The 110,252-nt window shown below is 64.9% G+C and carries 114 protein-coding genes and 5 tRNA genes (2 of these 119 running past the window's edge); 41 read left to right on the forward strand and 78 right to left on the reverse strand.

The features are described 5' to 3' along the window. The 10 genes from QRQ56_RS06860 to QRQ56_RS06905 all read right to left on the reverse strand — a co-directional run. Positions 1–126: the 5' end (the start) of a PopZ family protein gene (locus QRQ56_RS06860; protein ID WP_438738604.1), read on the reverse strand. The gene continues 645 nt to the left of window position 1, outside the view; the window shows 126 of its 771 coding nt (coding positions 1–126); it begins with the start codon at positions 124–126; the stop codon falls past the left edge of the window. 304 nt (positions 127–430) lie between these two features. Next, positions 431–1,816: a TolC family outer membrane protein gene (locus QRQ56_RS06865; protein WP_438740103.1), complete on the reverse strand. Its 1,386-nt coding sequence runs from the start codon at positions 1,814–1,816 to the stop codon at positions 431–433. A gap of 206 nt (positions 1,817–2,022) precedes the next feature. Next, entirely contained in the window at positions 2,023–2,685 is a 663-nt protein-coding gene (locus tag QRQ56_RS06870; protein WP_438738606.1) for a protein-L-isoaspartate O-methyltransferase family protein, read from the reverse strand. Between the two features lie 137 nt (positions 2,686–2,822). Then, positions 2,823–3,248 carry a hypothetical protein gene (locus QRQ56_RS06875; RefSeq protein WP_438738608.1) on the reverse strand — a complete coding sequence of 142 codons (426 nt, stop codon included), beginning with the start codon at positions 3,246–3,248 and terminating at the stop codon, positions 2,823–2,825. Next, positions 3,215–3,289: transfer RNA gene (locus tag QRQ56_RS06880), tRNA-Asn, on the reverse strand. The genes QRQ56_RS06875 and QRQ56_RS06880 overlap by 34 nt, the downstream gene beginning before the upstream one ends. A 147-nt stretch (positions 3,290–3,436) precedes the next feature. Beyond that, on the reverse strand, positions 3,437–3,805 hold the full coding sequence (locus QRQ56_RS06885) for a hypothetical protein (protein ID WP_438738609.1): 369 nt from the start codon (positions 3,803–3,805) through the stop codon (positions 3,437–3,439). Between the two features lie 209 nt (positions 3,806–4,014). After that, the gene (locus tag QRQ56_RS06890) at positions 4,015–5,709 is read right to left on the reverse strand and encodes a flotillin family protein (RefSeq protein ID WP_438738610.1); all 1,695 of its coding nucleotides are present in this window, start codon (positions 5,707–5,709) and stop codon (positions 4,015–4,017) included. A gap of 22 nt (positions 5,710–5,731) precedes the next feature. Continuing rightward, complete coding sequence (locus QRQ56_RS06895; RefSeq protein ID WP_438738612.1) at positions 5,732–6,394, reverse strand: OB-fold-containig protein; 663 nt, start codon at positions 6,392–6,394, stop codon at positions 5,732–5,734. Positions 6,395–6,404: 10 nt separating this feature from the next. Then, positions 6,405–7,568: a PspA/IM30 family protein gene (locus QRQ56_RS06900; protein WP_438738614.1), complete on the reverse strand. Its 1,164-nt coding sequence runs from the start codon at positions 7,566–7,568 to the stop codon at positions 6,405–6,407. A 494-nt stretch (positions 7,569–8,062) separates the two neighbouring features. Further along, a complete protein-coding gene (locus QRQ56_RS06905; RefSeq protein ID WP_438738615.1) occupies positions 8,063–8,323 on the reverse strand; it encodes a hypothetical protein in 261 nt (86 codons plus the stop codon). 265 nt (positions 8,324–8,588) lie between these two features. On the opposite strand from QRQ56_RS06905, the gene QRQ56_RS06910 reads away from it, so the two are divergent. Then, on the forward strand, positions 8,589–8,798 hold the full coding sequence (locus tag QRQ56_RS06910) for a hypothetical protein (RefSeq protein WP_438738617.1): 210 nt from the start codon (positions 8,589–8,591) through the stop codon (positions 8,796–8,798). A gap of 84 nt (positions 8,799–8,882) precedes the next feature. Here the strand turns inward: QRQ56_RS06910 and QRQ56_RS06915 are convergent, their stop codons facing one another. The 9 genes from QRQ56_RS06915 to QRQ56_RS06955 all read right to left on the reverse strand — a co-directional run bounded on the left by QRQ56_RS06915 (position 8,883) and on the right by QRQ56_RS06955 (position 21,063). Next, on the reverse strand, positions 8,883–9,029 hold the full coding sequence (locus QRQ56_RS06915; protein WP_162832223.1) for a hypothetical protein: 147 nt from the start codon (positions 9,027–9,029) through the stop codon (positions 8,883–8,885). Between the two features lie 200 nt (positions 9,030–9,229). Beyond that, positions 9,230–9,303, reverse strand: a tRNA-Cys gene (locus QRQ56_RS06920). Between the two features lie 96 nt (positions 9,304–9,399). Continuing rightward, the gene (locus QRQ56_RS06925; RefSeq protein WP_438738619.1) at positions 9,400–10,161 is read right to left on the reverse strand and encodes an ABC transporter ATP-binding protein; all 762 of its coding nucleotides are present in this window, start codon (positions 10,159–10,161) and stop codon (positions 9,400–9,402) included. 7 nt (positions 10,162–10,168) lie between these two features. After that, complete coding sequence (locus QRQ56_RS06930) at positions 10,169–10,942, reverse strand: ABC transporter permease (protein WP_438738621.1); 774 nt, start codon at positions 10,940–10,942, stop codon at positions 10,169–10,171. Between the two features lie 141 nt (positions 10,943–11,083). Then, positions 11,084–11,815: a tRNA-uridine aminocarboxypropyltransferase gene (locus QRQ56_RS06935; protein WP_438738623.1), complete on the reverse strand. Its 732-nt coding sequence runs from the start codon at positions 11,813–11,815 to the stop codon at positions 11,084–11,086. 37 nt (positions 11,816–11,852) lie between these two features. Continuing rightward, positions 11,853–14,957, reverse strand: coding sequence for an efflux RND transporter permease subunit (locus QRQ56_RS06940; protein WP_438738624.1), 3,105 nt, complete (start codon positions 14,955–14,957; stop codon positions 11,853–11,855). Then, on the reverse strand, positions 14,957–18,106 hold the full coding sequence (locus QRQ56_RS06945) for an efflux RND transporter permease subunit (protein WP_438738626.1): 3,150 nt from the start codon (positions 18,104–18,106) through the stop codon (positions 14,957–14,959). Before QRQ56_RS06945 ends, QRQ56_RS06940 begins: the two co-directional genes overlap by 1 nt. 37 nt (positions 18,107–18,143) lie before the next feature. Beyond that, positions 18,144–19,589: an efflux RND transporter periplasmic adaptor subunit gene (locus QRQ56_RS06950; RefSeq protein WP_438738629.1), complete on the reverse strand. Its 1,446-nt coding sequence runs from the start codon at positions 19,587–19,589 to the stop codon at positions 18,144–18,146. After that, positions 19,579–21,063 carry an efflux transporter outer membrane subunit gene (locus QRQ56_RS06955; protein ID WP_438738631.1) on the reverse strand — a complete coding sequence of 495 codons (1,485 nt, stop codon included), beginning with the start codon at positions 21,061–21,063 and terminating at the stop codon, positions 19,579–19,581. Before QRQ56_RS06955 ends, QRQ56_RS06950 begins: the two co-directional genes overlap by 11 nt. A 164-nt stretch (positions 21,064–21,227) precedes the next feature. On the opposite strand from QRQ56_RS06955, the gene QRQ56_RS06960 reads away from it, so the two are divergent. Together QRQ56_RS06960 and QRQ56_RS06965 are read left to right on the forward strand one after the other, a co-directional pair. Further along, positions 21,228–21,500, forward strand: a complete 273-nt coding sequence (locus QRQ56_RS06960) for a hypothetical protein (protein WP_438738632.1) — start codon at positions 21,228–21,230, stop codon at positions 21,498–21,500. A gap of 309 nt (positions 21,501–21,809) precedes the next feature. Then, complete coding sequence (locus tag QRQ56_RS06965) at positions 21,810–22,844, forward strand: cysteine synthase A (RefSeq protein ID WP_438738634.1); 1,035 nt, start codon at positions 21,810–21,812, stop codon at positions 22,842–22,844. A 54-nt stretch (positions 22,845–22,898) separates the two neighbouring features. Here QRQ56_RS06965 and QRQ56_RS06970 read toward each other — a convergent pair whose 3' ends face one another. From QRQ56_RS06970 to QRQ56_RS07005, 8 genes are all read right to left on the reverse strand, one after another. Beyond that, the gene (locus tag QRQ56_RS06970; protein WP_438738636.1) at positions 22,899–25,130 is read right to left on the reverse strand and encodes an O-linked N-acetylglucosamine transferase family protein; all 2,232 of its coding nucleotides are present in this window, start codon (positions 25,128–25,130) and stop codon (positions 22,899–22,901) included. A gap of 144 nt (positions 25,131–25,274) precedes the next feature. Further along, positions 25,275–27,497 carry an O-linked N-acetylglucosamine transferase family protein gene (locus QRQ56_RS06975; protein WP_438738637.1) on the reverse strand — a complete coding sequence of 741 codons (2,223 nt, stop codon included), beginning with the start codon at positions 27,495–27,497 and terminating at the stop codon, positions 25,275–25,277. 142 nt (positions 27,498–27,639) lie between these two features. Then, on the reverse strand, positions 27,640–29,883 hold the full coding sequence (locus tag QRQ56_RS06980; protein WP_438738639.1) for an O-linked N-acetylglucosamine transferase family protein: 2,244 nt from the start codon (positions 29,881–29,883) through the stop codon (positions 27,640–27,642). Positions 29,884–29,998: 115 nt separating this feature from the next. Beyond that, positions 29,999–32,239, reverse strand: a complete 2,241-nt coding sequence (locus QRQ56_RS06985; protein WP_438738641.1) for an O-linked N-acetylglucosamine transferase family protein — start codon at positions 32,237–32,239, stop codon at positions 29,999–30,001. A gap of 101 nt (positions 32,240–32,340) precedes the next feature. Then, positions 32,341–33,078 (reverse strand): amino acid ABC transporter ATP-binding protein, encoded by a 738-nt coding sequence (locus tag QRQ56_RS06990; protein ID WP_438738643.1) that lies wholly within the window; start codon positions 33,076–33,078, stop codon positions 32,341–32,343. An 11-nt stretch (positions 33,079–33,089) separates the two neighbouring features. After that, positions 33,090–34,610: an ABC transporter permease subunit gene (locus QRQ56_RS06995; protein ID WP_438738644.1), complete on the reverse strand. Its 1,521-nt coding sequence runs from the start codon at positions 34,608–34,610 to the stop codon at positions 33,090–33,092. Next, entirely contained in the window at positions 34,607–35,812 is a 1,206-nt protein-coding gene (locus QRQ56_RS07000; protein ID WP_438738645.1) for an amino acid ABC transporter permease, read from the reverse strand. Before QRQ56_RS07000 ends, QRQ56_RS06995 begins: the two co-directional genes overlap by 4 nt. Before the next feature lie 25 nt (positions 35,813–35,837). Continuing rightward, a complete protein-coding gene (locus tag QRQ56_RS07005) occupies positions 35,838–36,854 on the reverse strand; it encodes an amino acid ABC transporter substrate-binding protein (RefSeq protein ID WP_438738646.1) in 1,017 nt (338 codons plus the stop codon). A gap of 391 nt (positions 36,855–37,245) precedes the next feature. Here QRQ56_RS07005 and metC point away from each other — a divergent pair, with 391 nt between their 5' ends. Next, complete coding sequence (gene metC / locus QRQ56_RS07010; protein ID WP_438738648.1) at positions 37,246–38,430, forward strand: cystathionine beta-lyase; 1,185 nt, start codon at positions 37,246–37,248, stop codon at positions 38,428–38,430. Positions 38,431–38,605: 175 nt separating this feature from the next. Further along, positions 38,606–40,297 (forward strand): Na/Pi cotransporter family protein, encoded by a 1,692-nt coding sequence (locus QRQ56_RS07015; RefSeq protein WP_438738649.1) that lies wholly within the window; start codon positions 38,606–38,608, stop codon positions 40,295–40,297. Positions 40,298–40,306: 9 nt separating this feature from the next. Here the strand turns inward: QRQ56_RS07015 and QRQ56_RS07020 are convergent, their stop codons facing one another. From QRQ56_RS07020 to QRQ56_RS07045, 6 genes are all read right to left on the reverse strand, one after another. Further along, positions 40,307–40,645: a lipid-A-disaccharide synthase N-terminal domain-containing protein gene (locus QRQ56_RS07020; protein WP_438738651.1), complete on the reverse strand. Its 339-nt coding sequence runs from the start codon at positions 40,643–40,645 to the stop codon at positions 40,307–40,309. Beyond that, a complete protein-coding gene (locus QRQ56_RS07025; RefSeq protein ID WP_438738653.1) occupies positions 40,642–41,391 on the reverse strand; it encodes a glycosyltransferase family 2 protein in 750 nt (249 codons plus the stop codon). The genes QRQ56_RS07020 and QRQ56_RS07025 overlap by 4 nt, the downstream gene beginning before the upstream one ends. A gap of 64 nt (positions 41,392–41,455) precedes the next feature. Further along, positions 41,456–42,301, reverse strand: coding sequence for a phosphatase PAP2 family protein (locus QRQ56_RS07030; protein WP_438738655.1), 846 nt, complete (start codon positions 42,299–42,301; stop codon positions 41,456–41,458). Position 42,302: 1 nt separating this feature from the next. Continuing rightward, a complete protein-coding gene (locus QRQ56_RS07035) occupies positions 42,303–44,045 on the reverse strand; it encodes an ArnT family glycosyltransferase (protein ID WP_438738657.1) in 1,743 nt (580 codons plus the stop codon). A gap of 51 nt (positions 44,046–44,096) precedes the next feature. Next, on the reverse strand, positions 44,097–46,205 hold the full coding sequence (gene pbpC, locus QRQ56_RS07040; RefSeq protein WP_438738659.1) for a penicillin-binding protein 1C: 2,109 nt from the start codon (positions 46,203–46,205) through the stop codon (positions 44,097–44,099). An 89-nt stretch (positions 46,206–46,294) separates the two neighbouring features. Beyond that, positions 46,295–51,499, reverse strand: a complete 5,205-nt coding sequence (locus QRQ56_RS07045) for an alpha-2-macroglobulin family protein (protein WP_438738661.1) — start codon at positions 51,497–51,499, stop codon at positions 46,295–46,297. Positions 51,500–51,903: 404 nt separating this feature from the next. Between QRQ56_RS07045 and QRQ56_RS07050 the strand changes: the two genes are divergently transcribed. Continuing rightward, positions 51,904–51,980: transfer RNA gene (locus tag QRQ56_RS07050), tRNA-Arg, on the forward strand. 118 nt (positions 51,981–52,098) lie between these two features. Continuing rightward, complete coding sequence (locus QRQ56_RS07055; RefSeq protein ID WP_438738663.1) at positions 52,099–52,341, forward strand: hypothetical protein; 243 nt, start codon at positions 52,099–52,101, stop codon at positions 52,339–52,341. Between the two features lie 19 nt (positions 52,342–52,360). Here the strand turns inward: QRQ56_RS07055 and QRQ56_RS07060 are convergent, their stop codons facing one another. Then, the gene (locus QRQ56_RS07060; RefSeq protein WP_438738665.1) at positions 52,361–53,644 is read right to left on the reverse strand and encodes a hypothetical protein; all 1,284 of its coding nucleotides are present in this window, start codon (positions 53,642–53,644) and stop codon (positions 52,361–52,363) included. Between the two features lie 116 nt (positions 53,645–53,760). Here QRQ56_RS07060 and QRQ56_RS07065 point away from each other — a divergent pair, with 116 nt between their 5' ends. Next, entirely contained in the window at positions 53,761–53,988 is a 228-nt protein-coding gene (locus tag QRQ56_RS07065) for a DUF2171 domain-containing protein (protein WP_438738667.1), read from the forward strand. Between the two features lie 127 nt (positions 53,989–54,115). Here the strand turns inward: QRQ56_RS07065 and QRQ56_RS07070 are convergent, their stop codons facing one another. The 3 genes from QRQ56_RS07070 to QRQ56_RS07080 form a co-directional block, all read right to left on the reverse strand. After that, entirely contained in the window at positions 54,116–54,334 is a 219-nt protein-coding gene (locus QRQ56_RS07070) for a hypothetical protein (protein WP_438738669.1), read from the reverse strand. A gap of 319 nt (positions 54,335–54,653) precedes the next feature. After that, on the reverse strand, positions 54,654–56,321 hold the full coding sequence (locus QRQ56_RS07075; RefSeq protein ID WP_438738671.1) for an autotransporter outer membrane beta-barrel domain-containing protein: 1,668 nt from the start codon (positions 56,319–56,321) through the stop codon (positions 54,654–54,656). Between the two features lie 313 nt (positions 56,322–56,634). Then, positions 56,635–56,784, reverse strand: a complete 150-nt coding sequence (locus QRQ56_RS07080; RefSeq protein WP_438738673.1) for a hypothetical protein — start codon at positions 56,782–56,784, stop codon at positions 56,635–56,637. A 226-nt stretch (positions 56,785–57,010) separates the two neighbouring features. On the opposite strand from QRQ56_RS07080, the gene QRQ56_RS07085 reads away from it, so the two are divergent. Continuing rightward, complete coding sequence (locus QRQ56_RS07085) at positions 57,011–57,172, forward strand: hypothetical protein (protein WP_438738675.1); 162 nt, start codon at positions 57,011–57,013, stop codon at positions 57,170–57,172. Positions 57,173–57,525: 353 nt separating this feature from the next. Here QRQ56_RS07085 and QRQ56_RS07090 read toward each other — a convergent pair whose 3' ends face one another. From QRQ56_RS07090 to QRQ56_RS07100, 3 genes are all read right to left on the reverse strand, one after another. Beyond that, positions 57,526–58,302 (reverse strand): hypothetical protein, encoded by a 777-nt coding sequence (locus tag QRQ56_RS07090; protein WP_438738676.1) that lies wholly within the window; start codon positions 58,300–58,302, stop codon positions 57,526–57,528. Positions 58,303–58,486: 184 nt separating this feature from the next. Continuing rightward, on the reverse strand, positions 58,487–58,705 hold the full coding sequence (locus QRQ56_RS07095; RefSeq protein ID WP_438738678.1) for a DUF2273 domain-containing protein: 219 nt from the start codon (positions 58,703–58,705) through the stop codon (positions 58,487–58,489). Positions 58,706–58,794: 89 nt separating this feature from the next. Then, positions 58,795–59,031 (reverse strand): hypothetical protein, encoded by a 237-nt coding sequence (locus QRQ56_RS07100; RefSeq protein ID WP_438738680.1) that lies wholly within the window; start codon positions 59,029–59,031, stop codon positions 58,795–58,797. A 260-nt stretch (positions 59,032–59,291) separates the two neighbouring features. Here QRQ56_RS07100 and QRQ56_RS07105 point away from each other — a divergent pair, with 260 nt between their 5' ends. Next, complete coding sequence (locus tag QRQ56_RS07105) at positions 59,292–59,639, forward strand: DUF6481 family protein (RefSeq protein WP_438738681.1); 348 nt, start codon at positions 59,292–59,294, stop codon at positions 59,637–59,639. Between the two features lie 138 nt (positions 59,640–59,777). Here QRQ56_RS07105 and QRQ56_RS07110 read toward each other — a convergent pair whose 3' ends face one another. Further along, positions 59,778–60,023 carry a pentapeptide MXKDX repeat protein gene (locus QRQ56_RS07110; RefSeq protein ID WP_438738683.1) on the reverse strand — a complete coding sequence of 82 codons (246 nt, stop codon included), beginning with the start codon at positions 60,021–60,023 and terminating at the stop codon, positions 59,778–59,780. Between the two features lie 348 nt (positions 60,024–60,371). On the opposite strand from QRQ56_RS07110, the gene QRQ56_RS07115 reads away from it, so the two are divergent. Genes QRQ56_RS07115 through QRQ56_RS07125 form a run of 3 tightly spaced genes read left to right on the forward strand, consistent with a single transcriptional unit; the run spans position 60,372 to position 63,300 of the window. Then, complete coding sequence (locus tag QRQ56_RS07115; protein ID WP_438738684.1) at positions 60,372–61,394, forward strand: TRAP transporter substrate-binding protein; 1,023 nt, start codon at positions 60,372–60,374, stop codon at positions 61,392–61,394. Beyond that, positions 61,391–61,945 (forward strand): TRAP transporter small permease, encoded by a 555-nt coding sequence (locus QRQ56_RS07120; protein WP_438738686.1) that lies wholly within the window; start codon positions 61,391–61,393, stop codon positions 61,943–61,945. The genes QRQ56_RS07115 and QRQ56_RS07120 overlap by 4 nt, the downstream gene beginning before the upstream one ends. Further along, positions 61,942–63,300: a TRAP transporter large permease gene (locus QRQ56_RS07125; RefSeq protein WP_438738688.1), complete on the forward strand. Its 1,359-nt coding sequence runs from the start codon at positions 61,942–61,944 to the stop codon at positions 63,298–63,300. Before QRQ56_RS07120 ends, QRQ56_RS07125 begins: the two co-directional genes overlap by 4 nt. 171 nt (positions 63,301–63,471) lie before the next feature. Here the strand turns inward: QRQ56_RS07125 and QRQ56_RS07130 are convergent, their stop codons facing one another. The 4 genes from QRQ56_RS07130 to QRQ56_RS07145 are packed head-to-tail and all read right to left on the reverse strand — an operon-like array spanning position 63,472 to position 69,204. After that, on the reverse strand, positions 63,472–64,383 hold the full coding sequence (locus QRQ56_RS07130) for a hydroxymethylglutaryl-CoA lyase (protein ID WP_438738690.1): 912 nt from the start codon (positions 64,381–64,383) through the stop codon (positions 63,472–63,474). Positions 64,384–64,398: 15 nt separating this feature from the next. Next, positions 64,399–66,399: an acetyl/propionyl/methylcrotonyl-CoA carboxylase subunit alpha gene (locus QRQ56_RS07135; protein WP_438738692.1), complete on the reverse strand. Its 2,001-nt coding sequence runs from the start codon at positions 66,397–66,399 to the stop codon at positions 64,399–64,401. Between the two features lie 4 nt (positions 66,400–66,403). Next, a complete protein-coding gene (locus QRQ56_RS07140; RefSeq protein WP_438738694.1) occupies positions 66,404–68,008 on the reverse strand; it encodes a carboxyl transferase domain-containing protein in 1,605 nt (534 codons plus the stop codon). A gap of 23 nt (positions 68,009–68,031) precedes the next feature. After that, positions 68,032–69,204, reverse strand: a complete 1,173-nt coding sequence (locus tag QRQ56_RS07145) for an isovaleryl-CoA dehydrogenase (RefSeq protein ID WP_438738696.1) — start codon at positions 69,202–69,204, stop codon at positions 68,032–68,034. A 112-nt stretch (positions 69,205–69,316) separates the two neighbouring features. Between QRQ56_RS07145 and QRQ56_RS07150 the strand changes: the two genes are divergently transcribed. Next, on the forward strand, positions 69,317–70,345 hold the full coding sequence (locus QRQ56_RS07150; RefSeq protein WP_438738698.1) for an AraC family transcriptional regulator: 1,029 nt from the start codon (positions 69,317–69,319) through the stop codon (positions 70,343–70,345). 83 nt (positions 70,346–70,428) lie between these two features. Here the strand turns inward: QRQ56_RS07150 and QRQ56_RS07155 are convergent, their stop codons facing one another. The 3 genes from QRQ56_RS07155 to QRQ56_RS07165 form a co-directional block, all read right to left on the reverse strand. Further along, positions 70,429–70,725: a DUF3551 domain-containing protein gene (locus QRQ56_RS07155; RefSeq protein ID WP_438738699.1), complete on the reverse strand. Its 297-nt coding sequence runs from the start codon at positions 70,723–70,725 to the stop codon at positions 70,429–70,431. Between the two features lie 266 nt (positions 70,726–70,991). Continuing rightward, positions 70,992–71,483, reverse strand: coding sequence for an Lrp/AsnC family transcriptional regulator (locus tag QRQ56_RS07160; RefSeq protein ID WP_438738702.1), 492 nt, complete (start codon positions 71,481–71,483; stop codon positions 70,992–70,994). 231 nt (positions 71,484–71,714) lie between these two features. Continuing rightward, positions 71,715–72,020 carry an ETC complex I subunit gene (locus QRQ56_RS07165; protein ID WP_254119249.1) on the reverse strand — a complete coding sequence of 102 codons (306 nt, stop codon included), beginning with the start codon at positions 72,018–72,020 and terminating at the stop codon, positions 71,715–71,717. Between the two features lie 260 nt (positions 72,021–72,280). On the opposite strand from QRQ56_RS07165, the gene QRQ56_RS07170 reads away from it, so the two are divergent. Next, the gene (locus QRQ56_RS07170) at positions 72,281–73,456 is read left to right on the forward strand and encodes an OpgC domain-containing protein (protein WP_438738704.1); all 1,176 of its coding nucleotides are present in this window, start codon (positions 72,281–72,283) and stop codon (positions 73,454–73,456) included. 184 nt (positions 73,457–73,640) lie between these two features. Beyond that, the gene (locus QRQ56_RS07175; protein WP_438740105.1) at positions 73,641–74,039 is read left to right on the forward strand and encodes a translational machinery protein; all 399 of its coding nucleotides are present in this window, start codon (positions 73,641–73,643) and stop codon (positions 74,037–74,039) included. A gap of 48 nt (positions 74,040–74,087) precedes the next feature. Here QRQ56_RS07175 and QRQ56_RS07180 read toward each other — a convergent pair whose 3' ends face one another. Next, complete coding sequence (locus QRQ56_RS07180) at positions 74,088–74,282, reverse strand: hypothetical protein (RefSeq protein ID WP_438738705.1); 195 nt, start codon at positions 74,280–74,282, stop codon at positions 74,088–74,090. A 360-nt stretch (positions 74,283–74,642) separates the two neighbouring features. On the opposite strand from QRQ56_RS07180, the gene QRQ56_RS07185 reads away from it, so the two are divergent. Next, the gene (locus QRQ56_RS07185) at positions 74,643–74,816 is read left to right on the forward strand and encodes a hypothetical protein (protein ID WP_438738706.1); all 174 of its coding nucleotides are present in this window, start codon (positions 74,643–74,645) and stop codon (positions 74,814–74,816) included. A gap of 171 nt (positions 74,817–74,987) precedes the next feature. On the opposite strand, the gene QRQ56_RS07190 is transcribed toward QRQ56_RS07185, so the two are convergent. From QRQ56_RS07190 to QRQ56_RS07210, 5 genes are all read right to left on the reverse strand, one after another. Further along, a complete protein-coding gene (locus QRQ56_RS07190) occupies positions 74,988–75,380 on the reverse strand; it encodes a hypothetical protein (protein ID WP_438738708.1) in 393 nt (130 codons plus the stop codon). Positions 75,381–75,583: 203 nt separating this feature from the next. Continuing rightward, positions 75,584–75,660: transfer RNA gene (locus QRQ56_RS07195), tRNA-Pro, on the reverse strand. A gap of 97 nt (positions 75,661–75,757) precedes the next feature. Continuing rightward, on the reverse strand, positions 75,758–76,246 hold the full coding sequence (locus QRQ56_RS07200) for a DUF192 domain-containing protein (protein WP_438738710.1): 489 nt from the start codon (positions 76,244–76,246) through the stop codon (positions 75,758–75,760). 145 nt (positions 76,247–76,391) lie between these two features. Then, complete coding sequence (locus QRQ56_RS07205) at positions 76,392–77,054, reverse strand: cold-shock protein (RefSeq protein WP_438738712.1); 663 nt, start codon at positions 77,052–77,054, stop codon at positions 76,392–76,394. A gap of 197 nt (positions 77,055–77,251) precedes the next feature. Continuing rightward, on the reverse strand, positions 77,252–78,010 hold the full coding sequence (locus QRQ56_RS07210; RefSeq protein WP_438738714.1) for an SIR2 family NAD-dependent protein deacylase: 759 nt from the start codon (positions 78,008–78,010) through the stop codon (positions 77,252–77,254). Between the two features lie 242 nt (positions 78,011–78,252). On the opposite strand from QRQ56_RS07210, the gene QRQ56_RS07215 reads away from it, so the two are divergent. Continuing rightward, positions 78,253–78,417, forward strand: a complete 165-nt coding sequence (locus QRQ56_RS07215; RefSeq protein WP_438738715.1) for a hypothetical protein — start codon at positions 78,253–78,255, stop codon at positions 78,415–78,417. Positions 78,418–78,486: 69 nt separating this feature from the next. Here QRQ56_RS07215 and QRQ56_RS07220 read toward each other — a convergent pair whose 3' ends face one another. Continuing rightward, positions 78,487–78,780 carry a hypothetical protein gene (locus QRQ56_RS07220; RefSeq protein ID WP_438738716.1) on the reverse strand — a complete coding sequence of 98 codons (294 nt, stop codon included), beginning with the start codon at positions 78,778–78,780 and terminating at the stop codon, positions 78,487–78,489. Between the two features lie 244 nt (positions 78,781–79,024). Between QRQ56_RS07220 and QRQ56_RS07225 the strand changes: the two genes are divergently transcribed. Both QRQ56_RS07225 and QRQ56_RS07230 read left to right on the forward strand, forming a co-directional pair. Continuing rightward, the gene (locus tag QRQ56_RS07225) at positions 79,025–79,291 is read left to right on the forward strand and encodes a hypothetical protein (protein WP_438740106.1); all 267 of its coding nucleotides are present in this window, start codon (positions 79,025–79,027) and stop codon (positions 79,289–79,291) included. Between the two features lie 75 nt (positions 79,292–79,366). Next, on the forward strand, positions 79,367–79,492 hold the full coding sequence (locus QRQ56_RS07230) for a hypothetical protein (protein WP_438738718.1): 126 nt from the start codon (positions 79,367–79,369) through the stop codon (positions 79,490–79,492). On the opposite strand, the gene QRQ56_RS07235 is transcribed toward QRQ56_RS07230, so the two are convergent. From QRQ56_RS07235 to QRQ56_RS07245, 3 genes are all read right to left on the reverse strand, one after another. Continuing rightward, a complete protein-coding gene (locus tag QRQ56_RS07235) occupies positions 79,489–79,686 on the reverse strand; it encodes a hypothetical protein (RefSeq protein WP_438738720.1) in 198 nt (65 codons plus the stop codon). The two genes, QRQ56_RS07230 and QRQ56_RS07235, sit on opposite strands and share 4 nt — an antisense overlap. 325 nt (positions 79,687–80,011) lie before the next feature. Then, entirely contained in the window at positions 80,012–80,152 is a 141-nt protein-coding gene (locus tag QRQ56_RS07240; RefSeq protein ID WP_438738722.1) for a hypothetical protein, read from the reverse strand. A gap of 555 nt (positions 80,153–80,707) precedes the next feature. Continuing rightward, entirely contained in the window at positions 80,708–80,845 is a 138-nt protein-coding gene (locus tag QRQ56_RS07245) for a hypothetical protein (protein ID WP_438738723.1), read from the reverse strand. A gap of 464 nt (positions 80,846–81,309) precedes the next feature. On the opposite strand from QRQ56_RS07245, the gene QRQ56_RS07250 reads away from it, so the two are divergent. Beyond that, on the forward strand, positions 81,310–81,501 hold the full coding sequence (locus QRQ56_RS07250) for a hypothetical protein (RefSeq protein ID WP_438738724.1): 192 nt from the start codon (positions 81,310–81,312) through the stop codon (positions 81,499–81,501). A 41-nt stretch (positions 81,502–81,542) separates the two neighbouring features. Here QRQ56_RS07250 and QRQ56_RS07255 read toward each other — a convergent pair whose 3' ends face one another. Then, positions 81,543–81,839, reverse strand: a complete 297-nt coding sequence (locus tag QRQ56_RS07255) for an HU family DNA-binding protein (RefSeq protein ID WP_018323108.1) — start codon at positions 81,837–81,839, stop codon at positions 81,543–81,545. Positions 81,840–82,189: 350 nt separating this feature from the next. On the opposite strand from QRQ56_RS07255, the gene QRQ56_RS07260 reads away from it, so the two are divergent. Together QRQ56_RS07260 and QRQ56_RS07265 are read left to right on the forward strand one after the other, a co-directional pair. Next, positions 82,190–82,681 carry a hypothetical protein gene (locus tag QRQ56_RS07260; RefSeq protein WP_438738726.1) on the forward strand — a complete coding sequence of 164 codons (492 nt, stop codon included), beginning with the start codon at positions 82,190–82,192 and terminating at the stop codon, positions 82,679–82,681. Between the two features lie 112 nt (positions 82,682–82,793). Beyond that, positions 82,794–83,096: a hypothetical protein gene (locus QRQ56_RS07265; RefSeq protein WP_438738727.1), complete on the forward strand. Its 303-nt coding sequence runs from the start codon at positions 82,794–82,796 to the stop codon at positions 83,094–83,096. A 59-nt stretch (positions 83,097–83,155) separates the two neighbouring features. Here QRQ56_RS07265 and QRQ56_RS07270 read toward each other — a convergent pair whose 3' ends face one another. Beyond that, the gene (locus QRQ56_RS07270; protein ID WP_438738728.1) at positions 83,156–83,533 is read right to left on the reverse strand and encodes a hypothetical protein; all 378 of its coding nucleotides are present in this window, start codon (positions 83,531–83,533) and stop codon (positions 83,156–83,158) included. 10 nt (positions 83,534–83,543) lie between these two features. Then, complete coding sequence (locus QRQ56_RS07275; protein WP_438738730.1) at positions 83,544–83,711, reverse strand: hypothetical protein; 168 nt, start codon at positions 83,709–83,711, stop codon at positions 83,544–83,546. Between the two features lie 91 nt (positions 83,712–83,802). Between QRQ56_RS07275 and QRQ56_RS07280 the strand changes: the two genes are divergently transcribed. Further along, positions 83,803–83,940 carry a hypothetical protein gene (locus tag QRQ56_RS07280; RefSeq protein WP_438738731.1) on the forward strand — a complete coding sequence of 46 codons (138 nt, stop codon included), beginning with the start codon at positions 83,803–83,805 and terminating at the stop codon, positions 83,938–83,940. 7 nt (positions 83,941–83,947) lie between these two features. Here QRQ56_RS07280 and QRQ56_RS07285 read toward each other — a convergent pair whose 3' ends face one another. Further along, complete coding sequence (locus QRQ56_RS07285; RefSeq protein ID WP_438738733.1) at positions 83,948–84,082, reverse strand: hypothetical protein; 135 nt, start codon at positions 84,080–84,082, stop codon at positions 83,948–83,950. Between the two features lie 261 nt (positions 84,083–84,343). Between QRQ56_RS07285 and QRQ56_RS07290 the strand changes: the two genes are divergently transcribed. The 3 genes from QRQ56_RS07290 (at position 84,344) to QRQ56_RS07300 (ending at position 85,768) form a co-directional block, all read left to right on the forward strand. Next, the gene (locus tag QRQ56_RS07290) at positions 84,344–84,796 is read left to right on the forward strand and encodes a VOC family protein (protein WP_140479514.1); all 453 of its coding nucleotides are present in this window, start codon (positions 84,344–84,346) and stop codon (positions 84,794–84,796) included. A gap of 11 nt (positions 84,797–84,807) precedes the next feature. Then, entirely contained in the window at positions 84,808–84,948 is a 141-nt protein-coding gene (locus QRQ56_RS07295) for a hypothetical protein (protein WP_438738735.1), read from the forward strand. A gap of 181 nt (positions 84,949–85,129) precedes the next feature. Then, positions 85,130–85,768, forward strand: coding sequence for a glutathione S-transferase family protein (locus tag QRQ56_RS07300; RefSeq protein ID WP_438738737.1), 639 nt, complete (start codon positions 85,130–85,132; stop codon positions 85,766–85,768). A 164-nt stretch (positions 85,769–85,932) separates the two neighbouring features. Here the strand turns inward: QRQ56_RS07300 and QRQ56_RS07305 are convergent, their stop codons facing one another. From QRQ56_RS07305 to QRQ56_RS07315, 3 genes are read right to left on the reverse strand one after another with little or no spacing between them, the layout of a single operon-like run. After that, positions 85,933–86,100: a hypothetical protein gene (locus QRQ56_RS07305; protein WP_438738738.1), complete on the reverse strand. Its 168-nt coding sequence runs from the start codon at positions 86,098–86,100 to the stop codon at positions 85,933–85,935. After that, positions 86,100–86,345, reverse strand: coding sequence for a hypothetical protein (locus tag QRQ56_RS07310; protein ID WP_438738739.1), 246 nt, complete (start codon positions 86,343–86,345; stop codon positions 86,100–86,102). The genes QRQ56_RS07305 and QRQ56_RS07310 overlap by 1 nt, the downstream gene beginning before the upstream one ends. Before the next feature lie 56 nt (positions 86,346–86,401). Next, complete coding sequence (locus tag QRQ56_RS07315) at positions 86,402–86,656, reverse strand: PilZ domain-containing protein (RefSeq protein ID WP_438738741.1); 255 nt, start codon at positions 86,654–86,656, stop codon at positions 86,402–86,404. 220 nt (positions 86,657–86,876) lie between these two features. Here QRQ56_RS07315 and QRQ56_RS07320 point away from each other — a divergent pair. After that, positions 86,877–86,951 (forward strand) — tRNA-Glu (locus QRQ56_RS07320). Positions 86,952–86,969: 18 nt separating this feature from the next. Here the strand turns inward: QRQ56_RS07320 and QRQ56_RS07325 are convergent. Next, complete coding sequence (locus tag QRQ56_RS07325) at positions 86,970–88,577, reverse strand: hypothetical protein (protein ID WP_438738742.1); 1,608 nt, start codon at positions 88,575–88,577, stop codon at positions 86,970–86,972. A gap of 55 nt (positions 88,578–88,632) precedes the next feature. Next, positions 88,633–90,078: a glycosyltransferase gene (locus QRQ56_RS07330; protein WP_438740107.1), complete on the reverse strand. Its 1,446-nt coding sequence runs from the start codon at positions 90,076–90,078 to the stop codon at positions 88,633–88,635. A 395-nt stretch (positions 90,079–90,473) separates the two neighbouring features. Here QRQ56_RS07330 and QRQ56_RS07335 point away from each other — a divergent pair, with 395 nt between their 5' ends. The 8 genes from QRQ56_RS07335 to QRQ56_RS07370 all read left to right on the forward strand — a co-directional run bounded on the left by QRQ56_RS07335 (position 90,474) and on the right by QRQ56_RS07370 (position 96,992). Further along, positions 90,474–91,097: a hypothetical protein gene (locus QRQ56_RS07335; protein ID WP_438738744.1), complete on the forward strand. Its 624-nt coding sequence runs from the start codon at positions 90,474–90,476 to the stop codon at positions 91,095–91,097. Between the two features lie 205 nt (positions 91,098–91,302). Beyond that, positions 91,303–91,929, forward strand: a complete 627-nt coding sequence (locus QRQ56_RS07340; protein WP_438738745.1) for a PilZ domain-containing protein — start codon at positions 91,303–91,305, stop codon at positions 91,927–91,929. Positions 91,930–92,051: 122 nt separating this feature from the next. Further along, on the forward strand, positions 92,052–93,059 hold the full coding sequence (locus tag QRQ56_RS07345; RefSeq protein ID WP_438738747.1) for an acyl-CoA desaturase: 1,008 nt from the start codon (positions 92,052–92,054) through the stop codon (positions 93,057–93,059). A gap of 136 nt (positions 93,060–93,195) precedes the next feature. Beyond that, positions 93,196–93,435: a hypothetical protein gene (locus tag QRQ56_RS07350; protein WP_438738749.1), complete on the forward strand. Its 240-nt coding sequence runs from the start codon at positions 93,196–93,198 to the stop codon at positions 93,433–93,435. A 59-nt stretch (positions 93,436–93,494) separates the two neighbouring features. Then, entirely contained in the window at positions 93,495–93,647 is a 153-nt protein-coding gene (locus QRQ56_RS07355) for a hypothetical protein (RefSeq protein WP_438738751.1), read from the forward strand. A 334-nt stretch (positions 93,648–93,981) separates the two neighbouring features. Beyond that, positions 93,982–95,022: a PrsW family glutamic-type intramembrane protease gene (locus QRQ56_RS07360; RefSeq protein ID WP_438738753.1), complete on the forward strand. Its 1,041-nt coding sequence runs from the start codon at positions 93,982–93,984 to the stop codon at positions 95,020–95,022. 69 nt (positions 95,023–95,091) lie between these two features. Beyond that, positions 95,092–95,670: an HdeD family acid-resistance protein gene (locus QRQ56_RS07365; RefSeq protein ID WP_438738754.1), complete on the forward strand. Its 579-nt coding sequence runs from the start codon at positions 95,092–95,094 to the stop codon at positions 95,668–95,670. Positions 95,671–95,906: 236 nt separating this feature from the next. Continuing rightward, entirely contained in the window at positions 95,907–96,992 is a 1,086-nt protein-coding gene (locus QRQ56_RS07370) for a 3-deoxy-7-phosphoheptulonate synthase (protein WP_438738756.1), read from the forward strand. Positions 96,993–97,047: 55 nt separating this feature from the next. Here the strand turns inward: QRQ56_RS07370 and QRQ56_RS07375 are convergent, their stop codons facing one another. Genes QRQ56_RS07375 through epmA form a run of 3 tightly spaced genes read right to left on the reverse strand, consistent with a single transcriptional unit; the run spans position 97,048 to position 99,493 of the window. After that, positions 97,048–97,299 (reverse strand): hypothetical protein, encoded by a 252-nt coding sequence (locus QRQ56_RS07375; protein ID WP_438738758.1) that lies wholly within the window; start codon positions 97,297–97,299, stop codon positions 97,048–97,050. 38 nt (positions 97,300–97,337) lie between these two features. Continuing rightward, positions 97,338–98,432 carry a lysine-2,3-aminomutase-like protein gene (locus tag QRQ56_RS07380; RefSeq protein WP_438738760.1) on the reverse strand — a complete coding sequence of 365 codons (1,095 nt, stop codon included), beginning with the start codon at positions 98,430–98,432 and terminating at the stop codon, positions 97,338–97,340. After that, positions 98,429–99,493, reverse strand: a complete 1,065-nt coding sequence (gene epmA / locus QRQ56_RS07385; RefSeq protein WP_438738763.1) for an EF-P lysine aminoacylase EpmA — start codon at positions 99,491–99,493, stop codon at positions 98,429–98,431. Before epmA ends, QRQ56_RS07380 begins: the two co-directional genes overlap by 4 nt. A 162-nt stretch (positions 99,494–99,655) precedes the next feature. Here epmA and efp point away from each other — a divergent pair, with 162 nt between their 5' ends. The 3 genes from efp to QRQ56_RS07400 all read left to right on the forward strand — a co-directional run bounded on the left by efp (position 99,656) and on the right by QRQ56_RS07400 (position 102,931). Further along, positions 99,656–100,222, forward strand: coding sequence for an elongation factor P (gene efp, locus QRQ56_RS07390; RefSeq protein WP_015686372.1), 567 nt, complete (start codon positions 99,656–99,658; stop codon positions 100,220–100,222). A 15-nt stretch (positions 100,223–100,237) separates the two neighbouring features. Then, positions 100,238–101,860 (forward strand): M23 family peptidase, encoded by a 1,623-nt coding sequence (locus QRQ56_RS07395; protein WP_438738766.1) that lies wholly within the window; start codon positions 100,238–100,240, stop codon positions 101,858–101,860. 84 nt (positions 101,861–101,944) lie between these two features. Continuing rightward, entirely contained in the window at positions 101,945–102,931 is a 987-nt protein-coding gene (locus tag QRQ56_RS07400) for a DUF808 domain-containing protein (protein ID WP_438738767.1), read from the forward strand. A 21-nt stretch (positions 102,932–102,952) separates the two neighbouring features. Here QRQ56_RS07400 and QRQ56_RS07405 read toward each other — a convergent pair whose 3' ends face one another. Beyond that, complete coding sequence (locus tag QRQ56_RS07405) at positions 102,953–103,447, reverse strand: cupin domain-containing protein (protein ID WP_438738769.1); 495 nt, start codon at positions 103,445–103,447, stop codon at positions 102,953–102,955. A gap of 22 nt (positions 103,448–103,469) precedes the next feature. Further along, on the reverse strand, positions 103,470–103,949 hold the full coding sequence (locus QRQ56_RS07410) for a carboxymuconolactone decarboxylase family protein (RefSeq protein ID WP_438738771.1): 480 nt from the start codon (positions 103,947–103,949) through the stop codon (positions 103,470–103,472). A 54-nt stretch (positions 103,950–104,003) separates the two neighbouring features. Here QRQ56_RS07410 and QRQ56_RS07415 point away from each other — a divergent pair, with 54 nt between their 5' ends. Continuing rightward, positions 104,004–104,525, forward strand: a complete 522-nt coding sequence (locus QRQ56_RS07415) for a MarR family winged helix-turn-helix transcriptional regulator (protein WP_438738774.1) — start codon at positions 104,004–104,006, stop codon at positions 104,523–104,525. A 7-nt stretch (positions 104,526–104,532) separates the two neighbouring features. On the opposite strand, the gene QRQ56_RS07420 is transcribed toward QRQ56_RS07415, so the two are convergent. From QRQ56_RS07420 to QRQ56_RS07430, 3 genes are all read right to left on the reverse strand, one after another. Further along, a complete protein-coding gene (locus QRQ56_RS07420; protein WP_438738775.1) occupies positions 104,533–104,721 on the reverse strand; it encodes a hypothetical protein in 189 nt (62 codons plus the stop codon). 84 nt (positions 104,722–104,805) lie between these two features. Beyond that, positions 104,806–105,057 (reverse strand): hypothetical protein, encoded by a 252-nt coding sequence (locus QRQ56_RS07425; protein ID WP_438738777.1) that lies wholly within the window; start codon positions 105,055–105,057, stop codon positions 104,806–104,808. A gap of 61 nt (positions 105,058–105,118) precedes the next feature. Then, positions 105,119–105,373 carry a hypothetical protein gene (locus QRQ56_RS07430; RefSeq protein WP_438740108.1) on the reverse strand — a complete coding sequence of 85 codons (255 nt, stop codon included), beginning with the start codon at positions 105,371–105,373 and terminating at the stop codon, positions 105,119–105,121. 125 nt (positions 105,374–105,498) lie between these two features. Here QRQ56_RS07430 and QRQ56_RS07435 point away from each other — a divergent pair, with 125 nt between their 5' ends. Continuing rightward, complete coding sequence (locus QRQ56_RS07435) at positions 105,499–106,728, forward strand: lytic murein transglycosylase (protein WP_438738778.1); 1,230 nt, start codon at positions 105,499–105,501, stop codon at positions 106,726–106,728. Positions 106,729–106,854: 126 nt separating this feature from the next. On the opposite strand, the gene QRQ56_RS07440 is transcribed toward QRQ56_RS07435, so the two are convergent. The 3 genes from QRQ56_RS07440 to recJ form a co-directional block, all read right to left on the reverse strand. Beyond that, positions 106,855–107,652 carry an aldolase gene (locus tag QRQ56_RS07440; RefSeq protein ID WP_438738780.1) on the reverse strand — a complete coding sequence of 266 codons (798 nt, stop codon included), beginning with the start codon at positions 107,650–107,652 and terminating at the stop codon, positions 106,855–106,857. Between the two features lie 109 nt (positions 107,653–107,761). Continuing rightward, a complete protein-coding gene (locus tag QRQ56_RS07445; protein ID WP_438738782.1) occupies positions 107,762–108,571 on the reverse strand; it encodes an SDR family NAD(P)-dependent oxidoreductase in 810 nt (269 codons plus the stop codon). Positions 108,572–108,635: 64 nt separating this feature from the next. Then, positions 108,636–110,252 carry the 3' portion of a single-stranded-DNA-specific exonuclease RecJ gene (gene recJ / locus QRQ56_RS07450; RefSeq protein WP_438738783.1) on the reverse strand. The gene runs 225 nt beyond the window's last position, so the window shows 1,617 of its 1,842 coding nt (coding positions 226–1,842); the start codon falls outside the window, past its right edge; the stop codon is at positions 108,636–108,638.

Here is a 110,252-nt window from a genome sequence, read left to right on the forward strand (position 1 = left end):
GGCAGCTGGCGCGGGCTTGGCAGTCTCGGCCGGCGGCGGCTTGGCCTCGTCGTCGGCAATGATGCGCCGGATCGAGGCCAGAATCTCCTCCATCGAGGGTTCTGTGACCTTTGCAGGCTGCGTCATCTCCGACTCCACATCATCAACGCCCTCGCATGCGTTGTTTTACACCAAGCACGACCGGATTGGCCGGTTCCGGACGGATGGCCCGACATTTTCGTCGCGGCAGCCCGACTTGTCCCCAGTTCACGGCTCAACGTGCAGCGGTGCGCCCCTGCCCCCGGGTACTCAAGCTTTACGCACACGGCATCAATGCGAGGCGAATCGACCCGCATTGTCTTGGAAGGCTATGTCAGGGATTTTGACGATTGCAAGCAAAGCGCCGGTCGGCTTCGGCTATTCGCGAGGCCGACCGGACGACTACGGGACTTCAGCGCCCGTCAGGCGTGCGCACACCGGCCCAGCTGTCGCGGACCTGATGGTAGTGAACGCTGGGATCGTAAACCGTGGTCGCAAGGCCGAGAACCTGCGGCGTCAGACGGCCGACGGCCGACAGAACCTGATAGGATGCGACAACGCGGTCATGCTGCGCGGTCACCAGCGCGACGCGCGCATTGACCAGCGCCTGCTGCGCGTTGAGCACGTCGAGCGTGGTGCGCTGCCCCGCCTTGGCTTCCTCGCGCACGCCGTTCAGCGCGATCTCGGAGGCCGTGACTTGCGCCTGCGCGGACTGCACCTGCGCCTTGCCGGCCTGCAGCGAGCCCCACCACTGCACGATGGTCGCGCGCACCTGGTCTCTCGTCTTTTCGACGTTGAGGCGCTGCTGAGCCAGATTCTCCTTGGACTGGCGGATCAGCGAATATTTGTTGCCGCCGTCATAGAGCTGCCAGTTAGCGGACGCGATCGCAGAGGCGCTGGTGGCCCTGTATTGAATCAGGGACTGCTCGTTGCCCTGCTGGGCGTTGACCTGCACAGCGACCGTCGGCAGCAGCGCGCCTTCGGCGATCTTGACCTGGAGGAAATTGACGTCGATGCCGAACATTGCGGCGGTGACATCCGGATGCTCGACGAGGCCAAGGTCGACGGCCGCGGGAAGCGTCGGGGGCAGATACCGGTCGACGGGCGAGCCCGGCGCGAGATTCGATGGCTCGTTGCCGATGAAGCGGCGGAAGGCTGCACGCGTCGTGTTGAGATTCGCTTCGGCAGTGAGTGCCTGCGTCCTGCCGGCCGCCAGTTGCGCTTCAGACTGTGCGACGTCAGTGCGCGTCACTTCGCCGACGTTGAAGCGATCACGCGTCTGCTTCAGCGTTTGCTCGAGCACGCGCACGTTGCTGCGCTGGACTTCGAGAGTCGCGGAATCGCGCAGATAGTCCATGTAGGTCGTGGCAGCCTGAAGCAGCACACTCTGATCGAGGCTGCGCAGCGCCTCGCGTGAGCCGGACACTTGGCTCTCCGCCGCCCGCGTCTTGTTGGCGGTGATGTTGCCGTTGTAGAGCGTCTGCGCAACGGTCACGCCAACGCTGCGGGGCGCGGTTGCTCCGTAGAACGGCGCGCTCGACACAGAGCTCTGCTGGTCCTGATATTGATAGCCGCCGCTCGCCGTCACCGTGACGGTGGGGCGATAGCCCGACAGAGCCTGAGGCACGTTCTCGTCAGTCGAGCGCACCTGGGCACGTTGTGCGTTGAGCTGCGGATTGTTCTGATAGGCGCGCACCAGCGCGGACTCGATCGTGTCCGCCAAGACAGGCGTCGGCCCGGCCAGTGTCAGCAGCAGGACCGAAACCGCAGCTCCGGTGAAGAGCTTCACCCCATGCATCCCTGAAATTCCGTTCATTCTAACGCCCGGCTCGTGCCCGCGAGCTGGGTTACCGTCTACCGAGTGGAGTCGTTGCCCCGCCGCAACATAGGATGCGGATTGGCGCGACGGAACTACCTGAGCGTAGTTCTCGGTGGAAACTCTTCACGTGCAGCATCCCGGCCACACTTCTGATTCAGAACGGGATTTTAACGGGCTTTGGGCCGTCAGAAGACGAAGGCGGCCGTCCGTTCGAGCCCGGGAAGCACCGGGGCTGCGGCATCGAACAGGGGGCGATGGCCGAATTCGCCGTGGGTCCGGGTCACGATCATCGCCCGCGGCGGCCGGGATTCGGCGGAGACACCCACCAGACGCCCGCCCTCCTTCAGCTGCCCGAGCAGCGCCTCCGGCGTCACCTCGGTGGCGCCATTGAGGATGATCACGTCATAGGGAGCGGCGGCAGGGTCGCCCTCGGTGCAGGCCGCGGCCTTGCAGGTGACGTTGGCAAGTCCGAGGGATGCCAAGGCATCCTTGGCCTTTGCGGCCAGGGCCGAATCGCACTCCGTTGCGGTGACCTGGCCGGCCAGTCTGGCGGCCAGTGCCGCGAGGTAACCCGTGGCGCAGCCGACCACCAGCACGCTGTCGCCCTCGCCGATCTCGGCGGCCTGCAGCAGCTTGCCGGTCAGTTGCGCCTTGATCAGGAAACGCTTGGCGGGGCCCTCGCTCACGTCGAGGTCGATATCCAGATAGGCCAGCGCCTGCCGGCTCGCCGGCACGAAGGCCTCGCGCGGAACCGTGAGCATGGCGTCGATAACACGACGGTCGGTGACGTCACTGGTGCGCACCTGGCCATCGACCATTTTGAGGCGCGCGGTCGAGAAACCGGACATTTGCGGACCCTGCAATGCGGACGATGCCGCTGGATGAATTGGCGGCATCTTTGGAACATGCACAGCCAAAACGCAACACGGCCGTTAGCCTACGCGGCTAAGGCTTCCGCATCGTACCGCCTCGACGGTTGAACGCGCTATTCGATGGCGACCGCGAGGCGTCCGATCAGAGCCGCCACCTCATCCAGCCGCGCCGAATCGGGCGTCTCGACGGCACGCGCCAGACAGGCGAGGCATTCGTCGTCGCTGAGTTCGGGAACGTCGGCCGGCAGAATCGAGGGGGCCATGTGCGAACGGTCGACCTGGATGTCTGGCATGGGAATCAGCTCCGTAAAGATCCGGCAATCCCAAGGCTCGATTTCAATTGAGTCGATTTGGCGCCGCCCAGGTGGCGCGACGACGCCCATGCACACATCTGCTTGAGGCGATTCCCGGCGGCGATCGTCGATATGCAGCTCGCAAAGCAATGCAACGAGATCGCGCGCCACATGAGGGCGCGGCCACAACTCGTTGATTTCGCGGTAAGATTTGGCTCCCCGGGCTGGATTCGAACCAGCGACCATCCGATTAACAGTCGGATGCTCTACCGCTGAGCTACCGAGGAAAAGGCGAACCAGTCGTTCGCGCGGGGCTGCGTATAACAAAGCCGCTTGCGCTTGCAAAGGACGAATTCGTCATCATCCGAACGCAACTGAGGAAGCGCCTCCACGGCCCCTCCTCCGGGCCACGTTCAAGCAATGTCAGCCGGCCGTCATTCCGCGAGGAAGGACGTGGTCTTGGTGCCGGGATCGTAGCGCAGCCGAAGCGCGGTCATCTTGCAGAGGTTGACGTTCTTCCACAGCACGGCCTCGTCGTAGTTCTGCCAGTCGACGCGGATGTTCCAGACGCAGCCCTCGTCGTCCTCGTCGAACTCTACATAAGTGCTGGCCTGGTTCTGCAGCACCTTCTCGAGTTCGTTGTCCCATTCGTCCAGGCCGTCGTCCGGCGCGTTGAAGCCGAGGAATTTGATGGCATAGCCGGTCTCGTTGACGATGGTGACGTTGCGGGCGTCAGCCGCGAAAGAGGGCATGGCGGCGATCGAAAGACCGATCGCAATCAATCCGGATAGAAAATACTTCATGTGAAAAATCCTCCGATCGAAAACAGGCTTCGGCGCCCGGCGTCGATCGGCGCAGGCGCCGCGGCAATCAAAACGTTGCCTCGAGATTCGTCCGGAGCGCGATCGAAAGGTTCAGAACGCGATCGATCTGCACTCCGGAACGTTTGCGCGACGCGAGACGCGCTCAGCCTGTTTATCGTTTCGAATTCTCCGCAGCAATGAACGGGCATTCATAGATCGGCGGAGTTTGTTTTCTCCGGTGCCGGCGCCGGCATCGCGGCACCGTTGCCCTTGCCGGTGACGGCGCCGACCAGCGCCTTGACCGGATCATCGCCCGGCGCAAAGCCGCTTTGGCGCAGGATCTCGTCGATCATCGGACGCAAGGCGTGCACCTTGAGCAGCTCGCCGGCGAGACCTTCGCCGAAGCCGACATTGCCCCCACCGGCGCCGTTGCCGCCGAACGCGCCGCCGGTATGCAGGATCCGGACGTCCTTGAGGTTGCCGATCGGCTTGACCATCTCGGCCAAGGCCGACGGCATGATCTCGATCCGTTTCTTGGCGATCTCGAAGTCGATGACGTTGGCACCGAGCTTGTTCTGGGCCTCGTTCTTCATGGTGATGACGGCAGCCTCGGCCTCACCGATGTTGCGAACGCCGACCGCCTTGATCTTGTTGGACTCGGCCTCCGCCGTGGCCAGCGTCTTGACGGCCTCGGCGCGATCGAGCGAGGCTTTCTTCTCGGCTTCGGCCGCGACGATCAGCTCGGTCGATTTGCGCTCGGCCTCGGTACGGGCCGCGAGCACCTGGGTGAGACGGGCGCGGTCGGCGACCTCGACGGCGCGGGCCGTGACGACCTTTTCTTCGGCGGACACGGCGAGCGCTTCCGCCGTCTTGGCTTCGGCCACCGCTTCCGACGTCGTCTTGCTCTTGGCCGCGATCTGGATCTCGTTCTCCTGCGTCGCGATCTGGATCTCGCGCTGGGCGTCGGTCTTGCGCTTGTTGATGGCGAGGTCAGACTCGATGACCGCCGTTTCCTTGACCTGCTTGGCGCCGGCCTCCTTCTCCGCGACGGCCCGGTCGGTGTCGATGCGGGCGTTCTCCTCGGTCAGGCGCGCGGTCTGGGTCGCGGTCGCCACTTCAGCGCGGGTGCTGGCCGTCTTGTTGGCGATGTCGCGCTCCTGCGACAGCTCGGCCTCTTTCTTGGTCCGCTCGATCCCCAGCGTCTGCTGCCGCGCCTCGAGGTCCTTTTGCGCGATCGCCACCTCGTTGTCGCGCACGATGGCGTTGCGGTCGCGGCGGCGGGTCTCGGTGACGGTCTTCAATTGGGTGAGGCCCTCGGCGTCGAAGAAGTTCTCCGGATTGAAGAACTTGACGTCGGTCTGGTCCAGCTTGGTCAGCGACACCGATTCAAGCTCGAGCCCGTTCGATTTCACGTCGGACTCGACCGTGGCCTGCACGTGCTTGACGAAGTCGGAGCGCTTCTCCTGAAGTTCGAGGATGCTCATGGTCGCCGCCACCGAGCGCAGGCCGTCGACGAATTTTGCCTCGACCTGGTTGCGCAGCGCTTCGGCGTCGTTGGTCAGGGCGCCCAGCGTCTGGCTCGCCAGCGCAATGCTCTCGTCGTCGGGGCGGACGCGGACGTAGAACTCGGCGACGATATCGACGCGCAGGCGGTCCTTGGTGATCAGGGATTCCCGCTCCTTGCGTTCCACGGTGAGCCGCAGCGTCTTCAGATTGACGCTGGCGTAGGAGTGGAAGATCGGCAGGATCATGGCGCCGCCATCGAGCACGACTTTCTTGCCGCCGAGGCCGGTGCGCACGAAGGCCTCGTCGCGCGTAGCGCGCTTGTAGAGGATGGTGAAGACGATCCCGAGAACAACGATCAGCGCTACGCCGATCATGGCCGGGACTGCGATGTCGAACATGACTTTCTCCAATGAATTGACTTTAGCTGCTGCTTAGAGAGGACTTCGACGGCTTAAGTTCATCGTCGGCCTTCACCGCGACGAAGCGGGTGCCGTCGCGGTCGACCAGCAGGACCATGGTTCCCTGCGGCAGGGGCGATGACGACGGGGCGGCGACCGCCCAGACGAAGTGGCGGTTGCCGTGGATGTCGGCGACGCTGACCTTGCCGGGCGGCCCCTGGTCGAGCGGCCCGATGACGACCTCGCCGATGCGGCCGACGAGATCACCGAGGCCGACGGCGTAGCTTTCATCCTTGGGGATGACCCGCGCGATGGCACGACTGGTGGCGCGGACCAACGGGATCGACACTGCGACCGCTCCGACCGAGGCGAGCGTTGCCGGTAGCGGACCGGCCACCATCCGCGCGACGTCCTGTATCAGGAAGCCGGTGATGGAGAAGGCGCCGAGCAACAGCAGCAGGAAGATCAGGAGCGGCACGCCGCCGACATTGATCCAGGAGATGGCGTTGATGACGCCATTATCGCTGGGATGAGCGAAATCGATGTTGGTGCCGAGCATCTCGCTCAAGGAGGCCCCGACCAGCATCGAGATCACCTCGATCGAGCCGACGATGACGATCATGGCCGCCGCGATCGCGAACGGCCTGACCTCCGGCATCATGACGTGTTCGAGCAACGCGCTCATGACACGGCACTCAGGAGCGAGACTTCAGCCGCGCCAGCCTCGCTGCAATTTCCTTGTCGCGATGGAGCGTGCTGAGCTCGTCGATGTCGCTCGAATACGGGATGCCCGGCGGCACGCCGGTGGCCCGCGCCACCGCCCGGCCCGCGCGCAGCGCCTTTGCCGCCGCAGACGCGCCGCCCGGCTTGCGGGACGATGTCGAGGCCTGATGGCTTGCGGCCGCCTCGCTCTTTTCGAGATCGACGCGGCGCTGCTCGGCATCCTGCAGCGCCGACAGCACCGCACGCAGCGAGGTGACGCATTGCTCGATCTTCTCGTTGTTCTCGTCGATGGCGCGGGAGAGCACCTCGAACTGCGCCTCCAGATCCATCTGCCGCGCGATGCCGGCACGGGCGAGGTCGTCGCGGTTATCCGTGATCGCTCCTTCGATCTTGGGCGTGAGATCGGCCATCTCGCGCTCGATCTCGGTGCGGCGCGCATTGAGGCGGTATTCCTCGGCCCGCGCTGAGGCGAGCGCGTCGCGCGCTTCGCTCTCGGCGCGCTCGATCTCGCGGATGGCCTGGCCGACCACTTTCAGCTTGTTCTTGCCTTCCGCCTGCTCGATCGCGTCATAGGCGATCCCGGCGATGAGACGTCCGACCCGGGACAGGAAATTGTCGGGGGCGGCAGCGATGGTATCCATAGCGTTCTCCTCCTCTGGCAGAATGTTCGGCGTGACGCCGTAGTGAACTTCGAAGCCGTCGTCGGTGCGAACGAGGCGCGCGGGCACGCTCTGCCCCCAACCCTCGGCATAGCCGGCATAGTCGAAGGGCACGCTGAAGCGCCCCTCCACGGTCGCGATCGAAATGGTGGCCGGGCCCTTGATCTTGGCGAGCTTGTCATCAAGCGGCAGGCGGCGGCCCTGCGCAGCGCGATACTCAGTGCGATCGCGCAGGCCGAGCGTCACCAGTCGCGACGGCAGCGCGGTGGCTTTGCGGATCGGCTCATAGGCGTGGGCGTGCAGCAGCACGACGTTGGAGCCGATGTTGTGGCTCCGCGCGACCTCATCGAGAATTTCCATCATGCGGTCATAGGCCCCGAACGTCGCCTCCAGGGCGGCCTTGGCGGCCGGGTCAGGGGCAAGCCTGTAACGCAGCGCAGACGGCGCGTTTCGTGGCGACTGGCTCATGAAAAGCACTAAAGCACCATTTTGGTGCTTTAGGAAGTGGAAGCTTGATCACGTTTCCCTGATCCTCATGGACGCTATGGATTAGTCGTCGGGGCCTGGAGCGGCGTTCAAGGGCCTGCCCTCACCCCTAGATCACAGCCGATCAAGACTTCTTGCACGCGCGGGTTGCAATTTGAGACGAAATGACGGGAGCGAGGCGGCGGCACGATGCGCTACGCCATGGGCCCCGGCTCTGCAGCGCGTCACTTCGTGCCGCGCAGCGTCCGGGGCACGAGACCTGAGTTGAATGGCACTCTCTTCTCCGCCGTCATTGCGAGGAGCCCTTGCGACGAAGCAATCCAGAATCCCTCCGCGGAAACATTTTTGGATTGCTTCGCGGAGCCTGTCGTCGGACTTGCGTGAGCGGCGGTGATCCACAGCCTGTGCGCAGCATATCCACAGCGCCGCTAGCGCGGATTCGTCAGCCGGTCGCGCGGCTTGCTGCGCACAAATCCACAGGACGCTCAGCCGCCGGCCTGGTCGAAGACGCTACGGCAGGCCTCGCTCAGGCTGGCGCGGTTGCGACGCAGGCAGGCCGTGATGGCGCGGACATTGGGAATCTCGCCCGCGCAGAGGCGGTAGACATCGGGCGTGCAGGCCCGGCGCTGCTCCGCTGTGCCTTGCGCGTGCGCGGCCGAGGCAAACAGCGTCAGGAACAGCCCGACCGTGGAGGCGCGATGCGCCCGGCTTCTCACACCCGCAAACCGCAAGAACCTCGCCTTCATGACCAGTCTCCTGTCTGCCCTGCCCGCTCCCGGCCTTGGCTGGCCGGTGTCATGCGAAGGGGTAGGAGAAATAAATCGGCGAGGATGTGATCTCTTTCACACTGGGCCTGCTCGGCCGGAACGTAGGTTCCCGAGGGGATCTATTTTTACAAATTGCTAACCAATCGAGGCCCGATCGCCGGATCGTTAAAATGCGAACGATCGGTTCAATCGGGTAACAAACCGGCTTTGCGACATTGCGCCTACTGCGTTTTGCGAGGGTGCGATGAGAAGCGAAGCCGAATTCAACTTGCTGCTGGATGCCGTCCGGGACGCCATGGTCATCGAAGATTTCGCTATCGCTCCGGAAGAGGAGTTCGCGCCGCGCTCGTGGAGTCTCGAGGCGCTGGCGTGGAAAGCTCCGATGGCCGCCAATGACAATGAGGGCGCCTGGCCTCTCCTGCCGTTTCCCGACGGCTGGTACGCGGCCTGCTGAGGGCCCCTTTCACGGACGACCGAACCGCCCGCGTCGCGGGCGTTTTGCTGTGCGGCCTCCGCTGCAAATGCAGCCCGGCAACGATCAGGTCTTGACGCGCTCCTCGCCATCCTGCGGTGCCCGGTCGGGCGCGGCCGATGGAAAGATGCTGTCGTAGATCGCGCGGGCTTCGCGAATGAGGCGCGCCCGCTCCAGTTCGGATTTCGGGACAAATCGGACGATGTCGCCCATTTGCGGCTCCAGTGCTCGGGTGACGAGTTTCATCACTTCGCAGATGCGAACTCTATGCCAGGGAGCCTGAATCGGAGGTTTCCAGCAGGCTCCGGGCAAACCCGGTGATCGCGCCGCCGCGCAGTGTGCGAAGCGCCGGCGCACGGCATCGACGACACCGGCGCGAAATCGAATTGTCTTGGGAAATCAGAGGATTGCGATGGAGGCCACGTCGGGACTCGAACCCGAGTAAACGGTTTTGCAGACCGGCGCGTAACCACTCCGCCACGTGGCCCCGTAAGGGCGGACCAATATAGGGGATCAATGGCTTAGGCAACTGCCTTCGTCCGACTTTGGCCGAAAGCCGCCCCAGCGGGGTCGTCACGGACCGCTACGCCTTCTTCGCGCCGGACCCCGCCAGATATTGCGCGAGAATCGCATCGGTCGCGCCGGCGGCGACGATCCTGCCCTGCTCCAGCAGGATCGCCCGGTTGCAGGTGCTCTGGATCAGCTCGATGTCGTGCGAGGCGAGCACCAGGATGCCGGCGCGGGCGACGATCTCGTCCAGCCGTTGCCGCGCCTTCTTGCGGAATTGCTGATCGCCGACGCCGATCCATTCGTCGAGCAGCACGATCTCGCCTTCGACCGCGGTTGCAACCGCGAAGATCAGGCGCAGCATCATGCCGCTCGAATAGGTGCGCAGCGGCAGGTCGAGCCGGTCGCCGAGCTCGGTGAATTCGGCGATCTCGGCGCGCCGCGCATCGATCTCGGCACGCCGCGCGCCAATCACGAGGCCGCGCCGCATGATGTTCTCGTAGCCGGTCGCTTCCTCGTCGAACCCGGCGGACAGATCGAACAGCGACAGGCAGCGGCCGAGCACGTCGATGCTCCCTGCCGTCGGATGGTAGATGCCGGCGAGAACCCGCAGCAGCGTAGTCTTGCCGGCGCCGTTGGCGCCGATGATCGCCACGCGGTCGCCGGCGCGGATGTCGAGATTGATCCCGTTCAACGCCGTGACGATGTGCGAGACCGCAGGCTTCCGGCGCAGCGTCACGGCACTGACGAACCGGCTGCGCAGCGAACGGTCGCGGAACGTCAGCACCGGGAATGTCACCGAGACGTCGCGAAGCACGATGTGGGCCGTGGCGGTCATGCGCGCATCACAGCCAATACGCCAGGCGATGGCGGTACTTCGCGTAACAGCCGAGGCCGATGGCGGCCAATGCGATCGCGTAGACCATCCCGAGCAGCCATTGCTGCGGATCGGTCGGCTGCGACAATAGCGGACGGCGCACGAGATCGAGCAGCGTCGCGAACGGATTGACCGATGTCAGCCAGTGAAACGAGGTGCCGCGCACGCTGTCCTCGGTCCAGATGATCGGGGTGAGAAAGAAGACGAATTGCAGGCCGCTGACGATTGCCGAGCCGATGTCGCGAAAACGCGCGCACAGCATGCCGAGCGCGACCGCGCCACCGAGCAGCACGAGGAACAAGATCGCAAAGCCGGGCACCACGAGCAGCATGCTCCAGTGCAGCGGCCACGGCATCACGACGTAGAGCAGCGCGACGATCACCAGATGATGCGCGAAGATGATGACGTTGCGCGTGATCATCTGGAGGACGTGAACAATCAATGGTGCCGGCACCGCCTTGATGAGATGACTGGACGCCAGGAAGATGTTGGACCCCTCCTGCAGCGTCGTGGCGATCAGGGTCCAGACGATCAGGCCGACTGCGAAGGACGGCAGGAAGGCCGCGATGTCCTGCTTGAACAGCGCAGCATAGACCGTGCCGACGCTTGCGATCGTCGCGGCGAGCGTCAGAGTGATCCAGAGCGGGCCGATCACGGTCCGCCGGTAGCGCAGCGAAATGTCCATCAACGCAAGCGTGCCCCAACGATCGGGCCGCGCCGCCTGCGTCAGAATTTCCTTCACTGCGAGCTGAATTCGACTGCCCCTTCGGTTACCACGCGCCGATGCCGCACCAGGACAGCAGATCGGACCCGTACCGGCCGATGGTCTCTAGACGCCCGCGCCGTGCTGCGCAATCGACCGTACAGACGAGTTGGGCCGAAGTCAGGCTCGTTTGCGCCGCCGGAAGTCGCGCCGGCCCTTTGGGGCAGGCTTGGGCGCCAGTTCCGGCATCTCGGCTTGGACCTCGCGGTAGCGTGTTAACAGCCGTTCAAAACTCGCATGCAGTGTCTCGGCGATGTCAGGACGCCGCTCGAGCCCGGCCAGAATCGTCGCTGCGGCCTCGATGGTCGAAAGCCCGTCCTTGCGCGGCTCCTTGCGCAGACGCCCATAGCGCGAAGGGTGTGCCGGGTTGAGGATCACGCGCTGGCACTTGAGCATCCAGGGGTTGCGCCACCACAGCGCCTTGGCCTGGCTCCAGGTGCCGTCGAGCAGCACCACGCCTTCGAGCTTGCCGAGAAGCGCGCGCTGGTTCTCCGCGATCTCGCCCTTGCGGTTGAGCGCGACGATCTCGGCTTCCGCGTCGAGATCGGAGGCACGCGCCGAGCCGAGATAGAGCACGGCCCAGTGCGTGGCATTCTCGACCGGGCGTCCCAGCGCCTTGGACAGGCTCGGCCAGGACAGGCCGACCCGCACGGTGGCGTCGGCGAAATGCCGGGCGAGCAGGCGCGCGGTGCCGAGCGCCCTGTCCTGCTCCTGCGGATGCTGGAGGATCAGCAGCGAAAGCCGGTTTTCGATCGGCGTGACGCTGTCGCAGATGCACAGCGGCATCGGCTTCTGGCAGTGCGGGCACTCCGGGATCGGTTCGGCGGCGGCGATATCGGGCGAGTTCGACATGGGCGCCGCTATACGCTTCAAGCGGCGCTTCAACAACCTATTCCGCCGGCGCAGGCAGCGGACGCGGCGCGGGCCGCCGCCGCAGGCGGTCGATCAGGAGGTAGATGACCGGCGTGGTGTAGAGGGTCAGGATCTGCGAGACGAACAGGCCGCCGATGATGGTGATGCCGAGCGGACGGCGCAGCTCCGTGCCGGGGCCGGTCGCCACGACGAGCGGAATGCCGGCGAACAGCGCCGCCATGGTCGTCATCAGGATCGGGCGGAAGCGGGCCTGGCAGGCCTCGAAGATCGCCTCCGCCGAGGACAGGCCGCGCTGGCGTTCGGCCTCGAGCGCGAAATCCACCATCATGATGCCGTTCTTCTTGACGATGCCGATCAGGAGGATGATGCCGACGAAGGCGATCACCGTCAGCGGCGTGTTGGTGAGCTGCAAGGCGAGCAGCGCGCCCAAGCCCGCCGAGGGCAGCGTCGAAATGATCGTGAGCGGATGGGCGAGGCTCTCGTAGAGCACGCCGAGCACGATATACATCGCCACCAGCGCGCCGAGGATCAGCAGCGGCTGGCGGCCGCTGGTCTTGGCGAAGTCGCCGGCATTGCCGTCGAAGCTGCCGCGGATACCTTCGGGCATGTGCAGTTCCTCGACCGCCCGCTGGATGTTCTGGGTCGCCGCCTGCAGCTGCACGTTCGGCATGAGGTTGAACGACACCGTGGTCGAGGGGAACGACTGCGAATGATAGACCGCGAGCGCGGCGAGCCCGCGCGTCGCATGCACCACGGCCGACAGCGGCACCTGCGCGTCGCCCGCGCCCGCGACATAGATACGGTCGAGGTTTGAGGGGTCGACCTGGAATTTCGGATCGATCTCAAGCACGGTCATGTACTGGTTGCGCTGGGTGTAGATGATCGAGATCTGCCTCTGCGAGAAGGCGTTGTTCAGCGCGTTGTCGATGTCCTGAACCCTGACGCCGAGCGCCGAGGCCTTCTGGCGATCGATCGACAAGGTCAGCTGGAGCCCGCCGGGATCGCGGTCGCTGGAAATGTCGGTGATGCCCTCGACGCTCTCCATGCGCTTGGCGACGATCGGCGCCCATTTCTGCAGCAGACTGAGGTCGGTGCTGGTCAGCGTGTACTGATAGTCGGAATCGCTCTGCCGCCCGCCGGCACGGACGTCCTGGGCGGCGAACATGAAAAGGCGGATGCCGGCCACCGGATAGAGCGCGCGTCTCAGACGATCGATCACGACCTCCGTCGAGACGTGGTCACGCTCCTCCGGCGGCTTCAGGCTGATATACATGATGCCGCGGTTCGAGGTCGCTCCCCCCGGCCCGCCTCCGGCGCCGACGGTCGAGCCGATGCCGGCCACGGCCGGGTCCTTCATCACGATGTCGGCGAGCCGCTGCTGCAGACCGAGCATCGACTGGAACGAGATGTCGGCCGAGGCGCGCGTCGCCCCGATCACGAAGCCGGAATCGTCGGTCGGGAAATAGCCCTTGGGGACCTTGATGTAGAGCGTCACGGTGAGGCCGATGGTGGCGAAGAACACCAGCAGCGTCGCTAGCGGGTAGTCCAGCACGGTGCGCAGGGTTCTCGCGTAGAAGGTCACGATGCGCGACAGCGAGCCCTCGATGACGCGGTCGAACAGCGTCGCCGTGCCTGATGTCGCCTGCTTGATGTAATGGGCGCAGATCATCGGCGTGACCGTGAGCGACACCAGCGTCGAGACCAGGATGGCAAAGGTCAGCGTCAGCGAGAATTCGCGCAACAGGCGGCCGACGATGCCGTCCATGAAGATCAGCGGCGTGAAGGCCGCGATCAACGACAGGCTGATCGAGACCACGGTGAAGCCGATCTGCTTGGCGCCCTCCAGCGCCGCCTGGAGCGGCCGCATGCCATGCTCAAGATTGCGGTACATGTTCTCGATCATGACGATGGCATCGTCGACCACGAAGCCGACCGAGATCGCCAGCGCCATCAGCGACAGATTGTCGATCGAGAAGCCCGCGACCCACATGCCGGCGCAGGTGCCGGCCAGCGCCAGCGGCACCGAGATGCCGGCCGCGATCGTCGGCGTCAGCCGGCGCAGGAACACGAACACCACGACCATCACCAGGACCGCGGTCGCCAGCAACGTCCATTGCATGTCGAGCACGCTGGCGCGGATCGTGCCGGTGCGGTCGACCAGGGTCGAGATCTCGACGCCGGCCGGGATCCATTGCTTCAGCTCGGGGATCAGCGCCTTCACACGGTCGACGACGTCGATGACGTTGGCATCGCCCTGCTTGGTGATCTGGATCAGCACGGCGGGCTGCTTGTTGAACCAGGCGATCGAACGGGCGTTGCGGACGGAATCCTCGATTTCGGCGACGTCGGATAGCCGCACGAAATTGCCGTTCGCGCTCTTGATGACGATGTCGCGGAACTCTTTCGCGGTCCGCATCTGCTTGTTCAGCGACAGCGTCTCGCTCTGGCGTTCGCCGTTGAAGATGCCGACCGGGCCGAGCGGATTGGCGTTGATGATGGCGGTGCGGACGTCGTCGGTGGCGATGCCGGCATTGGACAGCGCGACCGGGTTGAGCTGGACCCGCACGGCCGGCTGGTCGGCGCCGGAGATCGCCACATTGCCGACCCCCGGCACCTGCGAGATGCGTTGCGCCAGCACACTGTCGGCGACGTCATAGATCGCGGCCGACGAGATCGTCTTCGAGGTTAGCGCCAGCACGTAGATCGGCGCGCCGGCCGTATTGGCCTTGCGGAAGCGCGGCAGCGTCGGCAGGTCGCTCGGCAGGTCGACCATCGCGGCGTTGATCGCCGCCTGCACGTCGCGCGCGGCCTTATCGATGTTGCGGCCGATGTCGAACTGGAGCTGGATGCTGGTGTTGCCGAGCGTCGAGGTCGAGGTGATCTGGTTGATGCCCGATATCTCGCCGAGACGTCGCTCCAGGGGCGACGCCACCGTCGCCGCCATCACCGAAGGGTCGGCGCCGGGCCGGCTGGCCGAGACGAAGATGGCGGGGAAGTCGACGTTCGGGACCGAGGCGACGGGCAGGAACTCGTAGGCGACCACACCCAGCAGGAACAATCCGATCGACAGCAGCGTGGTGGCGACCGGGCGGCGGATGAAGGGCTCCGAGATCGATGCCATCACTGCATCCCCTCGGTCGCACCGGCCACCGGCGGGCCCCCGGACTCGGCCGGCGGCAGCGCCTGCTCGAAGCGGCGGTTGATGCGGTCGAGCGCGAGATAGATGACGGGCGTGGTGTAGAGCGTCAGCAGCTGGCTCAGCAGCAGGCCGCCGATGATGGAGATGCCGAGCGGAAAGCGCAGCTCGGCGCCGGTGCCGCTCTCGATCGCCAGCGGCAGCGCGCCGAACAGCGCCGCCAGCGTCGTCATCATGATCGGGCGGAAGCGCAACAGGCAGGCCTGCACGATCGCTTCGTTGGGCGACATGCCCTGCCCGCGCTCGGCCTCAAGCGCGAAGTCGATCATCATGATCGCGTTCTTCTTGACGATGCCCATGAGCAGGATGATGCCGATCAGGCCGATGACCGAGAGGTCCTGTCCGCACAGCACCAGCGCCAGGATCGCGCCGACGCCGGCCGAGGGCAGCGTGGACAGGATGGTGATCGGATGGATGTAGCTCTCATAGAGCACCCCGAGCACGATGTAGATCGTGATCACGGCGGCGAGCAGCAGCCAGGGCTGGCCGGCCAGCGCCTTGGCGAATTCGGCGGCATCGCCGGCGTAAACGCCGACGATGCTGTTGGGCATGCCGATACGTGTCTCGATCGTCTTCACCGCGTCGACGGCATCGCCGAGCGCGGCGCCCGGCGCGAGATTGAAACTGAGCGACACCGACGGAAACTGCGCCTGGTGCGAGATCGCGAGCGGCGCCGTGGTGCGCTTCAGCGTCGCCACGGCCGACAGCGGCACCTGGGCATTGGGCGCACCGCTGGTGGCGCTCGCGGCACCCGGCAGATAGAGCTTCGACAGGATCGAGGGATCGCGCTGGTACATCGGCAGCGCTTCCAGCACCACGCGGTACTGATTGGCTTGACCGTAGATGGTCGAGATCTGGCGCTGCGCAAAGGCATCGTTGAGCGTGTCGGTGATGCCCTGCAGGCTCACGCCGAGCTGGCCCGCGCGGGTGCGATCGACGTCGAGCTGGGCGCGCAAGCCGCCCTCCTGCGCCTCCGAGGAGACGTCGCGGAACAGGGGATCGCGCCGCATCTCCGCGACCAGCTTGCGCGACCATTCAGACACCAGCGCCGCGTCGGTTCCGGTCAGCGTGTACTGGTATTGCGAGCGGCTCGACTGGGTCGAGATCTGCACGTCCTGCACCGGCTGGAAATAGACGGTCATGCCGGGAATGCCCGAGACCCGTTCCTTCAGCCTGACAATGACGGCCGCCACGTCGTCGCGCCGCTCGCCGCGCGGCTTCAGGGTCATGACGAGCCGGCCGACATTGGTGGTCGGGTTGACCGAGCCGGCACCGATCACCGAGACCACGCCGACCACGTCTGGGTCGGCCTTGATGGCGTCGGACGCTTCGGCCTGCCGTTTCTGCATCTCCGCAAACGACACGTCAGGCCCCGCCTCTGTCACCGCCGTGATCGACGCGGTGTCCTGCAACGGCAGGAATCCCTTGGGCGCGACGACGTAGAGAACGAGGGTTGCGACCAGCGTTGCGAAAGTCACGGCCAGCGTGGTGCGCTGGTGCCGTAAGACCACCAGCAGCGTGCGGTGATAGGCCTCGACGGTCCGGTCGATGAAGCGGCTGATCGCGGCCAATCCCGGCACCGCCAGCTCTTCATGGGCATGCTTGAGCAGGCGCGAGCACATCATCGGCGTCAGCGTCAGCGACACCACGGCCGAGGTCACGACCGCAATCGTGAGCGTCAGCGCGAACTCGCGGAACATGCGTCCGACGAGCCCGGACATGAACAGCAGCGGGATGAAGACCGCGATCAGCGACACCGTCAGCGAGATCACGGTGAAGCCGATTTCGCTGGCGCCCTTCAGCGAAGCCTCCATCGGGCCGTCGCCGTTCTCCATGTGACGGACGATGTTCTCGATCATGACGATGGCGTCGTCGACGACGAAGCCGGTGCCGATCGTCAGCGCCATCAGCGACAGATTGTCGAGGCTGAAGCCGGCGAAATACATGATGCCGAAGCTGGTGATCAGCGACAGCGGCAGCGCGACGCCCGCGATGATGGTGGCGCGCAGCGAACGCAGGAACAGCAGCACCACCAGGGTGACCAGCACGACGGCCAGCACCAGCGTGAACTGGACGTCGTGGACCGAGGCGCGGATCGTCACGGTGCGGTCGGACACGATGGTGAGGTTCACGCCCGCCGGGATCGCGCGCTGCAATTTGGGAATTTCGGCCCGGATCTGGCTGACGACGTCGATCACGTTGGCGCCGGGCTGGCGCTGGATGTCGATGATGACCGCCGGCGTGCCCTGGTACCAGCCGCCGGTGCGGTCGTTCTCCAGGCCATCGACGATCTGCGCGACGTCGGCGATGGTGACCGGCGAGCCGTTGCGATAGGCGATGATGACGGGCCTGTAGGCGTCGGCCGCGGCGATCTGGTCGTTGGCCGCGATGATGTAGGATTGCTGCGCGCCGTCGAGCGAGCCCTTCGGGCCCGAGACGTTGGCGTTGGCGATCGCGGTGCGCAAATCCTCCATGGCGATGCCGTAGGCGGCGAGCCGCGCCAGATCTGCCTGGATGCGCACCGCCGGTTTCAGGCCGCCGAGCACCGCGACGCGTCCCACGCCGGAAATCTGGCTGAGACGCTGCGCCAAAATGGTGTCGGCGATGTCGCTCATCACCCGCAGCGAGATGGTGTCGGAGCGCAGCGCCAGCGTCATGACCGGCGCGTCGGCCGGGTTCACCTTGGCGTAGGTCGGCGGATAAGGCAGCGTTTTGGGCAGCACGCCCGCCGCCGCGTTGATCGCGGCCTGCACGTCCTGGGTCGCGCCGTCGATGTCGCGGTTGAGATCGAATTGCAGCGAGATCTGGCTGACGCCGAACGAGCTCGTCGAGTTCATCGCCGACAAGGACGGGATCTGGCCGAGCTGCCGCTCCAGCGGCGCGGTGATCAGCGAGGCGATCACGTCGGGGCTCGCGCCCGGCAGTTGCGTCGTCACCTGCACGGTCGGAAAATCGACCTGCGGCAGCGCCGAGACCGGCAGCGCGAAATAGCCGAGCAGCCCGCCGATCAGCAGCGCAATGCCGAGCAGCGAGGTCGCGATGGGACGGCGGATGAAGGGTTCGGAGACACCCATGGGATCTGCCTGCCGCGTCAAGCGGCCGTTGTCGGGATCATGGCTGCTTGGCTCCGCTGCCGGGCGCAGGTGCAGCTTCCGGAGAAGGTGTCGGGGACGGCGCGGCAGCCGGTCCCGGAGCCGGTCCAGTCTGCCCCTTCTGGTCGCCTTCGGCACCATTTCGCTTGGCGCGGAATTCGCCGGACTTGCCCTGCCCGTCCTTCTGGCTTTCCTTCTGGCCTTCCTTGGCGCCATCCTTCTTCTGCGCGTCAGGCCCGCGCGAGCGCTTGCGCGGGGCGAGATCGGCCGACGGGGTCTGGTCGTCGCGGCCGATAGTCACCTTGGAGCCGTCGGAGAGATTGGCGAAGCCGGTGGTGACCACCCTGTCGCTCGCCGACAGGCCGCTGGCGATCACGGCATCATGCTCGTTCTGCTGCGTCACCGTCACGGGCTTGGCCGAGACGGTATTGTCCTCGCCGATGACATAGCTGAAGGTCCCGATCGGGCCGCGCTGCACGGCAGAGGTCGGCACCACCAAAGCCTGCATCAAGGTCTCGACCTTGAGGCGGACATTGACGAACTGGCCCGGCCAGAGCTGGTAATTGGCGTTGGGGAATTCGGCCTTGAGCTTGAGCGTGCCGGTGGTCTGGTCGACCTGGTTGTCGATGCCGGTGAGCTTGCCGGTGTCGATCACGGTGACGCCGTCATTGCCGAACACGTCGACCACCAGCGCGCCCTTCGCCGCGGCCGCATTGACGCGCATGATCTGCTGTTGCGGCAGGCTGAACCACACTGCGATCGGCTGCAATTGCGTGATCACCACGAGACCCGTGGTGTCGGAGGCATGGATGATGTTGCCCTGGTCGACCTGACGTAGACCGGCGCGGCCCGAGAGCGGCGCCACGATCTTGGTGTAGCTCAGCGTCGCCGCCGCATTGTCGATCGCGGCCTGGTCGGCCTTGACCAGCGCCTCGGTCTGCGCGACCAGCGCGCGCTGGGTGTCAGCCTGCTGCTTGGAGCCGGCATTGGAGGCAGCCAGCTGCTCGTAGCGCGTCAGGTCGATGCGCTGGTTGGCGAGCTGGGCCTGGTCCTGCGCCTTCTTGGCGACGGCCTGGTCGTAGGTGGCCTGATAGAGCGCGGGGTCGATCTCGCCGAGCACGTCGCCCTTCTTGACGTCCTGGCCTTCCGTGAAATTCACCGCGATCAGCTTGCCGTCGACCTGCGAGCGCACGGTCACCGTGTTCAGCGCCCGGATCGCGCCGACGCCGTCGAGATAGACCGGAACGTCCTGCACCCGCGGGCTCGCCGCCAGCACAGGCACCGGCAGATCGAGCCGCTGGTTGTTGCGGTTGTTGGCCTGCTGCTGATGCGTGGCGGTCCAGCCCAGATAGAACAGGCCGCCGAGGATCGCGAGCGTGATCAAGGTCATGACGAAGCCGCGGCCGCGCGATTTTTTCGCCGTCCCCTCCGCCACGCCTTGCTTGCCATCCGGCTTAAAGAGCATTGACCGGTTTCTCCATGCGCGGCTCCCAGCCGCCGCCGAGCGCCTGGTACAGGCTCACGATGGCGAGAAGCCGTGCGAGTTGGGCCTGGGACAGCGCGTCTTCCGCGGTGAACAGGGTCAGCTGGGTGTTGAGCACGGTCACGATGTCGGCGGTGCCGGCCCGCAATTGCTGCTCGGACAGATCGAAGGCGCGCCTGGAGGCGTTGAGCACCTCGCGCTGCAATTGCAGCTTGATCGTGGTCTGCCTGATCGAGAACAGCGCGTTGTCGACATCGGTGAACGCCTGGACGATAGTCTTGCGGTAGGTCTGCAGCAGCTCGTCCTGACGTGCCTTGGCGTATTCGAAATTGCCGAGGATCTTGCCGCCGTCGAAGATCGGCTGCGTCGCACTGCCGACGAGCTGGAAGAAGGCCGCGTGCGGCTGGAACAGCGACACCAGCGCGGAGCTCTGGTAGCCGCCATTGCCGGTGAGCTGAATGGTCGGAAAGAACTGTGCGCGGGCATTGCCGATGTTCGCGGTCGCGGAGGCGAGCTGCGCTTCCTGCCTGCGGATGTCCGGCCGCTGCGTCAGGATCTCCGACGGCAGACCGGGCGTGACGCGCGGGACCGCGACATAGTTCAGCGAGCCGCCGTCGATGCGCACGCTTTCCGGCGGCCGCGACACCAGCACGGCGAGCGCATTCCGGTTCTGGTCGAGCGTCTGGCGCAGCGGCGGCACCAAGGCCTTCTGGTTGGCAAGCACGCTTTCCTGCTGGGCCACGTCGAGATCGGTACCGGTGCCAGCCTTGCGCCGTTCCCTCACGGCATCGAGGATACGCTGCGCGCTCGCGATGTTGCGCTGTGACGTCCGGATGCGGTCCTGCGAGGCCAGCACCTGGAAATAGGCGTTGGCGACGCTTGCCAGCGTCGTCAGCGCGACAGTGTCGCGATCGAAGCGGTTGGCGTTCGCCGTCTCTTCCGCCGTCTGCAGTGCATCGCGATTCTGGCCCCAGAAGTCGAGCTGGTAGCTCGCGCTCAACGAGGCCTGGTAGTTGACGACCTCACGGCCGCCATTGGTGAGGCCTGAAGAGGACGAGCCGGAAGTGCGCGAATAGGTCTCCTGCCCGGTGCCCGACAAGCTCGGCAGCAGTGCTGCGCCGGCCTGCCGCGCCTGCGCGTCGGCCTGGACGATGCGCGCAACAGCGGCGGCAATGTCGAGGTTGACGGTCTGGGCCTCTTCCATGAGCTGGGTCAGCTCCCTGGAGCGGAAGCCGCGCCACCAATCCAGCGTCGGCGGCGCGTCGCCCTTGCCGGCGTATTTGTACTTCGTGGGAACGTCGAGGGCGGGATCGGGAAGATCCTGGGTCAGCACGCAAGCGCCCGACCCCGCGGCCAGGCACAACACCGCAATCCAGCGCGCCGCACGCAGCGTCCGGGATGCCAGAGCTTCAGACCGCCGCATGGCGATCGCAGCCACATCTTGTGTCACATCCACCCCCCGCCGGGCAGATCGCGCCGCCGCGCAACCGGCTTAACCGATTCGCTGCGGGACCATCGCGGGGCTTTGGACGACTCGTTCACAGGGGTGATGCTTTCTGCGGAACCTGGACATTGATACTAGCCGGGCGCTGAGCAGCGGGACAGTCCCGCAGCCGCGAGATGACTGCGCCAGCGCGCCGGAAACTGATCGACGAAATTGCAACAAATGCCTGCGCTGCAGGCACTTTTGTCATTCCCGAAACGTTGAGAAACGTAAGCAAGCTTACCAAGATTTCATGTGATATTGCTGCCACACCGTCAGATAGGCTGTTCCCTCCAGCGGCGTCGCACCCCACGGCGTCGCTTTTGCCGCGCTCTCCAGCCAAAGCGCCGGCCCAAGACCGTTCAGCACCGTTCAGCACCGAAACGGAAGCGATCCTCATGCAGATGTGATATCCGCCGTCCAGATGCCACCCACGGTCCCCTGATATCGGCTCGTCGCGCCCAGGGAAGAACCTGCTCGTGAAGTGGCGAACGGCGACTGTCATCTTCCGTCCTCTGGCGACGTTCAGCCAATTCCTCCTACCGCTATCGCAGCCTGCGGCCCGGCCCATCATCGGCGGCCGTTCGATTCAGGAATATCGCTGTTCGGACAGGCGTTTCGGCCATTTTCGCCGCAACGCAAAAGCCTTCCCCTTTGGCCTCCCAAGCACTAGGTTCTGACCAATTAGATCAACCCTCTTGGTAAGCGATTTCCCTGACATGACCATTCGCAACGACGTCGTCGAAGCCATCGGCAATACCCCGCTGATCAAGCTGAAACGCGCCTCGGAACTGACCGGCTGCACCATTCTCGGCAAGGCCGAGTTCATGAACCCCGGCCAGTCGGTCAAGGACCGCGCCGGCAAATGGATGATCCTGGAGGCCGAGAAGCGCGGCGAGCTCAAGCCCGGCGGTCTCGTGGTGGAGGCGACAGCCGGCAATACCGGCATTGGCCTCGCCGTCGTCGCCAGCGCGCGCGGCTATCGCACCCTGATCGTGATCCCGGAGACTCAGAGCCAGGAAAAGAAGGACTTCCTGAAGCTGTGCGGCGCCGAGCTGATCGAGGTCCCCGCCCTGCCTTACGCCAATCCCAACAACTACCAGCATGTCGGTCGCCGCCTTGCCGACGAGCTGCGCAAGACCGAGCCGAACGGCGTGCTGTTCGCCGATCAGTGGAACAACCTCGACAATGCCAAGGCGCATTACGAATCCACGGGGCCGGAGATCTGGGAGCAGACCGACGGCAAGGTCGACGGCTTCGTCTGCTCGGTCGGCAGTGGCGGCACGCTCGCCGGCACCAGCCGCTACTTGAAAGAGAAGAACAAGAACGTGCGGATCGCCTGTGCCGACCCGCACGGCGCCGGCATGTACGAATATTTCAGGACGGGCGATGCGAAAGCGACGCCCGGCGGCTCGATCACCGAGGGCATCGGTCTCAACCGGGCGACTGCGATCGTCGAGACCGCAAAGGTCGATGAGGCCTATCTCATTCCCGACGCCGAGGCCGTCAGCGTGATCTACGAGCTGCTCCAGCATGAAGGCCTGTGCCTCGGCGGCTCGACCGGCGTCAACATCGTGGGCGCGATGCGCCTCGCCAAGCAGCTCGGGCCCGGCAAGACCGTCGTCACCGTGCTGTGCGATTCCGGCAGCCGCTACCAGTCGAAGCTTTTCAACGCGGACTTCATGCGCGCCAAGAACCTGCCGGTGCCGGAATGGCTGGAGAAGCGCAGCAACATCAAGCCGCCCTTCGTGTGATCGTCCCTCGCCCCTCGACGAGGACCCGCGTTGGCTAAGCAAGCACGGCCGACGTCACGCGCTGCGTTCCGGGGCCGTGGCACAATAGTCGCGCCAGAACTGGCGATACCCCTCCTCGACCCTGCGCGTGAAAGTCTCGACATTGCCGGCGGGCGCGGCCGCGATCAGGGCTGGCAAGTCCGCGCGCAATTTCGCGAGGTGCTCGGGCTGCGAGGCAAACTTGCGGGCGATCTCGACATAGCTGTCGTCATCCTCGGCGACCCAGTCGCCGAGACCGACGGCTGCGACGATGGAGCCGCCGGCACGTGAGGAAGCTCCGTGGCCGAGCTTGGCCACGACCGGAACGCCCGCATAGAGCGATTCCCAGGTACTGATGCCGCCGTTTTGCGGGAACGTATCGAGCGAGATATCGATCCCGGCGAAGGCGCGCAGATGCTCGAGGCGCGGGGTCGAGCCTAGGCAGGTGACGGTCTCTTCCGCGATGCCCTGCGCCACGAAGCGCGCGATCAAACCATCGCGCAGCAGCGGATCGTCGAGCAGGGTATGCTTGACGACGATCCTGGACCCCGGCAATTCGCGCATGATGCGCGCCCACGCCCGGATCGCTTCGTCCGAGATCTTGTAGATGCGGTTGAACACGCCGAAGGTGACGTAGCCGTTGCGCAGCATCGGCAGCTCCGATGGCGGGACGTCCCGGATCGGATCGATCGTGATCAGGCAAGGCAGATCGTGGACCTTTTCGGCAAACAGATGCCGGGCCGATTGCGGGATGAAGACCGGATCCGCGAGCAAATGGTCCATGGTCCCGAGGCCCGTGCCGGTCGCGTGTCCGAAACCCGAGACTTGAATGGGGGCCGGCTTGCGCGCGAAGACATGGAGCCTGTTGCCGGTCGTGTGGCCGGAAACGTCGATCAGGATATCGACCTTGTCCGCCTCGATACGATCGGCCAACTGGTCGTCCGTGAGCCGCCCGGCCTCGACCCAGACATCCGCCAGGGATTCGAATTTGGCGGTCATCTCGTCCCGGACCGGTGAGCATGAATAGCAGACGATCCGGAATTTGTCGTGATCGTGATGGGCGAGCACCGGTAACAGCGTGAAGCCCGCCGAGTGGTACCAGAACTCGGCCGCGACATAGCCGATCACGATCTGCCGGTCGGGATCGAGCTGCCGCGGCGCGAGCTTTCTTTGCTGCAATTTGGCGCCGATTGCGTCCCACCACTGCTTTCGCGCGGCCTGCTGAACCGCGAAATCGGCGTCGGAGAGATAATCCAGGAAGAATATCTTTCGTCCGATCAAGCTGGCATCGGGCACGATAGCCAACGCAGCGTCGAGCAGCTCGATGGCCGACGCGATCTCTCCCTGGTTCGCAAAACAAGCGCTCATCAGCGCCATCGCGACCGCGGAGCGCGGATTTACCTCCAGCAAAGTGGTGCAGGCCAGGATCGCCTGCGCCGTGTTTCCCATGGCGAGCGAGACTTGCGCCTTCCCCTCCAATGCCACCTCGAGCCGGGGCGAAATCGCAAGCGCCGCGTCAAAATCCGCCATCGCCTGTTCCAGCCTCGACGTCTCAAAATTGAGCCGTCCGCGGTTCGCCAGAATCTTCGCCGAACCAGGCCTCAACGCGAGCGCGGCCTCGAGCGCGCCCGTCGCCTCGTCGAAGTTCTTAAGCTCGATGTTGACCAAACCCTTGCCGACGAGCGCCTCCACGTTTCGCGGCTGGAACAACAGCGCGCGCTCGAAACTTTGCCTGGCGCGATCAAGTTGGCGCAACCCAAGCTCGGCCAGGCCACGATTGCAGAGCGCATCGGCATGGTCGGGCTTCAGGGCGATGGCGCGATCGTACTGCTCGATCGCCTGTTCGGGCAGGTTCATCTGGAGCAAGGTATTGCCAAGCCCGGCAAGAGCCGGCGCAAAATTTGGCTTCAGCGCGATGGCCTTTTCCAGATGGACGCGGGCGGCGTCGAATTTCTGAAGGGCCAGATGCACGCCTGCGAGATTGTTGTGGGCCTCGTGTGAACGGGGCTCGATGGCGATGGCGCGCTCGAGCAATTGCTGCGCCTCATCGAGGCGCCCGAGCTGTTGCACGCTGAGGCCGAGGAAATGCGTGGCGTCGAAGTGATCGGGAATGCCTTGCACGATCTGGCGACAGAGCGCCTCGCTCTCGGCGTACCGGCCCTGGCCATAGGCGCTCGCCGCGGCGGAGATGATGGCGTCGGCCTGCTTCTTCAGTTTCTTCTGCAATCGCGCATTCTGGAATGCGCGCGCGCCGGCGCTGCTCTGCAAGGTGTGTCTCCGGAAGATGGCCCGCGGCGAGTCTAGCTGATTCGCGCGAGCGGCCGGCGCGGTGGCAGATCCTCCCGGGCTATCCCGGGGGCCCGCTCGGGAACCGCGAGGTGCGTCCGCCCCGCGGACAGCAGCCTTGCCGCCTCACGAGGCCGTGCTGCAGTAGTCGCGCCAGAACTGGCGGTACCCCGTTTCGAGCGCGCGCGTGTAGCCTTCGACATTGCCGGCGGGCGAGGCTGCGATCCGGGCCGGTAGCCCTGTGCGCAACGCCGCCAGATGCTCTGGCTGCGCGGCAAACCGGCGGGCGATCTCGACATAGCCATCGTCATTCCCGGCGACCCAGTCACCGAGGCCGACGGCGGTCACGATGGATGCGCCGGCGCGCGATGACGCGCCGATGCCGAGCTTGGCGACGACGGGAACGCCGGCATAGAAAGATTCCCAGGTGCTGATGCCGCCATTCTGCGGGAACGGATCGAGGGAGATGTCGACATTCGCGAAGGCCCGCAAATGCTCACTACGCTCGGACGAACCGAGACAGGTGATGTTCTCCTCGGCGATGCCCTGCGCCACCAGGCGCGCAAGAAGGCCGTCGCGCACCAGCGGATCGTCGAGCAAGGTATGCTTGACGATGATCTTCGCGCCGGTCACCTCGTGCATCAGCTTGGCCCACACACGGATGGCATCGTCCGAGATCTTGTTGACGCGGTTGAACACGCCGAACGTCAAATGGCCGTTGCGAAGCATGGGAAGCTCCGAAGGCGGCACATCCGCGATCGGGTCAATCGTGTTCAGGCACGGAAGGTCGAAGACCTTTTCGGCCAACAGATGTCGTGCCGATTGCGGAATGAAGACGGGATCCGCGAGCACATAGTCCATGGTCTGAAGGCCCGTGCCCGTGGCGTGTCCGAAGCCGGTAGCCTGGATCGGGGCCGGCTTGCGGGCGAAGACGGGCAACCTGTTGCCGGTCGTGTGCCCGGACACGTCGATCAGGATGTCGATCTGGTCGGCCTCGATGCGATCGGCCAGCTCGTCGTCCGAAAGCTGCCAGGCATCGACCCAGACGTCCGCCAGAGACTTGAATTTGGCAGTCAATTCGTCTCGTGCCGGCGAGCACGAATAGCAGACGATCTTGAACCCGGCGCGATCATGATGACGCAGAACCGGCAGCAAGGTGAGCGCAGCCGAGTGTTGCCGGAATTCGGCGCCGACATAGCCGACGACAATCTGCCTTTCCGGATCGTGCGATCGCTCCTGCAACCGCCGCCGCGCAATCCTGGAGCCGATGAAGTCCCACCAATCCCGCCGGACCGCCTGCTGGACCGCGAAATCGGCCTCGGCGCGGAAGTCCTGCAGGAAGATCTTTCCCCGGATCGCATCCGCATAGTCCGGCCGGATCGCCAACGCGCGATCGAGATAGCTAATGGCGGCGTCCATCTCGCCCTGGTTCGAATGGGCAAAGCCCATCAGCGCCAATCCGACCTCTGATGACGGATTTCGCTCGATCAACGCCGCGGCGGCCGCCATGGCCTGCGCGGTCTTCCCCATCACGAGGCAAGCCTGTGCCTTGCCCCGAAGCGCCAGCTCGAGCTTGGGCGAGATCGCAAGCGCAGCCTCGAAATCCGCAAGCGCCGGTTCCAGGCGCTCCAACTCGTAATTGAGCCGCCCATGCTGCGCCAGGATCTTCGCCGAGCTGGGCTTGAGCGCCAGCGCCGCCGCAAGCGCGGCTTCCGCCTCATCGAAATGTTTGAGCTCGATGCAGGCCACACCCTTGCCGACGAGCGCCTCGGCATGGCGCGGCTGAAACAGCAGCGCGCGCTCCAGGCTTTGCAAGCCGCGCTCAAACTGACCCAGCGCCAGCTCGGCCAGGCCGCGATTACAGAGCGCATCGGCGTGGTCGGGCTTCAAGGCGATGGCGCGATCGTATTGCTCGATGGCCTGTTCGGGCAGGTTCATCTGGAGCAGCGTGTTGCCGAGGCCGACCAGGGCCGGCACGAAATTCGGCTTGAGCGCGATGGCCTTCTCCCGACAGGCACGGGCGGCCTCAAATCTCTGAAGAGCCAGGTGCACAGCCGCGAGATTGTTATGCGCCTCGTGCGAACGTGGATCGAGGACGATCGCGCGTTCCAGAAGCTGTTCCGCCTCGTCCAGGCGCCCGCCCTGCTGCGCGCACCGGCCGAGCACATGCGTAGCGTCGAAATGATCCGGAATGGCTTGAAGGATCTGGCGACAGAGCGTCTCGCTCTCGGCGTATCTGCCCTGGCCGAAGGCAGTCGCCGCGGCGGAGATGATGGCGTCGACCTGCTTCTTCAACTTCTTCTGCAATCGCGCATTCTGGAATGCGCGCGCGCCGGCGCTGCTCTGCAAGATGTCTCTCCGGACAATGGCGTGGCGAGTCTAACTGATTCGAGCTTCGGGCCGGCCGGCCGGCGGGACCGGATCCCTCCGGCAGTTCCCGAGGCTTCGCCGCGGGATCCGACCGAGGTGCGGCTGGTGTGCCTGATCCGCCTTAAGCAGGGTCGCTGCCGGCCGAGGCCGCGGCACAATAGTCGCGCCAGAACTTGCGGTACCCCGCTTCGAGCTCGCGCGTGTAGATCTCGACATTGCCGGCCGGAGAAGCTGCGATCTGGGCCGGCAGCCCTGCCCGCAACTTCGCCAGATGCTCGGGCTGCGAGGCAAATCGGCGGGCGATCTCGACATAGCCATCGTCATCCTCGGCGACCCAGTCGCCGAGGCCGACAGCCGCAACGATGGAGGCGCCGGCACGCGAGGACGCGCCGATGCCGAGCTTGGCAACGACCGGAACACCCTTGTAGAGGGATTCCCAGGTGCTGATGCCGCCATTTTGCGGGAACGTGTCGAGGGAAATGTCGATCCTGTCGAAGGCCATCAAATGGTCGTCGCGCGAGGTGGTACCGAGGCAGGTGATGTCCTCCTCCGCAATGCCTTGTGCGATGAAGCGCGCGACAAGACTATCGCGCAGCAGGGCATCGTCGAGCAGACCATGCTTGAGGATGATCTTCGACCCCTTCACCTCCCGCATGATGCGCGACCACACACGGATCGCGTCATCCGAGATCTTGTAGATGCGGTTGAACACGCCGAACGTGACGTAGCCGTTGCGGAGCATCGGCAGCTCGGACGGCTGCAGATTGGTGACGGGTTCCATCGTGATCAGGCACGGCAGATCGTAGATCTTCTCGGGAAACAGGTGACGGGCCGACGGCGGAATGAAGACGGGATCCGCGAGCACATAATCCATCGTCGGCATGCCCGTGCCCGTCGCATGGCCGAAGCCCGTGGCCTGGATCGGTGCGGGCTTCCGCGCGAAGCATTGCAGCCGGTTGCCGGTCGTATGGCCCGACACGTCGATCAGGATGTCGACATTGTCGGCCTGAATGCGATCGGCGAGCTCGTCGTCCGAAAGCCCCCACGCATCGACCCAGACATCCGCCAGCGACTTGAAGACGGCGGTGTACTCATCCGCTCCCGGCCAGGAGTAATAGCAGATGATCTTGAACTTGGCGTGATCGTGATGGCGCAGCACCGGCAGCAGGGTCAGTCCCGCCGAATGCTGGCGGAATTCGGCCGCGACATAGCCGACCACAATCTGCTTGTCCGGATCGAGCGGCCGCTTGGGCAGTTCCCTTCGCGGTACCTTGGAGCCGATCTGATCCCACCAGGATTTTCTCACCGCCTGCTGGACCACGAAGTCGGCCTCGGCGCGGTAGTCCTCCAGGAAGATCTTTCCCCTGATCGCGTCCCCATAGTCCGGTCGGAGCGCCAGCGCGCGATCGAGATATTCGATCGCGGTATCCATGTCGCCCTGGTTCGAATAGGCGAAGCCCATCAGCGCCATTCCCATCTCGGAGCGCGGATTTCGCTCGATCAAGGTCGTCGCGGCCGCCATCGCCTGCGCGGTCTTTCCCATGACGAGGCAGGTCTGTGCCTTGCCCCGGAGCGCCAGCTCGAGCTTGGGCGAGATCGCGAGCGCCGCCTCGAAATCGGCAAGCGCGGGCTCCAGACGCTGCAGCTCGTAGCTGAGCCGTCCGCGCTGGGCCATGATCCGCGGCGCGCCGGGCTTGATCGCCAGCGCCGTGGCAAACTTGGTGGCCGCCTCGTCGTAGTGCCGGAGTTCCATGCTGACCATGCCGCTGCCGACGATGGCCTCCGCGTGGCGCGGCTGAAACAGCAGAGCGCGATCGAAACTCTCCTTGGCGCGCATGATCTGCGCGAGCACGAGCTCGACCATGCCGCGGTTGCAGAGCGCATCCGCATAATCCGGCTTCAGCTTGATGGCGCGCTCGTGCATCTCCAGCGCCTGCTCATACTGTCCCATATGCATCAGCGTGTTGCCGAGATTGGTCAGCGCGACCGCGAAATTCGGCTTCAGTGCGATCGCCCGCTCCTGGCAGCGGCGCGCCTCCTCGTAATTGCCGAGGTCGAAATGCACCGTCGCGAGGTTGTTGTGGGCATCATGCAGGCGCGGATCGAGCGCGATCACACGCTCTAGTAGCTCTTTCGCCTCCTCGAGGCGCCGGCCGTCATGGGCGCACATGCCGAGCAGGTGGATGGCATCGACATGATCCGGAAGCGCTTTCAGGATCTCGCGGCACAGCGCCTCGGTCTCGGCGTACCGGCCCTCGCCATAGGCATTCGCCGCTGCTGCGATGACCGCATCGGCCTGCTTCATCAATTTCTTCTGCAGTCGCGCGTTCTGGAATGCGCGCGCGCCGCCGCCGCTCTTCTGCAAGGTGTCTCTCCGGAAGGATGCCCGAGGCAGAGTCTAGCTGATTCGCGGTCCCGGCCGGCCGGTCACCGGTCCCGCGTCGCCCCCGGGATTTCCCGGGGCCCGGCGCATGGTCCGGCTACGCGGCCTCGCCGCGGTCCGCGGCGCCGGCGCAATGATCCCGCCAGAACCGGCGATAGGCCGCTTCGACCTCGCGGGTGTAGATCTCGACATTGCCGGCGGGCGAGGCTTCGATCCGGGCCGGCAGCTCGGTGCGCAACGTCGCCAGGAGCGCGGGCTGCGCCGCATATTTGCACGCGATCGCGGCATAGCCATCGTCGTCGCCTGCGACCCAGTCGTCGAGGCCGACGGCCGTCACGATGGAGCCGCCGGCCCGCGCCGAGGAACCGTTGCCGAGCTTGGCGACGACGGGAACGCCCGCATAGAGGGACTCCCAGGTGCTGATGCCGCCATTTTGCGGAAACGTGTCGAGGGAGATGTCGACTTTCGCAAAGGCCAGCAGGTGCTCGTGGCGCGAGGTCGAGCCGAGGCAGGTGATGTTCTCTTCGGCAATGCCGTGCGCCACGAACCGCGCGATCAGGCCGTCGCGCAGCAGGGGATCGTCGAGCAAGCCGTGCTTGATGATGATCTTCGAACCGGCCACCTCGTGCATGATCTTCGACCACACCCGGATGGCTTCATCCGAGATCTTGTAGATGCGGTTGAACACACCGAAAGTCACATGGCCGTTGCTGAGCATCGGCAGCTCCGAGGGCGGCACATCCCGGATCGGATCGATCGTGATCAGGCACGGCAGATCATGGACCTTCTCGGCCAGCAAGGGCCGCGCCGCTTCCGGAATGAAGACGGGATCGGCGAGCACATAGTCCATGGTCTGAAGGCCAGTGCCGGTCGCGTGCCCGAAGCCCGTGACCTGGATCGGAGCCGGCTTGCGGGCGAATACGCCAAGCCTGTTGCCGGCGGTATGCCCGGACACATCGATCAGGATATCGATCCTGTCCGCCTGGATGCGATCAGCCAGCTCGTCGTCCGAAAGCTGCGCGGCGTCGACCCAGACATCCGCGAGAGGCTTGAACTTCTCGGTAATCTCGTCCTGCAACGGCCAGCAGGAATAGCAGACGATCTCGAATGCGGCGTGGTCGTGATGGCGCAGCACCGGCAACAGCGCGAACGCTGCCGAGTGGTTCCTGAATTCCGAGGCGACATAGCCGACGACGACCCGCCGGTCCGGATTGAGGTCACCGGGCGACAACGTCCGTTGCGGCATCTTGGCGCCGATCGCATCCCACCAGGATTTTCGAACGGCCTGCTGGACCGCGAAATCGGCCTCCGGCAGATAGTCCAGGATGAAGATCTTGCGGGCGATGGCATCCGCATAGTCCGGCGAGATCTCGAGCGCCGCATCGAGATACTCGAGCGCCGTCGCGACATCCCCCTGGTTCGCATAGCAGGCGCCGAGAAGCACGGTTGCGTAGTCGGACCGCGGATTGTCCTCGAGCAGCGTCTTGACGGCCGCGATCGCCTGCGTGGTGTTTCCCAGGAGAAGATTGACTTGTGCCTTGCCGCGCAGCGCGAGCTCGAGCCGCGGCGATTGCAGCAGGGCCGCGTCGAAGTCCGCCGCCGCCTGCTCCAGCCGGGACAGATCGAAATTGAGCCGTCCGCGCTGCGCCAGGATCCGCGGCGACCCGGGCTTGATCGCAAGCCCGGCTGCGAGAGCGGCTTCCGCCTCCTCGTAGTGCCTGAGCTCGATGCACACCATGCCCTTGCCGGCGAGCGCCTCGGCGTGCCGCGGCTGAAACGAGAGAGTGCGCTCGAAACTTTCCTTGGCACGTTCGAGCCGGCCGATCGTCAATTCCGCCATGCCGCGGTTGCAAAATGCATCGGCATAGTCCGGCCGCAACCTGATCGCGCGCTCGTGCAGATCGACTGCCTGCTCGCCGAGGCCGACGTTGAGCAAGGTGTTGCCGAGATTGGTCAGGGTGATCGGACAATTCGGCTTCAGCGCGATGGCCTTCTCCTGGCTTGCGCGGGCATCCTGGAATTTCTGCAGATCGAAATACACGGCCCCGAGATTGCCGTGCGCATCGGGCGAGCGCGGATCGATCTCGACCGCGCGCGCGAGCAGTTGCTGCGCCTCTTCCAACCGCCCGCTGTCAAATGCGCGCAGGCCGAGCAGATGCGTGGCGTGGAAATGATCCGGAACTTCCTTCAGGATCTCGTGGCAGAGGGCCTCGGCCTCAGCGAACCTGCCCTGCCCAAGCGCCTCGACAGCGAAGGTCAGGACGGCGTCCGCCTGCTTCCTCAACTTCTTCTGCAATCGCGCATTCTGATAAGCGCGTGCGCCGACACTGCTCTGCAAGGTCTCTCTCCGGGGAATGGCCCGAAAAGGAGCGAGAGCTGATTCGCATGGTGCCAAGCTTGTGGCCCAGCGGGTCCGCGAAGCGCCCGGATGTCAGGCCATCACCGCAGAATCTGGCTCAGAAACAGCTTCGTGCGGGCGTGCTGGGGCGCGGCAAAGAACTCGTTCGGGGTGTTGGCCTCGATGATCTGGCCGGCATCCATGAACACCACGCGGTTGGCGACCTCGCGGGCAAAGCCCATCTCGTGGGTGACGACCAGCATGGTCATGCCCTCCCCGGCAAGATCCACCATGGTGTCCAGCACCTCCTTGACCATCTCGGGGTCGAGCGCCGAGGTCGGCTCGTCGAACAGCATAACCTTGGGATTCATCGTCAGCGCGCGGGCGATGGCGACGCGCTGCTGCTGGCCGCCGGACATCTGGCCCGGAAACTTGTTGGCCTGATGCGGGATCTTGACCCGCTCCAGGAACTTCATCGCGGTCGCCTCGGCGTCCCTCTTCGGGATGTTGCGGACCCAGATCGGGGCCAGCGTGCAATTGTCCAGCACGGTCAGATGCGGGAACAGGTTGAAGCTCTGGAACACCATGCCGACCTCGCGGCGCACCGCGTCGACGTGCTTGAGGTTGGGCCCGAGTTCGATGCCGTCGACGACGATCTCGCCCTCCTGGAATTCCTCGAGCGCGTTGATGCAGCGGATCAAGGTCGACTTGCCGGAGCCGGAGGGCCCGCAAATAACGATGCGCTCGCCCTTCCTCACTTCGAGGTCGATGTCGCGCAGTACGTGAAAGTCGCCGTACCATTTGTTGAGGCCGGAAATCTTGACGATGGGGTCTGTCATGGTGACCTCGATCAGTTGCGACGATGGGCGTTGAGGCGATGCTCGACGAACAGCGAGTAGCGCGACATTCCAAAGCAGAAGAGGAAGTAGATGATCCCGGCGAACGCAAAGCCGGTGAACGCGGTCGAGGGCGTCGACCATTTCGGATCCGAGAACGAGGCGCGAAGCGAGCCCAGAAGGTCGAACAGCGCGACGATCGAGACCAGCGAGGTGTCCTTGAACAGCGAGATGAAGCTGTTGACGAGGTTCGGGATGACGTGGCGCAACGCCTGCGGCAGCACGATCAGCGACGTCGTCTTCCACCACGACAGCCCGAGGGCGGCCGCCGCCTCGCCCTGCCCGCGCGGAATCGCGGCCAGGCCGCCACGGACGTTCTCGGCCTGGTAGGCACCCGTGAACAGTGCGATGCCGATCAGTGCGCGGACGAGCCCGTCGACGGTGAAATTGCCGGGCAGGAACAGCGGCAGCATGTAGGTGGCGAAAAACAAAACGGTGATCAGCGGCACGCCGCGCCAGAACTCGATGAAGGCGATCGAGAAGATCCGGATCAAGGGAATGGTGGAGCGGCGACCAAGCGCGAGCGCAATGCCGATTGGCAGCGAGGTGACGATGCCGGTGACGGAGACCACCAGTGTCACCAGCAGGCCGCCCCACAAATTCGTCGCCACGACCGGCAAGCCGCCACTGTCGAGCCCCATCAGCTTGATCACCGCGGCGATGGCGACGAAAGCAACGATGCTCGACGCCAGAGCGCGCCAGCCGGTCCGCAAGCCGCCGCCGAGCCAGAAAGCGATCAGGGACACGATCACGGCCGTCACGGCGAAGTCGGCCCACACCGACAGGCCGGCGCCCTGAAACTGGTCGCGCAGCCAGGTCAGCGGCAGGATCAGCCAATGGATCGCGGTGCCGACCAGAACGATGACATTCCCGACCGCCCACAATAGCGGCCCGACGGCTGAGGTCTTGCTGAGGCCGACCAGGGCCTGCCCGGCGCCGAAGATGCTGTCGTCGAACAATTCCAGCAGGCCAGCCGTCCAGCTGAGGCCAAAGCCCTTGAGGCCGCCGCCGTGCAGCAGGAAGAACGCGACCACCGGATAGGCGATGAAAAACAGGCTGGCGTTGAGCCCCTTCGCCGGCAGGCGCGGCACGAGCAGCGGCACAAGCAGGGCCACCGCAAGGACGAAGGTGAGGTTGACCCGCCAGCGCTCGGCCTCTGGATAGAAGCCGTAGATCAATTGCGGCAGCTTGGCCTGGATATAGGGCCAGCAGGCGCCGACCACAAAGCCGGCGTTTTCGGCGAGGCATGCCGCACGGTCGTTGCCGCTCCAGACCGCCTGGACGACCAGGAACCTAACGGACGGAATGATGGTGAACCACAGCAGCAAGACGCCCACGATGGTGAGCAGGATGTTGGTCGGCGAGTTGAACAGGCGCGTCCGCATCAGCCCGATGAAGCCCGTGGTCTTCACCGGCGCGGGACGCTCGGTGAGCAGATCCTGGCGAACGAAGCTGTTCGAGGCGATATCGCTCATGCGCCCAGACTCCGGCTGACGCGCCAACCGTAGACGCTCATGATCGCGCTGGTGAGCAGCGAGATCAGCAGATAGATGCCCATCGTCATCGCGATGATCTCGATCGCCTGGCCGGTCTGGCTGAGCGACGTACCCGCAAACACGGAGACGAGATCAGGATAGCCGATCGCGACCGCCAGCGACGAGTTCTTGGTGAGATTGAGGTACTGGTTGGTCAGCGGCGGCACGATGACGCGCATGGCCTGCGGCACAACGATCAGCCGGAGCGTGTTGCCGCGGCTGAGGCCGAGGGACGATCCCGCCTCCATCTGCCCCTTGTGGACCGACAGGATGCCGGCGCGGACGATTTCGGCGATGAAGGCCGCGGTATAGGTCGACAGCGCCAGCGTCAGCGCCACGAACTCCGGAATGACCCGCGAGCCGCCCGCGAAGTTGAACCCCTTGAGCTGCGGCAGCTCGAAGGTGAACGGCAAACCCGATATCAGCATGGCGGCGAGCGGCAGGCCGAACACCAGACCGAGCACATAGGGCCAGATCCGGATCACCCGTCCCTCCGCAAACAACGCGCGCCTTGCATGGAAGCGCAGGGCCAGCGCGGCGACCACGCCGAGCGCCAGCATCGCCAGGAACGGTTCGAGGCCGGCCCCACCGACCGGGCTCGGAACGACGAGGCCGCGATTGCTGAGGAAGGCGATGCCGAGCAGCGAGATGCTCTGCCGCGGGTTGGGCAAGGCCGCGAGCACCGCCAGGTACCAGAACAGGATCTGGAACAGCAGTGGCAGGTTGCGGATGATCTCGACGTAGATCTCGCCGACACGCGACAACAGCCAGTTCGGCGACAGCCGGCACAGCGCGACGACGAAGCCGATCAGGGTGGCGAAGACGATGCCGACCACCGAGACCACGAGCGTGTTCAGCAGCCCGACCACGAAAACGCGCAGGAACGTGTCCGAGCCGGTGTAGGGGATCAAGGTCTGGTTGACGTCGAAGCCGGCATTGTTGCGCAGGAAGCCGAAGCCGGCGGCGATGTGCTGGTTCTCGAGGTTGGCGCGGGCGTTGGAGACGATCTCATAACCGATCCAGCCCAGGATCGCCGCGAAGGCAAACTGGACGGCGATGCCGTTCCAGCCTGCCTTGCCGCCCAGAACGCGTCTGATCTTCAGCGCGATCTGGGGCGGCGGTTTTCGGGCCTCGGTGCTCATGCCGCCGCCACGAGATCAGGGGCGATCAGCGGATCGGCGGCGCGTACTGAAGACCGCCCTTATTCCAGAGATTGTTGAGACCACGGTTGATGGCGAGCGGCGAGCCCGCGCCGACATTGCGGTCGAACACTTCGCCGTAATTGCCGACCGCCTTCACGATCCGCACCACCCAATCCTTGGTCAGTCCGAGCTGTTCGCCGAAATTGCCGTCCGTGCCGAGCACGCGCTTCATCTCCGGGTTTTCCAGCTTCGCCTTCTCGTCGACGTTCTTCGAGGTCACGCCGAGTTCCTCGGCGGTGAGCATCGCAAACAGCGACCACTTCACGATGTCGAACCACTGGTCGTCGCCGTGGCGCACCATCGGGCCGAGCGGTTCCTTCGAGATGATCTCGGGCAGAACCATGTGATCATTGGGATTGGCAAGCTTGAGGCGATTGGCGTAGAGGCCGGACTGGTCGGTGGTGAAGACGTCGCAGCGCCCGGCTTCGTAGGCCTTGACGGTTTCATCGTTGGTGCCGAACGCGATCACCTCGTACTTCATGTTGTTGGCCTTGAAGTAGTCGGCGAGGTTCTGCTCGGTGGTGGTGCCGGTCTGCACGCAGACCGAGGCGCTGTTGAGCTCGAGCGCCGAATTCACCTTGAGCGACTTCTTCACCATGAAGCCCTGCCCGTCATAATAGGTCACGCCGGTGAAGTTGGCGCCGAGCGAGGTGTCGCGCGAGATGGTCCAGGTGGTGTTGCGCGAGAGCACGTCGATCTCGCCGGATTGCAGCGCGGTGAAGCGGTCCTTGGCGGACAGCGGCACGTATTTGACCTTGCTCGGATCGTTGAAGATCGCACCGGCAATGGCGCGGCAGACGTCGACGTCGAGGCCGGTCCAGTTGCCCTTGTCGTCGGGCGAGGAGAAGCCCGGCAGGCCCTGGCTGACGCCGCAGGACAGCATGCCCCGGTCCTTGACGGTCTTGAGCGTTTGCGCATCGGCGGCTTGGGCGGAGAGACCGGCGGCGAGAGCAAGGGTGAGAGCCAGGGTTACGCGTTTCATGGGCTTTGGGCCTTTCAAAGTCGTCTCAAGGAACGTTGTCTCAGGATCATCCCTGCCGGACCGGGCGTATCGACACCAGTCCTGCAAGAGTCGTGCTGGAAACCTTGCCGAACACCCGCCCATCCTGAGAGGCCATACCCTAATCCCCGCCGCTGGCGCCCGCCCTGTTGTTTGGCTGTGGCGCAAGGTTCGGTCAGACGATGGATCGAAGGTCGCGGCAGGCCCCTCAACATGCGGCGACTGAATAGCACCTGCGCATCTCAGAACGACTGGCCTGCCGGGTCAAGGGGTTGACGGGACTCTTCTGTGTTCTGTTATTAACGACAGCGGCCTTTTGGCCAGCCCGTCAGGCGCCACGCCCGAGCGGAAACGCAGTTTTGAAAGCAGACGCATGGATTCCTCGCACCCCCAAGAGCAGCAGGCCGAGACCCGGCTGATCACCTCTGGCCGCGACACCAAGGCGCAGAAGGGGTTCGTCAATCCGCCGGTTTTCCACGGCTCGACCGTGCTGTACCCGACCGCCGAGGACCTGCACGCCCATCGCGGCGAGTTCACCTATGGCCGCCACGGTTCCCCCACCACCAAGGCGTTCCAGGAGACGCTGATGGCGCTGGAGGGGCCGCAATGCGCCGGCGTCGGCATCGTGCCCTCGGGGCTGTCGGCCATCTCCACCACCCTGCTCTCGGTCCTGAAGACCGGCGACCACATCCTGGTCATCGACAACGTCTATCGGCCCTCGCGCAATTTCTGCAACGGCATGCTCGCCCGCTATGGGATCGAGACCACCTATTTCGACCCGCTGATCGGCGCCGGCATCGAAAAATTGTTCAAACCGAACACCCGCGCGGTACTGGTGGAGGCGCCGGGCTCGCAGTCGTTCGAGATGCCTGATATCCGCGCCATCGCCGAGGTCGCGCATGCGCGCGGCGCGCTTGTCATCGACGACAACACCTGGGCGACGCCGCTCTTTCACCGCTCGCTCGAACAGGGCGTCGACATCAGCATGCAGGCCGCCACAAAATATATTGGCGGCCATTCCGACATCATGTTCGGCACCATTTCGGCCAATGCCAAGGCGTGGCCGCAGATCACCGAGGGCATCCGCCTGCTCGGCGTCTGCGCCGGTCCCGACGACGTCTTCCTCGCGCTGCGCGGCCTGCGCACGCTGTCGGTGCGGTTGGCGCAGCATCATCGCTCCGGCCTCGACATGGCGCACTGGCTCGCTGGCCGGCCCGAGGTCGCACGCGTGCTGCATCCGGGCCTGGAGACCGATCCCGGTCACGCCATCTGGAAGCGCGACTTCACCGGCGCATCCGGCCTGTTCAGCATCGTGCTCAAGCCGGCGCCGCAGCAGGCCGTCGACACCATGCTCAACACGCTCAAGCTGTTCGGCATGGGCTTTTCCTGGGGCGGCTTCGAGAGCCTTGCGATTCCCTTCGACTGCGATGCCTATCGCACCGCGACCAAATGGTCGCCGGGCGGCCCGACACTGCGTTTGCACATCGGGCTCGAGAGCGTCGACGATCTCAAGGCCGATCTCGATCGCGGCTTCGCTGCCCTCAAAGCGGCAATGTGAGCCTGCTCACAGGGCAATGCGCCTGCCGACGCGCCATCGCGCGCCTCGCGGGCCCGAGGCGGGCCGCGGGAACGCGAGGCCCTCGCAAACGTTAACGCCGACGTGCCAACAAATGGTTTGAACCTCAAGCATTTGGCGCTAGCCTCACCAATCGACTCTTATCCGGACACGGAGCATGGGAACGTTGGTTCTGCTCGATCTTATGGGCGGCGTGGCTTTGTTGCTGTGGGGCCTGCATATGGTCCACAGCGGGATTCTGCGCGCCTTCGGCCCCGACCTGCGGCGCCTGCTCGGCAAGGCGCTGAGCAACCGCGCCAGCGCCTTTGCTGCCGGCATCGGCCTCACCGCCCTGCTCCAGAGCAGCACGGCGACCGCCCTGATCACGAGCTCGTTCGCGGCCGAGGGGCTCGTCACCCTCGCCGCGGCACTCGCCATCATGCTCGGGGCCAATGTCGGCACCACGCTGATCGTCCAGGTGCTGTCGTTCAACATCGCGGCCGTCGCGCCCGTCCTGTTCGTGCTCGGCCTCGTCGCTTTCCGCTCCGGCCCGCGCTCGCGGATCAAGGACATCGGCCGCGTCTGCATCGGCCTCGGCCTGATGCTGCTCTCGCTGCACATCCTGCTCGACACCCTGGCGCCGGCCGAGAACGCGCCCGGCGTGCGCGTCGTGATGTCGTCCATCACGGGCGATCCGATCCTGTGCATCGCCATCGCCGCCCTGGTCACCTGGGCGGTGCATTCGAGCGTCGCCAGCGTGCTCCTGATCATGTCGCTGGCCTATTCGCAGTTCATTACGCCCTACGCCGCGCTCGCCCTCGTGCTCGGGGCCAATCTCGGCAGCGCCATCAATCCCGTGTTCGAAGGCGCCAAGCGTGACAACGCTGCGAGCTATCGCCTTCCCGTGGGCAATCTCGTCAACCGCGTGATCGGCATTGCCCTCGTCCTGCCCTTCCTGGGAACGATCGCCGAGCACATGCATGCCTGGCAGCCCGATCTCGCCAGGATGACGGCGGCCTTCCACATCGCCTTCAATGTCGGCACCGCCATTCTCTTCATCGGCCTGCTCGACTCCATGTCGCGCCTGCTGACCCGGCTGCTGCCGGATCGCGTGCAGGAGGCCGACCCGGCCAAGCCGCGCTATCTCGATGAGACCGCGCTCGAGACGCCGTCGCTGGCGCTCGCCGACGCTGCCCGCGAGACGCTGCGCATGGGCGACCTCGTCGAGGTCATGCTGCGCAAGGTGATGGCCGCGATGATGACGGGCGACCGTGCGCTGGTCGACCAGGTCACCAAGATGGACAATTTCGTCGACGGTCTCGACGAGGCCATCAAGCTCTACGTGACCAAGCTGATGCGGGGCAGCCTCGACGAGAGCGAGGGACAGCGGGCGATGGAGATCATCTCCTTTGCCATCAACCTCGAACATATCGGCGACATCATCGACAAGAGCCTGAGCGAGCTCGCCACCAAGAAGATCAAGCGGCGCTTCCAGTTCTCGGCGGAGGGAGCCGACGAGCTCGCCGCCTTCCACAAGCGCACGATGGACTCGCTGCGGATCGCCTTCGGCGTCTTCATGTCGGGCGACGCCAACGAGGCGCGCAAGCTGCTGGTGGAAAAGACCGCGCTGCGCAACACCGAGCTTGCCGCCGTCGAGCGCCATCTCGACCGCCTGCGCGAGGGCCGCCCCGAAACCATCGAGACGACGTCGTTGCATCTGGACGTGCTGCGCGATCTCAGGCGAATCCACTCGCACATCTGCTCGGTCGCCTATCCCGTGCTGGACGCGGCCGGCGTGCCCTATCGCAGGACCGAGGCGGAGACGGCCGCCCTGCCCGCGTCGGGCACGGCCTCGGCGGTGCCGCGTTAGCGCGGTGCCTCACCGCTCCAGCGTCTTCGAAGCCTTGCCGCGGTTCTTCACGATCAGCATGATGTTGCGGATATAGATGATGGTCGCGAGCGATTGTCCGAGGATGATGACCGGCTCGCGCTTCACGACGCCGTAAACCAGCGTCATCAGCCCGCCGCCCATCGAGCAGAACCAGAACGCCATCGGCACCACGCTGTTGCCGGCGCGCTCGCTCGCGATCCACTGCACCAGGAAGCGCGCGGTGAAGAACAGCTGCGCGACCAGGCCGAACGCCAGCCAGAAATCGAACTTGGCGACGAAGACGTCGTAGAGATAATTGCTCAGCGCCTGACCGTATTGGATGATCATGCGTTCACCTCAGTCACTTCTGGTGTCGGCTTCTTGCGGCGGATCAGCCACCAGACGCCGGCGAGATCCATGATTCCGATCCACAGCCGGTCGAAGAAACCATAATTGGACACGCCGGAATGGCGCGGCCGGTCGATCACGTCGACATAGGCGATGTCGTAGCCCTCACGGCGCACCAGCGCCGGCAGGAAACGATGCAGCCCGTCGAAATAGGGCATCATCAGGAAGACCTCGCGCCGGAACGCCTTCAGCCCGCAGCCGGTATCGCGCGTGCCGTCCTTCAGGATGGCGTTGCGGACGCCGTTCGCCACGCGCGACTGGAATTTCTTGAAGCCGGTATCCTTCCGCCCGACGCGCTGTCCCGCGGCGAGGCCGACGCGCCCTGCTCCCTTCTCGACGGCCGCGATCAGGTCGGGCAGGAAGGCCGGATTGTTCTGGCCGTCGCCGTCGAGGGTCGCCACGATCGCGCCCCGCGCCGCGCGCACGCCGCTGCGCACGGCCGCCGATTGGCCGCCTGACCTGGCGTGGCGGAGCTGGCGCAGATTGTTCCGCTCAGCCATGAGCGCCGCGAGCCGTTCGCCAGTTGCGTCGGTCGAGCCGTCGTTGACGTAGATGATCTCATAGGGCCAGCGGCCATCGAGCGCCGCGCCGATCTCCGCGATCAGCGGCGCGATGTTGTCGGCTTCGTTGCGCACGGGAACGACGATGGAAACCGAAGGCTGGGAAACCGAAGGCTGGGACGACAAATCGAGGCTCGTGGTTGGAATGGGTCCGCCCCGGGGAACCTGAGGTCCCGGCAGGCAGCCGCTTTTATGGGGCGGATGCCCCGTGGGCAACCCTTTTGAGACGGCCCGAGACCGCCCCCGGAAGAGGCACGATGGTGCCGTCGGCGCGGATGGCAAAGGCCAGCCGCCGCGCCGCGAACCAATAACGGACCGCCATGGCGCCGACCATGCCGACCAGGGCGCCGGCCGCGACATCGCTCGGGTGATGCGCGAGCAGCACCAGGCGGGTCAACAGGATCACGATTGCGTAAGTGAACATGAACACGCGCAGGCGCGGCCACAATGCCGAGACGGCAAACGCCAGCGCGAAAGCGGCCACGGCATGGCCCGACGGCAGGCTCGCGTAAGCACCGCTGCCCTCGAACGGCACGAAGTTGAAGGGATTGGCCTTGCCGCCGACAAAAGGGCGTCCGCGCCCGGCGATGTATTTCAGGATCTCCGCGGCGAATGCCGACACGGCAATCGACAGAAACAGGAACTGCACGCGCGTGCCGAGCCCGAGCAGCAGCGCGCGCCGTGTGCCGTGCAGCCCGGCCGCAACCAGAGCCAGCACCACCAGCGCAGCTCCCAATGCGATGAGCAGATACTCGTCCTTGCCGAAGTCGGTGAGGATGCGGATCGGCCACAGAGCGGGCGTGCCGCGCGCCGGCATCAGCTGGATCTCGGTCTGGTCGAAGGCGACCATCAGCACGATGACGAGGGCCGCGCCCGCCGCGCTGAGCCACAGCGAATGCCGCGCCAGCTTTCGCGCGGCCTCCGCGCGGCGTGAATGCGAGGGCGTGCGAACGAGCTGCGCCAGCGCCCGGCCCGACACGGCGAGCAATTGGGCTGGATAGAACGGGCGCGGCGCGGGGCTGGTCGTAACAGGCATCCTATTCGGTGCCTTCCGAGCGGAAGATCGAGATCGAGATCGCGCGGCCTTGCGAGAAATTATAGCCGTCGATGCGCGTGCCGACCTTGTAGCGCAGCCCGATCGCCTCGGCGCGCTGGACGAAGCTGCGCTCCGAGCGCTGCTCGATCAGCGCGAAGCGGCAGCTTCCCTGGCGCAGGAAGTCCGCCGCGCCCGAACCGTCGGTGAGCAGGGTCTGCGTGCCCGTCAGGAAGACCAGGCTCGGCTCGTGATAGCCTGCTGCCGCCGCCTTCGGGCCGACACAGGTGACGTTGCGGAGCGCGCGTGCAACCTCGATGCTCGGAAACAGCGGCACCAGCGAGGGCAACACGATGCCGTAGACCGTCACCGCCAGCATCAGCGCCGCGACCAGCGCATTGAGCAGCGAGCGCTCGGCGTGATTGTTGTCGTAGAGCCACCAGGCAAGCAGGCCGAAGATCAGCGACGCAGCGATGAACGGCCAGGCCACGAAGGCGGGCTGCCGCGTCAGCATCACCGCGCCGACCACCGCGATAAATGAGGCGGCCGCGGGGATCGCGAACCACCAGGCCGAGCCGCGCATCAGCCAGGAGCGCGACAGCACCCGCCGCTCCACCGCACCGGCGGTGAGGATGGCGATCGCCGGATAGAGCGGCAGCACGTAGTGCGGCAGCTTGGTCAGCACCGCCTCGAACACGATCCAGGACGGGATCAGCCAGGCCAGCAGGAATTGTGCGCCGGGCTCGCGCCGCGCCCGCCACACCGCAGGCGCCGCCATCGCCGCGAGCGGCGCGCCCGGCCAGAACGTGATCCAGAACAGCGCGAGGTACAGTCCGGGCGGCGCACCATGGGATTCCTGGGCGCCGATCTTGCTGAGCATGTCGCCGCCGACGGAATCGGCGAAGAAGGCGTCTCCGGCGCGCCAGAATATCGCGACGAACCAGGGCAGCACGAGCACCAGCATCCACATCAGGCCCCAGAGCGGACGCAGCTTCCACAGCCAGGAGGCATCGCGGTCCTGGATCGCGAGCGCGACGATGGTCAGGCCCGCGAACATCAGGATCAGCGGCCCCTTGATCAGGATGCCGACCGCGAGCGCGGTCCAGAAGATCGCAGGCCAGCTCCACGGGGGATGCGTCTCGTCCTCGGCGCGCTGCCAGGACAGATAGGCGCGGGCCATCGCGCCCATCGCCGCGGTGACGCAGAACAGCAGCATCGCGTCGGTCTTGGCGAGCCGCGCCTCGACGCCGAGCAGCACGGAGGCGCACATCAACAGCGCGGCCAGCACCGCGGCGCGCCGCGTGACGAAACCGAGCGCGGCCCAATAGGTCATGAGCACCGCGCCGATTGCCCCCAACAGCGAGGGCAGCCGATACACCCAGATCCGCAATTCGGCCTTCGGCAGCTTCAGCGCCGAGGCGGCTTCAACCGCAACCGATTGCAGCCAGTAGATGCCGACCGGCTTCTTGTAGCGGACGTCCTCCTGGAAGCGGATGTCGACATAGTCACCGCTCTCGACCATCTGCTTGGTGGCTTGCGCGAACCGCGCCTCGTCGCGATCGATTGGCGGGATCGTGAAGAATCCCGGCAGGAACAACAGCAGAGCGCACAGCAGCAGAAAGGCGACGGCGCGGGCATGGCTGGCCGTCGCGAGGTCGAGCATGAGCACGAGCCGGCTGCCCGGATTTACGGGCGATTTCGGCTCGCGGGGCGCTCCAAAACGGGGGCTGGGATAGGTCTCGGCCATTGGTTCCGCTTACGCTGAAACCGCCATTCCGACAACCGGTTAAGGCCAAGGTCATTGAATTCGAATGACGACTGTGTCCGCGGCGCCCGTGGCGTCGATCACGGTGAGCCGCGCAAAGCCCGGACCCGGCGGATCAATCAGGCGCTGGCGGCGGCCGTCGATCTCTCCGAGCGCGGTGCCGTTAACCATGACGGTCATGGGCAGAACGCCGCCGGCGACCTTGACCGGCATCGCTGCGCTCTCCGGACCGGCAGAACGATCGACATCGATCCGCGAGCCGTTCAGCGGAAACTGAATGTGCAGCGCCTGCTCGCGGCCGGTCCGCACCAGCTCTCCGACGGGGCGGAACCGCTTCAGCGGCAATGGCAGCTTGGCATTGCCAGCGACCAGGGTTCCCTTCGGTGGCTTCGGCAAGGCAGCCAGCGTCTTGCCGGTGCGGGCGAAGGCGTCGAACAGGATCGGTGCGGCAGCGACGCGCCCGATCAGGCCCGGGACCGGCGCGCCGTCGGGCCGGCCGACCCAGACGCCGATGGTCATCCGGCCGTCGAACCCGACCGACCAGGCATCGCGATAGCCGTAGGAGGTCCCGGTCTTGAAGGCGATACGGTTGTGAGCGGCGTTCTCCGGCGGCGGCGTTCCCAGCAGCACATTGCCGACCTGCCACGCCGCGACGGGATCCAGCAGCCGGAGCGGCTCGCGGTCGTCCCCGTCCGCCATGATCTCTCGCAGCGGCTTGGTGGTGCCAAGGCGCGCGAAGCCCGTGTAGAGCTGCACGAGATCCTGCAGCGTCACGCCGACGCCGCCGAGCCCCATGGCGAGCCCGGGCGCTTCGTCCTTGGGCAGAACCAGATTGCCGCCCGCCTGGCGCAGCCGCGAGGCCAGCCGGCTCGAGCCGACGCGGTCGAGCAGCACGATCGCCGGCACGTTCAGCGACAATTGCAGCGCCTTCCTCACGGGCACCGTGCCCTGGAAGGTCATGTCAAAGTTCTCCGGCGCGTAGGAGCCGAAGCGCACCGGCCGGTCATCGATCAGGCTCTCCGGATGAACGAAGCCGTCCTCGAAAGCGAGCCCGTAGATGAAGGGTTTCAGCGTCGATCCCGGCGAACGGATCGCACGGGTCATGTCGACCTGCCCGGCCCGGCTCTCGTCGAAATAGTCGGCCGAGCCGACCCGGGCGAGCACGTCGCCGCTCTCATTGTCGACCACGATGATGCCGACCGAGATGTTCGCACCGAGCGCAATGGCGCGGTCGCGCGCCAGCGGCTCGAGCACCTTCTGCAGGTTCGCATCCAGCGTTAGCTTGATGACCGGCTTGTCCTTGACCGTGGACAGCGCGGAGTCGGAGGCATGCGGCGCAAGGATCGGCATCGGCTTGCGCAGCTTCGGCACCGGCACGGCCTTGGCCTGCCTCGCGTCGTCTGCGCTGACCGCTTGCTCCTCGACCATGCGATCGAGCACGCGGTCGCGGGCCTTGCGTGCGGCGTCGGGATGGCGGTCGAGGCGGCGCGTCTCCGGCGATTGCGGCAGCGCGACCAGCAATGCGGCTTCGGCCAGCGACAGGCGCTTCGGCTCCTTGCCGAGATAACCGATCGAGGCGGCGCGGATGCCCTCGAGATTGCCGCCGTAAGGCGCCAGCGCGAGATAGAGATCGAGGATCTGCTCCTTGCTCAGGCTGCGCTCGATCTCGATGGCGCGCACCATCTGCCGCAATTTGGCATAAAGCGAACGCTGCCTCCGCGGCTCCATCAGCCGCGCGAGCTGCATGCTGATAGTCGAGCCGCCCGAGACGATGTGGCCGCGCGTCGTGAGCTGCAAGGCGGCCCGCCCCAGCGCCAACGGATCGATGCCGTCATGGGCGTAGAAGCGCTGGTCTTCATAGGCGAGCAGCAGCTTGAGATAGGTCGGATCGACGCTCGTCTTGGCGTCGACCGGCAGACGCCAGCGGCCGTCGGCCATCGCATAGGCGCGCAGCAGCTTGCCGTTGCGATCGACGATCGTGGTGGAGACCTGCCGGGCTTCGTCGAGCGGGAGAGGTCCGAGCGAGTAGACCCAGCCGACGAAACCGATGATGGCGACGATGAAGGTGAACGCGGCGGCGGAGAGGAGACGAAAGATGATCCGCCCTCTCCTGTCATGGTCGGGCCTGTCCCGGCCATCCACGTTCTTACTCGCAGCGCCACAGTTCGTGGATGCCCGGGACAAGCCCGGGCATGACGACTGAATTTGTGGCGCGCCTTCGCTCATCTCACTCACTTCGCCGCCCGCACCTCGACGCTGCTCGTACTCGTGCGCCCATAGCGCGAGGGATTGTACATGTCCTCGACATAGGCTTGCGGCAGCACGTATTTGCCGGGCGAGACCACACGCACGACATAGGCGACGGTGAACACCGCCTTGGAATCCGAGGCCCGGTCCACGGCCGCGGTGAAGCGGTCGTCACGGAACTCGGTGTTTTCAGGCTCCTCGCCGTCCTCGATCCAGTCCAGCGTGCCGCTGTCGCCTGACGACACCAGCTTCGGATTGTCGATCTCGAGTCCCGCCGGAAGATAGTCGGACACCATGATGTGGCCGTACTCCGGCTTGGCCTCGGTGATCTTCAGCACCACCGCAAAGCGCTGGTTCTGCTTGACCTTGCTGATGTCGGCGGGCTTGCCGTCGAGCGTGAAGTAATTGCGCTCGATCTTGAAGCCGTTCGATGCCGCCGGTTCCGGCGTCACCGGCGAGCCCGACACCGAGACCACCGCCTGCACCGGCGCATCGCCGGTGTTGGTGATCTTCAGCGGCTTGCCCTCCAGCGTCGCGGCCTTGTAGCTGCGATAAAGCGCGGTCTTGACCGGCTGGCCGTCCACTTCCATGGACAGGTTCTCCTTGGCCAGCGCCCGCGCCGCCAGCACCAGCCATGCATTCTCCTGCGTGGAGGTGTAGGGCGTCAGTCCGCGCGCGGTCTCGACCCGCGACACCGCCTGCGTCAGCGTCGCCTTCGGCGCGTTGCCTTCGCTGGCGAGCGACACCAGCGCCGCGGCATCGCGGAGCTGCGAGCCGTAGTCGGTGCGGCCGAACTCCAGCACCGGCTTCGGCGCGAGGCTGTCGAGCGCGGCACCATAGACCCGCTCGGCGCGGTTGCGGTCGCCGACGAGCGCGAGCGCCGCGGCGAGCTGCGACTTCGCGATCGGAGTTGCGAGGTTGGCGAGCTTGGTATCGGCGAGATAGCGGAGATCGCCGATCGGGGCCGCGCCGTTGCGGGCGAGCACGTAGAGGCCATAGGCGAGATCACGGCCGCCGTCCTTCTCCGGCTCATTGCCGTTGACGACCGAGTTCCTGACACGGTCGAGCGCGTTCTTGAACAGCACGTCCGGCACCGCAAAGCCCTTTTCACGGGCGCGGGTCAGGAAGTCCGTCACATAGGCGTCGAGCCAGGCATCGTCGCCGCCGGCCGACCACAGGCCGAACGAGCCGTTGGAGCCCTGACGCGCCAGCAGCCGTTCGATGGCGTCGCGGATGCGCTGGTCGACCTCGGTGTCCATGGCCAGATGCGCGCCGGCCGCGAGGTCGTTGACATAGAGCAGCGGCATGGCGCGGCTCGTGATCTGTTCCGAGCAACCATAGGGATAGCGATCGAGCGCCTTGAGGATCGTCGCGGCGTCGAGCGCGGTGGACAGGCTCGCCGACACCGAGACGCTGCCGGTGCCCGGCACGAGGTCGGAGAACATGTCGGAGGTCAGCGTCAGGCTCTCGCCCTTCGCCAGCGTGCGGATCGAGCGCCGCGCCAGCACCTGCGTCGCCGCCTTGACGTCGAACGCGTAGTGCCGCGCCAGCGTCAGGCCGTTCGGCCCCTTGATGTCGACGTCGAGCGTCGCCTGCCCCGCCGCTGTCGCGTCGACCGCGAGCGAGAACGAGTTGCGCTGCTTGGCGGCGAGCTTGACCGTGGTCGCAGGGTTGCCGGTCATCTTCACCGGTCCGCCCGTCTTCACGTTGATGACGTAGTCGCCGGCCTGGCCCTCGACATTGTCGACCTCGAGATTGACCGTGCCGTGATCGCCATTGAGCAGGAAGCGCGGCAGGGTCGTGGTCAGCACCACGGGGTCGCGGATCACGACGTCGGTGTTGGCGCGGCCAAGCTTGGTCGCGGTCCACGCCACGGCCATCACGCGCGCGGTGCCGGCGAACTCCGAAATGTCGAAGTCCACTTCGGCCGTGCCGTCGGCGGACACCGTGACGATACCCGAATAGAGCGCCAGCGGCTTTTGCGTGGGCGGCGAGCCCTGCAGCTCGGCGGCCCCGGCGTCGCCGCCGGACTTGATCTGGCCGCGCGTACCGGACATGCCGTCGATCAATTGCCCGTAGAGATCGCGGATCTCCGCGGAGAGGCGGCGCTGCCCGAGATAATAATCGTCCGGCGCCGGCGGCTTGTAATTGGTGAGATTGAGAATGCCGACGTCGACCGCGGCGATGACGATCTTGGCGTCTTCGCCCGGGTTGAGCCCGTCGAGCTTGACCGGGATCTTCAGCGTCGAATTCGGCCGGACCAGTGCCGGCGGCGACAGCTTCACCTGCAGGGTGCGGGCCTGCTTGTCGATCCCGAACCATTTCAGGCCGATCGCGCGGCCCGGCATGCGCTGGGCCGCGGCATCGAGCGGACGGCGCAGCGTCGCCACCACATAGGCACCCGTGCCCCAGTCCTTGCCGACCGGGAGCTTCACCTGGGCGGTGCCTTCCTTGACGTCGATGGTCTGCGTCGTCAGCAGGCGGTCGCCGAGCACGTTGATGGTGAGCTTGCCGGCACTGCGGACATTGACCGACACGGTCATGGTGTCGCCGGAGGAATATTGCGGCTTGTCGATCGAGGTCTCCAGCAGGTCCGGCGTGTCGGCGCTGCCGTCGGAATACCAGCCGACGTCGAACTGCACCGAGGTCACGGGGCCATCGGCATCGTTCGACTTCACGTCGAGCCGGTAGCGGCCGGGTTGGGGGCTGAGCGAAATCCGCGCCGGCTTGTCGGCCGCAACGGTCACGTCACCGTCGGCGACGCGCGAGGTCGACTTGACCGGCTCGTACTCCCAGTAATTGTTCTGGCGATACCATTGGTAGCGCGACTCCATCTTCAGGAGCTCGTAGCGCAGGCCGTCACGACGCAGCTTCTCGCCCTCGGGCGAGACGAACAGGACGTCGAACTCGGCCTTGTCGCCCTCGGCGACGTTCTTGTCGCCGAACAGCGGCTTGATGCCGATCTGTGCCACGCTGGGCGCGACCGGAAGCACGATCTTGCGCTCGACGGCGCGGCCGCCGGTCTCCACCATGCGCACGAAGATCTGGGCTTCCTGCGGACGGGTCGAGGTCGGCTGCTTGTCCAGTGTCACCGGGAAGGTCGCGACACCATTGGCGTCGGCCTCGGGCAGGTTCTCCAGCGGTGTGCGCTCGTTCGAACTGGTCTCCTCGTCGGCGACGCCGAACTGGTAGCCGGCAAAGCCCGGCCGCGCGCTTGCGGGCGCGATCAGCATGTCGCCCTCGAGCGCAAGCCCCGAGGCCGGCGCGCCGTAGAGGAAATGACCGTCCGCCTTAAGCTCCACAGGAGTGTTAGCTTTGATCAGCTTGTCCTTGGCGGACAAGTCGAATTCGATCCTATCCGGGACATAGTCCTCGACCATGAAAGTGGTCTCGCCGACCGACGAGCCCTTCGGGTCGGTGAAGGCGCGCGCCCGCCATGTGCCGGTCGGCACCGCTGAATTGAGCGGCACGGCCAGCGAACGGCCGCCGGCGCCCTGGTCGGCCAGCACGGCGCGGCGATATTCGACGCCGTCGGGGCGCTCGATCACCAGCGTCATCGGGCCGCCGCTCACGGCATTGCCCTGCCCGTCGCGCAGCAGCGCGGTGAGATAGACGGTCTCGCTGGAGCGGTAGACGCCGCGCTCGGCATAGACGAAGGCATCCGCACCTGCTGGCACCGCGCGGCCGGACACGCCGCGGTCGGAGAGGTCGAAGGCCGAGGTCTTCAGGCTGAGGAAGGCATAATCGGCCTTCTCGCCGGTGACCGTCAGCATCGCCGGCGACAGGCCGCCCTCGCCGCGCGCAAGGCCGGCCTCGAACAGCACATGACCGGACTCGTCGGTCTTGCGGGTGGCCAGGATCTCGTTGTTGCGGGCGACCAGCCGCACCTCGGCCTTGCCGACCGGTTCCGTCGACGCCAGCGAGTTCACGAACACATGGATGCCGTCATTGCCGGAATAGGCGGTGACGCCGAGATCGGAGACGATGAACCATTGCGTGGCAAGCTGGTACTCGTCGTCCGAGCCCGGGCCCTTGGCAGCAGCCGTCATCACATAGACGCCGGGCTGCAGCTCGCCGAGCGCCTGATCGACCGGGAATGCCGTGGTGACGTCCTGGTTCAGCGTCATCGCGGTCGCGAGCTCGCCGGTCCAGACTTTCACGCCGCGCTCGTCGCCGAGATCGCTGAGCTGGTATTTCGACAGCGTCTTCTGGAAGTCGCTGTCGACGACCGTGTTGATCAGGTTGCGGTCGCCGATCCGGAAGACGTTGATGTTGACCGAGGGCGTGTTGACGCTGACCACGGGAATGCCGCGCTGGCCGGTTCGCGGCAGCACATAGGCCCGGCTGGTGAAGCGCACGAACGGCTTGCGGTCGCGCACATAGATGTTGAACTCGGCCGATTTCGGCAGGCCCTCCTTCACCGTGGAGGGCAGGCCGGCGCGCAGATTGATGTTGTAGCGCTCGCCGTGCTTGAGGCCGTCGACACAGAGCTGCTTGCCCTCGGCCGAGAGCGCCGGCTTGTCCTGCCCCGCCAGCGCCAGGAACGGCGCGAAATCGGTGCGCTTGGCCAATTCCTCGGAGAACTGGAAGCAGGCGCGCGGGCTCGCCGAATCCGAGTCCACCGTGTAGTCGAGCAGGCGGAAGCCGTGCTCGTCGCGCATTTTCTCATATTGGCCGCGAACGTCGGCGACCTCGCGCATGTCGAGCGACAGCCGCAGCGCATCCAGCGCCGGCCGCCATAGCTTGCGTTCAGCCAGCGCCTTGCCGAGCACGGCGAGCGCATCGGCCTCCTCGCCCGGATTGCCGGCGCGCTGATAGGCGATGTAGGCCGCGGTCGAGGCGCGCTCCAGCAGGAAGGTCTGCTCGCTCGAGCTTTTCGGTGAGATCTGGAAGATGACCTTGGCAAGCCGGAGCCAGTTGCCGGTGTCCTCCGGCGTGGTGGCCGCGATCTGGCCGAGCACCGACAGGCCGGTGCGGTAATCATTGCGCCGGAAGGCGGCGTCGGCGTCCGTCTTCAGCGTCGCGTTGGTCTTGGCGACCGGTCCGGCCTCGCTCTTGATCTGGGCTTCAAGCTTGATCGCGGAATCGGCGAGGTCGTCGCGCTTGAATGACTTGTCGGCGGCGTGCGCCGCGCAAAGGCCGAGCGCCAGCGTGGCGCAGATTGTGACGGCGCGAACAAGACCGATCATTATGGACTCCCGGAAATCGCGGACAGCCGCCCGCAGGCAGCATGAAATGCGCGGAAAGGTGACGGACTCAAGGCGATGGAACCAAAGGTGCAAATCGTCGCATTCGCCATGGAAAGGCAAGCCCAGAGGAGACCGATCAAGATACCGCCGCACACGCCGTCCTGATGGCGCAGCAATACCCGACCCGTCGACCGGCGGCCACATCCCGGAAGCTGGCCAGCGTTCCCGGCGATGTGATCCATCGTCCAGTCCGCGGCCGCTCAACCCGGCACCCTGACATGCCACCGTCTCGCTTTGTCGCGGCATTGAGGAAAAGGGTTCGGTTCAGGCTTGGCGAAACACCCAATTTTTCATAATGGCATGGTAGACGACCAGCCGCCCCCGACGCCGGGACGGTTCAAGACGGTCCCGTAGCTCAACTGGATAGAGCATCAGATTTCTACTCTGAGGGTTGCAGGTTCGAATCCTGCCGGGATCGCCAAGTCTCATTCACCGATCAAGTGCCTTCACGAACGCGTGGGTAACCATGTGCCGGCCTTTGAGCGGCGCAGATCAGCCCTATCTATGCGCCGGGCGAATTGCGCCCGGCAGGTTTTTTGATGCAGCAATCCGAACTGACGAGAATGGCGATCGCATCCGTGGTGGCGATCGGGGCGATGTCGTATCTGGCGATAGACGCAGGCGTGGTGAACACCAGTGTGGTCACAAAGCCGATCAAGGTGGCTCAGGCCTCCATCGTCGGCGCGGCGATGGGCCAGCATCACATTGCCTTCGCCGTTCAGGAATGGGCGCGCCGCGGCCACGAGAAACCCGTTGTGGAGCACTGCCTGGCGGTGGACTGACCGCCCTTCCGCACGACCATCAGCCTTCGCCGCCTGCCGACTGATGGGTCCGCCACCACCGCGCAATGGCCGCGGTGAGATCGCCCCATAGCTCCGTCGGCAAATCCGGCACCGCCACCCGAACGCTGTACTGGTTGGTCGCCGAATTATGAAACCATTCGGTCGCGGCGAAGTCGAAACCGAAGCTGCCGGCGTGGCGGATCGGGAAGCCTTCTCCACGCAATTGCTCGCTCATGTCCTCGGCAGCCTGCCGTGCGCTCGCCTCGTCCAGGGGGCGCCTTCCCTGGAGAGTAACGTAGAGACCGTGGGTGAAATGGAGCTCGGCCGAGAGTGCCGGAAGTTCTGCCGCAAAATGGCGGGCCGCGCGTCGACCGTTGCGCAGGATCGCCGCAACGCGCCGCTTCGTGAGGCCCCAGTAAGTCGCGCTGCCCACGAAGGGCGGGAAGTGCGCCGGCAGCGCCGCGCCGCCGAGGAGTCGCACCGCGTTGCGCGTTTCGGCAGCAAGCCCCGTCAAAAGATGTTCCGCCCGTGGTTCAAGCGCCCTGTCGTGCACGAAGACCGCCGAACCGAGCCGCCCATATTCCGCGCCAAGCGAATCGAGCTTGGTGTGGCTGCGCACCAGCACCAGCGGAAGTCCGTAGCGCCGAGCCCACCGGAGGACACGCCGGATCCGGCCCGACCTGCCCGCAAAGCATGTGGTGTCGCAGATCAGAAGATCGAGGCCGGAGCCGTCACTGCGTAAAGCCGCCTCGAAAGCGCCGGCGACGGAGCACGAATCCAACAGAAGAATTCGCGGCGAATCCGCAGCAGCCGGCGCATCGCCCAGCGGCATCTTCAACGGCACGAGCCGCAAAGGACGAACAAAGCCGCGGATCAACTCCAGCGTCTCGCCGTAGCAGCCAGGCAGGACCAGGATATCGGCCTTCCCGACGATCTGCACCGAGGCGAACAGCACGGCGGAGATCGCCGCCATGCCCGAGGAGGTGTAAACCGCCGTGCCCGTGCAGTCGGGGTCGAGCTCATGGAATGACGGACCGCTGACCGTCAGATCGGCCCGCTGGTAGTCATAACTGAATTCGAAAGGCCCGCTGGCGGGATCGGCCGTATGCGACCAGGCCGTCTCCGTCGCCCGCCATTCGTGCAGTTCGTGCTCGGCTCTCAGCGCCGCTGCGATCTGGAATTTGGACCTGACGACCTCATCGACCGAACGCGGATACGGCAAATCGAGCCGCTGCCTCAGGCAATCGTTCAACAGCCCGAGTTCCCTGTGCTTTCGTTCCAGATAGGCCCGAATGGTCTCCATGCGCCTCTTGGCAAATCCGATCGGACGTCCAACGTGCGTAAAGCGCGCTGGGTCCTATCTACGCCGACTGCAACGATCGTCGATGTCAGCAGTTGAACCCCCGCAAGGAGGACCACATGGCTGATATCAAAGAGCACATGAAAATCATCGGCAAGGACGGCGCACATGTCGGCACCGTCGATCGCCTCGAGGGCAATCGCATCAAGCTGACGCGGAAGGACAGCCCGGAAGGTCACAACGACCATCATCACTACATCGACACGAAATATGTCGGTGCGGTCGAAGGTGATGTCGTCAAGCTTTCGGTGAATGCCGACGCCGTCCCGAAGACTGAAGCCGCTTGAGACAAAAAGCCCTTCGGGGCCTTTCGTTTGTTCACGGTCCGACTCTGTTTCGTTCGCAAAGCACGAATCGTAACCGGAAAAATCAACGCGGCGCATTCTTAATGCCGCGTTTCATCGATCCAATTGGTCAGGCATCGACAGTCACGAGCACCGGCCGCAAGCGGTATGCATCGATCGCAGCGTTCGACAGCAGCAGCCTGCGCCGCTCACCTCGCAGCATCATGCGGTCGATCCGGTTCAGGATGAAGCGGGCCGCCTCCCTGTGCTCGCCCGAAAGCAGACCCGAGCGGTCGAGATATTTCCAGGCGATCTCGAAAGACTGTGCGCGCAACTCGGGGGCGGTCATAGCCGGCCAACGTCCGCAAGGAACGGATGTTCCTCCTTGCACCCGACCGGCGCGGCCGCTCCGCGCATCAAGCGGCGCATCGAACACATCACGAATAAAAAGCGCAGACCGCGTGGAACGGGTTCACGACCGGCACGTTGATGGCAAGAAATCGCGTGGTGCCGATCTGCCAGCCCCGATCGGCTTTGAAAGGCCCCGTGCTTATCCCCCGAGCACGGGGCTTTCTCATGTCCGCCTGCTGTCGCGGCCTCGGAAAAGCAAAAGCGCGAGGCGGGCCATGCCCGGCCTCACCCCTTCATCAGCCCCGGCGAGCCCCCGCCTACCAAGTGTAACGAATGCGGCCCGTGCCCGAGTAGGTCTGCGACCGATCGCCGAATTCACCATCGAACTTCGCCAGGAACGAGACGCCGCTCGCGGTGCGCCATTCCGCGCCGGCCGTGGTCAGAGCCAGGTCACGCGAGGGCAGTGCGCCGAATACCGTGAACGGCGCACCACCGCCGCCCAAACCGACGAAGTTGAGCGTTGCCGACGGATTGCTGATCTCGTCATGGGCGTAGGCAAACTTGCCGAACAGGTTCAGCTGCCCCCCATTGACCGGCATGATCTTATCGGTGCGCAGACCGACCTCTCCGCGATACGCAGTCGCGGTGCGGCCGACGACGGTAAGCGCCAGCGCCGGCGCGCCCAGTGCGGTCGTCTCGGCGTAGCCAGGCGTACGGAACCACTGGCCCTGGATCGCGCCATAGGGCGTCCAGTTGACGGTCCAGTACTGGCCGACCTTGTAGCCGCCCTCGATACGCCCCGCCCACCCCTGGGCTTCGAAATCTGCCTTGTAGAGGTCGAGGCCCGGTGTGGTGGACCGGCTAGTGCCCATCCAGTAGTTGGTGTAAGTGCCCGCGGCAGAGATGTAACCGGGTCCGGCGCCGTACTTGCCGTAGACGCCCGCCATGAATGTATCGCTGGTACCGCCGCCCTGCCCGGCGCCAGCAACCGTCGGCGTGAGCGACCAGTTAATGTTGCCACCGGCGAGCGAGAAGCCGATCAGCGAGTCGGCGTTGAAGCGGTAATCCGCGCCGGCTGCGACGCCCCCCACGCGGGTGTAAACGTCTGACGAACCCGACGCTACGCTGCCGCTGGTGTTGTTGGCGCCGCCGAAAGCTGCCCCCCAGACATCCCAATGCGGGACATAGGCCAATATCGGCGGTGGCGCCTTCATATAGGCGCCGAAAGCCGAGCGCACGGCTGCCGGCACCGGCTTCTCGGCGGCATAGCTCATCGTGCCCGTCGTGGAGATCTTGTTGGTCGCAAAAGGATCGGTCAGCAGCGAGAGATAGGAGTTGCCGAGCTGGAACGCACCCGACTGCGCCTGGGCGAGGTTTTCGCCGGTGTTGCCGCCGGAGAGGAAGGCCTGGAACGCAAGATCTTCGGCGATGTTGCTCCAGGTATTCGAACTCAACTGGGAGAAGTTCGCGCCGTTGTTCTGAAATACGAACTGGCCGCCAGTGTAAGCGGTATTGTTGGTAAGCGCGCCATACTTGTACGAACTGTTTGGCTGGCCCGTGACCGTCGAGGTCGTCAGGAACAGGACGTATTGCTGGCCAGGGCTCAGCGCAACGCTGCCCGTGTTGATCGACACCGGCGTGTACGTCGCGCTGCTCGGAGCCGTGAAAACGCTAGAACTGAACAGCGCCGAACCGGTGGTGCGCTGATTGCCGGTATCCCAAGCGTAGATGAAGGCCTGATACTGCGGCGCCGTTCCGCTGGTCTGCGACAGATAGAAGGTAAACCCGGAGAGCCGGGTCTGATTGTTGGTCGGCGTGATGGTCTGGCCATACGTCGCCGTATTTGGAACGCCCCAGCTGGAAATGAAAGTCGTGCCGTTCCATTGCGGAGTGGTGTCGATGTTTTGCGCCTGGGCCGACGTCCCCAGCGCCAGAAGAGCTGCGCTGCCGAGCCAAAAGGCTTTGCGAATCGTGAGCGGCTTCATTCCCACCCCCTTTGAAATTTCTGAGAAAACGAATGAACGGCTATCAATATCGAAACATCAATCAATACGTCGAACGGAGGAGCATCCGCAATTGATCTTCGGTTCACAGCAACAATTGGCGATCAAACGTAACAAAAAAACCACATAGTTTGGCAGCTGGACGTATTACGGCATTGGAATAACTAGATTTTTCGTTCTAGCGCGAACATCTTGCGGTCACGCCAGGACGGACCGCGGCGACAATGTCATCGCGAGGCTCCGTCGCGTTTATCCGAAATTGAAGGCCGGCGACGGTGACCGGCGCCGAACGCCATCAGTCCGCCGGCTCGTCGCGGCGGTCGCGGGCCAGTTCGTGCCAGGCCAAAGCGATCTGGATCAGGCGCTGCCGGTCGGCGCCTTCCGATTCCGCGGCGCGCTTCATCGCGGCCTCGGCCTCACGCTGTGGGTCGTACTTGCTACACATGCGGCGGACCCTAGCTCGCTCATCTGGACAAGCGCATGGCAATTTCGTCCGTATGATTGCGGGGTTGCGCCCTCCTCCCACCGCCCGCGCATGCGCGGGGTGCGAAGCCATGAGGCCGGCTTCATTCGTACCATCTGTGAATGGCGTCACAGTCTTGGGCGGATATCTCGGTTAAACCATCCCTCGACGCTTTCAGCAGCCCGATGACATCGATGGTGTTTCCGTCATGGCACAACACGCAGCAGCCTCAGCAAACGTCCCGACGCCGCGACGAAAAAGCGACCTGCTCGGCATCGCCTATCTCGGGACCATCGGCATCGTGATGCTGGCCTGGATCGCCGCCCTCGTCTGGGGCACGATGGCGTTCTTCAACTGGCTGGTGGCCTGATTTCCGGCGACATGTCTCTCCTCGATCGAGGCTCGTCGCCGGGATGAACTAAAGCAGGCAGTGCATCACTTGCCCCAGCTTGATTCCCCCGCACACAATCATTGCCCAAAGCGCCAAGCTGATCTGGATGGCATCCAGCATGTCCCACGTCCCCGCGAATCAATTCCCACCCAATTTTTTTCTTTTGAGAATCGCGTGAAGCGGCACCGGGAGCCAAGCGCTATTTTGAGGCACTTGTTGTGCGACGCCGAACGCGGCGACGACATGGGCTTCCCGACAATTACCTGTTCGAGCCAAAACAGAAGAGGCGGGCCTTTCGCCCGCCTCTTCCACATCAGGATGCAGCCGCTGCCTTAACGGCAGGCCCGCGGATCGGCCGGCACGTACTGGCCGTCCGGATAGCGATAGTAGCAATTGCCCTGGGCCCAGTAGTAGCCGGGCTGGGATGCGGCGGTGGCGCCCGCGATGGCGCCGGTTGCGCCGCCGAGAACCGCGCCCGCAGCGGCACCGGTCGCATTGCCGGAGATCAGTCCGCCCAGCACGCCGCCGACGATGGCGCCGCCAAGCGCGCTCGCGCCGGGATCAGCCGGGGGCGGCGGCGGGGGCGGTGCATAGGCGACCGGAGGCGGTGGCGGCGCGTAAGCCACCGGCACGTCGTCGTAGTACTCTTCCGAGATGTAGGCGGGCGGGCCAGCCATCCGCTGCGGATAATAATACCAGACGCCGCCAACGTCCCACCACCAGCCGGAGCGGCCGTTGTGGACTTCGTGGCGCCAGCGCCCGCCATCCCAGGCTTGATGGCCGCGATAGGCATGTCCGCCCCAGTCGCGCGCCGGAGCGGGACCGCCGCGGGCGACATACCGTCCCGATGGCGGACCGCCGGCACCGTGTGGACCGGGACCCGCATGGGGCTGTGCACCCGGCTGCGGGGCCGGCCGGGCCGCCTGCTGTGGCGGCGGACCCTTGCGCATATTCTGATTGCTCGGAGGCGGCGCCCCGGCGCCGGGGCCGGCATGAGGCTGGCCGGCGTCCCGCGGTGGCCTGGCGTCCTGGGCCTGCGCCGACAGCGCGAGCAACGACATGGCCGAAACCAAGGGAATGATGATGTTCATGCGGCTGGACGCACTCATGCGTGCTTACCCCCTACTCTCTCGATGGCTCTCGCGATCGCCGTGGTGCCTGGCGCGATAGACGATTCGGATCGCACCCGGCTTGATGCCGGCGGACATAGCTGACCTGCTTAAGTCGGCGAAGTCCCGTTACAAATGATTAAGATCGCGGCATTTTTTCGGCTCAGCGGACTGCGGCGCGCATCTAGCTAGCCGGCTCGATCACGTTGCAATTGCGGCGCCCGGACATCACGCAGTCCTGCATCTTGCTGGCCGCGGTGAGGTCGCGGGCCAGCCACCAGCCGATAGCGAGGATGACGATCGCGATGACGAGGCCAGCGATCGCGCCGCGGCGGTTGTCACCGGATGGAGGCTTCGACCTGGATTTCGGTTTCTCGCCCGGTTCGGGCTCGGACGTGGACATGGCTACCTGATCGCGGGGGCTAGCCGACTTATCACCTCTGCGACGTCCCGTCACATCCGATCGGCCGTATCGGTCCAGCCTCCCGCGGCTCAGCCCCGGGTCGCCCGGATCACGTCCTTGCGCGAGGTTTCAACGGCCGGGATCGCCTGCTGGGCCCGCGGTGCGCAGGTTGTGAGCACGAACGCGGTCTGGGTGCACTCCCAGTCGGTCCCCAAAACGGCACTTTCGATGGGCTGCGGACGCCCAAGCAGCAGCATGGCACCGGCCACGGCGACCAGTGCGCAGGCGATTACGAGTGCCTTGAGGGTTAATCTTGAGATCGTCATGCCCGTGCTCCGTGTGGGCGGACGCTAGGCGTCGCCCTCGTGGCCCCTTATGAGGGACATCACAATTCGGCAGTTTTTCCGGGCTACGAGAGATCGTCGGGGGGTGGCGATTTCCGTTGACCTGATCGGCTGCGATTATGGGTGGCTTCGCGACGCGCAGCGATGTACACGCTTCTGCGTCGTGCGGCGCCTGCTATGCCCAGCCGACGTACCAACTGGCAGTGATGTAGGATCGAAAGCGAGGAAGACAAGGCTCGTCGATGAGTGGATTCAGGGAACCCGGCTTCACAGACCGGCAAAAGGCGGCGCAGGAAGCCCGCAAAAATCTTTTGAACAAGTTCAAGTCGCAGCCGGCTCACGACGATCCGGCGGTCGCGGCACGACGTGCCGAGCGTGAAGCCCTCGCGGCCAAGCGCGCCGACACCAAGGCTGCACGTGAGGCTGAAAGGGCCGAGCAGAAGCGCCTCGAGCAAGAAGCCAAGGTCGCCGAAGCCGAGCGGGTTGCCCGCGAGGCCCAGGAAACCGTGGAAAAGGCCGCGGCCCTCGAAGCCGAGCAGAAGGCCAAGCGCGATGCGCGCTACGCGGCCCGCAAAGCCAAGCGCAAGTAACTTGACGCACGACCTTCGCAGGTCGTGTTCAATTCAAATTGAAACAACACATATTTTGGGGCGGTCGAGACGACCGCCCCAAACATTCGCACGTGCGTTTGCCTTTTGCCAAACGCCGCGATCGCGAACGGGCGAAGATCAGTTCTTCTTCATCATCCCGTCGTCTTTCTTCATGCCGTCCTTCGACATGTGATCCTTCTTCATGCCGTCGTCCTTGGTCATGGTGTCCTTCTTCATCATGCCGTCCTTGGACATCGTGTCCTTCTTCATCATGCCGTCGTCCTTGCCCATCTTGTCCTGGGCAAAGGCGGCCGGCGACAGCGCAAGGCCAAGCGAGAGAGCGGCAGCCGAGACGCCGAGCACGATGCGGGTGCGAATGGTCATGGTTCATCTTCCCTTCGGGATGGTGTTTGTCAGCGACGGACGCCGCTATCCAGTCTCGACGGATCGCAAGCGGTCGTTGTTACGCCGCCGCCAATAAATTTCAGCGAGCTCTCCGCCATCCAGCGTTCGGCCCATGCCGGCGCGCGCAGCCCACTCGGAAGTGTGCAGCCCACTCGGAAGTGTGCAGCGCAGCACGCCCGGCACTTGCCGCGGCATTCGGTCTCGAACTATCAGATGAGAGAATATCGGGTGAAAGACCGGCTAGGATGGGCCTACGCACCGGTCGGATGACCCCGCCTCATCGCGCCAAACAAGAACCATTCGAAGAACCGTCCAAGGGAACACACCATGCTCACGCGCCGCCATCTGATCGCGACCGCTGTCGCCGCCCCCGCCATCCTCCGCTTCGGCACTGGCACCGCGCAGGCGGCGACCACTTTGAAGATCTCGCACCAATTCCCGGGCGGCACCGTGGACAAGGGCGACTTCCGCGACAGGCTCTGCCGCATGTTCGCGGCTGAGATTGCCAAGCGCAGCAACGGCGACCTCGCGGCCGAGATCTATCCCAACTCCTCGCTGATCAAGACCAACGCGCAGTTCTCCGCGATGCGCAAGGGCGCGCTCGACATCTCGCTCTATCCGATGCCCTACGCCGGCGGCGAATTGCCGGAAACCAATATCGGCCTCATGCCCGGCCTCGTGACCACTTACGACCAGGGCATGCGCTGGAAGAAGGAGCCGGTCGGCAAGGCGCTGACCGATTTCCTCGCCGACAAGGGCATCATCCTGCTCACCTGGGTCTGGCAGGCCGGCGGCGTGGCCAGCCGCTCCAAGCCGATCGTGGCGCCCGAAGACGCCAAGGGTCTGAAGGTGCGCGGCGGCTCGCGCGAGATGGACATGGTGCTGCAGACCGCCGGCGCCTCGGTGCTGTCGGTGCCCTCGAACGAAATCTATGCGGCGATGCAGACCGGCGCGTGCGATGCCGGCATCACCTCCTCGACCAGCCTGATCTCGTTCCGCCTCGAAGAGGTCGCGAAGTCGCTGACGTCAGGGGCCGGCGCCTCCTACTGGTTCATGCTCGAGCCGCTGATGATGTCGAAGGCGATCTTCGACAAGCTGCCGAAGAATCATCAGGACATCCTGCTCGCGGTCGGCACCGAACTCGAGGGCTTCGGCCGCAAGGGCGCACAGGACGACGACGTCGAGGTCGCCAAGGTCTACGAGAAGGCCGGCGCCAAGGTCTCGGCGCTCGACGCCGCGACCGTCGGCAAGTGGCGCGACATCGCTCGCGACACCGCGTGGAAGGATTACAGCGCCAAGACCGCGACCGCCGCAAACCTGCTCAAGCTCGCCACTGACGTCGCGGCATGAGCCACGGTCCGCTTCCGGATCGTGACGACCAGTCGAACGCTGTCGCAAGGACCGGCCTTGCGGCGGCGATCGATCGCGGTCTTGCCGTCCTCAACACCATCATCGTCGTGTTCGCGGCGATCGCGCTGGTCGCAGCCTGCGCCATCCTGAGCTACAGCGTGCTCAGCCGCGCGCTGTTCAAGGCCGCCAATTACTGGCAGGACGAGGCTGCCGTGTTTCTTCTCGTCGGCGCCACCTTCATGACCGCGGCCTACGTGCAGCAGAACCGCGGCCATATCGGCATCGAGGCCTTTGTCGGCCTGCTCTCGCCGCTGGCGAACAGGATCCGCCTCTGGCTGGTCGATGCCGCCACGTTCCTGTTCTGCGCCTTCTTCACCTGGAAGTCCTGGACGCTGGCCCATGAAGCCTATGTCGACGGCCAGGTCTCGAACTCGATGTGGTCGCCGCCGCTGGCCATCCCCTATTCGCTGATGGCGTTCGGCATGAGCCTGCTCTGCGTCCAGATCCTCGTGCAGCTTGCGCTGCCCTTCACCGGAGCCAAGCGTTCATGAGCGTGTTCGGTATCGGCGTTGCCTACGGCGTTGCGACGCTGCTCGTGATGTTTTCGGGCATGCCGATCGCGTTCGCGCTCGGCGCGGTCGCGGTCGTGTTCATGGGCATCTACATGCCCACGGCGTCCCTCGATACGGTGACGCAGAACGTCTACGAGGAGATGGCTTCGATCACGCTGCTGTCGATCCCGCTCTTCATCCTGAAGGGCGCGGCAATCGGCAAGTCGCGCGCCGGCCAGGATCTCTATTCGGCCCTGCACGCCTGGCTGCATCGCGTGCCCGGCGGCCTCGGCGTTGCCAACGTGTTTGCCTGCGCGCTGTTCGCGGCGATGGCGGGCTCCTCGCCCGCCACCTGCTCGGCGATCGGCTCGGCCGGCATCCCCGAGATGCGCAAGCGCGGCTATTCCGGGGGCTTCGCGGCCGGCATCATCGCCGCCGGCGGCACGCTCGGCATCCTGCTGCCACCCTCGATCACCATGATCCTGTTCGCGGTCGCCGCGGAAAAATCGCTCGGCCGGCTGTTCCTCGCCGGCATCGGACCCGGCCTGCTGCTGGTCTCGCTGTTCGGCGCCTATGCCGTGATCCGCTTCCGCCAGGAATATGCCGCAGCCGAGGCGGCCTACAAGAACGGTGGACCGGAGGCCGCCATTCTCGCCCGCGACGAGTACACACTGGCCGAGCGCTTCAGCGTGCTACCGCGCGTGATCCCGTTCGTGCTGCTGCTGACCGGCGTCATGATCGCGCTCTATGGCGGCTTCGCCACGCCGTCCGAGACCGCCGGTCTCGGCGGCCTGCTCGCGCTGGCGCTGATCGCGGCGATCTACAGCGTGTGGCGACCCAGCGACCTCGCCCCGATCATGAAGTCGACGATCCGGGAATCCACCATGCTGATGATGATCATCGGCATGTCGCTGCTTTATTCCTACGTGATGAGCTATCTGCACATCTCGCAATCGGTCGCAGAATCCATCGTCGCGATGCACCTGCCGCGCTGGGAGCTGCTGTTCGCGATCCTCGTCATGGTGGTCGTGCTCGGCTTCTTCCTGCCGCCGGTCTCGATCATTCTCATGACAGCGCCGATCATCCTGCCTCCCTTGCGCGCCGCCAATTTCGACATCATCTGGTTCGGCGTGGTCATGACCATCGTGATGGAGATGGGCCTGATCCATCCGCCCGTCGGCCTCAACATCTTCGTCATCCGCAACGTCGCGCCCGACATTCCCCTGCGCGAGGTGATCTGGGGCACTCTGCCCTTCGTGCTCTTGATGATGCTCGCGGTGCTGCTGCTCTGCTTCGTGCCGGGGATTTCGACGGCACTGCCGGATCTCGTAATGGGACCGGACGGGAGCAGGTAGCGCAATCACCAGTGCCGTAGGGTGGGCACGGCGCTACGCGCCTTTGCCCATCCTACGACATCGATGAAAGCTCTCTCCGCCGTCATTGCGAGGAGCGCAGCGACGAAGCAATCCAGAGTGCCTCAACGGAAAGACTCTGGATTGCTTCGCTACGCTCGTTCTGACGGAGACCTACGCAGCCGCCCGCTTCTTCTTCGCGTTCAGCGCGGACGCCACGCGGCTCACGGGCGGTTTGCCCAGCACGCCGGCCATCACGTTGGTGGCCGCCAGCAGCTTCTCCATATCGACGCTCGTCTTCACGCCCATGCCTTCGAGCATGTAGACGACATCCTCGGTCGCGACGTTGCCGGTGGCACCCGGCGCGTAGGGACAGCCGCCGAGACCGCCGGCAGCGGCATCGATGACGCGGACGCCCTCTTCCATCCCCGCGTAGAGATTGGCGAGCGCCTGGCCGTAGGTGTCGTGGAAATGCATCGCCAGTTTTGCCGGCGGGATGTTGGCAGCAACCGCGCGCAGCATCGCCTTGGCCTTGTCCGGCGTGCCGATACCGATGGTGTCGCCGAGTGAAATCTCGTAGCAGCCGAGATCCCACAAGGTCTCGGCGAGATCGGCGACCGCCTTCGGCTTGATCTCGCCGTCGAACGGGCAGCCGAGCACGCAGGAGATATAGCCGCGCGCCGGGATGCCGTCGGCCTTGGCGCGCGCCAGCACCGGCTTGAACCGCTCGATGGACTCCGCGACCGTGCAGTTGATGTTGGCCCGCGAGAAGCCCTCGGAGGCCGCCGCGAACACGGAGACGATCTTGGCGCCGGCGGCGCGCGCAGCGTCATAGCCCTTCTCGTTCGGCACCAGCACGTGGAATTCGGCGTTCTTCACATGAGCGATACCGCGCAGCACGGCGTCGGAGCTCGCCATCTGCGGGATCGCCTTGGGCGAGACGAAGGCGCCGACCTCGACCGTATCGAGGCCGGCTCCGACCAGCGCCTCGATGAAGGCGATGCGGGCCTCGACGCTCACGGCCGTCTTCTCGTTCTGGAGGCCGTCGCGCGGTCCCATTTCGATGATGCGGACGGGGTCGCTCATGTCACTCTCCCCAAGTCATTCTTCCGACGCCTCGACCACGGCGAGCTCGACGCCCTCCTGCACGATGTCGCCGACCTTGCATCTGACGGATTTCAGCACGCCGGCATAGGGCGCCCGCAGCGTCTGCTCCATCTTCATCACTTCGAGCGTCAGGATCGGAGCGCCCTTCTCGAGCTTGGCGCCCTCCTCGGCCAGCACGGCGACGACCGTGCCCGGCAAGGGCGCGGCGATCTTGTCCGCGCCGGTCTGCTCCTCGGTCTCGCCCCCGAACGGATCGACCCAGTGCAGGTCGAACCGGCCGTTGCGCGTGCGCAGGTACAGCTCATGGCCGTCGATCACGGCCGCCACGGACGATTTGACGCCGTCCAGCGTCAGGTCGAAGCCGCCGTCCTTCGCCGCGATCGTGAACGCCAGCTCGCGCTCACCGATCACCAGCGTCGACGGCCCGCTGCCGTAGTTCAGCGTGACTTTCTGCTCCGGACCATGGCCAACGCGGAAGGCAAAGCTGCGCTGGCGGCGGCCGACCGGCTGCCAGCCGAAGGTCTGCCAGGGCGATTGCGTGCCTTGCGCAGCCTGCCGCTCGTCGTTGACGATGGCGGCGACCGCGGCGCAAAGCTCCAACTCGCCGGGCGCCGGCGCGGCCGACGTCAGCACCGCCAACTCGCGCTCGATGAAGCCGGTGTCGATCGCATTGGTCCGCACCTTCGGATGCGTCATCAGCGCCGACAGGAACGGGATGTTGGTGACGATGCCGCGGACATCGGACTCTTCCAGCCCGCGGTTCAGCCGCTCGATCGCGACATCCCGCGTCGGCGCCCACGCGATCATTTTTGCGAGCATGGCGTCGTAGTAGGGCGAGACGCTGTCGCCCTCGCGATAGCCGGCGTCGATGCGCAGGCCGCCCGTTTCCGCCGGCAAGCGCCAGGTCGAGATCCTGCCAACCGACGGCATGAAATTCTTGGTCGGATTCTCGGCATAGACGCGCGCCTCGACGGCGTGGCCGTTGAGCTTGATATCCTCCTGCTTCATTGGCAGCGCCTCGCCGAACGCGACGCGGAGCTGCCATTCGACGAGGTCGATCCCGGTGATCAATTCGGTCACGGGATGCTCGACCTGCAGACGCGTGTTCATCTCGATGAAGAACACGTCCTTGCCGTCGGAGACGAACTCGATGGTGCCGGCCCCGACATAGTTGACCGCACCGGCCGCCTTCCGCGCGGCGGCGCAGACCGTCTCTCGCTGGGCTGCATTGAGCGTCGGCGACGGCGCCTCCTCGATCACTTTCTGATGGCGGCGCTGCAAGGTGCATTCGCGCTCGAACAGCGACAGCAAATTTCCGTGGCTGTCGCCGACGATCTGCACCTCGATATGCCGGGGATTGTCGACATATTTCTCGATCAGCATGCGGTCGTCGCCGAACGCGGCCTTGGCCTCGCGCTTGGCGCTGACGATCGCGGGCGCAAGCTCGTCGGACGAGCGCACGATGCGCATGCCGCGGCCGCCGCCGCCCGCGGAGGCCTTCACCAGGATCGGGAAGCCGACCTTCTCGGCCGCCTTGGCCAGCGTCGCGTCGTCCTGGGCCTCGCCGTGATAACCGGGCACCAGCGGCACGCCGGCCTTCTCCATCAGCGCTTTCGAGCCCGACTTCGAGCCCATCGCATTCATCATCTCGGCGGTCGGGCCGACGAAGACGAGACCCGCATCGTAGCAGGCCTGCGCAAACTCGGCATTCTCCGACAGGAAGCCGTAGCCGGGATGCACGGCCTCGGCGCCGGTCTTCCTGGCGGCTTCGATCAGCCGTTCGACATTGAGATAGCTGTCGCGGGCCCGCGCGGGCCCGAGCAGGACGGCTTCGTCCGCGAGCGCGACATGCATCGCGTCGCGATCGGCTTCGGAATAGACCGCGACGGTGCGCAGGCCCATGGCACGCGCGGTGCGGATGACGCGGCAGGCGATCTCGCCACGGTTGGCGATCAGGAGCGTGCGAAAACGGCGGTAGAGCTTTGAACGGTCCATCGCATCACATCCTGAACAAGCCGAATTTCGTCGGTTCGATCGGCGCATTCGACGCCGCCGAGAGGCCTAGACCGAGCACGAGGCGCGTGTCGGCGGGGTCGATCACGCCGTCGTCCCAGAGGCGCGCGGTCGCGTAATAAGGATGCCCCTGGCTCTCATATTGCGCGCGAATGGGCTCGCGGAACTTGTCTTCCTCGTCCTTCGACCAGCTATCGCCCTTGGCCTCGATATTGTCGCGCCGGACCTGGCTCAGCACCATCGAGGCCTGCTCGCCGCCCATCACCGAGATCCGCGCGTTCGGCCACATCCAGAGGAAGCGCGGCGAGTAGGCGCGGCCGCACATGCCGTAATTGCCGGCGCCGTAGGAGCCGCCGATCACGACGGTGAACTTCGGCACCGAGGCGGTCGCAACCGCCGTCACCAGCTTGGCACCGTCGCGCGCGATGCCGCCGGCCTCGTATTTCTTGCCGACCATGAAGCCGGTGATGTTCTGCAGGAACACCAGCGGAATGCCGCGCTGACAGCACAGTTCGATGAAATGCGCGCCCTTCAGCGAGCTTTCGCTGAACAGGATGCCGTTGTTGGCGATGATGCCGACCGGATAGCCCCAGATATGGGCGAAGCCGCACACCAGCGTGGTGCCATACAGCTTTTTGAACTCGTCGAACTCGGAACCGTCCACCACGCGCGCGATGATGTCGCGCACGTCGAACGGCTTACGGCCGTCCACCGGCACCACGCCGTAGATCTCCTCCGCCGCGAACAGCGGATCGCGGGGCGCGTGCATGTTGAGGTTCGGCGCGACCTTCGGCTTCAGCGTTCCGACGATGCGCCGGGCGATGCCGATCGCATGCGCATCGTTCTGGGCGTAGTGGTCCGTGACGCCGGACTGGCGCGAATGCACGTCGGCGCCGCCGAGTTCCTCCGCGCTCACGACCTCGCCGGTCGCAGCCTTCACCAGCGGCGGACCGCCGAGGAAGATGGTGCCTTGATTCCGCACGATGATGCTCTCGTCCGACATCGCAGGCACATAGGCGCCGCCGGCGGTGCAGGAGCCCATCACGATCGCGATCTGCGGAATGCCCTGGGAAGACATTTGCGCCTGATTGTAGAAGATGCGGCCGAAGTGACGCTCGTCCGGAAAGATCTCGTCCTGCAACGGCAGGAAAGCGCCGCCGGAATCCACCATATAGACGCAGGGCAGATTGTTCTGCCGCGCAATGTCCTGCGCACGCAGATGCTTCTTCACGGTCATCGGGTAGTAGGTGCCGCCCTTGATGGTGGCGTCGTTGGCGACGACCACGCATTCGCGGCCCGCGATGCGCCCGACGCCGGTGACGACGCTCGCCGAATGCACGTCGCCGCCATAGAGGCCGTAGGCCGCGAGCGGCGACAGCTCCAGGAACGAGGTGCCGGGATCGACCAGGAGGTCGACGCGCTCGCGCGCCAGCATCTTGCCGCGCGCGGTGTGGCGGTTGCGCGAGGTCTCGCCGCCGCCGCCGGCGACCTGGCTGAGCTTCTCGCGCAAATCGGCGACGAGGCCGCGCATGGCCTCGGAATTGCGCGCGAAATCTGATGAAGACGGATCGATGCTGGAATGAAGCGGCATGGTGTTTCCAATGAGGTGAACGGTTAAGCCGTCTCGGCCATCAGCTCGCGGCCGATCAGCATGCGACGCACCTCCGAGGTGCCGGCACCGATCTCGTAGAGCTTGGCGTCACGCCAGAGCCGCCCGACCGGGAATTCGCTGGTGTAGCCGACGCCGCCGAGCGCCTGGATCGCCTCGCCGGCCATCCACGTCGCCTTCTCCGCGGAATAGAGGATCGCAGCCGCGGCATCCTTGCGCAGCGTTCGCGCATGATCGGCGCGGTCGCAGGCCTTGCCCACGGCATAGACATAAGCGCGCGTGGCCTGCCAGGTCGCGTACATGTCGGCGAGCTTGCCCTGCATCAGCTGGAAATCGCCGATCGGCTGGCCGAACTGCTTGCGATCGTGCATGTAAGGCACGACCGCGTCCATGCAGGCGGCCATGATCCCGAGCGGGCCGCCCGAGAGCACCGCGCGCTCGTAGTCGAGGCCGGACATCAGCACCTTGACGCCCTCGCCCACCTTGCCCATCACGTTTTCCTCCGGCACCTCGCACTCGTCGAAGAACAAGGGATAGGTGTTGGAGCCGCGCATGCCGAGCTTGTCGAGATGCTGGCCGTGGGTAAAACCCTTGAAACCCTTCTCGACCAGGAAGGCCGTCATGCCGCGCGGGCCGGCCTCCGGATCTGTCTTGGCGTAGACCACCAGCACGTCGGCATCGCCGCCATTGGTGATCCACATCTTTGAGCCGTTGAGCACGTAGCGGTCGCCGCGCTTGTCGGCGCGCAGCTTCATCGAGACGACGTCGGAGCCGGCGCCCGGCTCGGACATCGCGAGTGCGCCGACATAGTCGCCGGAGATCAGTTTCGGCAAATAGCGCTGGCGCTGCGCGTCGTTGCCGTTGCGGCGGATCTGGTTGACGCAGAGATTGGAATGGGCGCCGTAGGACAGGCCGACGGCTGCCGAGCCGCGCGAGATTTCCTCCATCGCGACGACATGGGCGAGGTAGCCCATGCCGGAGCCGCCATATTGTTCCGGTGCGGTCATCCCGAGCAGGCCGAGGTCGCCGAAGCGCTTCCAGAGGTCGGCCGGGAACAGATTGGCCTTCTCGATCTCGGCGGCGCGGGGGGTGATCTCCGCCTCCACGAAGGCGCGGAGCGTGTCGCGCAGCATGCCGATGTCTTCGCCCAGATCGAAATCGATGCTCGGGATATTCAAGGCGATTCCTCCGTATTTTGGCCACCGAACCTAGCGGGCTCGGGGCCCTCTTGCGGTCGAAAAGGTTGCATTTTCCGCCAAACTTGGCGAGGATTTTCCGGAAGGAAATCCGATGCCCTTTCAAGTCGCAACCGCGGTCCCGCGCCGTGCCGTCACCCCCGCCGCCTTCGTCCGCGGCGTGGTTGCCGCCTATGCGCGATACGGGCTGAACCCGGCTGACGCGCTGCAGCGGGGGCAGATAGCGCCAGACCTTGTCAATTCTCCGGACGGGCGGATCACGGCCGCCCAGTTCGAGGCGCTGGCGGACCACGCCATGCGCGAGCTCGACGACGAGGCGCTCGGCTGGTTCTCGCGGCGCCTGCCCTTCGGCACCTACGGCATGCTGTGCCGCGCCTCGATCACGGCGCCGACGCTGGAGGTCGCGCTCAAGCGCTGGTGCCGGCACCACCGCCTGCTCACGGAGGACGTGCTGCTCGATCTCGAAGTCGGCGAGGAGACCGCGACGGTGACCATTCGCGAGCTGCGCGACCTCGGCGCGTTTCGCGAATTCTGCCTGGTCACCCTGCTCCGTTATGTGCTCGGCTTCTCCTGCTGGGCGGTGGATTCCAGGATCGCGCTTCGCGCCGCCGAATTTCCGTTTGCCGAGCCCGGCCATGTCTCGGTCTACCCGACCATCTTCTCGCGCACCATCCGCTTTGGTGCGGCCCACGCGGCCATCGTCTTCGACAAGCACTATCTGTCGCTGCCGCTGACGCGCAGCCCGGTCGATCTCGACAACATGCTCAAGGGGGCGCTCAGGCTAACGGTGCTGCCCTATCGGCGCGACCGGTTGCTGGTGGAGCGCGTCCGCCGTGTGCTGCGCAACGCGCGCGGACGCAGTCTCGGTGCCGAGGATGTCGCAAGCGAGCTCGCGCTTTCAACGCGCACAATGCATCGGCGCCTGCGCGAGGAGGCCACCTCGCTGCGCGACCTCAAGGAAGAGGCAAAATTCGAACTGGCAAAGCAGGAGCTGATGCGCGGCCGCACGCCGATCAAGCGGATCGCCGAGATCGCCGGCTTCCGCAACGAGAAGAGCTTTTCCCGCGCCTTCCGCACCTGGACCGGCGCAAGCCCGCGAGAGTTTCGCGGGCGGTATCGCTAGGAAATGGACGTCTCAGACGTTTACGGCCTCCAGGATCTCTCCCGAAGGCCGTAAAGGTCGAAACCAACAAGTCTTGACCGTGATCAATTCGAGTTGGTCTGGCCGCCCGAGCGAAGCTTGGCGCGCGGCTGCGCGTGCTTCGGCTGATAGGCGAGAGAGTCGCTCGCGCTCTTGCCACCGCTCTGCGCGCACGTTCCGCCAATACCGCCGGCAGCGGCGCGGCAGGTTTCCATCGTCGGATAGCCGCAGCCGTGAGCGGCCTGGGCGCCATTGGTGATGCAGTAATCTTCCGCTTTCGCAGTCGGTGCCGTCAGCACCAGAAACGCGGACGCAAACAGCGTCGCGGCGGAAACTGCGAACGTCTTCGAAACCGAGGTCATGTTGTCTTATCCTAGTTAACGAGTCCCACATCGAGCTCCCGACGTGCGATGCGCGTTGAGGCTCATAACCCCGCATGTAAGCCAATCGCTGGAACCATCAATCACGGTTCAGCGCATTGCAGGGATGTGATAATCACATTTCTCAGTTAGGTGATCTAATCAGCATTATAGTGCTGGCAAGGTCGTGTTTCAGCGCCGCCGCACCGACGATCGCCGCCAAATCCATCGCAATTGATTCAAATGCCGGCCGCCGAAGGCGTGCCCTGCTAACCCACGGACTCGGTCGCGATGTCCTGCAACGGCAGCGGCACATCCTTGGCGACGCCCAGCACGGGGAAGCTGCGCACGTTCTTCACGTCGGGCATCGCCGCGAAGTGCAGCAACTGCTGGCGCATGCTCTCGACACTCGGCGCCACGCATTTCAAGAGATAGTCGGTGTCGCCGGAAATCCGCCAGCACTGCTGGATGCGCGGGATCGCGGCGATCGAACTCTCGAACGCCTCCAGCACCGGCTGGGCCTGGCTGCCGAGCTGGATCGAGACGAACGAGACGACTTCATAGCCGAGCCGCCGTTCGTCGATGACGGCGCGCACCGCCCGGATCACGCCGCGGCTGAACAGCGACTTCAGCCGTCGCAGGCAGTTCGGCGCGGACACGCCGACGCGCAGCGCCAGCTCGTTGTTGCGTACCCGTCCGTCCTGCTGCAGCTCGGAGAGAATCTTCAGATCGACGCTGTCGAGTTGCTCACGCCCGGCCATCCCCTGCCCTCGTCATGGTCGTGTCATGCGGGGTAGCGAAGCACGTGGGAGAATTGGTGCCAAGGGGCCGGAGCTGCGCATGGCGCCGTCATGGCCGGGCATGGCCAACCGCAGGACGGCGTCGCGTCCGCTCGTCTATGTCCCGGCCATCCACATTCTCTCAGGCGCCCCAAAACGCAGATGCCCGGGACAAGCCCGGGCATGACGAATTCGGCGCGCGGATGCTCGTCGTTAGTGCGTCCAGGGCTCGCCGCGGCGGAACGAGAAATTGTCGGCATAGGCGGCCGGGCGGCGGATCGAATCCTGGGGCTCGATGACCTGGTAGGCGATGCCCTTGCGCTCGCAATAGGCCACGGCCTCTTCCTTGCTGTGGAAGCGCAGCGTGATCTGCTGCTTCATGTCGCCCGACGAGGTCCAGCCCATCAGCGGCTCGACCGAGCGCGGCTGCTCCGGCTCGTAGTCCAGCTGCCATTCCTTGGTCTTGGACCGGCCGGATTGCATCGCGTTCTTGGCGGGCTTGAAAATGCGTGCGGTCATGGGATGGTCCGGGCCTCGTTTTTCGACTTTTCGTTCGATTTCGATGCGTCAGGGTGGCAGTTGGTGGAAAGCTCAGGGATAGTATAGAGACACCGATCGGGAACTGATTGGTGATTCCGGCTCCCCGGTAGCCTCTGCGACGGTATAGTCATTATGCTGCACCGTGACAATTGCGTACCCGCCTTCCGCGCCGGGATCCCGCCCGGCGGCACTGCCTCCCCGACTTCAGCCTGCCCGCCCCCTTCGAGAGCTCCTGTCGCATGGCCTTCCTGAACATCAACGCCACGCTCCCCGAAAAAGGCCGTGACCTCCGGCTCGACCTGTTTCGCGGCGTCGCGAACTGGGCGATCTTCCTCGATCACATCCCCGACAACGTCGTGAACTGGATCACGACGCGCAATTACGGCTTTTCCGACGCCGCCGATCTGTTCGTCTTCATCTCCGGCTACACGGCCTCCTTCGTCTATGCGCGGATGATGCTGGATCGCGGTTTCATCGTCGGCGCCACGAGGCTGACCAAGCGGGTCTGGCAGCTCTATGTCGCCCACATCATCCTGTTCGTGATCTACATCGCCTCGATCAGCTATCTGGCGCTGCGCTTCGGCGATAGCGAGATGATCAACGAGTTCAACGTCGCAGGCCTCGTCGACAACGCCACCGAGACGCTGCGCCAGGGCCTGTTCCTGCGCTTCAAGCCGCTCAATCTCGATGTGCTGCCGCTCTACATCGTGCTGATGGGGCTGTTTCCGCCGGTGCTGTGGTTCATGCTGCGCAAGCCCGACGTCACGATGGTGCTGTCGATCGTGCTGTGGCTGACGGCGCGTCACTTCGGCTGGAATCTGAACGCCTATCCGGCCGGCCAGTGGTACTTCAATCCGTATTGCTGGCAGGTGCTGTTCGTGTTCGGCGCCTGGTGCGCGATGGGCGGAGCGCGACGCTCGATGACCCTGATCAACGCGCCGGTCACGCTCTATCTCTGTCTCGGCTATCTCCTGTTCGCGCTGGTCATGACCATGGCCGGCCGCTTCCCCGCCTTCGGCGGCATGTTCCCGGAATGGCTGTTCTCGGCCTTCAACCCCAATGACAAGACCAACCTCGCGCCCTACCGCTTCATCCATTTCGTCGTGATCGTGATCCTGGTGATCCGCTTCGTGCCGAAGGAATGGCCGGGGCTCGAATGGAAGGTGTTCGACCCCCTGATCGTTTGCGGCCAGCAATCGCTCGCCGTGTTCTGCGTCGGTGTGTTCCTGTCCTTCGTCGGCCATTTCGAGCTGTCGATGAGCTCGGGCTCGCTGCTCGCGCAGATCTTCGTCAGCGTCGCCGGCATCGCGATCATGACGACGGTGGCCTATTACATCTCGTGGTCCAAGAAGCAGGACAAGCCGCTGAAGCCGCCGCCGCCGAAGCCCGCGGTAAGCGCCGCGAAGGCCGCCTGAGCCGAGAAGCTCAGCCGTTCGGAGCGCGCCGTTCGCGGGGCGCTGCGGTTGTCCTGGCGTCCAGGGCCAAGATCGTTTCTGATTGACTTGGGTCAACCGGGGACCGCGCGGGCCGGCCTAGTGTCGTTGCGACACGCGCCGTCGACAGATGTCGGCGGCCTCCCCTCGGACAAGGCCCCAGCACATGCCCTCTCATTTTCACGCCGTCGTCTGGATCGACCATTCGCAGGCCAGGATCTTCCATCTCGGCCTGAGCGGCTCCGACGAAGTCACGTTGCATCCGCAACTGGCGACGCGCCACCTTCACCACAAGGCCAATGCAGTCGGCAGCGGCCATGCCGCCCCCAACAAGGCGTTCTATACGGAAGTGAGCAAAGCCCTTGCCGATGCCGGCGAGATCCTCATCATCGGTCCGGCGGGCGCGAAGACGGAGCTTGCCAGCCACATTCGCGAGCACGCGCCCGCGATTGCCAACCGGATTGCCGCGGTGGAAGCGGCCGATCATCCCTCGGACGCTGAAATCGTCGCCTATGCGAAGCGTCACTTCAAGCTGCCGCTGCCGCGCGTGCAGGCACACGGATAGGCCGCGTCCTCGGCGATCACCGAACGCGCGATGACGGATCATCGCGCGTCAGGCGGCTTCCTCGCCGTCGAACTCGGTGAACTTCTTGTAGATCCAGTCCCGGCCGTCATGGCGGCGCCAGACCTTGCCGTAGACGAGCTGCCCGTTGATCGAGCGGCGCGGCACGATCACCGTCCAGAGATGCCAGATCTCGCTCCAGCTCGATTGCGGACCGACGGTTCGGAGAGGGCGATCGAAGGACATGACGCAGAACTCACTGACGCAGAAAATGCTTGCGCAGAACTCATCTGCGCTGACCACAATGGATGCGAACGCCGCGCCGATTTGTGATCTTGTGTGAGCGCGGATTGCAGGCCCCTCGGGAGCCAGGATCGATTTGATAGCGATCGCCCGCACAGCCGCAACAGGCGCGCATCCTTAACCTAACCGATCAACCTTACTTCCCGTGGCTTGCCCGGCCGGAACGGTTGAAAGCCCGCGCCGATCAATCTAGAATGCTTGCGCGATTTGAGAATGACCGCGCCGCATTGGGCGCGGACGATTGATTGAGCTGACGTCAATTTTGCATTTGAATTTTCAAGACTATTCGTCGGGGCGCCCACCATGAATTTGCCGCCAATGAATTTGCAATGGGCGCGTCTGCGCCTGGCGCTGCGATCGGCGCCAACTGCGCCCGTCGCGAGTACGCCGGCGCAGGATCTGCCGAAAGCCGCCAACGACAATCAGATGGTCTGGCCGTTCGTCCCGTTCCCGCCGGGCTGGCACGCCTCAGGCTGAGCGGCCCGATCCCGCAGACATGCCCTTCGGAAAAGCGCAACGCCGCGCAAGCGGAATATCATCGCTTGGCGGCGTCCGTTTAGACATTGGGCGCTGAAATCCCCAACACATATAGGTCTATGGCGACAGCCAAAGGTTCGATGACGCCTGGGTCATTCTGACCGGCGTTGCTCAAATGCCGGCGCTGGACGCCGCCTGGCCATTGGCTTGAAGCGCCCCTTGCGCGTTGTAGGTCTGTCCCGCCTGACCGCCTTGGCTCCCTTGGCTCCCTTGCGCGCTCGCCGAGGTCTGCACTTCGGTGGTGCCGTCGGAATAGGTGATCGTCGTGGTCGTGACACCGCCGATGGTGATGGAGACCTCGCTGACGATGGTCTTGGCCGAACCGCCGCCGCCCGATCCCGTGCTGCCGCCCGCCGATTGCGAGGACGACGTGTCCGAGGTCGCCGACGTCGCTGAGGTCGAGGCTGCCGCCGAGGTCGAGGAAGCCGTGGAAGCCGATGTCGTCGCAGTCGACGCAGACGCCGTTACCGCCGCGCCGGCTGACGCAATCGCACTGATCGACATGAAGACCTCGCCTGGAGAATATCGAGCGCCGCACGTTGCACGCCCTTTCCTTCAACGCGGCAAGCGGGCGAAGCAGGCGCGGGATCTGTGCTCCGGGACGCCTGGACCCGATGCGACAGCTGCGCAAGATCGTCGCCGGCCGCGCTGGAACGCTGGCGCAGGTCAAAATCTCAAGGAAAATGAAAGGAATTCAACGTCGGGACTGGTCGGGGCAGCTGGATTCGAACCAACGACCTGCAGTACCCAAAACTGCCGCGCTACCAGGCTGCGCTATACCCCGAATGTCCGGCGAGCCCCGTCGATACACGCTTCCAAAGGCGCCAGCAAGCTTGCAAACCGGCGCCGGCAAGGCTGGCAACGCCGGCCGACTGCCTGCCCTATTTGCTGCTGAACAGCGGGTGGCCGACGCGATCGCCGGGGCGGATACCGTATTTCTGCGCCGTTCCCGCCACCACCTCCAGCACGGCCCGGGCGGGCCCCCGGGACGAGATGATCTTGGTCGACATCGGCTCGGTGTTCTCGGCGATGCGCAGGACACGGCCGCTGGCGCTGATGAAAATCATGTCGAGCGAGACATAGGTGTTCTTCATCCACATCGAGATTTCCTGCTCGGGATTGAAGTCGAACAGCATGCCTTTGCCGTCCGCCAGCTCCTTGCGGTACATCAGGCCGGTCTGCTTCTCCTCCTCTGTCGTCGCCATCTCCACCGAGAACACCTGCACGCCGTTCTTGGTGACGATCTCGAGCGGCTGGAAGCTGGCGGCGCCAGCGGGCAAGCTCGCGGCGACGACACAGCCGGAGACGACAAGGATGGCGGCAAGCCAGCCCTTCAGAGCGGACCAGACGGCCTTTCGATTAGAATTCATGGGGAACACTCGAGGCGTGGGACTGGGCCAGTCCTACGCGGCGGTCGGCGGAAAAGCCAGAGGCGCGCCGGGCTGCCGGCGCGCCTCTGCTCACGATTACGGGATTGGAAGCTCGCGCGTCATCCGAACGCGCGCCTGATCGCAGCTAGTGCGATTGCAGGCCCGGCGATCCAGTCTCGGGATGGATCTCGGCTGCCATCATGCCCTTGGAGCCGGGCCCGAAGCGGACCAGGACGTACTGGCCGGGCCGCAGCTCGGTCATGCCGAAGCGGCGCAGCGTCTCCATGTGCACGAAGATGTCGGGCGTGCCCTCACCGCAGGTCAGGAAGCCGAAGCCGCGCAGCCGGTTGAACCATTTGACCTGGGCTCGTTCCAGCCCGCTGGTCGCGGTGACCGTGACATGGGTGCGCGGCGGCAGCATCTGCGCCGGATGGATCGCGGTCGACTCGTCCATCGAGACGACGCGGAACGCCTGGTAACCCTTGGCGCGCTGAATACACTCGACGACGATGCGGGCGCCTTCATAGGCGGTCTGGAAGCCATCGCGCCTAAGCACGGTAACGTGCAGGAGCACGTCGGGCCAGCCATTGTCGGGAACGATGAAGCCGTAGCCTTTGGATGCGTCGAACCATTTGATGACGCCGTGCACTTCGACGAGATTGGCGCTGGCCTCACCCAGTCCGCTGAAGGGACTGAGCCCGCTGTCGCGACCGGCACCGCCGTGTTCGCCCGGCGTGATCCGCCCGGACGATACTCCCTGCCCGGGAACCCCGAGCTTTTTGGACTCAAATCCGTCCGACGACCCCATAACCCCGGACCCCACACTGTCATGCGACCCGCCTCAGCAGCGGTGTCGAATCACGCGTCTTTAGAGAATCTTCTCAACTCGACGCGACGCGAATCTTTCGACTCAAAAGATAACACTCCCGGTTGCGAGGCATAGACAAAAAAGAGATTCGCCGGAACCTATGAACAGCTTGCACAGCCGCGAATCAAATTGCTGCCTCAATTACCGACAAAGGGCCCAAGGGTTTCGCCGATGTCGTGGTGGATGACAAGGTCGGCGATGTCGTCCTGTTCGGTCGGCTCGCGATTGATGATCACCAAACGCGCACCCGCTTCCTTCGCCATCATCGGAAAGCCCGCCGCAGGCCACACTACGAGCGAGGAACCGATCGCGATGAAGAGGTCGCAGGCCTGCGAAAGCGCCGTTGCGCGCTGCATTTCGTCATCGGGCATCATCTGACCGAAGGAGATCGTCGCGGTCTTCACCGGCTCGTCGCAGGCCGTGCAGTTGGGCGCGCCCTCCTCCTCGAAGCGTTGCTTCACCCAGTCGAGCGGATAGGCCTGCCCGCATCCGATGCAGCGCGCATAAGTGGTATTGCCGTGAAGTTCAATCACGTGCTCGCCGGCGATGCCGGAGGCCTGGTGCAGATTGTCGATGTTCTGGGTGATGACGGCGGGAACCTTGCCGGCGCGGTAGAGCGAGGCCAGCGCGCGATGGCCACGGCCGGGCTTCGCGGCCGCGAACACCTCTTCCATCGCGAAGCGGCGACGCCAGGATTCATCCCGCGCCTCCCGGCTCGCGACGAACTCACCGAATTCGATCGGACGATAGCGCGTCCAAATTCCGCCCGGCGAGCGAAAGTCGGGAATGCCGCATTCGGTCGAGATGCCCGCCCCGGTGAACGGCACGATGACTTTGGCCGCGGCGATCATGTCGCCGAGCTTTTCGACGCCGCTCTGAAGATCCGATGCAATCAATTACGCGGCCTCCGATTCGGACTTGCCTGCCAGCACCATGCGCAAGCGGCAAGATTGTTGACGCTGTTATCAAGCGCTAACAGGAGGCGCTCGGCAATTTCTTCCGACCTTCGCTTATCACAATCCTGCAATGCCTCCTCCCCATTGACGCCCCATTCAGGAGCACCAATGGATGTGTGAATGCGACTCAACGGATGCGGCGGCAGTGCTTGAGTTGAGTTAGTAAACCCGAGGGGATGGCCATGACAGCAGACGAAGAACGCAAAGCCCGTGAGCGCGACGAAATCGCCGCCCGTGTCGCCGCCTTCCGTGCTACGCAGGAAAAATTCAAGCGCGAGCGCGAAGAGTATTTCGTGTCTACGCTGGAAAACGCCCGCAAGGTCGAACGGCCCTCGCTTTGGCCGTGAGACGGTCCTTATCATTGCGCATGAAAAAAGCCCGGAGCATCGCTCCGGGCTTTTCGCTTTCCTTGGTTGTTACCAATGGCGCCAGTGGCGATGGTGCCGGTAGTACGGTCCACCACCATAATAGGCGTACGGGCCAGGCCCGTAGTAATAGCCGGGGCCGTCATAATAGCCGTAGCCCGGGCCATAGCCGTACCCGTAGGGCCGGGATGCTGCCACCGCGCCTGCGGTGATGGCGCCGGCGGCAAGGCCAAATGCGAGGCCCGGACCGATGCCGCGCCCGCGCGCCTCAGCAGGCGCAGGAGCCGCAACCGCGGTCACGCCGACGGCTGCAACGGTGGCCAGGACTGCCAAAGTCTTCTTCATGCTCTCCTCCTTCGCGTCTTGCAGAGATAACGGCGAGCGCCTGCGATAGTTGCGCACATGCGGCGGAACCTGCGGCTACAAAATTATCGATATCGCTGGAACGAAATCGGCGGGTGCAGATTTAACCTTCAAGTGCGGGAGCCTCCGCCATCCGGGTTGAGGCAACAGCACGAAGACCCCGTCAGCATCCCCACGATGCTGGCGGGGTTTTCAGTTTCACGGGAGCGCGTGGCAGCAGAAGATGATGGCTGCCAGCGGGGCGGAGATCGAGGAGGAAGACTTGCCGTTATCCGCTTTGCTGTCGCGCATCCGCAGGCTGGTTCCGAAATCCGGTGATCGGCATTACGACGAGATCGTTCGCAGCTTCGGGGTCGGCGCGTTGCGCCCGCCGCCGACGCCGATGAGCGACCGCGAACTGTCGCGCGCCATTGCCGAGTTCCTCAAAGAGCGGCCGTCGAGCGAATCCGTGGCGACCCTCGGCCGCCGTCTCGATCCCTCCTCTCCGCTCTGAGGTTCCCCGAAAGGACGGAACCGGACTTGCGCGCGCACGTTGGGCTCGTCCTCACGCAGAGAGGATGAGGCCGACATGCCCGCGTGGCTCGAAGTTTTGCTCAATCTGTCCGGCTATGCCGGCTTCGTGGCGCTCGCTTCGCGCGGCTCCACCATCCCGGATGTGCCGGGCGACGGTCGCATCTATCGCGACGAGCGCTAATTGGCGTGCGCGGCCTGACCTGCCGTGCGCACCAACCGGTCGGCCTTGACCGCAACGCGCGTGTCCTCGGCCTGCGGCCGCAGCGAGAAGCTGATCACCACGAAAGCCAGGCAGAACAGCGTGCCGACGATGGCCACGCGGCGATAGGTGTGCCGGTCGCCTTGATAAAATGACGGCTCTGAAAAAGGTGTCATGGCAAAATTGCTTCTGGGCAAAGTCGTTTCTTGCTTGTCGTTGCCAAACACCTATCCCAAGCAGCGGCAAGCGCAATGCGATTGGGCTTTTAACCTAACCGAATAGGGTTATCGGCATCCGCGCAAACTCTCGTTAGGAATTGACGGGCGCTTCCGATTGCGGTGAGCAGCGACCGCTCTGCGCAAAGCCGAAGCTCCCCGCGCACCGCCAACCGGCTTTGTTCCAGCTTCGACACCATTTCGTTCTCGAAGAACGAATCGGACTCCAGGAAATCGGCGCGGAGCAGCCCTTAACAAATCGTGGAAGTCGCACGGGCGATGATCGTCAGCTCGCATCAGGAGACGACGTGTCAGGCGACTTCGGTGGCGGCACTTGCGGCACCGACGGCTTGCCTTCGCGCAAGCGAGGATGGCGATCGTACCAGAACACTTTTGCGATCTCGGCAAGAAACCAGCACTCGTCCATGGCGATCTCCTTCGCCTCACTCCTTACGGAAGAGGCGCAGGCTCGACTGTGCGAAGCCTCACGCTGTCTCGTTCTGACACGAAGAGCCGCGTCGATAATCCCAAGCGCGACTTGTTCTGCATCCGACTCCATTTCGTTCTCGAAGAACGAATCGGAGTCGGAAAAATCAGCGCGAAGCGATTCCTAACGATCGATGAAAGCGTGCGTCGTCACGTCTTCAACTGCAGGACTCATCGTCGGTGCGATCCTCGGCGACAGGAATTTCGAAGCGACCGCAAACACGATGACGATCTCGCGGCAAGGTTCGCATCGAAAGCTGTTGCCGGAGGTCGCGGTCATCGGCTTGGCGCATCGCGGGCATGTCATGCAGGCCGAACGCTGACAGTACATGTTCGTTCCTGCGTGCTCATCCCCGGGCAATCATCGCGGCCACGTCGACGCCGACCTGAGATGGATCGTGTCGTGTCCTCGCGTCACAACGAAGCCGCTCGACCAGGCGCGCCGCCTGGCACGGGACGCGCCTGCTGGCATCTCGTTGGCGTTCGCCGGCGCCGATCAGGCCGCCCGCTTCGCTGTGCCCTTTTCCGAGAAGCATTCCAGGATCTGAATGCGCAGCTCCTCCGCGGCCGGGCCCTCGACCTTCCTGAGCTGGTTCCAGAGCCTGATCACTTCGCGCTGCTTTTCGACAGTCATGAGTCACCTCCCAAGCGGTTCAACCAAGTGGTCCAACTGGAGCAACTCACTAGAACAAAAGAAGAACGAAAAGTCCAGCCCCAGGACGCGTTTTTCCTGATGATGTCGCGTTGAACCTTTTCGGCGCCGCACGGACCTATGGAAGCTGGGGATTTCAGCGCCCAGTCGTATATGGCAGCGCCGCAGTGGACGAACATATTCCGTCACCGCGGCGCTGTTGCCTTTTGGATTTTCAACCTTAAGTTAGAGCCATGGCTGACGGCCAGGCGCTGAAATCCCAACGCCGTCGGTCAGAAGAACCCCGTGCGAAAGCGCGGGGTTTTTCTTGTGCAGCTATGGCGGACTGAACGGCGCGGCTTGCCGTGGCATTTCGGGAACGGGTTTTCCCTCGTTCGCATTATCAGGCGGAATGAATCGGTGCGGCCTGTCGCGCGTCAGCGGGCCAACACCCGCACCGCGCTTGAATGATCGAGGCGCCGATGATCTGCGAATTCTGTGAAGCCGCGATTCCGATCGGGCTTTCGGTCTGCCCGGCGTGCGGGAAGCCGCAGAGCGCGCCCGGAGAGACCGGCCGGCGCGCGCTGTGGTTCCTGCTGATCGTGGTGGTCATGTTCGGCGTCGCCGTCGCCGAGCATCACCTGTTCGTCGACAAATGATCGCTGCGCCGGACGAGCCGGCCGCAACGATGTCGCCGGTCTCAGACGGCGTCCTTGGCAACCTTCAGCGGCGAGGCCTTCACCGACTTGCTCGCGGGCTTGGCCGCAAACTGCATCGGCTCCTTGGTGAAGGGATTGACGCCCATGCGAGCTTCGGTCGCCGGCTTGTTCACCACCGACATCTTCACGAAGCCGGGAATGACGAACTCGCCGGACTCGTTCAGCTCCTTGTAGCCGACCGTGGCCATGTACTCGATCACGGACTTCACGTCGTTCTTCGAAAGCTGCGTGCCTTCGGCAATTGCATCAATCAATTGGGTCTTCGTCATCTTCGCCATGTCTGAATTCCTTTGAAGGGTGCGCGCGAATAACTCTGCTGTGACGCGGCCGGACCGCGGAGGCGCGCTTCTGATTCATGCCAGAGGTCATGAAGTGACCGGGCTTAGAGCCTATCGAGGCCGAAAACGCAAGCAGGGGTTCTCCCGGGGTTCCTACTTCCTGTGCAAGATGCCGCAGGGACACGCGATTTCCTTTTGAACCATTTTGCCGCTGGCGCGTCTTATCTATGAAGTCCCCAAGCTTCACCCCACCAGAAAGCCCCGCTTCCCCCAGGCGGGGTTTTCGCTTTTGGGCATGGCAGAACGTTGCGGCGGCCTGTAATGATCTGAAGGTTTCTCGTGGGGTACTCATGAAGGTCGCCATCGTCCTCGCAGGTTTGATCGTCGTCGCCGTCGCAGCCCTCGTCGCGATCCAGCCGAGCTTCCTGAAGCCCGCATCCCTCGCCGTCGTGAAGAAGTCGGACATCTTCGGCTTCTCGCCCGGGATGACATTCGACGAAACCAAAAAGCTCGTTGGTCAACGTCACTATCTCTGCCGCCAGGGCCGGGACGCGACCACGCTCGAATGCGACATCAACGGCGCCAAGGTTGCGGTGGACAGCGACGAGACCGATGCCAGGCGCCCGATCTGGCGCGTCAATGCGACGCTGAACAATCCGGGGGCCGAGGAAGCGGCCGTCAAATCGATCTCCGAGCAGTTCAACGCGCAAGCGATCAAGGGCCGCGAGGGATGGACATGGATCGTCGGACGCGGGCTCAGGCTGAGCTATGACGGCCTCGCCTTGACCCTCGTGGATGAGGCCGCCGAGGCCCGGCTCCGCAAGATCGAAGCCAAACGCTAGAGCGTGAAGTCACCTCGTCGTGAAACTTGTGGCTCGACCCGCCTTGTTGACACTTCAGTAACCCAACGCCGCCAAGCTCTAACCAGTATCGTTGCGTTGGAGTACCCCCACAGTGCTGGATTTTGACGAGCTGCGTGAACTCGCAGCCGATGTTCGTGTTTTTGTCGAGCTCGCCGAAGACAAGGCCGAAGCGCTCAGAGCGGTCATTGCGGCCTATGACGTGGTGCTGGCGATCTTCCCCAGCGACGATGGCATGGGCATCCATGTCATCAAGGGCAAGCAGATCCTGGACACGCTTGCAAACTCGAGGACCCATGCGGTCTACAGCCATACGGCGATCGCAGTCCCCGATCTCCAGCATGCGCAGGCGCTCAAGCTGCTGACGGCCCCGGTCGAGCAACGGATTGCCGCCTAGTTACGGACGACGAAGACCTCGGCCTCGCGCTGTCGTTCGCGAGGCTGCCGAGGGCGCGATCAGCGCAGCCGGTTGACGATCTGAAGCGGGATCCACGATCCCGCCACCATCAGGATCGCGATCACGGCGACCACGACGTATTTCAGCGGATGTTGCGACGAGGCGAGCGAGCCTTCGAGGTGAAGATGCGGGAGGATCGTCTCCATGGCCATTCCAACGAGGGCAATGGCCGTCAATCCGCCAACGATTGACGCGAAGAGATTGACGATCCATCCGATCGCCCCGCGCCGGTTCGACCAGGCCTCGTAGATCGGAACCGCCAGCGTCACGATGACGAAGACCAGCATGAAGCTCATCGACCCGCCGACGCTCGACGTCGGGCCGAAGACCTCCAGCAGAAGCATGGCTGCCACTGCAAGCAGCGTGATCGTCTTCACGGCGCTCCCCTCATCCGTGCCCCAGCAACAAGACCACCGAGCCGATCGCGATACAGGCAAGGCCGAAGACGGCCGTCGCGATCTCGACGGCGTTCTCCAGGCCGAAGAATCTGACGACGGCGCTCCAGGCGGCAGACAAGAGAATCTCGACGATCGCGCTGAGCAGGGCTTGAAGCATAGGAATTGGTCGCGCCGGCGGAGTTGCGGTTCAACCTCGCCTCCGGGGGCAGCCCGGACTGTTCTGTGAGCGGCTGACGCGAAGGGTGGACTTGTCTTGCTGTCGTGCCCATCAGCGTGGCGGCACCAAGGGCACGCTCGGCCTTCCCGTGACGGCGGGCTTTCGCGTTAGCCTCCGCCTGATCGAGAAGAACAGCTCGACCGCGATCTCGAAGATGGCCGTGGCGTAGAAATCCATCACGACTTCCTCAGCGCGATTGCGCCGGCGCAGCCCCCCACCGCCAGCAGAACGAAGAGCGGGGCGCTGAGATATCCGCCGCGCATGGCCTGAAGGCTGGCGAGAACGAGCAAGGCGATCACGGCGTATCGCATGACACACTCCTTTCATGGGAGCGTGCCGATATCTGCGTGTCCGCGCCGTGACCGGCGTCACGGTTGTCTGACGCAGGGCGCCACGCCCGCTCGACCAGGCCTCGCAAGAGCGATAGCCGGCATTCTGCGCGCGCAATCCGTGGCGCGTCCCGGTCTCACGCACAATTGCCAGCGCCCCCTGCCCCTCTCTCCACTTTCCTGCTATCTCCTTCCCGCCGTCCCGGCCCAAGACAAAACCTCCACCCCCAGGGAGCAACAACCATGCGATACCTCCACACCATGCTGCGCGTGCGCAATCTCGATGTCGCGCTGAAATTCTATGTCGATGCTTTCGGGCTGAAGGAGGTGCGGCGGATCGAGAACGACAAGGGGCGCTTCACGCTGGTGTTCCTGTGCTCGTCGGACGATCTGGAGGCATTGAAGAAGCAGCCGCAGACGCGCGGCGCGCCGCTGGTCGAGCTGACCTGGAATTGGGACGAGGAGAAATACGGCGAGGACCGCTTCTTCGGCCATCTCGCCTATGAGGTCGATGACATCTACGCCACCTGCGAGAAGCTGCAGAAGGCCGGCGTCACCATCAACCGTCCCCCGCGCGACGGCAACATGGCCTTCGTGCGCTCACCGGACCTGCACTCGATCGAGCTGCTGCAGAAGGGCGATCCGAAGCCGCCGCAGGAGCCCTGGGCCTCCATGCCGAACACCGGTCACTGGTAGGCCCCGCGCCATTGGAACAAGCCTTCGCCGCCCGCGTTCACTCCCAGACAATGCGATTGGAGGAGGAAACCATGGGACGCGGAATCTTGTTGTGGCTGCTGGGCGTGCCGATCCCGGTGATCATTCTGTTGTGGCTGTTCTTCGGCCGCTGATCGACCAGTTCAGTGTGTTTGTGAAAGCTCCGCCTATGGCGGAGCTTTTTGCATGAGAGGCTCGGCGCAATCGCGCATCGCTGGCGTCGTCAAATTGAGCTAGGAGACGCGCGTGTAGCCCGGATGGAGCGGAGCGCAATCGGGGCTATGACAGCAGGGATTGCCGCGGGGAGATGCTTTCATGCCTGACACCAAGCTGACGATCTGGGGCCGCGCCAATTCGGTCAACGTGCAGAAGGTGCTGTGGTGCCTGACCGAGCTTGCCCTGCCCTATGAGCGCATCGACGCCGGGATGAGTTACGGCAGGACCCGTGAGGCCGAGTATCTCGCGATGAACCCCAATGCGCGAATCCCGACGCTGGTCGAGGGCGACTTCGTGCTGTGGGAGTCCAACTCAGTCATGCGCTATCTCTGCCTCGCCCATGGAGGCGGCACGCCGATCTATCCGGAGGCGCCCAAGCAGCGCGCCTCGGTCGACCGCTGGCTCGACTGGACGCTCTCGACGGTGCAGCCGGTCGATCGCCCGGTGTTCTGGGGCATCGTGCGCACGGCGCCCGCCGAGCGCGACATGATCCAGGTGCAGCGCGATGCCGATGCCGCCGCCGAGGTCTGGGCGATCGCCGATCGCCTGCTTTCCTCGCGGCGCTTCATGGATGGCGATGCGTTCACGCTCGCCGACATCGCGCTCGGCTCCTATGCGCGGCGCTGGCTCGGCGTCGAGGGCATCAGCCGGCCGGCACAGCCGCATTTGACGCGCTGGCTCGCCGAGCTCGGCAAACGGCCCGGCTTTGCGCAACATGTCGCACCGCCGATGTCATGAGCCGTCAACGCGGCGCTTGACGGCTACTGTGCATGGGGTTGTTTTCGCGTTTTTGGTTTCGGCCTAAAGCGCGATGAGATTTGGATGAATCGTCATCGCGCTTTAGGTTGTGGTTTGCGCATGATCTTTTCGGAAAACCGCTTCGCACTTTTCCGGATCATGCTTTAGCGCCAGCCGCGCTCGACCAGCAGGACGCAGGCGATCAGCACCAGCGTCACCGCGGCGGTCGCCAGCCGCGCCGTCCAGCTGAAGCCACGGCCGACCCACCACAGCAGCGCGCAGTACATCAGAACGGGGACGACGAGTTCGAGCCGCAGCAGATCCGCCGGCATCAGCGTCTCACGGTGGTGTCGACGCTGATCGAGCCGCCGATCTTGACACAGGTCCCGGTGCCCTCGACCATGACGAAGCGCGGGCCATAGTCAGCGCAGGAGCCTGCGCGTGCCTTGCCGGCACTGCCCTTCAGCGGCACGGTCGCTCCCGCCTTCGGCTGCTCGGCAGGCGGCAGACGCAAGGCCTCCGCTGCGGCGGCGGATGTGGCGAGCAACGGGATCAGGATCAGAAGCGGCATGCGCATGGCGGCGTTCTAGCCCGGACGGCCGCCGCGCGCCATCTCGCCTTCCGCGGCTGCGATCAGATGAACTTGATGCCCGCCGACTTGCCGCGGCGCCACACCACCTGGCAGCTTCGCCCGGTGCGCGCATCGCGCGAGAAGGCCAGCCGGATCAGGCCCGGGAGCTGGCTGGCGTCCTCGTCCAGCGTGATCTTGGCGCCCGAATCCGAAATATCCTGGACCAGGCAATGCCGCGCGGCAAAACCGCCGTCGAGCGTGATCCAGGCGTGCTGCGACAGCAGCTTGCGGGCTGCGCGCTTTTTCGGCGGTGGCATTGGAAATCTCCCAGTCCAGCGCTACTCAGGGAACCCTAACAAACCGTTGAAATCGCCCCCTGATCATCCCGGAGACGGCCCTTTCCACCGGACCCAAAAGACCGTTCCGGACGGCTTGCCGGAAGCCAGAAAGGCCACTATACGTTCGCCCGCTGCAAGCCGCCGGGTCCGACTCGGCCGGCCAGTGGCCGTGCCGGGATAACGGCAGGGCCCTGCGTTTGCTCCCTTCGTCTATCGGTTAGGACGCCACCCTTTCACGGTGGAGAGAGCGGTTCGATTCCGCTAGGGAGCGCCAGCCCGCCCGGGTTCCCCCTCACCGTTGCTCCCTGAAGCTGCTTTCCACCTTCGCGCAGGCGAGCCCGACTGTATAGACGTGGATCCCCTCGATCACGCAATGGTCCGGCTTGAGCGCCAGAAGTCCCATTGAACTGTCGGCATCGAGCGCCACCGCCGATCGGACGACGATGCAGGGATAGTCGGCGCCGAGCTTTGCGTAGCTGGTGGGTCGAAAGTTGTTCTTCAGGACGTGCGTGATGCCGTTGTGGTCCAGCAGCGGGACCGTGAAGGCGCTCGCATAGGCCGCGGAGAACCTGTCCCGCATCGCCTGGTCGCCCCAGAGCTGTACCGTCATGTCCCAGCCGTGGTTCATGTCGTTCTCGGGCGCGCGCACGAACATGCTGGAGACGTTGGCGCAGGCGGGGCCTGCCGCGACCACGGCTTTCGAGAGCCGGGCTCCGATCGCGTTCGAATGCGACGCGAACAGCGCCGCGGCGCGGGCCTCGATCAGCGTTGTCGCGCTCATGACGGCGCACAGGCTGCCTGCAAGCAGGCTCGGCGCCACCGGCGGGACGGCCGGGAGCAGCCGCCTGAGCTGCACCACGACCAGAACCAGCACCCCGCCCGTCAGCACCCACGGTGCCACCATGTAATGCAGTGCGTAGTGCTTCGACGTTGCCACGAGATGCGCGACGTAGATCAGAGTGGCGGCACCGAGGTTCAGGCTGATCGGATCCCGCCAGCTCCGGCTCTTGAGGCACCAAGCCAGCGCCGCGGCCCCCGCCGCGATGTACACGCCGAACACGATCGGCGCGGCCTTGATGATCTCGGCCATGTTCGACCAGAATATCCTGAAATCTATGAACCCCGGCTCGCCCTCGCCGTAATTCCCCTTATGCGTGGCGATCTGCGCAAGCCATCCGAACCCGCGCGTGATCGTTCCCGGATTGAAGATCAGGCTGAAGCCAACGAAGCCGAGCGCCCCCGTGACCATGGCGGCGACGAAAGTGCGTCTGCTTCTGAGCAGGCAAACGGCGAACAGCGCCTGCGGCAGATAGAGATATTTGGTCGAGAAGCCGAGGGCGAAGATGACCCCGGACACGACGCCCAGCACCGTTGCCGGCGGGTGCGCATCGAGCGTCGCCTTGATCACGATCGCCATGCCGAACAGTGCGATCGCGGCCATCAGGCTTTCCGGGGCAAGCACCGTCTGGAAGTGAAAGGCATCGGAATGCACGAAGGCGCCGGCCTGGAACAGCATCGCGGCGATCGCGCTCTGCGTGGTCCGACCGACGATGAGCCCGCCGGCCAGCAGCGCACCCGTGAGCACCAGCGCCTCGCCGGTGCGCGCCGCCCATGTGATCGTGTCGTAATGCTCGAGCCCGAACGCGACGATATCCTTAGCCCCGCCGATCAGGGCCCAGCCCCTGACGATCAGCTCGACCAGCATGGTCGTGGTCGTTCCCGGGTGGTCGAATTTCAGGGAGCCGTATCCCGCAGCTGCCACCAGCCCGTTCATGGTGTACGCCGATTCCGGATCGACCTGGACGCCCCAGACGGCCTGATAGGTCGAATAGAGCAGCGTCGCCGCCAGATACAGTGACGGCACGATGAGGATCAGCAGCGTTCTGATCCTCCCGTTCACGCGGACGTCGGGGAAACAATATTGGTCTGAGATCATCGAACCGTGGCTTCCGCGGCTAGATCGCCTTGATCTTGAGGAAGGCGAACGCCACCATCTTCAGCAACATCCAGCCATGGCGGAACCTGGAGATCTGGGTCTCGCCATATGTCCGCGCGGCGTAACGGATCGGCAGATCCACCGATTTCAGGTTGAGCTTCGATGCGCCGAAGATCAGGTCGAAGTCGCCGAACGGATCGAAATCGCCGAAATAGGCCTTGCCGGCCTTCAGGCGCTGATAGTCGCTGCGGCGAAGCACCTTGGTGCCGCACAGCGTGTCGGTATAGCGCTGATTGAGCAGCCACGAGAACAGGTAGGAAAAGATCTTGTTGGCGATCAGATTGAGGAAGCGCATCGCGCCGTCGTCCATGGGATAGACAAGGCGCGAGCCATTGACGAACTCGCCCTTGCCCGCCAGCAGCGCCTCGACGAATTTCGGAATCTGCTCGGGCGGCATGGTGAGGTCGGCATCGAGAATGATCAGCACGTCGCCGCGCGCCGCGTCGAACGCCGTGAAGACGGCGTCGGCCTTGCCCTTGCCGGGCTGGCGCATCACCTTGATGTCCTTGGACGGATAGGCCTGCTTGACCCGCTCCATCTCCTCGAAGGTGCCATCCTGGCTGTGGCCTTCGACGAAGATGATCTCGATATCGCCGCAGAAGTCGGGAATTCGCCGGACCGCAGGCTCGATATTGCCGCGCTCGTTGCGCGCGGGGACGACGACGGTGGCCGACGCGAATTCTTCCCGCGCCCTGCGGCCGGACCGCGCGACCAGATAGTGCCGAAGCGCGAGTTGGCGGATTCCCGGAAGCACGCTGACGAAGCGATTGAGAAAACGCCCGAGCCCGAACATCCGCACCGGCGAGAGCACGCGCTGCTCCGACTTCACCGGATCGAAATCCGCAAGCCCGGCGAGGCTGCGCAAGTCTGCCGGCGACAGCACGTTCTGGTCCGGTTGCGGCATCCGCAGGCCCACGCGCTCGGCGAATTTCAACAGGGGATACCAGAGATGGGAGAAGTAGCCGATCACCAGCCGCGTATCCCGGGTGCAGAACGGATGCAGCTGGGCGATGAACTTCTGGCAATCCTCCACAGACCCGATCGTATCGAGCACGAGAATATAGTCGAACGGCCCTTGCAACGCATCGAGCGTCGCTGTGTCCTCGGCATCGCCTTCGACGAAGGTGAGATCGGGGTGGCGCTGCCGCGCGATCGCGGTTTGCTTGCGACAGAAATCGACGCCGACGCCATGTGACGGCGCAAGGCTCGCGAGCGTATCGCCAATGCCGCAGCCGATGTCGAGGACGCGGCTCCCCGGCGGGATCAGAAACCGGAGATAGCGTTCATCCTCTTCGTGGAAGAACCGGTTCTTCTCGCGCCATGTCACGCGATCCGCGGCAATTCGATCAGCGTGATCGAGTATGACTGCTTTCCGCGCGGACAGGCAGCCGGACACGACCGTCATGTCCATGGCAGAGTACAGGTTTCGACAGGCCTGCTCGAACTGAAATTGACTGCAAAATTTGCCGCGGCGGAAAACGCCGCAGCCATGAGAATAGACATCAATATGGTCCCCCCAGACCTGCCGGCACTCAAGCGCAACTGGGGAGCGAGATCAACAGGAAGATCGTGACACGAGATTTCTACTGGTCGTAGAGCCTCCTCCGCGGCGCCGCGAAATCAGCGCCCACGGATCGCAGAAATCCCTCAGCGGGCGTGAACCTCCCCGGCCCCGACCTCCGACCAATGGTCCGAAGGAAGCCGTCTTGCCCGCCGCATTGGCGGCGCGGATTGAAGGATCTGGTTCGGGTCATGGAGCCGCGCAAATCGAGTTTGGAAGGCCCGTCGGGCGCTCCGCCCATGGCGACGACGCCACTGGCCTGGATGCGTCGTACGACACCGTATTCGCCGGACCGGCGCGCCAGGATGCTGGAGCACATGGCGCGCGCCAGATCGTTGCCGCAGCGCCATGCCGATTTGGCGCCGGCGGCTTTGCAGCAAGGCAGCAGCTTCAAGGACGCGCTCGGCGACGCCATCGGCCACGCCATCCTGTTCGGCGTCATCGCCCTGCTCTTCCAGTCGCGCATTCCGCTCTATCTCGGCGCCTTCATCTTCCTCACCGATAGCGGGCGCATTGAAAGCTCGCTGGCCGGAATTGGGATCCGGCTCCAGCCCGAAACGATTGGCGCGGACATCGTCAAGCGCTTCCCGTTCTGGTTTGGATGGTTTGCGTTGCTCGGCACGTTGAAGAGCGCCGTGCCCGTCTGGCTCGCGCCATGGATGCCGCCGGCGGAGCCATGGTCGTCCCTCGCCGGAATTGGCCTTATGCTCGCGGTTGCCGAAGCGTTTTCGTCGCTCGCGATGCGACGCGCCTTGCCGCTGTTGGGATTTGAGATCAGCCCGAACGGGCTGACATGGACGAAAATCCAGCTCGCCATGGCAATTGGCGCGCTGGCATTGCTGATGCTGTTCGGACCTCCCTAAGCTCCGCGTCGCGCGGCTGCTCGGCGCAGGCCTCAATAACGAGGTTGTGAGCCCTGAAGGGTCCTTATGCCGCGCTTTTTGCTGCGTGGCCGAGGCGCGCGTTTACCGGAAATTTACCCCCGCTTTTGAGTGCCGGTATCATTTGCTTAGAATTTGATCGCTACCGTGGAATTACGGAAGCGATCCCGAACATCATTGGCACCTCATGTCCGTCGCAGACTTCCTCAGACAGCGTGCAGTGGACGTCACAGTGAGCGGCAGCTATTCGCTGCCGCGCTGGTACGATTGTGAGGGCAAGCTGCGCAGCTTCGCCTGCCGCACCAAGCGCGTCTCCCCCTTCCGCATGATCGTGGACGTGCCCGTCGTCGGCAAGGTCGGCGAGCGCCTGACCTCCTACTTCCAGGATTTCGGCGAGTTCCAGTGCACCATCAGCGCGACGCTGAAATCGGGTTTCCTGATGGAGCTCGACATGACGCGCGCGCGGCGCGCCTGGATGTCGGAAAAGCTCACATGGCTCGAAAAGAAGCAGAAGGATGAAAGCGTTCAGGACCTGCGGCGCGACGCCCGTTTCGTCCCGCAGGTCGCGCACACCGTCCTGACGCTCGCCGACGGCAACACCCATTCCTGCTTCATCATCGACGTCTCGACGGCGGGCGTCGCGATCTCCTGCGAGTACGACCCGCCGGTGGGAACCCCGCTGGCCGTCGGCGCCTGCGTCGGGCGCGTGATCCGCAAATTCGACCACGGCTTCGCGGTCAAATTCGCCGAAAAACAGTCCCGGGATGACCTCGTCCGCCTCATCGTCCGCTCGCCCCAATTGCTGTCCGCCTGAGCCGGGGCGCGAGCCTTAACTCTTTTTTAACTAAGCGCTGGAGGTAAGGTCCCTCGCACGGTAGGGTGTGGTCCAGTACGTCCGCAATCATTGCGGGCCCCCCGTGTATCGGAAGTCCTGGAATGTCCATCGCTGATGCCGAGCTCGTCCCGGCAGAGACCACGCAGAACGCGTCGATCGCGGCCAAGCCGCAGCTTCCCCCCGGAGTCGTCACCGAAGGACCACTGGTCCAGGCCAAGCTGCGCGAAAGCTACCTCCTGCTCGGAATTCTCTATGTCGGCGCGGTCGCCGGCATCATCTGGGCCATCACGCAAGGCGTCGGCAAGGTCGAGTTGTTCACGTTCGTCTGGATGTTCGCGCTGACGACGTTCGGCATCGGCGCCGGGATGCACCGCCTGTTCGTGCATCGCAGCTTCCGCACCGGCCCGATCATGCGCGTGTTCTTCTGCGCCATCGCCCAGATGGCGGTGCAGGGGTCGATCGCGAAATGGGTCGCCAACCACCGCCGACACCACCTCTATGCGGACGACGTCGGCGATCCCCACAGCCCGCAGTTCGACGGCTTCGGCAATCGCTACGTCAGCGCGCTCAAGGGCTTTCTGCACGCCCAGGGCAGCTGGGTGTTCGACCAGGCCACAACCGACAACGAATATTACGCGAAGGACATCCTCGCCGATCCCATCGCGATGTTCTTCGTGCGCACCCGCTGGGTCTGGTACGGGATGTCGGCGATCTTCATTCCCGGCGTGGTCGGCTACACCTTCGGCGGCGTGCACACCATGATCGGCTGCGTGCTGTTCTCCGGTTTGCTCCGCTGCTACCTGCTGATCCTCACCAGCCAGCTCACCGGCTCGGTCTGCCACGCCTACGGCTACCGCCGCTTCGAGGTCGACGATGCCTCGACCAACGAATTCGTGACCACGATCCTCACCTTCGGCGAGGGTCTGCACAACAACCATCACCGCTTCCCGCGGGACGCCTATATCTCGCATGCCTGGTGGGAGATCGATCTCAACGGCCTGATCATCCTGGGCCTGGAAAAGATCGGCCTCGTCCACGACGTCTTCCACGCCTCGCATCGTCAACTGGAGCGGGCGGCCGAAGCGCAGGCGACCTCGACGGCGCGCTGAACGGCAGGCGGCGGCCGGCGCTCCGGCCGTCTTGCCTCCGCATCGCCGCCCTATCGCGGCCCCATTGCGGGATCAGCTTTTGTCGGTCCGCGCCTCATGCCGGACGTCATTTGCGGACTTGCGATCGGGGGACCGGATGGCAGTCAACAAGATCACCTGGGACAGGGTCGGCCGGGTCAGCGAGCCCGGGCGCTATATGTATACCTTCGGCTGGCTCACCATCACGGCCGGTGATCTGGAGATCTGGAAGCTCTATCCGCAGGCCGCCTTCACGCTGCTGGCGCAACCGGGCGAGCCTGATCCGTCCCTGGGCGAGGAATTCCATCTCGGCGCCTTCGACGTCGCTCCCGGGGCCCCGCCGTTCACCACTCACTGACTGCGGAAAGTGTCGGCCGTTGCGGGAACGCATGGCATGGGCGTTGCTTTATCATCGCCATGATACACATCCCCGCCGTCGACCAGGCCCTTCTGCTGTTGCTCATCGTCGTCTGCCTCGGCACGTGTCTCGTGCGCGCGTTCTGGGAGCTGGAGCAGGTGCGGATGCGCAGGATCGCCTCGCCGCCGCGCGGGCACCCAAAACACGACTAGCCGGCCGGCCCGGCTGAGCTCGTTTCAACCCACCCAGGGTTCGGCTCTTCCGCGGGCCACTGTGGAGACAGCTCTACGGTGAATCAAAGAAACCTGTACATACCCCTGATCCTGTTCGCTAATCGCACCCAATCCCGGCTGACGCCGCAATTGCCATGGCGGGCGAACTGGTTCTGTGATGCAATTGATTACGCTTGTATTCTACATCTCACCGGGCGACGGCAGATGAACGGACATTGTCGCGCCCGTTCAGCGAGCCGACAGCGACCGCATGACACATGGTCGCATCGGTGAATGTAGATAAGCGGACCAATGGAACCTATTTTCGGCGCCGATGTACCTGATTGAAGCGTTGCCCACCGTCATCGGAACAGCCGCCATCGCCCCGGCGCTGCTGATGCTTTGGCTCGTCATCGCCGCTGAGGAACGCCCTGGCCCGCCGGCTCAGGTCTGGACCGCGTTCCTCTTGGGTGCGGCCAGCATCTCGCTGCTGGGCCTCGCCCGCGCCCCCTTCGCCAAGATGGTCGCCGCCCCCGACAATCCCTGGGCGGCCCTGGCCATGCATTCGATCTTCGGCGTCGCTCTGCCCGAGGAAGCCGTCAAGGTGATCGCCATCGTTCTGATCTCCTCGACCAAGCGGCGGACCTTCGCCAATCCGATGGACACCGTGGTCTATGGCGCGGCGGTCGGCCTCGGTTTCGCCGCCTACGAGAACCTCGCCTATCTGGTCCAGCACGCCGAGATGTGGCGTTCGCTCGCCGCCTTGCGCAGCGTCCTGACCGTGCCGTTCCACGGCGCGCTCGGCATCATCGCGGGCGCCTATTTGACGATCGCGCGCGCCGGCACGGCGCTGGGAGCGAACCGCCACAACCGCGATTGGGCCCGCCTCTCCAGCCGCCTCCTGATGCTGGCCGGGCCGCTCGCGCTGCACTCGGCCTTCGACTTTCCGCTGCTGACCCTGCAAAGGATGCCCGATCTCGATCCGACGCTGCGGATGTGGCTGGGCGCGGCCAGCCTGCTGATCGGCTTCAGCTCGATCGCCTTCGCCGTCCGCCTGGTCCGGCGCGTCGCCCGTCATCACGCGCCCCGGACCGACATTGCGCGGGAGCGGCTCAGCCAGCTCCGCCGGATGTGGGCGCTGCTGCTGGCCGGCGGCGGTGTCGGCTTCCTCGGGCTCGCCTTCGTGCTGACCTCGATCCATCACTGGCTGATCAATCCCGAGCGTAATCTGACGCTGGCCCTGATCCCGATCGGCTTCGTCTCGATCCTGCTCGGCCTTGCGCTTCTGATTGTCACAACGGCGATCTATGTTCTCGGCCGCAACCGCATCCGCACCAGCGCGGAAGGTTTTTCATCGGCACCCGGCGGGGGTTGATCCACCGCATGGCGCGCGCGCCAGGGGTCGACTAGATTGGACACGCTCCCCCCGTTCCGGAGTTAGACGATGACATCACCCGACGATTTTTCACGGCTGCAATCCGTCATGAGCCAGACGGTCAAGGCGCATTGGAAGGCCTTCCTGTTCGAAGGCATTCTGCTTGTCGTTCTCGGCGTCGCGGCGTTGATCCTGCCGCCGCTGGCAAGCCTTGCGATCGCGATCTTCCTCGGCTGGATGTTCCTGGTCAGCGGTATCGGCGGACTGATCGTGACCTATTGGGCGCGCAACACGCCGGGCTTCTGGTGGTCGCTGATCTCTGCCGCGCTCGCCGTGCTCGCCGGCATGCTGCTGCTGGGCCGCCCGATGCAGGCCGTGCTGACGCTGACCATCGTGCTTGGCGCCTACTTCCTCGCCGAGGGCATCGCCACCATCATGTACGCGCTGGAGCACCGCCGCGAGCTGAGCAGCCGCTGGTCGTGGTTGCTCATCTCGGGCCTCGTCGACATCGCGATCTCGTTCATGGTGATCACGGGGCTGCCGAGCTCGGCCGAATGGGCGATCGGCATTCTCGTCGGTATCAACCTGCTGTTCGGCGGCGCCAGCCTGATCGGCATGGCGCTGGCGGCGCGCAACAGCAACAGCTGACCCGCCTCGTCGCCTTCGGCGCCGATTGGGGGGTGACAAGGCGCCAACGGCGCGCTATATGGCCAAGCATGATCACCGTCGCCACCAGCTATTTTTGGTACTTTAGCTACGACAGCTCGCTGGCGGCAGGAGGATCGCGCTCAATCTGAAACATTGCAGCAAACGTCCGAAACAAGCCGCCAGACCTGGCGGCTTTTTTGTTGGCCGGCAGGTTCTCAAAACGACAGGAGCCCGCCGTGCTGAGCACGACCGACGATCTACGCATCCGCGAACTGAAAGAACTGAGCACCCCGGACGAGGTGATGCGGGAGGTCCCGCGCACGCTCACCGCAACGCGCGTGGTCATGGCCGCGCGCAACGCCATCCACGCCATCCTGAGCAACCAGGACGACCGTCTTCTGGTCGTCGTCGGCCCCTGCTCGGTCCACGACCCCAGGGCCGCGCTCGACTACGCCGAGCGTCTCGTGAAGCTGCGCGAGGATCTCGCCGATCAGCTCGAGATCGTGATGCGGGTCTATTTCGAGAAGCCGCGCACCACGGTCGGCTGGAAGGGCCTGATCAACGATCCCGATCTCGACGGCAGCTTCGACATCAACAAGGGCCTGCGGTTGGCGCGCAACGTGCTCTCGGCGGTTAACAATCTCGGCCTGCCCGCCGGCACCGAATTCCTCGACATGACGACGCCGCAATACATCGCCGACCTGGTGTCCTGGGCCGCGATCGGCGCGCGCACGACCGAAAGCCAGATCCATCGCGAGCTGGCCTCCGGCCTGTCCTGCCCGGTCGGCTTCAAGAACGGCACCGACGGCAATGTGCGGATCGCAGCGGACGCGGTGAAATCCGCCTCGCACCCGCATCACTTCATGGCCGTCACCAAGCTCGGCCGCTCGGCGATCGCCTCGACCGCGGGCAACGAGGACTGTCACATCATCCTGCGTGGCGGCAGCAAGCCGAACTACGACGCGGCAAGCGTCGCTGCGGCCTGCAACGAACTGGCCAAGTCCGGTGTCGCGCCGCTGGTGATGGTGGATGCGAGCCACGCCAATTCGAGCAAGAAGCCGGAAAACCAGCCGCAGGTCGCGGCCGACATCGCCGGTCAGATCTCCGGCGGCGAGAACCGCATCATGGGCGTGATGATCGAGAGCAATCTCGTTGCCGGCCGCCAGGACGTCGTCCCGGGCAAGCCGCTCACCTACGGTCAGAGCATCACCGACGGCTGTATCGACTGGGCGAGCACGGCGACCGTGCTCGAGCAGCTCGCCGACGCCGTCGAGGTCCGCCGCAACACCCGGCGGGCGGGCCTGCACGAGCGGTCGGCGTAAGCCGACGCGAGATGGGCTCTTCCTCACCTCTCCCCGACGGGGAGAGGTGAATACCTCAGCAGCCGCGGCAGATGCTCTTGATCTTCTTGTCGAGCGCCTGGTTTTCCTTGCTGAGCGGATCGTTCGGATCGCTCACATTCTTCTCGCTCGGCACGTCCGAGACGCGCGGCTGGCGATGGCCGACGGGAGCCTGCGGCGCCGATCCGGAGCTCGCGCCCCCCGACGTCGATCCCTTGGCGCCGGTCTGCGCCATCGCCGTTCCGCCCAGCAAGACCACGAGCGATGCCGCCAGCATGATCTTCTTCATATCCGATCCTCCATTCTCAAACCGGCGCTTCTCACCGCTCAGGTCTCAGGCGGATAGAGATGAACGTCGCCGCAATAGTCGATGATACGATAGCTGGATTCCGTCTCCGCTTCACGTCCATCGGCTGCGGTATTTTGCTCCGCAAACACATAGTTGGGTCCCACCGGCGACTTGCCGGCGCCGCCGGGAATGTCGATGACATAGTCCGGTTGACACAGGCCTGACACCCGCCCGCGCAACTGCCGCATCAAGTCCTGCCCCTCTGCCAGCGTCGTGCGCAGATGCGCGGTGCCCGGCGCGAGATCGCCGTGATGCAGGTAATAGGGCTTGATCCGGCATTCGACGAAAGCGCGCATCAAATCCGACAAAGCCGTGATGTTGTCATTGATGCCGCGCAACAGCACGGACTGGCTCACCAGCGGAATTCCGGCATCGGCGAGCCGCGCGCAGGCTTCGCGCGCCGGCCCTGTCAGCTCGCGCGCATGGTTGGCATGCACGGCGACCCAGGTGGTCGCGCCCTCGACCTTGAGCGCCGAGACCATCTCGTCGCTGATGCGCGCCGGATCGGCCACGGGCACGCGGGTGTGAAGGCGGATGATCTTGACGTGCTCGATGGCCGCGAGCTCGGCCATGATCTCGCCCATCCGCCGCGGCGACAGCATCAGCGGATCGCCGCCGGTCAGGATCACTTCCCAGATCTCGTGATGCGAGCGGATGTAATCGATCGCCGCGCGATAGGCGGCCTCCGACAGCGCGTTCTCCTTGCCCGGTCCCACCATCTCGCGGCGGAAGCAGAAGCGGCAATAGACCGCGCAGACGTGAACGAGCTTGAACAACACGCGATCGGGATAGCGGTGCACGATGCCGGACACAGGCGAGTGCGGATGATCGCCGATCGGATCGGCGTTCTCGACCGGCTGCATCTCCAGCTCCGCGGCGGTCGGGACGAACTGCCGGGCGATGGGATCGTCGGGATCGGACGGGTCGATCAGTTCGACCAGCGCCGGCGTGATCGCCACCGCATAGCGCGCGGCAACACGCTCGAGCGCAGGCAGCGCCGTGGCCGGCGCCAGGCCTTCGGCTACCAGTTCAGCCGGCTCACGCAAGGTCCGTGCAAGATTGCTCTTCGTCATGTCTCACTTGACGTTTCATCTGCAGGCGGCGTCCACACCACCTGATCAATTCGCGACGCGCCGCTCGCCAGCATCACCAGCCGGTCGAAGCCGAGGGCCACCCCGCTGGCTTCCGGCATCGCCGCAACCGCGGCCAGAAAGTCCTCGTCCAGCGGATAGGCTTCGCCGTAGCGGCGCCGCTTCTCGGTCATCGATTCCGTGAAGCGTTTGCGCTGCTCCTCCGCGTCGGTCAGTTCCCCAAATCCGTTGGCGAGCTCGACGCCGCACGCATAGACCTCGAATCGCTCGGCAACCCTGGGATCGCCGGTTGTCACCCGTGCCAGCGCCGCCTCCGGAGATGGGTATTCGAACAGGATGGTCAAACGCCCCTGCCCCAGTTGCGGCTCGACGTGCTCGACCAGGACCTTGCTGAAGATGTCCGACCAGGTGTCGTCCCCGGCGACGCGGACCTTGCCGGCGGCAGCCTCGGCGAGCGCGGCACGATTACCCTCGCTGCCGGAGATTGTCGACAGCAGGTCGATTCCGGCGAACCGGTCGAAGGCCCCCGCGACCGTCAGCAGCTCGGGCTCGGCGAAGGGGTCGGCGGTCCGCCCACGGAATGAGAAGGTCCCGATGCCGGTGGCCTGCGCCGCGCTGGCGATGACCACCACGGTGTCGGCCATGATGGCGTCATAGGGAGCGCCGGCCCGGTACCACTCCAGCATGGTGAACTCGGGCAGATGCAGGTCGCCGCGCTCGCGGTCGCGGAACACCCGGGCGAACTCGAAAATGCGCGTTTCCCCCGCCGCCAGCAGCTTCTTGCAGGCGAATTCCGGCGAAGTCCGCAGGTAACGGCTGGCACGGCTGCCGTCCGACCGCATCAGCTCGGTTCGGGGGGCGTGCAGATGGGTTTCATTGCCCGGCGAGACCTGGAGGACGGAGGTTTCGACCTCCATGAACCCCTGCTCGGCGAAAAAGGCCCGTATTGCTCCGGTAATTGCCCCCCTGGCCCTCAGGAAGGGCCGCCGGTCGAGGTGCCGCGAGGGGGACCAGAACGGCGAAATCGGCTTGTCCCCAGCCATCAACCAACCACCCCGCAGGCCAGCAAAATGCTGGCATTCAACGACAAAATGCGTATGTTGCGGCCCGAAACGGGCGCCGAGGTCTGATTTGAGGCCCCAGGTCCCCCATCAATTTGACCACGTCCTGGCCGGAGCCGGGCCAAGCAAGCAGGAAATATAGCTTTGAGAGTCATCGCCAGTTCTATTCGCAAGGGCAACGTGATCGAGCAAGACGGCAAGCTTTATGTCGTCGTCAGCGCCGAGAACATCCATCCCGGCAAGGGCACCCCGGTCAGCCAGATCGAAATGCGCCGAATCTCGGACGGGGTAAAGATCTCCGAGCGCTACAAGACCACCGACCAGGTCGAGAAGGCCACCATCGAAGAGCGCAACTTCACTTTCCTCTACGAGGATGGCGACGGCTACCACTTCATGAACCCCGAGACCTACGATCAGGTCCAGGTCTCCAAGGACGTCGTCGGTGACGCCGCCGCCTATCTTCAGCCGGAAATGACCGTCAAGCTGTCGACCCATGACGTCAACGTGGTGTCGCTCGCGCTGCCGCAGCGCGTGACGCTGGAAGTGGTCGAGACCGAGCCGGTGACCAAGGGCCAGACGGCTTCGTCGTCCTACAAGCCGGCGGTGCTCTCCAACGGCGTCCGCACCACCGTGCCGCCGCACATCGCCGTCGGCACCCGCATCGTGGTGATGACCGAAGACGGCTCCTACTCCGAGCGCGCCAAGGACTAAGAGGGATCGAGGCAGGTGCCGCCGGGGGGCGAGACAGTGGTTGGGAAGAGTTTCCGCTTCGTCTCGCTTTTTCTGGCGTCGCTTTCGCTCTTCACCGCCTCGTCACTGGCTGCGGATGAATTCCGCAGTCCCTCGCTCACGGGCCTGCGCGTCGACTGGCGCGCAGCGCTCGACCAGCTCCGCACCGAGATCAACACCCGCCCCCGCGTCGCGGACGATTTCGTCTTCGTGCCCCGCCGTTCGGTGCCGCGCTACGATCCGCGCGCGACGCCTGCCTTGGTGCAGCTCAACGCGATCTCCTCGCGCTTCTTTACGGGCATCACCCGCAGCCCGGTGCCGGTGCTGTTGCCGTTCGACGCCGCCACCTATCTCGAGGCGCAGCGCAGCGGCACGCAGGCCGTGCTCGCGCTGTCGCGCTACCAGGCGGACTTCAATCCCGTCGACATGTTCGATGCCGGCCCCGCCGGCTACAGCGCGACCTTCTCGCTGGAGCCCGGCGCCGGCGAAGGCATGCCGGCCCGGGTGTTCGCAAAGCCGGTCGAAGTGCAGATCACGGGATCGGCGCTCGTCTACGACATCGCCGATCCCTCCGGCGGCAAGGGCGAGCAGGTCAAGCCGCTCGCAGCGCTCTACCCGGACCTACGCAAATTCATCCGCGAAGGCTATGTGCGCTACGCCTTCAGCCGCTTCGGCGTCGCCTATGTGGTCTCGGTCCAGTGCCTCGACAGCGTCGCCAAGCCACGGCGGTTGGCCTGCAAGGAAGCCTATCCGGTCGCCGAGCGCTTCCTGAAGGCCCTCCGCGTCGCCGGTGGTCAGCGCGCGCGGCCGTTGACGGACATTGCCTCCAACGTCCTCGATCGTCCGCTGGAGCGTTCAGCGGACTTCAGCTACCGGCCGAGCGGCGACATCATCCCGAACACGGGCTACCGCAAGCTGGGCGGCCATCCCGACGCGATGGCCTATGCCCAGATCCGCTTTCCGCTCGAAAAGTCGCCCGCCTTCGTGCGCTCGCAATCCTACGGCAAGCGCGACAAGAGCGATGGTCCGACCGCCTATACCTGGCGCGACAATTTCTGCGAGTCGCGCAGTTTCGAGGTGTGGCAATGTGGCGGAGGCTACGGCCACCAGGGCGAAGACATCCGCGCGGCCGATTGCCCGCCTCCCGGCGAAGGCCGCGAGCCCTGCGATCCCAAGCAGCGCGCCGTCGTCGCCGTGCGCGACGCGATCGTGATCCGCGCATCCAAGGACCAGGCCGCAACGCTTCAGGTCAACAGTCGCACCGAGCACATCCGCTTCCGCTACATGCACATGAACCCGCAGGCGATGAATGCCGACGGCGTGCTCAACGGCCGCGTCGTCACCGAAGGCGAGAAGATCGGCGTGATCTCCAACTATCTCGACCATCCCGCGGGAACCTCGATGCACCTGCATTTCGATGTGCAGGTGTTCACGCGCGACGGCTGGATCTGGGTCAGCCCCTACGTCACCCTGGTTTCCGCCTATGAACGCCTGATCCGCGCCCGTGGCCGCGAGGTCGGCCCGGAGATCGCGGTCACGGCCCAACCGGTCGCCCATGCGCTGCCGGAGGACGTGATCAAGCCGGACCTCCGCGAGGGAGCGGGCGGCGACGAGAATTGAGCGCTTGCTCGCTTCCAAATGAAGGGCGGTGCAAGTGCGTGCAGTCGCGGACACCGCCGGCTCGAACGAACAAGGGACGGGTTGATGAGTGTCGGACTGATCGGTCTTCTCGACGATATCGCGGCGATCGCGAAGGTGGCGGCGGCTTCGCTCGACGATGTCGCGGGCCAGGCCGCCAAGGCGGGCGCAAAGGCGGCCGGCGTGGTGATCGACGACGCAGCCGTCACGCCGAACTACGTCATCGGCTTTGCCTCGAAACGCGAACTGCCGATCGTCGGCAAGATCGCGGTCGGATCGCTGCGCAACAAATTGCTGGTCCTGCTGCCGATCGCCCTGCTGCTCGGCTATTTCCTTCCCGATGCGGTCACGCCGCTGCTGATGCTGGGCGGCGCGTTTCTCTGCTACGAGGGTGCCGAGAAGGTGCTCGAAGCCGTGATGCCGCACCATGCGCACGATCACGACGCCGAACTCCAGCCGACGGCCGCGGATGCCGGGTCGGTCGAGGACGAGAAGGTCGCAAGCGCCATCAAGACGGATTTCATCCTGTCGGCGGAGATCATGGCGATCACGCTGGCGGCCATTCCCCCGGGCAACATCTGGACGCAGGCGCTGGTGCTGGCTCTGGTCGGCTTCGGGATCACGATCGGGGTCTACGGCGTCGTGGCCCTGATCGTGAAGGCGGACGATGCAGGGCTGGCCCTGGCGCGTTATGAGGGCGGCTCGATCATTGGCACCGCGATCCGCGCGATTGGACGCGCGCTCGTGCGCAGCATGCCGCCCTTCCTGACGGTGCTGAGCACCATCGGAACGGCCGCCATGATCTGGGTCGGCGGCGGCATCATCCTGCACGGCGTCGAAAAATACGGCCCGCCCGCGGTCGGCCGCATGGTCCATGCCGCGACCGAAGCTGCCGGACACGCCCTTCCATCCGTTGCCGGCATCATCGAATGGTCGGTCGAGGCGGCCATCTCGGGCGTGCTTGGACTGATGATCGGGGCGCTTGCGATCCCGGCGGTCGAATATGTTATCGCGCCGGCCTGGAAACGGCTGAAGCGATTGCGGTCGGCCTGACCGCAACCGCCCACGTACTGGCTACTCCAACAATGTCGTGAGCTGAGCGCCCTCGTCCGCCACGAACACCGCGATCAATTCCGCCGGCTCCGTCGTGCTCGCATTCGCCGACACCATATGCGTCGAGCCCGGCGGCTCGAAAAAGGATTGGCCGACGCCGAACGTCTCGACCGGACCGCCGCCGAGCTGGGAGCGGATCTCGCCCTTGGTGATGTAGGCGGTGACGGAGCCTGCGTGACGATGCGGCCGCGAAAATCCGCCGGGACCGTAGAACACGCGCACGATGGTGACCCGCTTGCCCGGTACGTTCGGCAGAGCGTAGGAATTAATCACCTCGACCTTGTCGAGCGGCGAGCTTTCCGCCGCATTGGCGCAAAGCGGGGCCAGCACACCGGATACGGTATCCATCGTCACCGGCAGCGCCTTGCCGATCGCAAGCGCGCAGGCAAGCCCGGCGACGGTCGCCAGCGCCATCGCGCGCGATGGCTGCGGAAGGCCCAATCTCATTGCTGTCATGACAATCTTCCCTTCGTGCTGATCAGGATGCAGCAGCCAGCGCTGCCGCCGGTCGCATCGGCGGGGTCCAGCGGAAGGCCGCACCAAATCTGTTCCAGACGTTGATCGAGGCGACCGCCGAGGTCAGGTACATCAGCTCGGTCTCGGAAAATTCGCGGGCAGCCTCCGCATGGACCTCGTCGCTGACACCGTTAGGCAGGAAGGTCAGCGCCTCGGCCCAGGCCAGCGCAGCCCGCTCGCGCGGCGAAAAGATCGGCGCCTCGCGCCAGACCGCGACCAGATTGAGCTTGTCCACGGGCACGCCGATGCGCTCCGACAGCAGGATGTGATGCTGCACGCAGAAGGCGCAGCCATTGATCTGCGAGGCCCGCAGCTTGACGAGCTCGAGGAGCTGCTTGTCGAGGCCGGCCTTGGCCGCCAACTGCCCCAGCGCCAGCACCAGATCATACGCATCGGGCGCGATCCGCTTGAAATCCTCATATTCGCTGCGGGCGTGTGACATTGCGGTTCACCTCGTGTTATTATAAGACTGCTTACATCTTATAAGAGCCCTTATATGTTGCGCAAGTCGCCCGCCATCACGAGATCGAAATCCCCCGCCAAATCCGCCGCGTCCGAGGCCGTCCACGTCCCGCCCCCCGGCGAAGGCAAGCGCGGCGAAGACGGCTATCTCGGCTATCTGCTGCGCCAGGCCCATGCCGCGGTCCGTCTGACGATGGAGCGGACGCTCGCCGATCTCGGCGTGACCTCGCCGCAATTTGCCGTGCTGACGATGCTGAATGCCTATCCCGGCCTGTCCGGCGCCGACGTGGCCCGCCTCACCTTCCTCACCCCGCAGACGGTCGGGGTCATCATCCGCAATCTCGAACGCGACGGCGCGATTGTGATGACGCCTCATCCCGTCCATGGCCGCATCCAGCAATGGAAGCTCACCAGGCGCGGCACGACGCTGCTGAAGGCGTGCAGGGAGCGCGTGATCGCGCTGGAGAAGCGGCTTGCCGGGGGACTGGATGCCAAGGCCGAGGCGAGCATTCGCCGCTGGCTCGCCAATGTCGCAACGGATTTGCAGGAGGACTAGGCGAGGATCAGTCGCCGCCCCCTCCGTCTCCCCCGCCGTCGCAGCCGGCGGCGTCGAAGAAATCGGCCCCGCTGCCGCCGTCGCCGCCCTGAATGCCGCGACCAAAGTTTTCGGCGATGACCATCAGGATCACGACGAAAAGCCCGGCGCCGAACGGCCAGGGATTGGTGCGGATGATATCGAACAGCTCCCTCATGCGCGCATCATGCGCAAACGGAAGCGAACCGACCGTAAAGCCACACGCTTAAAGTTGGGGATACCGGGGACGTGCGAGTGTGGGCTACCCGCCCTTCAACACTTTCTTAACCTCGCCGGCGGGCCAGGCCTCGCCCGCCGCGATCACCCGGACGCGGCTCTGGTCCGCGCCATTCACCAGCACATGCGAACTCACCCGATCATCGCTTTGCTCGAGATGCAAATCGGTTTCGGGCTTCCAGCTCAGCGTGGTCGCGAGATCGCCGGGGAAGATCTGCCATTGCGATCCGTCATCGAGTTCGACGACGTGGCTTTCCGCATGCGCGCGTATCTTCATTCCACCCCGAATTCTCGATGAACGAAGCGGCCCCGGCGCTTCAAGCCGGGGCCTGTCTCCGTCAGTCGTTGTCGTGATGAATCACGGTCTTGCTGCGATTGCCGAATTCATCTTCCTTCTTGATCACGGTGGTGCGGCTCGACGGCTCGCGCTCCCTGATGACCGTGGTGCGGTCACGCTCGCGAACGCGATAGTCCGGAGACTGGCCGACCGTGACGCCGGCGCCGACCGGACCCACGCGCACGCCGACTTCATCGGCGAACGCGGGAGCTGCGATGGCGGTGACCATGGCGGCGGCAAACAGATATTTCCTCATCATATCCTCCTCATTGTCCTGCGAAGGGGAATGCGGGACTGCGACCTTTTGTTCCGGGGAAATGCCTGTTCCCGGCTCTCCCGGAACCGACTCACATGGTCCTCGTTTGCCGCTAGAATGGCGCCATGAAGCACGCTGATTCCCCACCCCGTCACACCCGCCGCGCCCTGCTGAAATCAACGCTCGGGGCTGCCGCCCTGCTGGCGTCACCGGCAGGCGCCCTCGCCGCGCCGGCGGGTTTCGACGAATGGCGCGAGAGTTTTCGCGCCCGGGCAATGGCCAAGGGCATCTCGGCCTCGACCTGGCAACGCGCAATGGGACGGGTCGAACCCGACATGAGCGTGTTCAAGCAGATGCGCAACCAGCCCGAATTCCACGAGCAGGTCTGGCAGTACATCAACCGCCGCGTCTCCGACTGGCGCATCATCAACGGCAAGATCGCGCTGAAGAACAACGAGGCGCTGCTCGCGCGCGTCGAGCGCGATTTCGGTGTCGAGCGCGGCACGCTGCTGGCGCTGTGGGGCGTCGAGTCAGCCTATGGCGATCCGCTGGTGCAGCAGAACCACATGACGCCGGTGTTTCCATCGCTCGCCGCGCTCGCCTGGAACGAGCCGCGCCGCAAGGCCTATTGGGAGACCGAGCTGATCAACGCGCTGCGCATCGTCGACAAGGGCTGGAGCACGCCCGAGGAGATGAAGGGCTCGTGGGCCGGCGCCATGGGTCATTCGCAATGGATGCCGGAAGTCTGGCTCAACGTCGGCATCGACTATGACGGCGACGGCAAGGTCTCGCCGTTCGGCAAGCCCGACGACGCGCTGGGCTCGACCGCCAAATACCTCGTCAATCGCGGCAAGTGGCATCGCGGCGAGCACTGGGGCTATGAGGTCCGCGCGTCCGGCAACATGAGCGGCAGCCGCACCTATGCAGCGTGGGCCTCGGCCGGCGTCACCCGCGCCGACGGCCAGCCGTTTCCGCAGCCGAACGCATCCGCGCAGATGTGGACGCCGGTCGCGGGCGGGCCGACATTTCTGCTCGGACCGAATTTCTACTCGGTGAAAAGCTACAACCCGTCCATGAACTATGCCCTGGCAATCTGCCATCTCGGCGACCGCTGCCTCGGCGGGCCACCGTTCATTCAGCCCTTCCCCGGCTCCGAGCGCGCGCTGACGCTGGCCGAGGTGCAGGAGATGCAGACACGCCTCACCAAGGCCGGCTTCGACACCGGCGGCACCGACGGCCGCGTCGGCAACGACACCATGAAGGCGATCAAGGATTTCCAGCAGCGCGCCGGGATCGCGCCGGCGGACGGCTATGGCGGGCTGAAGGTACTGGCGAAGCTGCGGCAGGGGTCGTAGCGCGACACTGTCTAACGCCGTCATTCCGGGGCGCGCCACTTGGCGCGAGCCCGGAATCCATTTAACCGCATCGCTTGCTGCACGATGGATTCCGGGCTCGCGCTTCGCGCGCCCCGGAATGACATCTCAATGCCTATACTGCGGCTCCTCCGCATCCAGCTGCCGCCGGACCGCGGCGAGATGCAACCGCGCGGATTCGGAATCGCCCTCGCGCATCTGCCGGTAGGTCTCGGCCGCGATCGCGGGATCGACCGGTAGCACTTTGCGTCCCGTCGACATCGCCAGCACCTGAACCTCGGCGGCGCGTTCGAGATAATAGAGATCGTCCCAGGCTTCCGCGATGGTCGGCGCCAGCACCATCACGCCGTGATGCTTCATGAAGACGATATCGGCATCGCCTACGGCTGAGGCGATCCGCGCGCCCTCGCGGTTGTCGAGTGCGAGGCCGTTGTAGTCGCGGTCCACCGCCGTGCGGCCATAGAATTTCAGCGCGGTCTGGCCCGCCCAGATCAGGGGGTCGCCCTCGGTCATCGACAGCGCTGTCGCGTAGGGCATGTGGGTGTGGAAGGCGACTTTCGCGCGCGGCAGCAACCTGTGCATCTCGGCATGGATGTAGAAGGCCGTGGCCTCGGGCACGCCCTCGCCATCGAGCACGTTGCCATTGAAATCGCAGATCAGCAGCCTGGAGGCGGTCAGCTCGCGAAAGGCGTAGCCGTAGGGGTTGACGAGGAACAGATCGTCATGGCCCGGCACGACGGCCGAGAAATGGTTGCAGATGCCTTCCTCGAAGCCGTTGCGCGCGGCCATGCGGAAGCAGGCCGCCAGATCCTCCCGCGCGGTGCGGATCGCATCGGTGGCGAGGTCCGGCCGGTTCGAGCGGAACGGCGCAGGTGCGGACGAGGACGATTGAAGGCTGTGCGCCATGGCGAAGGACACCTTTGTCGGTCGGAAAGCTCCCCGCGTTCTACAGGGCCGACGCCGATGCGTCAGCCCCCGCGGGCGCCACCCTGCCCTTCGCAGCCCGCGCGGCGGCTTATTGCCGCCGCGGCACGCCGCCGGCGTTCATGCCGCCGTCGATGACGAGCTCGCTGCCGGTGACGTAGCGCGAGGCGTCGGAGGCCAAGTACAGCACGCCCGAGGCGATCTCGGCAGCCTGCCCGGCGCGGCCGAGCGGGGTTGCGACCTTGGCCCGCTCCTCCGGATCGATCGGCGCATTCTGGCCCGCGCCGGCCGCCCCGGTCGGGATCTTGCCCCAGATCGGCGTGTCGATGATGCCGGGATGCACCGAGTTGACGCGGATGCCATCGCCGGCCGCCGCGCACTCCATCGCGATCGATTTGGCGAACAGTCGCACGCCACCCTTGGTCAGCGAATAGGCCGACAGCCCCGGTGCGCCGCGCAGGCCCGCGAGCGAGGACATCATGACGATCGAACCGCCGCCGGTCTTGCGCATCAGGGGCAGGCAATGCTTCACCGACAGAAACACGCCATCGAGATTGATCGCGTTCTGCTTGCGCCAGTCCGATAGCGTCATGTCGACGATCGAGGGCACGGCAATGCCGATGCCGGCATTGGAGACCATGATGTCGAGCCGGCCGTAGCGCTTGGCAACATCTGCGACGATTTCGATCCAGCGCTCCTCGGAGGTGACGTCCTGCTCCAGGAAGATTGCCTTGCCGCCGGCTTTGGTGACGCGCTTGGCGAACTCGGGGCCGCGCAACTCGTCGATGTCGGTGATGACGACGGTTGCGCCCTCGCGCGCGAACAGCTCGACGATGGCCTCGCCAATACCGGAGGCGCCGCCTGTCACCAGCGCGACCTTGCCCTCAACCTGCCCTGACATGTTCACTCCCATTCTTGTTGTTTGAGCGAGCCATTCTTGACGGATGATCTCGCCGGATCTTGCGTTATCTGATCACGGATGGCCCCTGGTCGGGTAGCGCAACGTCGACGACGCGGAATTGCACCCGCTCGGCGCCCTGGTAGCGGTCGACCGAGAGCGAGCCGGCGACATGCAATTGCTGGCCGCGATTGGCGAGCAGCGCGTTGCCGAGCTTCTGGCCGACCGAACGGAACGCGATGCCGTTGACCATCGCGCCGTCGCCAGACTTGAAACGCAGACGCAGATGCGCCTGCCCGACCTCGTCGGCAAACACGAGCTGATGCGCCGGCAGCGCCAGCACCGGCTCCGGATTGCCGCTGCCGAAGGGACCGGCGCGGTTGAGCGTCGCCGCAAGCTCCGTCGTCACCGCACGCGCGGAGACCGCGCCGTCGATATAGAGCTCGTTGACGTGGCGCGCCTCGGCGACGTCCTGCGCCAGCGCGTTCTCGAGATAGGCGCGGAACTCGGCGAGCTTCTCCTTGCGCAGCGTGACGCCTGCGGCCATCGCATGACCGCCACCTTTCAGCAGGATGCCGTCGGTCACCGCCTGCCGCACCGCCTTGCCGAGATCGACGCCGGCGATCGAGCGGCCCGAGCCGGTGCCGATGCCGCCGGGCTCCAGCGCAATGGCGAAGGCCGGCCGCGAGAACTTCTCCTTCAGCCGCGAGGCGACGAGCCCGACCACGCCGGGATGCCAGCCTTCGGAGGCCGTGACGATGACGCCGAGCTTGTCCTCCAGCCCGATCGAGGCCAGCGCCTCGGCCTCGGCCTGCGCTTCCGCCGCCTGCTCGATGACGCGGCGCTCGCTGTTGAGGCGATCGAGCTCGGCGGCGATCCGCGCGGCCTCCACGCTGTCGCCCTCCAGCAACAGCCGCACGCCGAGGTCGGCGCGGCCGATACGGCCCCCCGCATTGACGCGCGGGCCCAGCATGAAACCGAGGTGCCAGGCCTCCGGCGGGCCATTGAGCCGCGCCACGTCCATCAGCGCGGTATGGCCGACATGGTCGCGCCGGCGCATTGCGATCAGGCCCTTGGCGACGAAAGCGCGGTTGAGGCCGATCAGCGGCGCGACGTCGGCGACCGTGCCGAGCGCGACGTGATGCAGCATGCCCAGCAGATCGGGCTCGGGCATCTCGGAATTCCAGAAGCCGCGCTGGCGCAGCTCGCGATTGACGGCGACCAGCGTCACCAGCACCAGGCCGACGGCAGCGAGATGGCCAAGGCCGGAGAGATCGTCGAGCCGGTTCGGATTGACCAGCGCATCCACCTCCGGCAGCTCCGTGCCGGCCTGGTGATGGTCGATCACGACCACGGACATGCCGAGGCGCTTGGCTTCAGCCAGGGGCTCGATGCTGGTGGTGCCGCAATCGACGGTGACGAGCAGCGTTGCGCCCTTGGCCGCAAGGCCACGAACAGCTTCGACGTTGGGGCCATAGCCCTCAAAGATGCGGTCGGGGATGTGGATCAGCGGATCCAGCCCGCAATGCCGCAGATGCCAGGCCAGCAGCGCCGACGAGGTCGCGCCGTCGACATCGTAGTCGCCGAAGATCGCGACCGTCTCGCCTTTCGCCGCCGCATCGGCGATGCGCTTGGCGGCGGACTCCATCTCCGTCACCGTGAACGGATCTGGCATCAGCTTGCG

Source organism: Bradyrhizobium sp. U531 (assembly GCF_051710265.1).
In the GTDB taxonomy this organism is placed as follows: domain Bacteria; phylum Pseudomonadota; class Alphaproteobacteria; order Rhizobiales; family Xanthobacteraceae; genus Bradyrhizobium.

Excerpts from the sequence above, each read along its gene's own strand:
- QRQ56_RS06865 (WP_438740103.1), bottom strand. The coding sequence starts at position 1,816 with ATGCATGGGGTGAAGCTCTTCACCGGAGCTGCGGTTTCGGTCCTGCTG.
- QRQ56_RS06870 (WP_438738606.1), bottom strand. The coding sequence starts at position 2,685 with ATGTCCGGTTTCTCGACCGCGCGCCTCAAAATGGTCGATGGCCAGGTG.
- QRQ56_RS06875 (WP_438738608.1), bottom strand. The coding sequence starts at position 3,248 with ATGGTCGCTGGTTCGAATCCAGCCCGGGGAGCCAAATCTTACCGCGAA.
- QRQ56_RS06885 (WP_438738609.1), bottom strand. The coding sequence starts at position 3,805 with ATGAAGTATTTTCTATCCGGATTGATTGCGATCGGTCTTTCGATCGCC.
- QRQ56_RS06890 (WP_438738610.1), bottom strand. The coding sequence starts at position 5,709 with ATGTTCGACATCGCAGTCCCGGCCATGATCGGCGTAGCGCTGATCGTT.
- QRQ56_RS06895 (WP_438738612.1), bottom strand. The coding sequence starts at position 6,394 with ATGAGCGCGTTGCTCGAACACGTCATGATGCCGGAGGTCAGGCCGTTC.
- QRQ56_RS06905 (WP_438738615.1), bottom strand. The coding sequence starts at position 8,323 with ATGAAGGCGAGGTTCTTGCGGTTTGCGGGTGTGAGAAGCCGGGCGCAT.
- QRQ56_RS06910 (WP_438738617.1), top strand. The coding sequence starts at position 8,589 with ATGAGAAGCGAAGCCGAATTCAACTTGCTGCTGGATGCCGTCCGGGAC.
- QRQ56_RS06915 (WP_162832223.1), bottom strand. The coding sequence starts at position 9,029 with ATGGGCGACATCGTCCGATTTGTCCCGAAATCCGAACTGGAGCGGGCG.
- QRQ56_RS06925 (WP_438738619.1), bottom strand. The coding sequence starts at position 10,161 with ATGACCGCCACGGCCCACATCGTGCTTCGCGACGTCTCGGTGACATTC.
- QRQ56_RS06935 (WP_438738623.1), bottom strand. The coding sequence starts at position 11,815 with ATGTCGAACTCGCCCGATATCGCCGCCGCCGAACCGATCCCGGAGTGC.
- QRQ56_RS06940 (WP_438738624.1), bottom strand. The coding sequence starts at position 14,957 with ATGGCATCGATCTCGGAGCCCTTCATCCGCCGCCCGGTCGCCACCACG.
- QRQ56_RS06945 (WP_438738626.1), bottom strand. The coding sequence starts at position 18,106 with ATGGGTGTCTCCGAACCCTTCATCCGCCGTCCCATCGCGACCTCGCTG.
- QRQ56_RS06950 (WP_438738629.1), bottom strand. The coding sequence starts at position 19,589 with ATGCTCTTTAAGCCGGATGGCAAGCAAGGCGTGGCGGAGGGGACGGCG.
- QRQ56_RS06960 (WP_438738632.1), top strand. The coding sequence starts at position 21,228 with ATGACTGCGCCAGCGCGCCGGAAACTGATCGACGAAATTGCAACAAAT.
- QRQ56_RS06965 (WP_438738634.1), top strand. The coding sequence starts at position 21,810 with ATGACCATTCGCAACGACGTCGTCGAAGCCATCGGCAATACCCCGCTG.
- QRQ56_RS06990 (WP_438738643.1), bottom strand. The coding sequence starts at position 33,078 with ATGACAGACCCCATCGTCAAGATTTCCGGCCTCAACAAATGGTACGGC.
- QRQ56_RS06995 (WP_438738644.1), bottom strand. The coding sequence starts at position 34,610 with ATGAGCGATATCGCCTCGAACAGCTTCGTTCGCCAGGATCTGCTCACC.
- QRQ56_RS07000 (WP_438738645.1), bottom strand. The coding sequence starts at position 35,812 with ATGAGCACCGAGGCCCGAAAACCGCCGCCCCAGATCGCGCTGAAGATC.
- QRQ56_RS07005 (WP_438738646.1), bottom strand. The coding sequence starts at position 36,854 with ATGAAACGCGTAACCCTGGCTCTCACCCTTGCTCTCGCCGCCGGTCTC.
- metC (WP_438738648.1), top strand. The coding sequence starts at position 37,246 with ATGGATTCCTCGCACCCCCAAGAGCAGCAGGCCGAGACCCGGCTGATC.
- QRQ56_RS07015 (WP_438738649.1), top strand. The coding sequence starts at position 38,606 with ATGGGAACGTTGGTTCTGCTCGATCTTATGGGCGGCGTGGCTTTGTTG.
- QRQ56_RS07020 (WP_438738651.1), bottom strand. The coding sequence starts at position 40,645 with ATGATCATCCAATACGGTCAGGCGCTGAGCAATTATCTCTACGACGTC.
- QRQ56_RS07030 (WP_438738655.1), bottom strand. The coding sequence starts at position 42,301 with ATGCCTGTTACGACCAGCCCCGCGCCGCGCCCGTTCTATCCAGCCCAA.
- QRQ56_RS07035 (WP_438738657.1), bottom strand. The coding sequence starts at position 44,045 with ATGGCCGAGACCTATCCCAGCCCCCGTTTTGGAGCGCCCCGCGAGCCG.
- QRQ56_RS07045 (WP_438738661.1), bottom strand. The coding sequence starts at position 51,499 with ATGATCGGTCTTGTTCGCGCCGTCACAATCTGCGCCACGCTGGCGCTC.
- QRQ56_RS07055 (WP_438738663.1), top strand. The coding sequence starts at position 52,099 with ATGCAGCAATCCGAACTGACGAGAATGGCGATCGCATCCGTGGTGGCG.
- QRQ56_RS07060 (WP_438738665.1), bottom strand. The coding sequence starts at position 53,644 with ATGGAGACCATTCGGGCCTATCTGGAACGAAAGCACAGGGAACTCGGG.
- QRQ56_RS07065 (WP_438738667.1), top strand. The coding sequence starts at position 53,761 with ATGGCTGATATCAAAGAGCACATGAAAATCATCGGCAAGGACGGCGCA.
- QRQ56_RS07070 (WP_438738669.1), bottom strand. The coding sequence starts at position 54,334 with ATGACCGCCCCCGAGTTGCGCGCACAGTCTTTCGAGATCGCCTGGAAA.
- QRQ56_RS07075 (WP_438738671.1), bottom strand. The coding sequence starts at position 56,321 with ATGAAGCCGCTCACGATTCGCAAAGCCTTTTGGCTCGGCAGCGCAGCT.
- QRQ56_RS07080 (WP_438738673.1), bottom strand. The coding sequence starts at position 56,784 with ATGTGTAGCAAGTACGACCCACAGCGTGAGGCCGAGGCCGCGATGAAG.
- QRQ56_RS07085 (WP_438738675.1), top strand. The coding sequence starts at position 57,011 with ATGGCACAACACGCAGCAGCCTCAGCAAACGTCCCGACGCCGCGACGA.
- QRQ56_RS07090 (WP_438738676.1), bottom strand. The coding sequence starts at position 58,302 with ATGAGTGCGTCCAGCCGCATGAACATCATCATTCCCTTGGTTTCGGCC.
- QRQ56_RS07095 (WP_438738678.1), bottom strand. The coding sequence starts at position 58,705 with ATGTCCACGTCCGAGCCCGAACCGGGCGAGAAACCGAAATCCAGGTCG.
- QRQ56_RS07100 (WP_438738680.1), bottom strand. The coding sequence starts at position 59,031 with ATGACGATCTCAAGATTAACCCTCAAGGCACTCGTAATCGCCTGCGCA.
- QRQ56_RS07105 (WP_438738681.1), top strand. The coding sequence starts at position 59,292 with ATGAGTGGATTCAGGGAACCCGGCTTCACAGACCGGCAAAAGGCGGCG.
- QRQ56_RS07110 (WP_438738683.1), bottom strand. The coding sequence starts at position 60,023 with ATGACCATTCGCACCCGCATCGTGCTCGGCGTCTCGGCTGCCGCTCTC.
- QRQ56_RS07115 (WP_438738684.1), top strand. The coding sequence starts at position 60,372 with ATGCTCACGCGCCGCCATCTGATCGCGACCGCTGTCGCCGCCCCCGCC.
- QRQ56_RS07120 (WP_438738686.1), top strand. The coding sequence starts at position 61,391 with ATGAGCCACGGTCCGCTTCCGGATCGTGACGACCAGTCGAACGCTGTC.
- QRQ56_RS07125 (WP_438738688.1), top strand. The coding sequence starts at position 61,942 with ATGAGCGTGTTCGGTATCGGCGTTGCCTACGGCGTTGCGACGCTGCTC.
- QRQ56_RS07130 (WP_438738690.1), bottom strand. The coding sequence starts at position 64,383 with ATGAGCGACCCCGTCCGCATCATCGAAATGGGACCGCGCGACGGCCTC.
- QRQ56_RS07135 (WP_438738692.1), bottom strand. The coding sequence starts at position 66,399 with ATGGACCGTTCAAAGCTCTACCGCCGTTTTCGCACGCTCCTGATCGCC.
- QRQ56_RS07140 (WP_438738694.1), bottom strand. The coding sequence starts at position 68,008 with ATGCCGCTTCATTCCAGCATCGATCCGTCTTCATCAGATTTCGCGCGC.
- QRQ56_RS07150 (WP_438738698.1), top strand. The coding sequence starts at position 69,317 with ATGCCCTTTCAAGTCGCAACCGCGGTCCCGCGCCGTGCCGTCACCCCC.
- QRQ56_RS07155 (WP_438738699.1), bottom strand. The coding sequence starts at position 70,725 with ATGACCTCGGTTTCGAAGACGTTCGCAGTTTCCGCCGCGACGCTGTTT.
- QRQ56_RS07160 (WP_438738702.1), bottom strand. The coding sequence starts at position 71,483 with ATGGCCGGGCGTGAGCAACTCGACAGCGTCGATCTGAAGATTCTCTCC.
- QRQ56_RS07165 (WP_254119249.1), bottom strand. The coding sequence starts at position 72,020 with ATGACCGCACGCATTTTCAAGCCCGCCAAGAACGCGATGCAATCCGGC.
- QRQ56_RS07170 (WP_438738704.1), top strand. The coding sequence starts at position 72,281 with ATGGCCTTCCTGAACATCAACGCCACGCTCCCCGAAAAAGGCCGTGAC.
- QRQ56_RS07175 (WP_438740105.1), top strand. The coding sequence starts at position 73,641 with ATGCCCTCTCATTTTCACGCCGTCGTCTGGATCGACCATTCGCAGGCC.
- QRQ56_RS07180 (WP_438738705.1), bottom strand. The coding sequence starts at position 74,282 with ATGTCCTTCGATCGCCCTCTCCGAACCGTCGGTCCGCAATCGAGCTGG.
- QRQ56_RS07185 (WP_438738706.1), top strand. The coding sequence starts at position 74,643 with ATGAATTTGCCGCCAATGAATTTGCAATGGGCGCGTCTGCGCCTGGCG.
- QRQ56_RS07190 (WP_438738708.1), bottom strand. The coding sequence starts at position 75,380 with ATGTCGATCAGTGCGATTGCGTCAGCCGGCGCGGCGGTAACGGCGTCT.
- QRQ56_RS07200 (WP_438738710.1), bottom strand. The coding sequence starts at position 76,246 with ATGAATTCTAATCGAAAGGCCGTCTGGTCCGCTCTGAAGGGCTGGCTT.
- QRQ56_RS07205 (WP_438738712.1), bottom strand. The coding sequence starts at position 77,054 with ATGGGGTCGTCGGACGGATTTGAGTCCAAAAAGCTCGGGGTTCCCGGG.
- QRQ56_RS07215 (WP_438738715.1), top strand. The coding sequence starts at position 78,253 with ATGACAGCAGACGAAGAACGCAAAGCCCGTGAGCGCGACGAAATCGCC.
- QRQ56_RS07220 (WP_438738716.1), bottom strand. The coding sequence starts at position 78,780 with ATGAAGAAGACTTTGGCAGTCCTGGCCACCGTTGCAGCCGTCGGCGTG.
- QRQ56_RS07225 (WP_438740106.1), top strand. The coding sequence starts at position 79,025 with ATGGCTGCCAGCGGGGCGGAGATCGAGGAGGAAGACTTGCCGTTATCC.
- QRQ56_RS07230 (WP_438738718.1), top strand. The coding sequence starts at position 79,367 with ATGCCCGCGTGGCTCGAAGTTTTGCTCAATCTGTCCGGCTATGCCGGC.
- QRQ56_RS07235 (WP_438738720.1), bottom strand. The coding sequence starts at position 79,686 with ATGACACCTTTTTCAGAGCCGTCATTTTATCAAGGCGACCGGCACACC.
- QRQ56_RS07240 (WP_438738722.1), bottom strand. The coding sequence starts at position 80,152 with ATGGACGAGTGCTGGTTTCTTGCCGAGATCGCAAAAGTGTTCTGGTAC.
- QRQ56_RS07245 (WP_438738723.1), bottom strand. The coding sequence starts at position 80,845 with ATGACTGTCGAAAAGCAGCGCGAAGTGATCAGGCTCTGGAACCAGCTC.
- QRQ56_RS07250 (WP_438738724.1), top strand. The coding sequence starts at position 81,310 with ATGATCGAGGCGCCGATGATCTGCGAATTCTGTGAAGCCGCGATTCCG.
- QRQ56_RS07255 (WP_018323108.1), bottom strand. The coding sequence starts at position 81,839 with ATGGCGAAGATGACGAAGACCCAATTGATTGATGCAATTGCCGAAGGC.
- QRQ56_RS07260 (WP_438738726.1), top strand. The coding sequence starts at position 82,190 with ATGAAGGTCGCCATCGTCCTCGCAGGTTTGATCGTCGTCGCCGTCGCA.
- QRQ56_RS07275 (WP_438738730.1), bottom strand. The coding sequence starts at position 83,711 with ATGCTTCAAGCCCTGCTCAGCGCGATCGTCGAGATTCTCTTGTCTGCC.
- QRQ56_RS07285 (WP_438738733.1), bottom strand. The coding sequence starts at position 84,082 with ATGCGATACGCCGTGATCGCCTTGCTCGTTCTCGCCAGCCTTCAGGCC.
- QRQ56_RS07290 (WP_140479514.1), top strand. The coding sequence starts at position 84,344 with ATGCGATACCTCCACACCATGCTGCGCGTGCGCAATCTCGATGTCGCG.
- QRQ56_RS07300 (WP_438738737.1), top strand. The coding sequence starts at position 85,130 with ATGCCTGACACCAAGCTGACGATCTGGGGCCGCGCCAATTCGGTCAAC.
- QRQ56_RS07305 (WP_438738738.1), bottom strand. The coding sequence starts at position 86,100 with ATGCCGGCGGATCTGCTGCGGCTCGAACTCGTCGTCCCCGTTCTGATG.
- QRQ56_RS07310 (WP_438738739.1), bottom strand. The coding sequence starts at position 86,345 with ATGCGCATGCCGCTTCTGATCCTGATCCCGTTGCTCGCCACATCCGCC.
- QRQ56_RS07315 (WP_438738741.1), bottom strand. The coding sequence starts at position 86,656 with ATGCCACCGCCGAAAAAGCGCGCAGCCCGCAAGCTGCTGTCGCAGCAC.
- QRQ56_RS07330 (WP_438740107.1), bottom strand. The coding sequence starts at position 90,078 with ATGACGGTCGTGTCCGGCTGCCTGTCCGCGCGGAAAGCAGTCATACTC.
- QRQ56_RS07335 (WP_438738744.1), top strand. The coding sequence starts at position 90,474 with ATGGCGACGACGCCACTGGCCTGGATGCGTCGTACGACACCGTATTCG.
- QRQ56_RS07340 (WP_438738745.1), top strand. The coding sequence starts at position 91,303 with ATGTCCGTCGCAGACTTCCTCAGACAGCGTGCAGTGGACGTCACAGTG.
- QRQ56_RS07345 (WP_438738747.1), top strand. The coding sequence starts at position 92,052 with ATGTCCATCGCTGATGCCGAGCTCGTCCCGGCAGAGACCACGCAGAAC.
- QRQ56_RS07350 (WP_438738749.1), top strand. The coding sequence starts at position 93,196 with ATGGCAGTCAACAAGATCACCTGGGACAGGGTCGGCCGGGTCAGCGAG.
- QRQ56_RS07355 (WP_438738751.1), top strand. The coding sequence starts at position 93,495 with ATGATACACATCCCCGCCGTCGACCAGGCCCTTCTGCTGTTGCTCATC.
- QRQ56_RS07360 (WP_438738753.1), top strand. The coding sequence starts at position 93,982 with ATGTACCTGATTGAAGCGTTGCCCACCGTCATCGGAACAGCCGCCATC.
- QRQ56_RS07365 (WP_438738754.1), top strand. The coding sequence starts at position 95,092 with ATGACATCACCCGACGATTTTTCACGGCTGCAATCCGTCATGAGCCAG.
- QRQ56_RS07375 (WP_438738758.1), bottom strand. The coding sequence starts at position 97,299 with ATGAAGAAGATCATGCTGGCGGCATCGCTCGTGGTCTTGCTGGGCGGA.
- QRQ56_RS07380 (WP_438738760.1), bottom strand. The coding sequence starts at position 98,432 with ATGACGAAGAGCAATCTTGCACGGACCTTGCGTGAGCCGGCTGAACTG.
- epmA (WP_438738763.1), bottom strand. The coding sequence starts at position 99,493 with ATGGCTGGGGACAAGCCGATTTCGCCGTTCTGGTCCCCCTCGCGGCAC.
- QRQ56_RS07400 (WP_438738767.1), top strand. The coding sequence starts at position 101,945 with ATGAGTGTCGGACTGATCGGTCTTCTCGACGATATCGCGGCGATCGCG.
- QRQ56_RS07405 (WP_438738769.1), bottom strand. The coding sequence starts at position 103,447 with ATGACAGCAATGAGATTGGGCCTTCCGCAGCCATCGCGCGCGATGGCG.
- QRQ56_RS07410 (WP_438738771.1), bottom strand. The coding sequence starts at position 103,949 with ATGTCACACGCCCGCAGCGAATATGAGGATTTCAAGCGGATCGCGCCC.
- QRQ56_RS07415 (WP_438738774.1), top strand. The coding sequence starts at position 104,004 with ATGTTGCGCAAGTCGCCCGCCATCACGAGATCGAAATCCCCCGCCAAA.
- QRQ56_RS07420 (WP_438738775.1), bottom strand. The coding sequence starts at position 104,721 with ATGAGGGAGCTGTTCGATATCATCCGCACCAATCCCTGGCCGTTCGGC.
- QRQ56_RS07425 (WP_438738777.1), bottom strand. The coding sequence starts at position 105,057 with ATGAAGATACGCGCGCATGCGGAAAGCCACGTCGTCGAACTCGATGAC.
- QRQ56_RS07430 (WP_438740108.1), bottom strand. The coding sequence starts at position 105,373 with ATGAGGAAATATCTGTTTGCCGCCGCCATGGTCACCGCCATCGCAGCT.
- QRQ56_RS07435 (WP_438738778.1), top strand. The coding sequence starts at position 105,499 with ATGAAGCACGCTGATTCCCCACCCCGTCACACCCGCCGCGCCCTGCTG.
- QRQ56_RS07440 (WP_438738780.1), bottom strand. The coding sequence starts at position 107,652 with ATGGCGCACAGCCTTCAATCGTCCTCGTCCGCACCTGCGCCGTTCCGC.
- QRQ56_RS07445 (WP_438738782.1), bottom strand. The coding sequence starts at position 108,571 with ATGTCAGGGCAGGTTGAGGGCAAGGTCGCGCTGGTGACAGGCGGCGCC.